Annotated in this window: 99 protein-coding genes, 3 tRNA genes, 2 riboswitches and 1 other annotated feature (2 of these 105 running past the window's edge); of the genes, 82 read left to right on the top strand and 20 right to left on the bottom strand. The window is 48.8% G+C overall.

The genetic code is table 11. The features are described 5' to 3' along the window. The 16 genes from DWV73_RS09755 to DWV73_RS09680 all read left to right on the top strand — a co-directional run. On the top strand, positions 1-600 hold the 3' portion of the coding sequence (locus DWV73_RS09755) for a transcription termination/antitermination NusG family protein (protein WP_181986243.1). The gene continues 15 nt to the left of window position 1, outside the view; only the last 600 of its 615 coding nucleotides appear in the window; its start codon lies beyond the left edge, outside the window; it ends in the stop codon at positions 598-600. A gap of 25 nt (positions 601-625) precedes the next feature. Next, positions 626-1,963 (top strand): exopolysaccharide biosynthesis polyprenyl glycosylphosphotransferase, encoded by a 1,338-nt coding sequence (locus DWV73_RS09750; protein ID WP_117796558.1) that lies wholly within the window; start codon positions 626-628, stop codon positions 1,961-1,963. Beyond that, entirely contained in the window at positions 1,960-2,619 is a 660-nt protein-coding gene (locus DWV73_RS09745; RefSeq protein ID WP_117796557.1) for an SIS domain-containing protein, read from the top strand. The genes DWV73_RS09750 and DWV73_RS09745 overlap by 4 nt, the downstream gene beginning before the upstream one ends. 17 nt (positions 2,620-2,636) lie before the next feature. Beyond that, positions 2,637-4,085: a bifunctional D-glycero-beta-D-manno-heptose-7-phosphate kinase/D-glycero-beta-D-manno-heptose 1-phosphate adenylyltransferase HldE gene (gene hldE / locus DWV73_RS09740; RefSeq protein WP_117796556.1), complete on the top strand. Its 1,449-nt coding sequence runs from the start codon at positions 2,637-2,639 to the stop codon at positions 4,083-4,085. A gap of 25 nt (positions 4,086-4,110) precedes the next feature. Then, positions 4,111-5,079, top strand: coding sequence for an ADP-glyceromanno-heptose 6-epimerase (gene rfaD / locus DWV73_RS09735; RefSeq protein WP_117796555.1), 969 nt, complete (start codon positions 4,111-4,113; stop codon positions 5,077-5,079). A 19-nt stretch (positions 5,080-5,098) separates the two neighbouring features. Beyond that, positions 5,099-6,067 carry a glycosyltransferase gene (locus tag DWV73_RS09730; RefSeq protein WP_117796554.1) on the top strand — a complete coding sequence of 323 codons (969 nt, stop codon included), beginning with the start codon at positions 5,099-5,101 and terminating at the stop codon, positions 6,065-6,067. Between the two features lies 1 nt (position 6,068). Further along, a complete protein-coding gene (locus DWV73_RS09725; protein WP_117796553.1) occupies positions 6,069-6,845 on the top strand; it encodes an ABC transporter permease in 777 nt (258 codons plus the stop codon). A 56-nt stretch (positions 6,846-6,901) separates the two neighbouring features. After that, complete coding sequence (locus tag DWV73_RS09720) at positions 6,902-7,633, top strand: ABC transporter ATP-binding protein (RefSeq protein WP_117796588.1); 732 nt, start codon at positions 6,902-6,904, stop codon at positions 7,631-7,633. Continuing rightward, entirely contained in the window at positions 7,575-8,792 is a 1,218-nt protein-coding gene (locus DWV73_RS09715) for a glycosyltransferase family 9 protein (protein ID WP_181986242.1), read from the top strand. The genes DWV73_RS09720 and DWV73_RS09715 overlap by 59 nt, the downstream gene beginning before the upstream one ends. 35 nt (positions 8,793-8,827) lie before the next feature. Further along, on the top strand, positions 8,828-10,012 hold the full coding sequence (locus tag DWV73_RS09710; RefSeq protein WP_117796551.1) for a glycosyltransferase family 9 protein: 1,185 nt from the start codon (positions 8,828-8,830) through the stop codon (positions 10,010-10,012). A 1-nt stretch (position 10,013) separates the two neighbouring features. Further along, on the top strand, positions 10,014-11,180 hold the full coding sequence (locus tag DWV73_RS09705) for a glycosyltransferase family 9 protein (RefSeq protein ID WP_117796550.1): 1,167 nt from the start codon (positions 10,014-10,016) through the stop codon (positions 11,178-11,180). Beyond that, positions 11,181-12,332 (top strand): polysaccharide pyruvyl transferase family protein, encoded by a 1,152-nt coding sequence (locus DWV73_RS09700; protein WP_117796549.1) that lies wholly within the window; start codon positions 11,181-11,183, stop codon positions 12,330-12,332. It begins immediately after the preceding gene. Positions 12,333-12,453: 121 nt separating this feature from the next. Continuing rightward, entirely contained in the window at positions 12,454-12,810 is a 357-nt protein-coding gene (locus DWV73_RS09695; protein ID WP_117796548.1) for a hypothetical protein, read from the top strand. Beyond that, positions 12,708-13,565, top strand: coding sequence for an acyltransferase (locus tag DWV73_RS09690; RefSeq protein WP_117796547.1), 858 nt, complete (start codon positions 12,708-12,710; stop codon positions 13,563-13,565). The genes DWV73_RS09695 and DWV73_RS09690 overlap by 103 nt, the downstream gene beginning before the upstream one ends. A gap of 259 nt (positions 13,566-13,824) precedes the next feature. Next, positions 13,825-15,024, top strand: a complete 1,200-nt coding sequence (locus DWV73_RS09685) for a glycosyltransferase family 4 protein (protein WP_181986241.1) — start codon at positions 13,825-13,827, stop codon at positions 15,022-15,024. Between the two features lie 175 nt (positions 15,025-15,199). Beyond that, the gene (locus DWV73_RS09680; protein ID WP_207661072.1) at positions 15,200-16,246 is read left to right on the top strand and encodes a hypothetical protein; all 1,047 of its coding nucleotides are present in this window, start codon (positions 15,200-15,202) and stop codon (positions 16,244-16,246) included. A gap of 52 nt (positions 16,247-16,298) precedes the next feature. On the opposite strand, the gene DWV73_RS09675 is transcribed toward DWV73_RS09680, so the two are convergent. Continuing rightward, complete coding sequence (locus tag DWV73_RS09675) at positions 16,299-18,182, bottom strand: dCMP deaminase (protein ID WP_117796544.1); 1,884 nt, start codon at positions 18,180-18,182, stop codon at positions 16,299-16,301. 333 nt (positions 18,183-18,515) lie between these two features. Between DWV73_RS09675 and DWV73_RS09670 the strand changes: the two genes are divergently transcribed. Both DWV73_RS09670 and glf read left to right on the top strand, forming a co-directional pair. Then, positions 18,516-19,820: a hypothetical protein gene (locus DWV73_RS09670; RefSeq protein ID WP_117796543.1), complete on the top strand. Its 1,305-nt coding sequence runs from the start codon at positions 18,516-18,518 to the stop codon at positions 19,818-19,820. Between the two features lie 275 nt (positions 19,821-20,095). Then, positions 20,096-21,208, top strand: coding sequence for a UDP-galactopyranose mutase (glf, locus tag DWV73_RS09665; RefSeq protein ID WP_117796542.1), 1,113 nt, complete (start codon positions 20,096-20,098; stop codon positions 21,206-21,208). Positions 21,209-21,754: 546 nt separating this feature from the next. Here the strand turns inward: glf and DWV73_RS09660 are convergent. The 3 genes from DWV73_RS09660 to DWV73_RS09650 are packed head-to-tail and all read right to left on the bottom strand — an operon-like array spanning position 21,755 to position 26,164. Next, positions 21,755-22,852, bottom strand: coding sequence for an alginate O-acetyltransferase (locus DWV73_RS09660; RefSeq protein ID WP_117796541.1), 1,098 nt, complete (start codon positions 22,850-22,852; stop codon positions 21,755-21,757). Positions 22,853-22,879: 27 nt separating this feature from the next. Next, positions 22,880-25,423 carry a HAMP domain-containing sensor histidine kinase gene (locus tag DWV73_RS09655; RefSeq protein ID WP_117796540.1) on the bottom strand — a complete coding sequence of 848 codons (2,544 nt, stop codon included), beginning with the start codon at positions 25,421-25,423 and terminating at the stop codon, positions 22,880-22,882. A 45-nt stretch (positions 25,424-25,468) separates the two neighbouring features. Further along, positions 25,469-26,164: a response regulator transcription factor gene (locus tag DWV73_RS09650; protein WP_022360531.1), complete on the bottom strand. Its 696-nt coding sequence runs from the start codon at positions 26,162-26,164 to the stop codon at positions 25,469-25,471. Positions 26,165-26,608: 444 nt separating this feature from the next. Here DWV73_RS09650 and DWV73_RS09645 point away from each other — a divergent pair, with 444 nt between their 5' ends. The 9 genes from DWV73_RS09645 (at position 26,609) to DWV73_RS09605 (ending at position 35,577) form a co-directional block, all read left to right on the top strand. After that, positions 26,609-27,571 (top strand): beta-ketoacyl-ACP synthase III, encoded by a 963-nt coding sequence (locus DWV73_RS09645; protein ID WP_022360532.1) that lies wholly within the window; start codon positions 26,609-26,611, stop codon positions 27,569-27,571. A gap of 130 nt (positions 27,572-27,701) precedes the next feature. Next, a complete protein-coding gene (gene acpP / locus DWV73_RS09640; protein ID WP_022360533.1) occupies positions 27,702-27,935 on the top strand; it encodes an acyl carrier protein in 234 nt (77 codons plus the stop codon). Then, the gene (fabK, locus tag DWV73_RS09635; protein WP_022360534.1) at positions 27,935-28,861 is read left to right on the top strand and encodes an enoyl-[acyl-carrier-protein] reductase FabK; all 927 of its coding nucleotides are present in this window, start codon (positions 27,935-27,937) and stop codon (positions 28,859-28,861) included. The genes acpP and fabK overlap by 1 nt, the downstream gene beginning before the upstream one ends. 17 nt (positions 28,862-28,878) lie before the next feature. After that, on the top strand, positions 28,879-29,811 hold the full coding sequence (gene fabD, locus DWV73_RS09630; RefSeq protein ID WP_107000853.1) for an ACP S-malonyltransferase: 933 nt from the start codon (positions 28,879-28,881) through the stop codon (positions 29,809-29,811). Next, positions 29,805-30,545: a 3-oxoacyl-[acyl-carrier-protein] reductase gene (gene fabG / locus DWV73_RS09625; RefSeq protein WP_107000852.1), complete on the top strand. Its 741-nt coding sequence runs from the start codon at positions 29,805-29,807 to the stop codon at positions 30,543-30,545. Before fabD ends, fabG begins: the two co-directional genes overlap by 7 nt. A gap of 159 nt (positions 30,546-30,704) precedes the next feature. After that, on the top strand, positions 30,705-31,949 hold the full coding sequence (gene fabF / locus DWV73_RS09620) for a beta-ketoacyl-ACP synthase II (protein WP_107000851.1): 1,245 nt from the start codon (positions 30,705-30,707) through the stop codon (positions 31,947-31,949). Between the two features lie 124 nt (positions 31,950-32,073). Then, positions 32,074-32,496, top strand: a complete 423-nt coding sequence (gene fabZ, locus DWV73_RS09615) for a 3-hydroxyacyl-ACP dehydratase FabZ (protein WP_022359380.1) — start codon at positions 32,074-32,076, stop codon at positions 32,494-32,496. Positions 32,497-32,516: 20 nt separating this feature from the next. After that, complete coding sequence (gene accD / locus DWV73_RS09610; RefSeq protein ID WP_117796539.1) at positions 32,517-34,409, top strand: acetyl-CoA carboxylase, carboxyltransferase subunit beta; 1,893 nt, start codon at positions 32,517-32,519, stop codon at positions 34,407-34,409. A 61-nt stretch (positions 34,410-34,470) separates the two neighbouring features. Next, the gene (locus tag DWV73_RS09605; RefSeq protein WP_107000849.1) at positions 34,471-35,577 is read left to right on the top strand and encodes a nitronate monooxygenase family protein; all 1,107 of its coding nucleotides are present in this window, start codon (positions 34,471-34,473) and stop codon (positions 35,575-35,577) included. A 117-nt stretch (positions 35,578-35,694) separates the two neighbouring features. On the opposite strand, the gene DWV73_RS09600 is transcribed toward DWV73_RS09605, so the two are convergent. Further along, entirely contained in the window at positions 35,695-37,569 is a 1,875-nt protein-coding gene (locus DWV73_RS09600; RefSeq protein WP_117796538.1) for an ABC-ATPase domain-containing protein, read from the bottom strand. Between the two features lie 280 nt (positions 37,570-37,849). On the opposite strand from DWV73_RS09600, the gene DWV73_RS09595 reads away from it, so the two are divergent. From DWV73_RS09595 to DWV73_RS09580, 4 genes are all read left to right on the top strand, one after another. After that, the gene (locus DWV73_RS09595; RefSeq protein ID WP_117796537.1) at positions 37,850-38,491 is read left to right on the top strand and encodes a nucleoside recognition domain-containing protein; all 642 of its coding nucleotides are present in this window, start codon (positions 37,850-37,852) and stop codon (positions 38,489-38,491) included. A 164-nt stretch (positions 38,492-38,655) separates the two neighbouring features. Further along, positions 38,656-39,192, top strand: a complete 537-nt coding sequence (locus tag DWV73_RS09590; protein ID WP_022359373.1) for a hypothetical protein — start codon at positions 38,656-38,658, stop codon at positions 39,190-39,192. A gap of 238 nt (positions 39,193-39,430) precedes the next feature. Beyond that, positions 39,431-39,877, top strand: coding sequence for a MarR family transcriptional regulator (locus DWV73_RS09585; protein WP_022358468.1), 447 nt, complete (start codon positions 39,431-39,433; stop codon positions 39,875-39,877). Positions 39,878-39,982: 105 nt separating this feature from the next. Then, positions 39,983-40,516, top strand: a complete 534-nt coding sequence (locus DWV73_RS09580) for a GerMN domain-containing protein (protein WP_117796536.1) — start codon at positions 39,983-39,985, stop codon at positions 40,514-40,516. Between the two features lie 73 nt (positions 40,517-40,589). Here DWV73_RS09580 and DWV73_RS09575 read toward each other — a convergent pair whose 3' ends face one another. Further along, on the bottom strand, positions 40,590-42,434 hold the full coding sequence (locus tag DWV73_RS09575; protein ID WP_117796535.1) for a DUF885 domain-containing protein: 1,845 nt from the start codon (positions 42,432-42,434) through the stop codon (positions 40,590-40,592). 222 nt (positions 42,435-42,656) lie between these two features. On the opposite strand from DWV73_RS09575, the gene metG reads away from it, so the two are divergent. The 3 genes from metG (at position 42,657) to rsmA (ending at position 46,364) form a co-directional block, all read left to right on the top strand. Further along, positions 42,657-44,648: a methionine--tRNA ligase gene (metG, locus tag DWV73_RS09570; protein WP_117796534.1), complete on the top strand. Its 1,992-nt coding sequence runs from the start codon at positions 42,657-42,659 to the stop codon at positions 44,646-44,648. Positions 44,649-44,669: 21 nt separating this feature from the next. Continuing rightward, positions 44,670-45,437 carry a TatD family hydrolase gene (locus DWV73_RS09565; RefSeq protein WP_117796533.1) on the top strand — a complete coding sequence of 256 codons (768 nt, stop codon included), beginning with the start codon at positions 44,670-44,672 and terminating at the stop codon, positions 45,435-45,437. 69 nt (positions 45,438-45,506) lie between these two features. Beyond that, entirely contained in the window at positions 45,507-46,364 is an 858-nt protein-coding gene (gene rsmA, locus DWV73_RS09560; protein ID WP_117796587.1) for a 16S rRNA (adenine(1518)-N(6)/adenine(1519)-N(6))-dimethyltransferase RsmA, read from the top strand. A 92-nt stretch (positions 46,365-46,456) separates the two neighbouring features. Here the strand turns inward: rsmA and DWV73_RS09555 are convergent, their stop codons facing one another. Beyond that, positions 46,457-47,257, bottom strand: coding sequence for an ATP-binding cassette domain-containing protein (locus DWV73_RS09555; protein ID WP_022358462.1), 801 nt, complete (start codon positions 47,255-47,257; stop codon positions 46,457-46,459). Further along, a complete protein-coding gene (locus DWV73_RS09550; protein ID WP_022358461.1) occupies positions 47,251-48,171 on the bottom strand; it encodes a branched-chain amino acid ABC transporter permease in 921 nt (306 codons plus the stop codon). The genes DWV73_RS09555 and DWV73_RS09550 overlap by 7 nt, the downstream gene beginning before the upstream one ends. On the opposite strand from DWV73_RS09550, the gene DWV73_RS13085 reads away from it, so the two are divergent. Further along, positions 48,170-48,295: a hypothetical protein gene (locus DWV73_RS13085; protein WP_278286983.1), complete on the top strand. Its 126-nt coding sequence runs from the start codon at positions 48,170-48,172 to the stop codon at positions 48,293-48,295. The two genes, DWV73_RS09550 and DWV73_RS13085, sit on opposite strands and share 2 nt — an antisense overlap. A 44-nt stretch (positions 48,296-48,339) precedes the next feature. On the opposite strand, the gene DWV73_RS09545 is transcribed toward DWV73_RS13085, so the two are convergent. Next, a complete protein-coding gene (locus tag DWV73_RS09545; RefSeq protein WP_117796532.1) occupies positions 48,340-49,386 on the bottom strand; it encodes an ABC transporter substrate-binding protein in 1,047 nt (348 codons plus the stop codon). A gap of 189 nt (positions 49,387-49,575) precedes the next feature. Next, positions 49,576-49,826, bottom strand: a binding site (T-box leader). A 286-nt stretch (positions 49,827-50,112) separates the two neighbouring features. Between DWV73_RS09545 and DWV73_RS09540 the strand changes: the two genes are divergently transcribed. Both DWV73_RS09540 and DWV73_RS09535 read left to right on the top strand, forming a co-directional pair. Beyond that, positions 50,113-50,185 (top strand) — tRNA-Phe (locus DWV73_RS09540). A gap of 22 nt (positions 50,186-50,207) precedes the next feature. Beyond that, positions 50,208-50,278: transfer RNA gene (locus tag DWV73_RS09535), tRNA-Gly, on the top strand. Between the two features lie 183 nt (positions 50,279-50,461). Here DWV73_RS09535 and DWV73_RS09530 read toward each other — a convergent pair. From DWV73_RS09530 to DWV73_RS09520, 3 genes are all read right to left on the bottom strand, one after another. Then, a complete protein-coding gene (locus DWV73_RS09530) occupies positions 50,462-51,595 on the bottom strand; it encodes an SLC13 family permease (RefSeq protein WP_107000838.1) in 1,134 nt (377 codons plus the stop codon). A 102-nt stretch (positions 51,596-51,697) separates the two neighbouring features. Then, a tRNA-Gly gene (locus tag DWV73_RS09525) sits at positions 51,698-51,770 on the bottom strand. A gap of 149 nt (positions 51,771-51,919) precedes the next feature. Then, a complete protein-coding gene (locus DWV73_RS09520; RefSeq protein WP_233430219.1) occupies positions 51,920-52,552 on the bottom strand; it encodes a YitT family protein in 633 nt (210 codons plus the stop codon). 139 nt (positions 52,553-52,691) lie between these two features. Here DWV73_RS09520 and DWV73_RS09515 point away from each other — a divergent pair, with 139 nt between their 5' ends. After that, a complete protein-coding gene (locus DWV73_RS09515) occupies positions 52,692-53,633 on the top strand; it encodes a DMT family transporter (RefSeq protein WP_117796531.1) in 942 nt (313 codons plus the stop codon). 206 nt (positions 53,634-53,839) lie between these two features. Then, on the top strand, positions 53,840-54,649 hold the full coding sequence (locus DWV73_RS09505; RefSeq protein ID WP_107000835.1) for a hypothetical protein: 810 nt from the start codon (positions 53,840-53,842) through the stop codon (positions 54,647-54,649). A gap of 216 nt (positions 54,650-54,865) precedes the next feature. On the opposite strand, the gene DWV73_RS09500 is transcribed toward DWV73_RS09505, so the two are convergent. Both DWV73_RS09500 and DWV73_RS09495 read right to left on the bottom strand, forming a co-directional pair. Beyond that, complete coding sequence (locus DWV73_RS09500) at positions 54,866-55,576, bottom strand: response regulator transcription factor (RefSeq protein ID WP_117796529.1); 711 nt, start codon at positions 55,574-55,576, stop codon at positions 54,866-54,868. Between the two features lies 1 nt (position 55,577). Then, the gene (locus tag DWV73_RS09495) at positions 55,578-56,843 is read right to left on the bottom strand and encodes a DUF4118 domain-containing protein (protein WP_117796528.1); all 1,266 of its coding nucleotides are present in this window, start codon (positions 56,841-56,843) and stop codon (positions 55,578-55,580) included. 295 nt (positions 56,844-57,138) lie between these two features. Between DWV73_RS09495 and DWV73_RS09490 the strand changes: the two genes are divergently transcribed. The 19 genes from DWV73_RS09490 to DWV73_RS09400 all read left to right on the top strand — a co-directional run bounded on the left by DWV73_RS09490 (position 57,139) and on the right by DWV73_RS09400 (position 80,705). Beyond that, the gene (locus tag DWV73_RS09490; RefSeq protein WP_022358671.1) at positions 57,139-58,011 is read left to right on the top strand and encodes a methionyl aminopeptidase; all 873 of its coding nucleotides are present in this window, start codon (positions 57,139-57,141) and stop codon (positions 58,009-58,011) included. Positions 58,012-58,435: 424 nt separating this feature from the next. Then, positions 58,436-59,377, top strand: a complete 942-nt coding sequence (locus tag DWV73_RS09485) for an AEC family transporter (RefSeq protein WP_117796527.1) — start codon at positions 58,436-58,438, stop codon at positions 59,375-59,377. A gap of 303 nt (positions 59,378-59,680) precedes the next feature. Then, positions 59,681-60,022 carry a hypothetical protein gene (locus DWV73_RS09480; RefSeq protein ID WP_146143917.1) on the top strand — a complete coding sequence of 114 codons (342 nt, stop codon included), beginning with the start codon at positions 59,681-59,683 and terminating at the stop codon, positions 60,020-60,022. Positions 60,023-60,041: 19 nt separating this feature from the next. Further along, positions 60,042-62,057: a V-type ATP synthase subunit I gene (locus tag DWV73_RS09475; RefSeq protein ID WP_117796526.1), complete on the top strand. Its 2,016-nt coding sequence runs from the start codon at positions 60,042-60,044 to the stop codon at positions 62,055-62,057. A gap of 2 nt (positions 62,058-62,059) precedes the next feature. Continuing rightward, complete coding sequence (locus tag DWV73_RS09470; RefSeq protein WP_022358667.1) at positions 62,060-62,527, top strand: V-type ATP synthase subunit K; 468 nt, start codon at positions 62,060-62,062, stop codon at positions 62,525-62,527. Between the two features lie 45 nt (positions 62,528-62,572). Further along, on the top strand, positions 62,573-63,166 hold the full coding sequence (locus DWV73_RS09465) for a V-type ATP synthase subunit E (protein WP_117796525.1): 594 nt from the start codon (positions 62,573-62,575) through the stop codon (positions 63,164-63,166). A 27-nt stretch (positions 63,167-63,193) separates the two neighbouring features. Next, the gene (locus DWV73_RS09460) at positions 63,194-64,168 is read left to right on the top strand and encodes a V-type ATPase subunit (RefSeq protein WP_107000827.1); all 975 of its coding nucleotides are present in this window, start codon (positions 63,194-63,196) and stop codon (positions 64,166-64,168) included. Next, entirely contained in the window at positions 64,161-64,481 is a 321-nt protein-coding gene (locus DWV73_RS09455; protein ID WP_107000826.1) for a V-type ATP synthase subunit F, read from the top strand. Before DWV73_RS09460 ends, DWV73_RS09455 begins: the two co-directional genes overlap by 8 nt. Before the next feature lie 24 nt (positions 64,482-64,505). Beyond that, positions 64,506-66,275: a V-type ATP synthase subunit A gene (locus DWV73_RS09450; protein ID WP_107000825.1), complete on the top strand. Its 1,770-nt coding sequence runs from the start codon at positions 64,506-64,508 to the stop codon at positions 66,273-66,275. Beyond that, positions 66,276-67,649 carry a V-type ATP synthase subunit B gene (locus DWV73_RS09445; protein WP_022358662.1) on the top strand — a complete coding sequence of 458 codons (1,374 nt, stop codon included), beginning with the start codon at positions 66,276-66,278 and terminating at the stop codon, positions 67,647-67,649. Between the two features lie 113 nt (positions 67,650-67,762). Continuing rightward, positions 67,763-68,434 (top strand): V-type ATP synthase subunit D, encoded by a 672-nt coding sequence (locus tag DWV73_RS09440; protein WP_022358661.1) that lies wholly within the window; start codon positions 67,763-67,765, stop codon positions 68,432-68,434. A 332-nt stretch (positions 68,435-68,766) separates the two neighbouring features. Next, positions 68,767-70,008: a family 10 glycosylhydrolase gene (locus DWV73_RS09435; protein ID WP_117796524.1), complete on the top strand. Its 1,242-nt coding sequence runs from the start codon at positions 68,767-68,769 to the stop codon at positions 70,006-70,008. A gap of 294 nt (positions 70,009-70,302) precedes the next feature. Then, complete coding sequence (locus DWV73_RS09430; RefSeq protein WP_117796523.1) at positions 70,303-71,223, top strand: NTP transferase domain-containing protein; 921 nt, start codon at positions 70,303-70,305, stop codon at positions 71,221-71,223. A gap of 195 nt (positions 71,224-71,418) precedes the next feature. After that, a complete protein-coding gene (locus tag DWV73_RS12760; RefSeq protein WP_181986240.1) occupies positions 71,419-72,228 on the top strand; it encodes a hypothetical protein in 810 nt (269 codons plus the stop codon). A gap of 436 nt (positions 72,229-72,664) precedes the next feature. Beyond that, positions 72,665-75,133, top strand: a complete 2,469-nt coding sequence (locus tag DWV73_RS09420) for a hypothetical protein (protein WP_242995784.1) — start codon at positions 72,665-72,667, stop codon at positions 75,131-75,133. A 290-nt stretch (positions 75,134-75,423) separates the two neighbouring features. After that, complete coding sequence (locus DWV73_RS09415) at positions 75,424-76,716, top strand: UDP-N-acetylglucosamine 1-carboxyvinyltransferase (RefSeq protein ID WP_022359474.1); 1,293 nt, start codon at positions 75,424-75,426, stop codon at positions 76,714-76,716. A 96-nt stretch (positions 76,717-76,812) separates the two neighbouring features. Then, positions 76,813-76,956, top strand: a riboswitch (SAM riboswitch). A 78-nt stretch (positions 76,957-77,034) separates the two neighbouring features. Then, positions 77,035-78,222: a methionine adenosyltransferase gene (metK, locus tag DWV73_RS09410; protein WP_022359473.1), complete on the top strand. Its 1,188-nt coding sequence runs from the start codon at positions 77,035-77,037 to the stop codon at positions 78,220-78,222. A 268-nt stretch (positions 78,223-78,490) separates the two neighbouring features. Beyond that, complete coding sequence (locus DWV73_RS09405; protein WP_117796521.1) at positions 78,491-79,966, top strand: HAMP domain-containing sensor histidine kinase; 1,476 nt, start codon at positions 78,491-78,493, stop codon at positions 79,964-79,966. A 49-nt stretch (positions 79,967-80,015) separates the two neighbouring features. Next, a complete protein-coding gene (locus DWV73_RS09400) occupies positions 80,016-80,705 on the top strand; it encodes a response regulator transcription factor (RefSeq protein ID WP_022359471.1) in 690 nt (229 codons plus the stop codon). A gap of 195 nt (positions 80,706-80,900) precedes the next feature. Here DWV73_RS09400 and DWV73_RS09395 read toward each other — a convergent pair whose 3' ends face one another. Both DWV73_RS09395 and pflB read right to left on the bottom strand, forming a co-directional pair. Continuing rightward, positions 80,901-81,713, bottom strand: a complete 813-nt coding sequence (locus DWV73_RS09395) for a radical SAM protein (protein ID WP_117796520.1) — start codon at positions 81,711-81,713, stop codon at positions 80,901-80,903. Positions 81,714-81,715: 2 nt separating this feature from the next. Then, positions 81,716-84,010: a formate C-acetyltransferase gene (gene pflB / locus DWV73_RS09390; RefSeq protein ID WP_117796586.1), complete on the bottom strand. Its 2,295-nt coding sequence runs from the start codon at positions 84,008-84,010 to the stop codon at positions 81,716-81,718. 93 nt (positions 84,011-84,103) lie between these two features. Next, positions 84,104-84,183, bottom strand: a riboswitch (ZMP/ZTP riboswitch). A gap of 254 nt (positions 84,184-84,437) precedes the next feature. On the opposite strand from pflB, the gene DWV73_RS09385 reads away from it, so the two are divergent. Beyond that, positions 84,438-86,150 carry a hypothetical protein gene (locus DWV73_RS09385; RefSeq protein WP_117796519.1) on the top strand — a complete coding sequence of 571 codons (1,713 nt, stop codon included), beginning with the start codon at positions 84,438-84,440 and terminating at the stop codon, positions 86,148-86,150. 96 nt (positions 86,151-86,246) lie between these two features. Here the strand turns inward: DWV73_RS09385 and DWV73_RS09380 are convergent, their stop codons facing one another. Beyond that, positions 86,247-87,059 (bottom strand): amidohydrolase family protein, encoded by an 813-nt coding sequence (locus DWV73_RS09380; protein WP_117796585.1) that lies wholly within the window; start codon positions 87,057-87,059, stop codon positions 86,247-86,249. A 411-nt stretch (positions 87,060-87,470) separates the two neighbouring features. On the opposite strand from DWV73_RS09380, the gene DWV73_RS09375 reads away from it, so the two are divergent. The 3 genes from DWV73_RS09375 to DWV73_RS09365 all read left to right on the top strand — a co-directional run bounded on the left by DWV73_RS09375 (position 87,471) and on the right by DWV73_RS09365 (position 90,336). Beyond that, the gene (locus tag DWV73_RS09375; protein ID WP_117796518.1) at positions 87,471-89,117 is read left to right on the top strand and encodes a DEAD/DEAH box helicase; all 1,647 of its coding nucleotides are present in this window, start codon (positions 87,471-87,473) and stop codon (positions 89,115-89,117) included. A 283-nt stretch (positions 89,118-89,400) separates the two neighbouring features. Beyond that, positions 89,401-89,706, top strand: coding sequence for a hypothetical protein (locus DWV73_RS09370; protein WP_117796517.1), 306 nt, complete (start codon positions 89,401-89,403; stop codon positions 89,704-89,706). An 18-nt stretch (positions 89,707-89,724) separates the two neighbouring features. Then, positions 89,725-90,336: a hypothetical protein gene (locus DWV73_RS09365; protein WP_147341934.1), complete on the top strand. Its 612-nt coding sequence runs from the start codon at positions 89,725-89,727 to the stop codon at positions 90,334-90,336. Between the two features lie 155 nt (positions 90,337-90,491). On the opposite strand, the gene DWV73_RS09360 is transcribed toward DWV73_RS09365, so the two are convergent. Together DWV73_RS09360 and lepB are read right to left on the bottom strand one after the other, a co-directional pair. Then, positions 90,492-91,811 (bottom strand): aspartate kinase, encoded by a 1,320-nt coding sequence (locus DWV73_RS09360; protein WP_107000817.1) that lies wholly within the window; start codon positions 91,809-91,811, stop codon positions 90,492-90,494. Between the two features lie 35 nt (positions 91,812-91,846). Then, complete coding sequence (lepB, locus tag DWV73_RS09355; protein ID WP_227589452.1) at positions 91,847-92,359, bottom strand: signal peptidase I; 513 nt, start codon at positions 92,357-92,359, stop codon at positions 91,847-91,849. Positions 92,360-92,909: 550 nt separating this feature from the next. Between lepB and glgB the strand changes: the two genes are divergently transcribed. The 13 genes from glgB to DWV73_RS09290 all read left to right on the top strand — a co-directional run bounded on the left by glgB (position 92,910) and on the right by DWV73_RS09290 (position 107,756). After that, a complete protein-coding gene (glgB, locus tag DWV73_RS09350) occupies positions 92,910-95,432 on the top strand; it encodes a 1,4-alpha-glucan branching protein GlgB (protein ID WP_242995783.1) in 2,523 nt (840 codons plus the stop codon). A gap of 21 nt (positions 95,433-95,453) precedes the next feature. Next, positions 95,454-96,344: a mechanosensitive ion channel family protein gene (locus DWV73_RS09345; protein ID WP_117796515.1), complete on the top strand. Its 891-nt coding sequence runs from the start codon at positions 95,454-95,456 to the stop codon at positions 96,342-96,344. 43 nt (positions 96,345-96,387) lie between these two features. Beyond that, positions 96,388-96,951, top strand: a complete 564-nt coding sequence (locus DWV73_RS09340; protein ID WP_117796514.1) for an HD domain-containing protein — start codon at positions 96,388-96,390, stop codon at positions 96,949-96,951. Positions 96,952-97,097: 146 nt separating this feature from the next. After that, entirely contained in the window at positions 97,098-97,778 is a 681-nt protein-coding gene (gene cysE, locus DWV73_RS09335; RefSeq protein WP_022359459.1) for a serine O-acetyltransferase, read from the top strand. 82 nt (positions 97,779-97,860) lie between these two features. Beyond that, a complete protein-coding gene (locus tag DWV73_RS09330; RefSeq protein ID WP_117796513.1) occupies positions 97,861-99,432 on the top strand; it encodes an SPOCS domain-containing protein in 1,572 nt (523 codons plus the stop codon). Between the two features lie 467 nt (positions 99,433-99,899). Then, positions 99,900-100,172 carry a GIY-YIG nuclease family protein gene (locus DWV73_RS09325; RefSeq protein WP_117796512.1) on the top strand — a complete coding sequence of 91 codons (273 nt, stop codon included), beginning with the start codon at positions 99,900-99,902 and terminating at the stop codon, positions 100,170-100,172. A gap of 292 nt (positions 100,173-100,464) precedes the next feature. After that, positions 100,465-101,919: a metallophosphoesterase gene (locus DWV73_RS09320; RefSeq protein ID WP_117796511.1), complete on the top strand. Its 1,455-nt coding sequence runs from the start codon at positions 100,465-100,467 to the stop codon at positions 101,917-101,919. Positions 101,920-101,943: 24 nt separating this feature from the next. Continuing rightward, entirely contained in the window at positions 101,944-102,441 is a 498-nt protein-coding gene (locus DWV73_RS09315) for an 8-oxo-dGTP diphosphatase (RefSeq protein WP_107000811.1), read from the top strand. A 378-nt stretch (positions 102,442-102,819) separates the two neighbouring features. Beyond that, entirely contained in the window at positions 102,820-103,836 is a 1,017-nt protein-coding gene (locus tag DWV73_RS09310; protein WP_117796510.1) for a LysR family transcriptional regulator, read from the top strand. Then, positions 103,836-104,333 carry a pyridoxamine 5'-phosphate oxidase family protein gene (locus tag DWV73_RS09305; RefSeq protein ID WP_022359452.1) on the top strand — a complete coding sequence of 166 codons (498 nt, stop codon included), beginning with the start codon at positions 103,836-103,838 and terminating at the stop codon, positions 104,331-104,333. Before DWV73_RS09310 ends, DWV73_RS09305 begins: the two co-directional genes overlap by 1 nt. After that, positions 104,330-106,051, top strand: coding sequence for a metallophosphoesterase (locus DWV73_RS09300; protein ID WP_117796509.1), 1,722 nt, complete (start codon positions 104,330-104,332; stop codon positions 106,049-106,051). The genes DWV73_RS09305 and DWV73_RS09300 overlap by 4 nt, the downstream gene beginning before the upstream one ends. After that, positions 106,014-106,892: a radical SAM protein gene (locus DWV73_RS09295; RefSeq protein WP_117796508.1), complete on the top strand. Its 879-nt coding sequence runs from the start codon at positions 106,014-106,016 to the stop codon at positions 106,890-106,892. The genes DWV73_RS09300 and DWV73_RS09295 overlap by 38 nt, the downstream gene beginning before the upstream one ends. A 6-nt stretch (positions 106,893-106,898) precedes the next feature. Further along, positions 106,899-107,756, top strand: coding sequence for an EamA family transporter (locus DWV73_RS09290; protein ID WP_117796507.1), 858 nt, complete (start codon positions 106,899-106,901; stop codon positions 107,754-107,756). On the opposite strand, the gene DWV73_RS09285 is transcribed toward DWV73_RS09290, so the two are convergent. Continuing rightward, on the bottom strand, positions 107,753-108,700 hold the full coding sequence (locus tag DWV73_RS09285; RefSeq protein ID WP_117796506.1) for a DNA glycosylase: 948 nt from the start codon (positions 108,698-108,700) through the stop codon (positions 107,753-107,755). The two genes, DWV73_RS09290 and DWV73_RS09285, sit on opposite strands and share 4 nt — an antisense overlap. Positions 108,701-109,308: 608 nt before the next feature. Here DWV73_RS09285 and DWV73_RS09280 point away from each other — a divergent pair. The 7 genes from DWV73_RS09280 to DWV73_RS09250 form a co-directional block, all read left to right on the top strand. Further along, the gene (locus DWV73_RS09280; RefSeq protein WP_022360594.1) at positions 109,309-109,707 is read left to right on the top strand and encodes a zinc ribbon domain-containing protein; all 399 of its coding nucleotides are present in this window, start codon (positions 109,309-109,311) and stop codon (positions 109,705-109,707) included. Between the two features lie 120 nt (positions 109,708-109,827). Then, a complete protein-coding gene (locus DWV73_RS09275; RefSeq protein ID WP_022360593.1) occupies positions 109,828-110,217 on the top strand; it encodes a thioesterase family protein in 390 nt (129 codons plus the stop codon). A gap of 238 nt (positions 110,218-110,455) precedes the next feature. Then, a complete protein-coding gene (locus DWV73_RS09270; protein ID WP_117796505.1) occupies positions 110,456-111,172 on the top strand; it encodes an MBL fold metallo-hydrolase in 717 nt (238 codons plus the stop codon). Next, complete coding sequence (locus DWV73_RS09265; RefSeq protein WP_117796504.1) at positions 111,169-111,546, top strand: VOC family protein; 378 nt, start codon at positions 111,169-111,171, stop codon at positions 111,544-111,546. The genes DWV73_RS09270 and DWV73_RS09265 overlap by 4 nt, the downstream gene beginning before the upstream one ends. A gap of 89 nt (positions 111,547-111,635) precedes the next feature. Next, positions 111,636-112,946: a dihydroorotase gene (locus DWV73_RS09260; protein WP_117796503.1), complete on the top strand. Its 1,311-nt coding sequence runs from the start codon at positions 111,636-111,638 to the stop codon at positions 112,944-112,946. A 14-nt stretch (positions 112,947-112,960) separates the two neighbouring features. After that, a complete protein-coding gene (gene malQ, locus DWV73_RS09255; protein ID WP_117796502.1) occupies positions 112,961-114,460 on the top strand; it encodes a 4-alpha-glucanotransferase in 1,500 nt (499 codons plus the stop codon). A 214-nt stretch (positions 114,461-114,674) separates the two neighbouring features. Further along, on the top strand, positions 114,675-115,343 hold the 5' portion of the coding sequence (locus DWV73_RS09250; protein WP_022360588.1) for an ATP-binding cassette domain-containing protein. 969 nt of this gene lie beyond the right edge of the window; the window shows 669 of its 1,638 coding nt (coding positions 1-669); it begins with the start codon at positions 114,675-114,677; its stop codon lies beyond the right edge, outside the window.

Genomic DNA, 115,343 nt, shown 5'->3' with positions numbered 1-115,343 from the left:
ATCCGGGCAGCCTGCGGGCGGCTCCGGGATGGCGAAGCATACCCATTGTGCGCCAAAATGCAGAGAAATGCAAAGGAGAGTACAGGGATGTGGTATGTGATCCAGACACAGACAGGCAAGGAACAGGAGCTGACAGAATGCATCGAACGCGTTTTGAAAGGAAATGGGTACCGCGCCTGTTTTGTGATTGAGCAGGAATGCGTCTGGCGCAATGCCGGGGAACTTTTGGAATACCAGAAACCGCTCTTTCCATCCTATGTTATCGCGGACACCGACACGCCGGAGGAATTCTTTCTGGCGTTAAAGCGGGTCCCGAAGCTTTCCAAACTCCTGCGGACAGACTGTGAATTCTGGGCGATCCGGGAGGAAGAGAAGAAACTGCTCTGCCAGATGATGGAGTTGGATGAATGTCTTGTCCGCCGCTCCTTTGTCACCCTTGACGAAGACGGCAACATCCTAACCGCCCAGGGACCATTATCCTTCTTCCTGGACAAGATTGTACGCAAGCGCATCCGTAAGCGGATCGTGACGGTCGAGGTTGAGCTTCTGGGAGAAAAGCGCAGGATAGAACTGGGAATCTGTCTGCCGGAAGATAAGTAAAAGAAAGGAACCAAAACACAAAAGCATGAATCAATTTGAGCAATACAAGCGCCTGATCAAGCTGGGATTTGCCCTGATATTGGTTGCGCTTCTGACAGGACTCTATGGCGTCATCTGGATCAACTGGTACAACAAGATTATCTGGGCGCCGTTCTTCCGCAGGGGTAACTGGATGATGATATTCATCTATGGACTCCTGCTTATTTTCTTTATGCAGCTGTACGGTGGATTTAAGATAGCGCTCCTGAAACGGGGTAATCTGATCTACTCGCAGATACTGGCGGTGGTATTTACCAATATCATTACGTATTTCCAGATCAGCGTGCAGGATAAGAAATTCACGGCACCGGCGCCACTGGTGGTCAATCTGATAGGGGCGGTTGTCATCATCCTCGCGTGGACGATGACATTTCTCTGGCTGTACCGGGGCATGTTCCCGCCGAGAGAGCTGCTGCTGATCTCCGGCGATCACTCGGATTATCATTTGATTGAAAAAATGAATGCGCGGGAAGATAAATACATAATCAGCCAGATTGTCAGCTACCACGAAGGACCGGAACGCATCAAAGCGGAGATCGCCAAATACGACAGTGTGATTGTCGGAGATATACCGGCGCATGAGCGAAACTATATCATCAAATATTGTTTCGGCCAGAATATCCGGACATACAGCGTCCCGAAAATATCAGACATTCTGCTTCGCAGCTCGGTGGAACTGAATCTGTTTGATTCGCCGCTGCTTCTGTCGCGGAATAATCAGGGACTGCAGATAGAGCAGGAAATTATGAAACGGATCATCGACATCGTCGGATCACTCATCGGAATCGTAATTACGATTCCGATTTTTTTGATTGTAGGAATCTGTATTAAGATGACCGACGGCGGTCCGGTGATTTACCAGCAGACGCGCCTTACAAAAAACGGAAAGAAATTCCAGATATATAAATTTCGTACCATGGTGCAGAACGCGGAAGCAGATGGAAAGGCACGGCTGGCAAGCGAGGATGATCCGAGAATCCTGCCGATCGGCAGGGTGCTTCGGGCAACCCGCTTGGATGAACTGCCGCAGATCTACAATATCTTAAAAGGCGATATGTCCATCGTAGGTCCGCGCCCGGAACGTCCGGAGCTGGCGGCCGAATTGGAAAAAGAGATACCGGAATTTTCATTCCGCCTGCAGGTCAAAGCAGGCCTGACCGGCTACGCGCAGGTGTATGGAAAATATAACACAACCCCTTATGACAAGCTGAAACTGGATTTGACGTATATTCGGAACTATTCAGTGCTGGAGGATCTGAAGCTGATTATCATGACGCCGAAGATTATGCTGATGAAGGAGAGTACGGAAGGAGTAAAAGAATGAAACGAAAAACGATGACTTCAGAGCAGATTTTTAATGAATTATTTCTGAGATATCCTCAATTGGAAGTATGTAAGAAGGATATAATAGAAAGCTATCATTTGCTAAAAACAACATATAAAGAAGGGGGCACGCTTTTAACTGCTGGAAATGGAGGGAGTGCCGCAGATTCAGAGCATATTGTTGGCGAGTTAATGAAATCATTTCTTTTTAATCGCAGAATATCTGCTCAGGATGAAGAAAAATTTAAAGAATTATATGGTGAAGAGGGTGACGAATTAGCATCTAAATTAGAAGGAACACTACGCGCTATTCCCTTGACTTCAATGCCGGCATTGTCCACAGCATTTATAAATGATGTAGATCCTACGCTTACATTTGCGCAGATGCTTTATGGATATGGAAATAAGGGGGATGTTTTTTTAGGAATCAGTACATCTGGAAATTCAAAAAATATTATTAAAGCACTCCAGGTAGCAAAGGTAAAAGGGATCAAAACTATTGGCTTGACAGGAGCAAGCGGTGGAAAAATGAAGGAGTACTGTGACGTGACGATCAAGGTACCGGAAATAGAAACCTTTAAAATACAAGAGTTTCATCTGCCGATCTATCATTGCTTATGTGCAATGCTTGAGGCGGATTTTTTTAATGAAAAATAAATAGAGCGGAGACATATATGGATTACAGAAAATTAGACGTTTTTAAAAAATTAAAAGTTTTAGTTTTGGGAGATTTTATGCTGGATAAGTATATTATCGGAAGCGTAAAAAGAATATCGCCAGAAGCACCTGTTCCGGTTATAAATGTAAAGAAAAAAGATGTCCATTTAGGCGGTGCAGGAAATGTAATTAATAATATTGTTGCGCTTGGAGCGACCGCTCGTATTATCAGCTGTGTTGGAAAAGATGTAGATGGTGACTATCTGATTCATAGAATGAATGAAAAAGGAGTTGATACCCGTTTTGCCTGGCAGAATGAGAATGGACGGACAATTGTTAAGACAAGAGTGTCTGCGAAAGGACAACAGTTTCTTAGATATGATGAGGAAATTGTAAAAGATGTAGACAGAGCATATGTAGATTATTTGGAACAAAATATTGAGAAAGTATTTGAAGGAATTGATATTGTTATCATTTCTGATTATGGAAAAGGCAATGTAACATGCGATACAGCTCAAACATTGATCCGGAAAGCACGGGAAGAAGATATTCCGGTTATCGTAGATCCAAAGGGTAGTGATTACAAAAAATATACAGGAGCAACAACTTGTACACCGAATATGTCTGAATTTTGTCAGGTTGCAGGTTGCGGAGAGAACTTAACCGAGGAAGAAATTGCTCAAGAAGCGGTGAAGATTTGCAAGAAAATTAGTTTAGAATATCTTCTAGTTACTCGTTCTGAAAAAGGAATGTCTTTGGTTGATGAAGTGGCAGGAAAACAGGATTTTCCAACAGTTGCTAGAGAGGTTATAGACGTTACGGGTGCTGGAGACACGGTTATATCTACATATTCGCTAGCGATTGCAGCGGGTATGAGCCGAGAGGATGCTTGTATATTAGCGAATGAGGCGGCATCTATCGTGGTATCAAAATTTGGGTCAGCAACAACTACAGTACAGGAAATAAAAGCTGCTAGTAAAGATGGAGAACGTTCAAAGCTAGTTTCAAGTGATGAGATAGAAGAAATAGTATCTCAACTCAAGAAAAAAGGGAAAAAGATAGTCTTTACGAATGGATGCTTTGATCTGGTTCACGCAGGTCATATATCATCTTTTGTCCAAGCGAAAGCCAAGGGGGATGTATTAATTGTAGGAATAAATAGTGACGCATCGATTAAGCGCATAAAAGGAGATAAACGACCGATAGTTACACAAATGAATCGTGCAAAACTTCTAAGTGCACTTGGGATGATTGACTATCTCGTTATATTTGATGATGATACACCTCAGAAATTAATAGAGAAAATACTTCCAGATGTTCTTGTTAAGGGGAAAGATTGGGAAGGCAAGGAAGTAGCCGGTCAGGATGTGGTTGAAAGCCATGGAGGTAAGGTTTCTTTTATTAATCTTGAAGAAGGGTTATCGACTACTAATATTATAGAAAAAATAAGAAAATTGTATAACTAATCAATTTATAAAAAGGAGAATTCGAATGAGTGTAATTGTTACTGGTGGAGCAGGTTTTATTGGAAGTTGCCTTGTAAGAACATTAAATGATATGGGAATAGAAGATATCATTATTGTGGATCATATTTCAACGAGTGATAAATGGAAAAATATGGTAAATAAAAAGTACACAACCTATATTCCGCGAGATAAGTTTTTACAGCAGCTTGATACTTTTGATGGAAAAGTTACACATGTAATTCATATGGGAGCGTGCTCTGCAACAACAGAGAAAGACTTTGATTTTTTGTATCATAATAACTTCGAATTTACAAAAATGATATGGAAATTTTGTGTTAAAAATCAAATTTCTATGATAAATGCAAGCAGTGCAGCCACATATGGCGCAGGTGAAAATGGGTTTGACGATAAAAAGGATATATGTGCGCTTCGTCCATTAAATGGATATGGTTATTCAAAACAATTGTTTGATCTTTGGGAAAGAGAACAAGTACTACGTCCTAAACAGTATGTCGGCTTTAAATATTTTAATGTATATGGACCGAATGAATATTTTAAGGGAAGCATGGCAAGTGTAATTTTCCATACATTTAACAAAATCAAGGAAACAGGTGAGATGGGTTTATTTAAATCTTATCGACCGGATTATGAAGATGGACAGCAGTTGCGAGATTTTGTCTATGTTAAGGATATTTGCAAAGTTGTAAAATTTATGATTGAAAATCCAGCAGTCAATGGATTATTCAATCTGGGAACGGGAACCGCCCGCAGTTTTTATGATCTTGCAAAAGCAACATTTACAGCTCTTGGCTTAGAACCGAATATTAAGTTTGTTGATATGCCCGAAAGCCTTCGTGCAAAATATCAGTATTATACACAGGCGGATATGCAGAAATTAAGGGATGCGGGATATCAAGAAAAATTTTATAGTCTTGAAGAAGGATGCAGAGATTATGTAGTGAATTATCTGGCTCAGGATTATAAGACATATTAAGGAGCTAAAGAGCCGTATAATGGATCAGATTACAATTTTGATGGCGGTATACAATCCGGATAAGGAATGGTTTAAAGAGCAACTTAGCTCTTTAAACCAACAAACATATCCGAAGGTTAAATTACTAATTTGTAATGATGCATCACCGGATATAAGTGAAAAAGAATTAGAAGAATTTATAAATAAATATGTTGATAATATTCAGTGGAAACTAATATCAAATATTGAAAATAAAGGCAGTACAAAAACATTTGAACGTTTGACGTTAGAAGCAGATGGGGATTATTTTGCATACTGTGATCAAGATGATATATGGAACAAAGATAAGTTGTATAAAGAACTGGAATATCTAAAAAGTAATAAGGCATGTATGGTATGCTGCAATGCGGACGCGATAGACACAGTGGGAAAAATACTGACAAAATCATATATGTGCATTACAGATGCAGAAAAAGAAAAAATTGAGAATAATACAATATGGAAAGAGCTTTTAATTCGTAATTGTTTCTGGGGATGTACGATGTTGATAAGCTCAGATAGTGCAAGGAATTCATTGCCATTTTGCAAAAATATGTACCACGATCACTATTTGGCTCTGTATGCATCAATACAGGGAAGAATTTGTTTTGTGGATAAGGCATTAATGCAATATCGTATTCATGGAGACAATCAGACGGGTTTTTTAAAGGACGCAAATGATAAAAAAAGTTATATTAAAAACAGAATACTTCCATTGAGAGCAAGATATGAAATGCTTTTAAAAAAACAATTACCTGAAGAATACAAAGCTGAAATCGAGAATGTTTTGAAATGGGTAAAAAGTCGAGAAGAGTATGCACAAGGAAAATGGAGTAGAATGTTTGATATGTTGAGAACAGGTATAAATATTAACCTAAAAACCACAATGTTTGAAATTATGACATTGTGGTTGCCAGAGCGCTTGTGGAAATGGCAGATTGAATGGTTAAAACAAAATAAAGGAAAATAGCATGAAAGAATTTTTGAGTGAATTATATAATTATAGAGAATTGCTGCAAGAATTGATAAAGAGAGATCTAAGAGTAAAGTATAGAAAATCCGTTCTGGGATATTTATGGAGCTTGTTAAATCCGTTATTAATGATGATGGTTGTTTCAACAGTGTTTTCATATGTGTTCCGATTTGATATTGAAAATTATCCCGTATATCTGATTACTGGTCAAACACTATTTAACTTTTTTCAGGAAGCAACCAACATGGCGATGACTTCTATTACTAATAGTGCCTCTCTGATTAAAAAAGTATATTTACCGAAACAGGTATTTCCGGTATCAAGGATTTTATCAAGTTTTGTAACATTTTTATTCTCATTATTGGCGATTGTTATCATTATGATTTTGACGAGAGTGAAAATTACTTGGACTATCTTATTGTTTCCACTTCCGCTGTTATACATTCTTGTGTTTTCGATTGGATTGGGATTACTGCTTTCTATAATGTCTACTTATTTTAGAGATGTATATTATCTTTGGGGGATTTTTATTACTGCATGGATGTATTTTACACCTATTTTTTATCCTACAGCGCAGTTGTCGGGATTTGCAATGAGTATTATGAGATGGAATCCATTGTATCAGATGCTACAGTGTTTTAGAGAGATTGTTTTGTATGGAGTATTTCCTACATGGCGCCGACACTTGATATGTATACTATTTGCAGTTGGAGCATTATGTTTGGGTGTATATGTGTTTAGAAAGAAACAGAAGAACTTGATTTTATACTTATAAAATGGCTGGAGGAACAATACGTGGATTCGAATGCAATTGAAATAAAAAATGTTACTATGCAGTTTAATCTTGAGAGGGAAAGAACGGACAACGTAAAAGAATTTTTTATCAAAAAAATGAAAAGAAAATTACAAATAGATTCCTTTATAGCATTAAAGAATGTAAGTTTTAAAGTGAAAAAAGGAGAGGTATTTGGCCTCATTGGGGACAATGGAAGTGGAAAAAGTACTACGTTAAAAATTATTTCTGGTATATTAAGTCCAACGGAAGGAACAGTAACTGTAAATGGATCAATTTCACCATTAATTGAACTGGGAGCAGGTTTTGATATTGAATTAACAGCCAAGGAAAACATATTATTAAATGGATTGACTCTTGGATATTCAAAGAAATTTATTGAATCAAAACAGGAGGAAATCATAGAATTTTCTGAATTAAGAGATTTTATGGATGTTCCAATTAAAAACTATTCATCCGGTATGGTCGCTCGACTTGGATTTGCAATTGCGACATTGGTAAAACCGGATATCTTAATTGTGGATGAGATCCTTTCTGTTGGGGATAGAAGTTTTCAGGAAAAATGCGAGAAGAGAATTCAAGAACTGATGGACGGTGGGACAACGGTTTTAATCGTGTCTCATAGTATTGAGCAGATAGAAAAACTTTGTAATCGGGTGCTATGGTTAGATCATGGAAATATGGTTTCAATGGGGAAAACCGATATTGTATGTGAATACTACAAAAATAAGGATTTTGATGGGGCAAGAAAATATAATGAAGCTTCCTAAATTAATAAAAAAATTTAAACCAGTGTTGGCACATCAATTGGAAATGATTCTATTGTGGTACTACAGTAAAACAGCAAAATATAGAAGACCGTCTAAGACAACAGGAAAGATACTTCTGGCAAGAACAGATGGGCTTGGAGATTTTATTATATGGTTGAGTTGTGCTAAGGCATTTCGGCAGCTATATCCTGAAAAAAAGATTGTTTTGATGTTAGACTCTATTAAACCTACAAAACATTTTGCAGAGTCAATGCCTCAATATTTCGATGAAGTTTTTAATATTGATATCCATAATTACACACGGTTTTTTGAATTCAAACGGATGATGAAGTTGGAATTTGATGAAGTAATACAGCCGGCATATTCGAGAGTAGCATTTACAGATATTTTATTATTTGCATGTAAAGCTGGAAAAAGAATCACTTTGGATACGAATGCAAAATTTCTTTCGGCACGACAGTTGACTTGGACAAATAGGGGATATGATCAAATTATTCCGACAAGCGGAGGAATAAAGCATGAACTGATACGGTGTGGTGAGTTAATACGTGGATTAGGATGGATAGATTTTAAGGTTGGGTATCCAGATATGCGGCAATTATATGAAAATAAAGAAAACTATTTTGTTTGCTTTCCAGCTGCTTCTGGACCTACAAAAATATGGGAAGCCGAGAAATATGCATATGTGTTAGACAAAATTATTCGCAAAACAGGATGGAGCTGCAAATTATGCGGTGGAAAAGAAGATTTTGAACAGTTAAGTGATGTAATGGAACAAATGGAACTGAAAGGACAGGCAGAAAATCTGGCAGGTAGGAAGACGCTGCCAGATACTATTACATTGTTAAATAAAGGGCAAATGGCAATTGGTAATGATACAGGCGCTATGCATATGGCAGCAGCATGCCATATTCCATCGATTGTATTGATGGGCGATAATGAGTTGGGTCGTTTTTTTCCGTATAAAGCAGAGAAAGGGGAAAGTCTTCCTTTATGGGTGGTAGATGCAGGAATGTCCTGCCAGGGATGCAATGCAATGAAAGATGTTCCTTGTCGTTATCCGTTTGGAACCAAAGGAGTATATCGATGTATAGAACTTATATCAAAAGAACATTGCATGGATGTTGTTGAGATCGCACTTAAAGAACTCGGATTGTAAATAGGCCTATATCAAGGCAGAAAGTAGGCAGACAAATGAAAGAATCTTTAAAAAGAAATTTCTCAAAAGGATTAAATGAAGTTTTATTTCAAATACTGCGTTTAAGAGCATTAAGGAAAAAATATATAAAGAGCAATTATGTATATGTGATTCGTTTTGCACATATAGGAGATTTCTGCTTGTGGTTAGATTCTGCAAAAGAGTTTAAAAAAATATTTCCAAAGCATAAAATTGTTTTTTTGACGTACAAGTATAAAAATGTTAAAAAGATCGCAGAAGCAACAGGATATTTTGATAAGGTGATTTGTTTTGATACAGAAGGTTTAAAGCGAATTAGGACAATACAAAAAGCCTGTCATTTAAAAGGAGATATTGTTATTAATTCAAATCCTTCTCGTTCATTACTGTCTGATTTGTTTGTACTTGCAATTCGAACAAATAAGAGAATAGCACAAAAAAGTGATTTTTCGGAAATGGGTAAAAAGCAATTAAGCCGCTCAGATTTAATTTATGACAAAGTAATTGAATGTGATCTGAAACAAATGGAATTGATAAAAAACGCAGAATTTATAAGAGGATTAGGAGAAAAAGAATTTAAAGCGAGACTTCCACAACTTCCCAAAATTCCGTGCAATGTGAAATTACCAAAAGGAAAATATGCAATCATATTTCCAGATGCAGATGCACCGATACAGATGTGGAATTATAAAAATTTTTCGATTGTAATCCAAAATATGCTAAACGAAAGCATAGACGAATGTCTTATTCTTGGAAGTGTAAAATATAGAAATGTAGGAGATCAAATTGTAAAGGAACTAGAATGTAAAATGTTGGCGGAAGATAAAAAATTGAATCACCGTTGTATTAATCGGATGGGAGAGACATCTTTAGAAGAATGTATTGAATTAGTAAGGTATGCATCAATTGTTCTCTCTAATGATACGGGGGGAGCTCATATTGCAACTGCGTGTAATACACCGTGTGTAGTATTGGCAGCAGGATGGAATAGAGGAAGATTTTTTCCGTATAAAGTGGAAGAAAAAAGAATAGGGGAATGTATGCCTGTAGATATAGTATCTGCTCAACCGTGTTTGGGTTGTGGTATAGAAAATATAAACCGGTTTAATCCGGAATGTGGAATAAATGGAGTTCCTAAATGCATTGCTATGAATGGGACAGAAGAAATTATAAAAAAAATAAAAGAAGGTTTAAAAAAATAGTATGAGGATAAAAGAAAAAATACGAAAGATAAAAAATAGATTAATAGATAGTAAATTTTTGTTTACACATTCACATTTGATGCGTAATATGGTGGAATCGATAGAAGATGAACTTATTTCACAAAATGGAAAAAAGGAAGATATTCTTTACATATCTTTTTATCCAACAGGAGGATTTGGAGATTACATTATTAGTTCTAAACTTTTGGATGAAATTTCCCAAATAGTTCCATGCAAAATAGATGTATATTGTGAAAATGTTACATTTGGAAAGGCAGTATATGAAGGTAGAGAAAAAGTTGAAATTTTTCCAATTAATACGTTTTATTCTCAAATGTGGAAATATGATTTGGCTTTGAAAGTGGAACATTTTATACATATAGAAAAACAGAACGCAAATAAAATAGCAAAAATCAACCCGATATTCATGGATAAATTAAACAAATTGGGACATGGTTATCGCACGTATTATCCGGATGTAGAACAGCAATGGTTTCGAGAAAATATACATTTTAGACGCTGTGAAATTAAAGGTATTAATCGCTGGACAGAATTGAGCCATGAAGGAATATTCAAAATTGAGGATCAAAAGACATGGATACCTATGCGTGAAGAGTACAAGAAAAGATTACAAGAACTTGGGTTAAACGAGAAGAAATATATTACATTAAACCGTGGTGCTGATAGCATGGGACGGAGTAAAATGCAAACAAAGGTATGGCCATTAGAACATTATAATGATTTTGTTGTGTTGTTTAAAAATCAGTATCCAGATATAGAAATTGTTCAAGTTGGAGCTTCTGGAAATGCCAAAATTCGTGGAGTTGATAAATATATATTGGGGGAAAGTTTGGAAGTGACTAAATGGATCTTAAAAGGTTCTATATTACATTTGGATTGTGAGGGGGGATTAGTTCATTTAGCAACACAGTTGGATACAAAATGTGCGGTTGTATTCGGACCAACACCAAAGCATTTTTATGAATATCCACAAAATATTAATATGGTGTATGAAGGATGTAATAATTGTATGGGAACACATCCAGAGTGGGCATTTGAATGTTATAAGGGACTATCAGAACCCGAATGTATGTATAAAGTGACACCTGAAATTGTGATGAAAAACATAAAATCCTATATGGATTCTATAAGAAAAGAGGAAAAATAATTGAAGTATGGAAAAATACATTTTATAAATAGGATCGATTTGGAAAATGCGGGCGACAGAGAATGTTGCCCGCTTAACTATTATTATGAATATTTTAAGCAATTTAATTTGATGAGACATGATATAGATTCTATTAAATATTATGAGATTAATATAGATGATATTGTGATTTTAGGTGGAAGTGGACTCTTTAATGTAACAAAGTCATTTAACAATGCAATAAATAAAGTCTTAGAATGCTGTCATAATGTAATTGTTTGGAGTGCAGGTTTTAATACACATGCTGGAAGATGGTTTCAAGGAGAAACGTTCCCTGATATTCGGATGGAGCGGTTTAAGATGGTTAGTATAAGGGATTATAATCACCCTTCTAAAATTGAGTATCTTCCATGCCCATCAGCTATTGCAGTGGGAAAGATAAATGGATATATAGATGGAAAAAAGATTAGGAAATATGGAGTGATTGAACATAAGGATCTTCCGATACAGGGAATTGACTGGCTAAAAGATAGAATCAAAAATTCTGAAACTTTAGATAATATTGTTCGATATATAAAAAGTTCAGAGGTTATTATTACTAATACATATCATTGTGCATACTGGTCAATTTTATTAAATAAAAAAACCATTGTGATAGGAAAGTGGAGTACTAAATTTGATTATTTTAAATGTAAACCAGAGTTTATTTCTATTGGACAAGGTGAAATCCTTACCCAAAAAAAGATAGAAGAAAGTTCAAAGAAGGCAAACATATATGAAGGCGCTTTAGAAGAAGCGGTGAAATTAAATGATTTGTATTTTAAGAGAGTAAAAGATTATATAGATAAGTGCAATCTTTCAAAGTGTAAAGAGAAGCAGGAAATATATCAAATGGAATATATCAATTCATGGAATTTGCAGTCTAAATTAGAGGAAATAGACTGGTTACTCGAAAGAAGACTAGAAATGGAAGAGTTTCATCAAGAAGTTTTCTTTAAGATTAATCAATTACATGATGAATTATATTTAGCAATGAATCAATTACACGACGAATTGTATGAGAGGATAAATGTTTTACATGATGAATTATATGATAAAATTAATACTTCACATGATGAATTAGTTGGAATAAAAAATAAATTACATGATGAACTGTATGAAAATAAAAAATAGATACTTTATATATAAGTTTATAATAATGAAGAAAAAGCTTAAATTATGATTAGCGATAATTATACTATATTCTAAAGAGTGAGATAATAACAAATATAATTGTTAGATTTCGGGAGATAAAATGAGTGATAGATTACGTCCGTTAGATGGAGTGAGAGGAATTGCTGCATTAATAATAGCGTGTTTTTTACATTGGCATGACAATATAAATCCAAATTTCGTATTATTAAGATTTTGGAATGGATATTTAGATGGGAGAATTTTGGTTGAATTTTTCTTTCTGATATCTGGCTTAACATTTACTGCGTTTTATATGAAAAGAATTGCTAATAGTGAAGTGTCGTTTAGTGATTTTATTTATTCTCGTTTTGTGAGATTGGCACCATTGTATTATGGAACTTTGTTTTATGTAACATTTATGCTGATTCTGTTGGAACATTTACTTACCAGTATAATGACGTACATCATTTTGTATTGAATTTATTGATGATACAGAATTATGGGCTACAGACAGATGCAAATTTTAATGCTATATCATGGACGGTATGTATAGAAGTTTTAATGTATATTGTTTTTTTTGTTATCTGCAAGATGACAAAAACAAAACACACATATTTTGCTATATGTTGGGGGCTGATAATTGTAGGATATACACTAGAAAAGTCAGATTGGAAAGGAAGCACATTTACTTTGGTAAATGCTAATATTGGAAGAGGTATGATTGCTTTCTTCTTTGGTAGTCTATTATATTTTTTGCTTTTGAAAGCATATCAGGGTGGAATACGATTAAAATTAATAATGTTTAGTATATTATTGATAGTTGTGTTGATTTATTATTTTGGCGGTGTAGATGTATGGAGTCATGGTGATTGGTGGTATATGTTAAGTGGATTTGTTTTTATAATATATCCAATAATGATTTATTTAATTACAACAGTTAAACTTATTAGATGTTTTTTACTATTAAAACCATTACAATATTTAGGGAAAATATCTTTTACAATTTATATGTGTCATTATCCAGTGCAATTAACAATGGATTTTATTAATAAAGTTAGTAAGATTAATGGTTCTTATGATAATTATTTTATATGGGGATTATATTGTATTTGTGTAGTGGCAATTTCGTCTATAATAAACGCATTCTACGAAAAACCTTTAATAAATTGGCTTCGGAAATATAAAGATAAGATATGGAAAGATGAAAAACTGTCAAATTTAGAGAAATTTTGAATGAGTGATTAAAAAAGACATAAATTCGCTCAGAAGAAATTCCGGGAGATGATGGAAGAAGAGGTTTATCCGGAGTATTTATGGAAATAGAATAGTAAATTAACATAAGTTAAGGCGGCTACAATTTTGTAGCCGCTATTTTTGGTTGGGTGAAAATGATGGCAAAAACAATCAAACGATGAGGAGAGAGGCAGGTGATATTTGGAGGATGCTTCATATGAATATAAAAATGCAACATGATATGAAAGGGGAAAATAAAATGCCTAAAAAGGCCCTTCTGGTAACCCACGTCAGCGGTTTTGTCCCCCAGTTTGAGATGAACAATGTCCGCATTTTACAGAGGCTTGGATATGAGGTCCATTATGCTTCAAATTTTCATACACCGTCGTATGGAACGGATAATCACCGGCTGTATGGTACGGGGATCATCTGCCATCAGATTGATTTTATCCGGAGCCCGTTCGATGCCAAGAACCGGCTGGTGTACCGGCAGATGGTTGATTTGATGCGGCGGGAACATTTTTCGCTGGTACATTGTCACACGCCGATGGGAGGTGTGATGGCGCGGCTGGCGGCGCATGCCTCGCAGACGGGACCGATGATTTATACGGCGCACGGATTCCATTTTTTTAAGGGGGCGCCTTGGAAGAACTGGCTGTTTTATTATCCGATGGAGAAGTTTCTTTCGCGGTATACGGATCAGCAGATCTGTATTAACCGGGAAGATTATGAGCTGGCGAAGCGGAAGCTTCATGCGAAGTATGTGGATTATGTGCCGGGAGTGGGGATAGATAGTTCTCAGTTTCGACTTCCTGGGGATGAGGAAAGGCAGAGGAAGAGAGAAAGGCTGGGGATGCGGCCTGATCAGGTGGTGCTTCTGACATCCGGGGAGATGATACCCAGGAAGAATCAGGAGGTTCTGTTCCGGATGCTTGCCAGAATGAAGGATGAGCCGCATCGTAGTGCATATGAAAAGCTGCATCTGCTTTTGTGCGGACATGGAGAATTGAATGAGCATCTTCATGGGTTGGCGGACAGGCTTGGAATTGCAGATCATATATCGTTTTTAGGATACAGGGAAGATATGCTGGAGATCTTTGGAGCTTCGGATATCTTCCTTTTTCCATCCCTTCAGGAAGGGCTGCCGCGGGCGATGCTGGAGGCTATGGCCAGCGGGCTTCCGGTGATCTGTTCGGAGATTCGGGGCAATACGGATCTGATGGGAGATAGCTGGACCCTGTCGGCGGATCGGAAAAGAAAGCTTTGCCCGGGCGGTTTTATGCTTAACCAGCTTCAGGATGCAGATGTCTGGGCAGAAGCTCTTGAGGATATGCTGTCCAGGAAGAATCGCTGGAAAGAGATGGGTGAAGCCTGCATCCAGCGAAGCCAGGAATTTAGTCTGGATGCAGTGGAAAAGAAGATGAGGGAGATCTATGGACGTTTTGCAGAAATGGAATAGAAGTATACCGGATGGAAATGGGACGGCAGTGGCGGTCTTGTTTTTTTTGCTTTTTATATTTTTGAAACAATTTTATTTATTCCCTTCAGGGGGGATGGAGGCGGCGGATGTGTGTCTGTTCGCCTCTTTTTTTATGTTGTTATGTGACTGTATGAGAAGAAGACCGGAGCGGCTCTTGCAGCTGAAGACCGAAGGCCTGTTTTATGTGTTTCTGGCATTTGTTCTGGTGATTAATACATATTATGGGATTCGTCTTGGCCGTGGTGAATTTTTTAAGTATATCTGCTTTTGGATCTTCAATGCCTGTGCTATCTGGAGTTTCTGCTATCTGGCGGAATATGGAGGAAAAGCTTTTTTGACCGGGATTAATCGTGTGGTTAAGGTGAATATCGGAGTTCAGCTGCTGATATACTTGTCTGGTCACGGACGTATCTTCACGGAATACTGGGGTGCAGTTCGCTATCAGGGGACCTTTAATGATCCGAATCAGCTGGCATTTTTTCTCTTTATGATGATATTACTCTTGTATCTGTACCGGTGCCGGTTTGGGGATCGGAGCTTTCCTGTGTTCTATGTACTGGTCTTGCCTGTGATCGCAGCATCGAAGTCTACGGGAATTTTGCTGGGAGTTTTGATTTTTACGGTTCTGGCTGTTTTGCATGCCCTGTATCGGGTGGGAAGTAGAAAAGGTGTGTCTATGAAGGTCTGGACCCTGGGAAGCGTCATCGGAGTGGCTCTGTTTGGCCTGTTTTTGTGGTGGATATGGCCTGCAGCGGATTTTGATGTGAAGACGGTGGACTATAACATGTTGACGCGGATTCAGGAGAAGATATGGAAGGTGGCTCATGGCGGTCTGCTGGGACTTTTTCTGGATCGCGGAATGGAGAAGCTTGTGCTGTATCCGCAGTATCTCCTGTATGGAGCCGGGGAAGGCGGATTTGACCGGTTTACACTGGCTAGTCAGGTGAATGAGATTCATTGCTGCCTGTTCAGCGTGATGTTCTGTTATGGTCTGATTCCGACTCTATGCCTGCTAGTCTGGCTTGGGCGGAAACTGCGGTACGCAGATGCGGTCATGGCTTGTGCGGTGATGGGGCTTCTGGCGGAGAGCTTTTTCCTTGTGAATTACCGGCAGCCGATGTTTTGGATGATACTGTTGTATGGGAGTGTGGTGCGTATGGATGGGGATGGAGACCGAACATCCATTCTTGTTGCAGAATAAACTGTGAAAATTGGTAGAAGGATGACTGTGGGGTCATCCCTCTATTTTTCGTTTACTTTTTCCTGATTTTTCCAGCTTCTTCTTTCGCGGATATTCCTGTTATTAAGGATATTTCATCTTTGTAAGGCATTCTTGGTGCATATAATGATATATAGGCATTACCAATTGCTCCTTGGAAAAAAATCATTTTCGGATTATCATTTTTTCCAAAGGTCAATACATGGCTTTTCGAGATGCCGGGATATGGGTCGATATAGTATATCTCTTTTATGCCTAATTGATATGCTTTTTTGGAACATAACTCACAAGGACTTGCTGTGGTAAACAATTTTCCGCCTTGAATCTTTGCACCACCGTATTTTGAAATCTGTAAAAAAGCATTTTCTTCGGCGTGTAGTGCACGAGTGTGGACCTGGTTTGATTTGCCAGTTAATCCATTATAAATGTCTTTAAAACAATACGAAAAGCATTTTCCTTCTTTTTTATCCTTTATGCTTTTCTCTTGTAAATGAGTATAAATACCCTTCATTGTTTCGTTGAAAAGTTCATCTTCTAGTTCGAATTCACTAAAAGTTTCGCTGTCTTTGTTTTTATAATAATCTTCAACACATCGTAGATTACATGGAACCTGTCCCTTGGGAACGTCATTCCAACCAACCGATCGAACAGAAAAATCTTCACCAGTTACTACTGCGCCTACTTGTCGTGACAAGCATCCTGAATTATATTTTGCATTGAATGCTAATTGCATACATCTTTCTAAATGAGTCGGTGCAATTAATCCTGGTTGAAGCGCCAGTGCGATATACTTTATAATTTGTTCTGTTAATTCGAAATATTTGTGATTCTGTATATTAGGATTATATAAATATACATCTGATATTTCTAAGCAGGCTGAAACATTTTGATGATAAAATATACCATCTTTTCCAGGATATTCGATCCTATCCAGGCTTTCTAATTCTTTTCGATTCATACCTAATCTATTTTGCCGGTATTCATTTTCTGTATTAATTGCGAATGCATAAAAAGCACGATATCGATCCCGAAAGAATTGAATCTCAAAAGAATTCCGTAAGGCATCTATACATATTCGAGTTTGCTCCCTGCCTTCATGAGCGAGTTCTTCATATCTATTTATTATTTTTACGATATAGTTTATTCGCTCTGCAATGGTGATTTCATTGCCTGGATTTTCGCTATCGTTATCATATTTTCCGGAACTTCTAATATTATTTCCTACTTGTTGCATGAAGTATGAATATAAATTGTAGAATTTTTTGTCATCATCACCGTGTTCTTCTGACGTATTAATTTCTTCGACGGTAATGTCCTTAATGACTTTACAGAAATTATTTTTTTTGTTTATCAAACTACTGGTAAAATAGTTAATCATTTTCAGTAGAGAATCTTTAGTTTCTGACTCTATATGTTTGTCGTTATTGAATACGTTATCAATCCATGTACGAAGAGTGCTATCAATAATAGTATTTTTTATACTGTCCAAGGTGAAATTTTTATCCACATTTTCATCCATGAGCACGCATGCAATTTTTTTCTTGAGTTGATCTTTCTCTTTTATATTTACTTTCATAGCAATGCTATCAATATAAGAAAATAATCTTCCATACGTATCTTGAAGAATGAAAGACAAAATAATGGAACTGGCTTCAATTACATCAAATTTCTTCCATTTTTTTCCTTCTTTCATATAGCGGTAGATAACGCTATATTTTCTTTCATCGGAATTATTATAGTCGCAGGTCTTATAGGATCTCAAATCTAAGTCTTGGAAATTGTCTTTGGATAAAATTTTTGCGACGGTTGTACACCCCGATCCTGTTCTTCCGGTTAATCCAATTAATATAGATTTATCACGCTGACTATACAGACTTTTAATCGCATCAGCTTTATTATTAGATGTATCTGTACCCATATGCTCCTCCCCTATTTCAATCATACCTGTTGCAATATAATAAGCAGCAAAAACGTCATTCGGATGATTTCAGTATATCATAATTATATGATTTTTGATAATAATTCTCTGTTTTCGAGGTGAGCAATTTTATCGCAGTAACTTGGGGTAGCGAGGTATCTCTGTTCATTTTATATTTTTATGAGATTTGTAGCATAGAGACTTTTATATTTCAGGAGAACACTAAGATGCCTGTAAAAGGATATGCGTTTATGATATACTGGAGAAGCAGGAGCTACTCTCTTATTATTTGATAATAGGAATTAGCGGAGATATTTTGAGGGGAATTTAAATATGTTTAGGAAAAAGCATGATTTCAGAGGAGATAAAAGTCAGTCAAAAAAGAATAAATTTTTATTATTCTTTGTAAAGGATGAAAGATTATATATCACGATGGCAGCTGTGATGGCAGCTATAATCTTAGGTTGGGAGTGGCTGTGTAATAAACAGGTGGATAGTATGATTGAATTTTCTACCTTTTCTGCGGTTGTTATTGAGAGTATTTTAGTCTTTGTTGTTAACCGGCTGCGTTCTCACATCATGAATCAGGTTGAAGATCCCAATAAATTGACAACTGATTATGATGGATTGGTGAAACGATATTCTCTGGAGAGAAATTTTGTGACCTGCAAGAATAGTGATGGGGTGGAGGTTATTCCGGTAATACTGGAGGCAAGGCTGTATGATAAAAAGATAGAAATTGAGGATCATCCTGAAAAGAATTATTCTTTGCCGGAAATCATAGAAAAGCACTATGAAGATTTGTTTTCTGCCCATGTGACCTCAAAGATTTATAATAATACAAATATTCGTGTGGATGAATGGGGGTGCGTGGGGGATGATAATACCTTTAAGTTTGTAACCGGAAGAACAACCTACTACAATTCCTTGGTGACCAACCGGGCTATGGATTACAGCCTGACTGATGGGATTTCCGTCAGGGAGCTGCTGGAGTGTGGGCCGATGGTTCATTCTTTGAAGAATTCTTCGCTGTCGAATCATCTGGGTTTTAATGGATTTGTTGAAAGTTCCGATGGTTCGATTATGCTGGTATATCGCAAGAAGAATGTCTCCATAGCGAAACGAACGTATTCAGACAGTGTTGGAGCCAGTTTGAAAGTAAAGTATGCCTTGGATGAAACATATACATTTACAATAGATGGGCTAGAAAATGGAATTATAGAAGAAATTAAGGATGAACTTGGTATAGAGAAAGATACGCTGGAGGCTGTTCAGAATACGTCTGGTCTTAAGTATGTTCAATTAATTGCAGCTTATAGAGACATGCTGGAAGGCGGTAAACCACAGCTTTTGTTCTATGCAAAAACATCTATGTCTCAAGGTGAAATAGAAGCAGCATTTTATGAAAGAAATAATCAGATTAAAAAAGCACCCGGGCAGTACGGCTCAGATGCGGATAAAAAAGAGATGGAAACAGACGGCGATAAATTAGTCTGGATTTCTGTGAGGGAACTTCCGGATTGGGATGTATATTCGGATGGAATCCGATGCAGAAAAAATGGAAAAGAGGAGTATTTAAAAATGGTTCCATCGGCATCCGCCTGCGTTGAGATGCTGAAAGAATATATGAATTTGTAAAAGGTATTTTTGCTGACTACTATAAAATTGGAACTTGTAAGGGAAATCGGGAAGAAAGAACCATCGGAGGTATCCTATGCAGAGTACATTAATTCGTTTTACGGACAGTAAGTTCGCCTCATAGAGTGCAATGGAGTATTAATAAGGTATTGTGTCCAAATTGAGAGTTTGTTTTGGGGAATGCTTGAAGCTGACGGGATATTCTTGTTTAAATTGTCGTTGTATGTTATAAATAAATCACAAGTATAACAACACGTAACAAGGAGAAAACCAACATGTACGATTATTTAATAGTAGGCGCCGGTCTCTACGGTGCCGTATTCGCCCATGAGGCGAAGAAAGCGGGCAAGAAGGTTCTGGTGATTGACCGCCGCCCGAATATTGCAGGAAATGTGTATACAGAGCCGATGGAGGGCATCCAGGTTCACAAGTATGGCGCGCATATTTTCCACACGAATAATAAGGAAGTCTGGAATTATGTAAATCAGTTCACGGAGTTTAACCGTTTTACGAACTCTCCGGTGGCGAATTACCACGGCGAGCTGTATTCCCTGCCGTTTAATATGTACACCTTCAACAAGATGTGGGGTGTCGTGACTCCGCAGGAGGCAGCGGCGAAGATCGAGGAACAGCGCAAGGCAGCAGGCATCACGGAGCCGAAGAACTTGGAGGAGCAGGCGATCAGCCTGGTTGGTACGGATATTTATGAGAAGCTGATCAAGGGCTATACCCAGAAGCAGTGGGGAAGAGAGTGCAAGGATCTTCCGTCCTTCATCATCAAGCGTCTTCCGGTTCGTCTGACTTTTGACAACAACTATTTTAACGCCCTGTATCAGGGAATTCCGGTGGGCGGCTATACGAAGATGGTTGCCAATATGCTGGACGGCATCGAGGTTCGCCTGGAAGAGGATTATTTTGAGAATAAGGCTGATTGGGATGCGATGGCAAAGAAGGTAGTTTACACCGGCGCGATCGATGCGTATTTTGAGTATTCGCTGGGCGTTCTGGAGTATCGTTCTGTGCGCTTTGATACCGAAGTGCTGGATATCCCGAATTTCCAGGGCAATGCGGCAGTGAACTATACAGATGCGGAGACTCCGTGGACGCGTATTATCGAGCATAAATGGTTTGAGTTTGGTAAGGATGCCGATGGCAATGATCTGCCGAAGACGGTCATCAGCCGTGAGTACAGTTCGGAGTGGAAGTTAGGCGATGAGCCGTACTATCCGGTCAATGATGCGAAGAATGGTGCTTTGTATGAGAAGTACAAAGAGCTGGCCAAGAAGGAAGAGAAGGTAATCTTTGGCGGCCGTCTGGGCGAGTATAAGTATTATGATATGGATGCGGTGATTGCTTCGGCGTTGGAGCTGGTGAAGAAGGAGCTGTAGGAGAATTTTTGATTTTTATCCGGATCGGCGGATGGTTTCGGAATCATGAAATGGATGGGAAGCTATCTGCTGATTCAGATAAAATGGTGAAATGAAAATTGCAAAATTTAGTATTTCAAAAATAAAGCATAATAAAACATCTTGAATACAGATAAAAGATATGCTATAGTAGAAATAGGAAAGCCAGAGATATACGGCCTGCCGAAATGAAACAGCTAATCTCTTATGAGACCAGCCGCCCCTATTGCAGTAGTGGCGGCTATTTTCTTCTCGTGAAGATTGTATAACACAATCCTACGAGAGCGACAATGAATATTCCAGACTGAATTAAATCCGAATATGTAATATACATTGTTATCGGCCTCCTTTCTGTCATTGGTATGACGAGATGCTGGAGGGGAAGCCCTCCAAAAGTAGGGGGCAGGTCGCCTTTCATATGCTCTGACTTTCCATAATTTTAATTTATCATAATTATAATGTGAGATCAATAAAAAACACATCTAAACTGTGCAAATGATATTTTTGAAAATGCATAAACTATGCACGTCATTGATTCGGCATCAATTTTTCCAAATCCTCCATCATTCTCCCCAAATCCCGTTCCACCACCTCATACACCAGCACATCCGGCTTATTTTCGTTCAAAAATTCCGGCTCAAATACCTGCCAGTGGTAAAAATCGGTATACGCAAAGTATTTCGGCAGTCCGGCCAGCAGGGCGGTTCCGAAGGAGTCGCGGTAAATCGCGATGCGGCGCGGGTCGGGCGTCTGGACTGCTGAGATGTGGGCGATGTTGCCATCGTCAGAGGCACTGTCGTAGTGGATGGTTACGTTGTTTCGATACCCGGATACATCTGCTTTGGTATCGTCGCACATGGATTCTGGCATGTGGAACAGGTTCGCCAGATCGCCCGGATCGCGTGGCTCATAGGTGACAGTGACGTCCTCGATCGGCGTGGAGGTGCCGCCAGCGGCATCGATGATCTGCCCGGAGACGAGAAATCCGGCAGCATCGTTCCAATGGGTGTCGGTTTTGAAATACCACTGATAGTCCCGGCGGTTTTTGAGCTCCGGGTATGGATTGACAACTGGGACATTTGTGTGTATTTCCAGATAATCGAGCAGTTCACTGCGGCGGGTAGGTCCGTCCGGTGCGGTGAAGCCATCCGGGAGGAATTCGCTGTATACACCTTCTTTGTTGGGCGCACACAGGAAGATAAATTCAGTTCCCTGTTTTTCCCAGGCATCGTGAACGGTCTGGAGTTTTTCGGCCAGCATACGAAGTTCCCCGGCGGAAAAACGGTTGGTGCCGAGGAAGTCCTCGACAGAGCTTCCGAGCGTGTAAAAGTACCAGCCATCTTTTCCGGTGATGACGTCCTGCGAGTCTCCGAACTGGAATAAGGAGAGGTTTAAGCGGGCGTTCAGGCTTAAGAAGCGGTTGCGGAACGCCGCGTGGTCGTTGATCCAGCCCTCAACACCGGATGGAAAGGTATCGATGGTTTCCAGCGACAGAGTTGGAAATGCCGCCAGACTGCGGTTTTCGCCGGTGCCCTCATCGGCTGTGGTTTTCAGGATAGGAAACAGCAGGTTGGGGGAGAGGATGCAGGCGAAGAAGACTGCGATCATGATATGAGTGCGTTTCATAGGATAAAGTCCTCAATTCATAAATTTTTATTCATTTCTTGAATTTTCCGTAGTGTTTATGGTTTCATTGATAGCATTTTCGGAAGATTCGCCGTTTACCTCTTTTGGAATAGTAGTTTCTTCCGGTATATTTGTTTTTTTCAGTTCATCGTCCTTTTTCGGCTTTTCAGCCGCTTCGGAAGCATCGGTTTCTTCTATTATTTCTGCGTCCTCCACCGCCTTCTCCATCGTTTTCTCCACCAAATCAAACGTTACCTGCGCCTTAAACAGATCCCCATCGATATACAAACTAAACTGCCCGTTCTGCAATTCCGTCAGATCTTTGGCGATCGATAGTCCCAGCCCGCTTCCCTCGGTGGTGCGGGCGACGTCGCCGCGCACGAAACGTTCGGTCAGCTCGTCGGCACGGATGTTGAGCGGATTGGCAGATATATTTTTGATGGTGAAGACTGCCTGGCCAGCAGTACCGGTTTCTGGATTTCCGGGAACGCGGGCGAGGTCTACGTAGACGCGGCTGCCCTCCATCGCATATTTGCAGACATTGTTGTACAGGTTTTCAAGTACGCGCCACAGGCGGCGTCCATCGGCGCGGATCATCAGCGGTTCCCGCGGGGCATTGATGATGAGCTGCAGATGTCTGGCATCCAGTTTTTCTTCAAATTCGCCGTTGGTCTGAAATGCCATCTGGACGAGGTCAATGTCGGTAAATTCAAGCTTCACATTGCCGGAGCTTGCCTTGGATGCCTCGACGAGGTCTTCAATCAGTGTTTTGAGACGCTGTGATTTCTGGTCGAGCACATCAAGATAGGCGTTGATCCGCGCATCTTCAATATGTTCCCGTTTCATTAGGTTTACATAATTTATAATCGAGGTCAGCGGCGTTTTGATGTCGTGTGAAACGTTGGTAATCAGGTTGGTTTTGAGGCGTTCGCTCTTCATTTTCTCCTGAAGGGCGGTTTCAAGACCGGAACTGATGTTGTTGAGTCCCTCTGCCAGCGTGAGCTCCGGACCGTCAAATTCATCGAGATCAAGCTGATAGCTGGTCTCCCCGGCGGAGAGCTGGCGGACGGCATCGCGGATGGATTCCTGTTCGCTTGCCTGCCGGAACAGTATGTAAAAGATCCACAGGTTAAACAGCAGAAATACCAGCACAGTCAGACCTGTCAGCAGGTAAACAACGTATAAATTTGCATACACGCGGTCCCAGAAATACCAGGCAAGGCTGATAAGCGCTGTGTTGATTGCAAGATAGAGAACAAATCCGATGCCTAGGCGGCTGCGGAAGTTCTGCCGTGTTTTGAGGATCAACATTTTCTTCTGAATCCGGCAGATCAGGCTGGAGGTCCACAGGGTACCGGCGCGGTAGCGGCGCAGGAGGCTGAAAAAGAGCAGCAGTCCGCCCAGATACAGGACCAGCGCCTGCAGGCTGTGATCGGAGAAGTACCAATACTGCGATGGAATGACCAGATGCAGGATGCGGATGAGAATCAGGTCGCTTACAACCAGGGCGATCGCGGTCATGGCGGCAAAAAAGACGATGCCGGTTTCAGTGCCGCTCTTGTCGAAGCCGTGCAGCGTCACGTCGAAGCTGCGGTAACTCTGGTAGCCGGACACCCGGAACAGAAACAGGAAGCTTAAAAGCAGTCCGATCGTTGCAAAGATTGTCAGTGCAAATCCGGTCAGATACAGGTGCTGCCGGTGCAGGTATGCGGTATGCGTGCGCGCGTAAAGGTCAGTGACTGGATAATTTGTATCGATTCCGATCAGCAGATAATAGTCGCTGCCGGTGTACGGGTTATTGGATGCCAGTGCGGAAATGCTGCTGAGCGGGATCGCTTTCATGTTGGTGTCGTAGAAAACGGAATTGCCCGGCAGGTACGCGTAGCGCCCGTATTCCTTGACATTTTCCGGTGTCAGGGAATCGGTGTTTGTAAACTGGGTTGTTTCGCTCTGATCCGAATCTGGCTCCGTGTACTGGATTTTAAAATGCAGGTTGGATGGATTGGCGACGAAACGGTTATACACTGTGTAATAACGATGCAGTGTGTCCATGATCTCGACCGCCGCATCCTCCAATGTGCTGCGCTTCCGGCTGGCAGAACGGTAGCTGTAGATCCGCTGCGGCTCTTGAACCGACCATTCGACGTAGCCTTCGCGGCTCTTGACGCCGTCTGCCGGTTCAGAAACCTTCTGGCAGTTAAAGTCGTCGTCGAGCTGGTACCCCATGGATTCCAGATAGGAAATCAGGGAGGACAGGGAGAAATTTTCGGTCTCGCTTGGTCCAAAGGTCATTTTGAGCATCCGGCGCGAGAGGTCGATCGAACTGTCGGCACCGAAGACGTCCTGATATTCCATATATAGGAAGATATCGTTCAGATCGTTATTAAATTGTGTGTTAAATTCCGCGGTGTCCTCATAAGGAACCGAGCCAATGCCGGTCAGCCCCAGCCCGAAATTTCCATTGATATACATGAGGCTGATACCGATGAGTCCCAGAATCAGGAAAAACAGATGCGCGAGGCTGGCGATCCATTTCTGGATCTGCATCGGAATATGTGAGAGTTTTGTCATAAATTTTGCAACTCCTAACTTCTGTTAGATGGATGATTCACATTTTTACTGCTTCTCAATTTTATATCCAACACCCCAGACAACCTTCAGATAGCGCGGCTCCCTCGGGTTAATTTCGATCTTTTCGCGGATATGGCGGATATGAACCGCAACTGTATTGTCCGCGCCGATCGCCTCCTCATTCCAGATCGCCTCGTAGATCTGGTCGATGGAGAAGACTTTTCCGGCGTTTTTAACGAGCAGAAGCAGGATGTTGTACTCGATCGGTGTCAGCTTGATGAGTTCGCCGTCCACGGTTACTTCCTTATTTTCATCGTTGATCTGCAAGCCGCCGCATTTGAATACGTGGTTGCCCATCTGATTGTTCATATTTCCCAGCTGCGTGTAGCGGCGGAGCTGAGATTTCACGCGGGCGACCAGTTCCAGTGGGTTAAACGGCTTCGTGATATAATCATCTGCCCCGATATTTAAGCCCAGAATCTTGTCCGCATCCTCAGACTTCGCGGAAAGAATAATGATCGGGATGCTGCTGGTTTCACGCACCTTCAGCGTCGTCCGGATGCCATCTAACCCTGGCATCATAACGTCCAGAATCATCAAATTCACGGTGTGCGTTTTTAAAAGTTCCAGTGCCTCCGCGCCGTCATATGCCTTGATAACCTCAAATCCCTCACCGGTTAAGTATATGTCAATCGCTTCCACGATCTGTTTGTCATCGTCACATACAAGAATACTCTGCATAGCAACTCCTCCTTTTAATAGGGTAATATATAGATAATATAGTATACAAATTTCTGTATAGATACAATAAAGATACCTATGTCTTATAATTATACAACGAAAAAGGAAACCGCGGTATCCTAATTTTTATGTATTTCAAGTGATGCGTATTTCAGGAGAAGAGCCGCCCCCAATCTGTAGGAAACATCACTCGCGCCGGCACTTAGCGAGGTTTTTTCGAGCTTAGTGTCCGCTGCAGCGAGTGCAAGAGCGAGAGCGTTTTCCGGAAGATTGGGGGCGGCTCTTCTCTGTCCGGGTTGCGTCTTCTCACCAGAATCCTGCCGTTCATTTACAAGTTATCCTTGACAAACCCCAGATTCTCCGCTACACTCTAAATTAATTTGAATATCAAACCATTTGAAATTAAAACTATCTTTTATAGAAGAAGCGGAGTTAAACGAGAAAATGACAGCTAGAATCATTGGAATCGGCGCGTATGCGCCGGAGCAGGTTGTGACGAATCAGGATTTGACGAAATTTCTTGATACAAATGATGCCTGGATCCGGGAACGGACGGGTATTGGAGCCAGACATGTCTCGACGAGCGAGGGAACCTCGGCGTTGGCGACAGAGGCGGCGAAGCGCGCGATCGCGGACGCGGGCATTTCTCCGGAGGAGATTGAGATCGTGATTGTGGCGACTTCTTCCCCGGATCGGGCGTTCCCGAGTGCGGCGGCGGATGTACAGGGAGCCATCGGGGCGAAACACGCGGTGGCGTTTGACATCACGGCGGCATGTTCCGGATTTATTTACGCCTTACATATTGTGCAGGGATTTATTCAGGCGGGCATCTATAAGACGGCGCTGATCATCGGTGCGGAGACACTGAGCAAGGTGTTAGACTGGACGGACCGCAGTTCCTGCATCCTGTTTGGCGATGGAGCGGGCGCGGCGGTTGTCCGGGCGGACGAGACGGGTGTGGTGAAGACGCTGGTCGGCAGCGACGGAACGAAGAACGACGTTCTGTACTGCCAGGCGAGAAGTCTTGAAAACTGCCTGACGGGCGGCAGACCCGAGCTTGGTTTTATGCAGATGGACGGTCAGGAAGTCTTCAAGTTTGCGGTGAAGAAGGTACCGGAGATTGTGAATGCGATTCTGGAGGAGACCGGAACGGACCGCGAGGCGGTACAGCATTATCTGCTGCATCAGGCGAATATCCGGATTCTGGAAGCGGCGTCCCGTCGTCTGAAGGTTCCGATGGATAAGATTCCGGTCAATATCGAGCGCTACGGCAATACATCGGCGGCTTCTATTCCGATTCTCCTGGATGAAATGCACCGGGACGGACGATTAAAACGCGGCGATACGCTGGTGATGGCAGGTTTTGGCGCGGGTCTTACCTGGGGCGCGGCATTGATGACCTGGTAGGTGCCTGGAGAAGCAAAAAATATATAGCAAAACTAATGTACATTATTCTATTTTTTGATAAAATATAAGAACAGTGATTGCATTTTTGCGGTCACAAAAAGAAAATTCATTTAAAAAGGAGATTGAAACGATGTTAGAGAAAATGAAAGAAATTATTGCAGAGCAGCTGAGCGTAGACGCAGATTCCATTACCGAGGCTTCCTCTTTCAAGGATGATCTGGGTGCTGATTCTCTGGATCTGTTTGAGCTGGTTATGGCTCTGGAGGACGAGTACTCCGTAGAGATCCCGGCTGAGGATCTGCAGAACCTGGCAACGGTAGGCGATGTTATGAACTACTTAAAAGAAAAAGGTGTAGAGGCATAATGAAAACAAAGATCACAGAAATGTTGGGGATTGAATACCCGATTATTCAGGGCGGCATGGCATGGGTGGCAGAACATCATCTGGCAGCAGCCGTTTCTGAAGCTGGCGGTCTGGGCTTAATTGGCGGCGCCAATGCACCAGGTGAGGTTGTCCGCGAGGAGATCCGCAAGGCGAGAGAGCTGACAAAGAAGCCGTTTGGTGTCAATGTCATGCTGATGAGCCCGTATGCGGATGACGTGGCAAAGGTAGTTGTGGAAGAAGGCATCAAGGTCGTAACGACCGGTGCCGGTATTCCAGGCAAATACATGGGCATGTGGAAGGAAGCCGGCATTAAGGTGATTCCGGTTGTTGCTTCGGTTGCACAGGCACGTCTGATGGAGAAAAGCGGCGCAGATGCAGTCGTTGCAGAAGGCATGGAGTCCGGTGGACACATCGGCGAGGCGACGACGATGACACTCGTTCCGCAGGTAGTCGATGCGGTTTCGATTCCGGTGATTGCAGCCGGAGGTATCGCAGATGGACGCGGCATTGCGGCGGCATTTATGCTGGGCGCAGAGGCAGTCCAGATGGGAACCCGCTTCGTCGTGTCGAAGGAATCCATCGTAAGCCAGGCTTACAAGGACAGAGTCATCAAGGCGAAAGACATTGATTCGACCGTAACCGGTATGAGTCACGGACATCCGATCCGCTGTCTTAGAAATAAGATGACGAGAGAGTATCTGAAGCTGGAAAAAGAGGGACGCCCGTTCGAGGAACTGGAGTATTTAACACTTGGAACGCTTCGGAAGGCAGTCATGGAAGGTGACGTGGACAACGGAACCGTGATGGCTGGACAGATTGCAGGTATGGTGAAGAAAGAGCAGACCTGCAAGGAAATGATTGAAGAAATGATGGCCCAGGCGGAGGCGCTTTTGGGCAGAAAGTAGAGAGTGAGTGTAACGCTATGAGCAAAATTGCATTTATTTTTCCGGGTCAGGGCGCACAGACCACTGGCATGGGACAGGATTTTTATCAGGAAACGGAAACGGGACGCGGGATGTTTGAGAAAGCAAGTGAGATCCTTGGATTTTCAATGACCGATCTTTGCTTTGATCCAGAGCAGACGGACCGTCTGAATATCACGGAGTATACGCAGCCGGCGATGGTAACCGCCAGCCTTGCGATGATGCGTGTATTCATGGAACGTACCGGAATCCGCCCGGATGTGGCTGCGGGTCTGAGCCTGGGAGAATATCCTGCAATGGCAGCTGCAGGCGTTATGTCTGACGAAGATGCCATCCGTACCGTACGGCAGAGAGGTATCCTGATGCAGGGCGAAGTCCCGGTTGGTCAGGGTGCCATGTCTGCTGTACTGGCGATGGATGCAGAGAAGATTGAAGAGGTGATTGCGCCGATCGACGGCGTGCAGATTGCCAACTACAACTGTCCGGGACAGATCGTTATCTCCGGTAAGACAGAGGCGGTTGCCGAGGCAGGAGAGAAATTGAAGGAAGCGGGCGCAAAACGCGTTCTTCCGTTAAAGGTAAGCGGACCGTTTCATTCCAAGATGTTAGTGGGAGCTGGCGAGAAGCTTGGAAAGGTACTCGATACCGTTGAGATCCATACACCGGAGATTCCGTATATTGCGAATGTGACGGCAGATTATGTGACCGATGCAGCCGATGTAAAGCCGCTTCTGATGAAGCAGGTTTCTTCCTCCGTCCGCTGGGAGCAGACGATTCGGAAGATGTTGGCAGACGGTGTGGATACATTTATTGAGATCGGACCGGGCAAGACCCTGACTGGTTTCATGCGTAAAATCGACAAAAACGCGAAGGCGTTCAATATAGAGAAACTGGAAGATATCGACAAAGTAAAGGAGGCGCTTGGATGTTAAATGGAAAAGTAGCAGTTGTGACAGGTGCCAGCCGCGGCATTGGCCGTCAGATCGCTATTTCGATGGCGAAAGAGGGCGCTGTGGTGATCGTCAATTATAATGGCTCTGCGGCAAAGGCAGAGGACGTTGTGAAGGAAATTACCGAGGCAGGCGGACAGGCGGAAGCCGTTCAGTGCAATGTATCGGATTACAGCGCGGCAGAGGCGTTCTTAAAGGACATTATCAGCCGCTATAAGAGAATTGATATTCTGGTAAACAATGCGGGTATCACCCGTGACAATCTTCTGATGAAGATGAGCGAGGAAGAGTTTGATGCTGTTATCGATACGAACTTAAAGGGCGCATTTAACTGCATTAAGCACGTATCCCGCCAGATGTTAAAGCAGAAGGGCGGACGCATCATCAATATTTCCTCCGTTTCCGGCGTGATGGGAAATGCAGGACAGGCAAATTACTGTGCGTCCAAGGCGGGCGTGATCGGACTGACTAAATCCGTGGCAAGGGAGATTGGAAGCCGTGGTATCACGGTCAACGCGATTGCACCGGGATTTATTGATACGGAAATGACCGCCGTTCTTCCGGACGATGTGAAGAAGGCGATGGGCGAGCAGATTCCGTTAAAACGTTTCGGTACGACCGAGGATGTAGCGCAGGCAGCCGTATTTCTGGCTTCTGACCGCGCAGCCTACATCACAGGACAGGTTCTGTGCGTGGACGGCGGAATGGCGATGTAGGGAAAAGGTGCTTTACAGATAGGCACTTTTGGAACCGAAAGTGGCGTACGATAACGTAGTAGCAGCAGATTTTGCCGATTTGGAATGCGAAGCATCGGCAAAATCGTGTCGCAGTTTGCACAACGTGTGAACTGTGACGATAGAAAGGCAGGTTTTTAGATGGGAAATAAGACACGTGTAGTAGTAACCGGTCTGGGAGCGATCACTCCGATTGGAAATGACGTAGCAAGCTTCTGGCAGGGATTAAAGGATAAAAAAGTCGGTATCGCGCCGATCACATATTTTGATACAACCGATTATAAGGCAAAGCTGGCAGGCGAGGTGAAGGATTTTGATCCGAAGAAATACATGGATCCGAAGGCAGCGAGACGTATGGAGCCGTTTTCCCAGTATGCGGTAGCGGCAGCCGGTGAGGCGATCGCACAGGCGGGTCTGGATATGGAAAAAGAGGATCCGTTCCGCGTGGGAACCAGCATCGGTTCCGGTATCGGAAGCTTACAGGCGATGGAACGTGAGCACAAAAAAATGCTGGAAAAAGGACCGAACCGCGTGAACCCGCTGCTCGTTCCGATGATGATCAGCAACATGGCAGTCGGCAATGTGGCAATGCATTATGGTTTAAAGGGCAAATCCATCAACGTGGTAACTGCCTGTGCGACCGGTACGAACTCTATCGGTGAGGCGTTCCGCTCGATCCAGTACGGCGAGGCAGACGTGATGGTAGCCGGTGGTACCGAGTCTGCGATCACACCGCTCGGTATGGCAGGTTTCGCGGCTCTGACGGCTCTTTCTACCAATGATGACCCGGAGACGGCATCCCGTCCGTTTGATAAGGACCGCGATGGTTTCGTCATGGGCGAGGGCGCTGGTATCGTAGTTCTGGAGTCCTTAGAGCACGCGCAGAAGCGTGGCGCAAAGATTCTGGCAGAGGTAGTCGGCTACGGCGGAAGCAACGATGCATTCCACATCACTTCCCCGGCAGAGGATGGAAGCGGCGCAGCGTATGCGATGGAGATGGCGCTCAAGGATGCAGGTATCGCACCGGAGAAGATTGATTACATCAATGCACATGGAACCAGTACACACCATAACGATCTCTTCGAGACGATGGCAGTGAAAAAAGCGCTGGGCGACCACGCTTACAAGGTAAAAATTAACTCCACCAAGTCGATGATTGGACATCTTTTAGGTGCAGCGGGCGGTGTTGAGTTTATCGCCTGCGTGAAATCCATTGAGGATGGATTTGTACACGCAACCGCAGGTTTAAAAGAGGCAGGCGAGGGCTGCGATCTGGATTACACGATGGGCGAGGGTGTTCCGATGGATATCCACTATGCCCTGACCAACTCCCTGGGATTTGGTGGTGTCAATGCCAGCCTGGTAATCAAGAAATTTGAGGACTAAATATAATTTGAGGACGTTTTTGTGTGGATGATTGAATGATTGGAAGCAGCGCACTGGAGCTGGCGGAAGAGACTTGCAGCATACAAAAATGATGTCTGGGAAAGCGAAAGAGGTAACTGAAATTATGATGGGAATTAAAGAGATCCAGGAGATCATCCCGCACCGTCATCCGTTTCTTTTGATCGACTGTATCGAGGAAGTGACACCGGGCGAGGGTGCGGTTGGATATAAAAATGTAACATACAACGAGCCGTGGTTTGCAGGTCATTTTCCGCAGGAGCCGGTCATGCCGGGCGTCCTGATCGTGGAGGCGCTGGCGCAGGTCGGCGCGGTTGCGATTTTAAGTGAAGAAGGAAATAAGGGCAGGACGGCATATTTCGGGGCAATCAACAACGCAAAATTCAAGAAAAAGGTAGTTCCGGGCGACAAGTTAAAGCTGGAGTGCCATATCATCAAGAGAAAAGGACCGGTCGGCATCGGAAGTGCGACGGCAACCGTCGATGGCAAGCTGGCTGTTTCCGCAGAGCTGACGTTTATGATTGGCTAATAAGTGAGGTTGAATAAGAGATGTTTAAAAATCTGTTTAAGAAATCGTATACTTCGATCAATACAAACGACCACGGTTCTGCCGGCGTAAGCCGTGCGGAGAGCGCGAAAGCAGATAAAAGGGCGGCAGAGGCAGCACAGGAAAAACCGGAGAAGATTCCGAGCCGTCCGACGGCGATGACGCCGGAAAGTCTGCGTTCTTTATGGCGTAAGTGTAATAAATGTGAGAAACCAATTCTGGTGCAGGATGTCAAGGACAACCTGTATGTGTGCCCGCGCTGCGGCGGATATTTCCGGATGCATGCGTACCGCCGGATTGAGATGCTGATCGATGAAGGTACCTTTGAAGAGTGGGATAAGGAGATGTCTGTGGTCAATCCGCTTGCATTTCCGGGCTATGAGGGCAAGGTTGAGGCAGCCAGAGAGAAAACTGAGTTAAATGAGGCGGTTGTCACTGGTAAGGGAAAGATTCACGGTTATGAGACTGTGATTGCGGTCTGCGACTCCCGTTTCCTGATGAGCAGCATGGGTCACAACATGGGAGAGAAGATTGCCCGTGCGGTAGAGCGTGCGACCGAGGAACGGCTTCCGGTTATCATCTACGCGGCTTCCGGCGGCGCGAGAATGCAGGAGGGCATGATCTCCCTGATGCAGATGGCGAAAACTTCCGCAGCCTTAAAACGTCATTCCGAGGCGGGACTTCTCTACATAAGCTTTATGACGGATCCGACCACCGGCGGCGTAACGGCAAGCTTTGCGTCCCTGGGCGATATCATCCTGGCAGAGCCGGGAGCGCTGATTGGATTTGCGGGTCCGCGTGTCATCGAGCAGACGATCGGCCAGAAGCTCCCGGAGGGCTTCCAGAGAGCCGAGTTCCAGCTGACACACGGTTTTGTGGATCAGATCGTGGAAAGAAAAGATCAGAAGCGTGTTCTGGGACAGATTTTGAAGCTTCACAGCCAGGAGCATGGCTGGGAGAAATGGAACGACGAGGCGGAGAACCACACAGAAGCGGCATCTGCATCCAAGGCAGAAAAAGCAGCTTCTGTGGCGGAAGGCAAGTTAAAGAGCCGGAAAGCACCGTTCTCCGGTATCATGCGCCAGAAGACCTTAAATAAGATCGCAGGTCGAGAGAGAGACGCCTGGGAGGCAGTACGCCAGTCCCGTAGCGCCGGACGTCTGAACGCCAGCGATTATATCCGGATCCTGTTTGACGATTTTACCGAGTTCCACGGCGACCGGTATTATGGCGATGATATGGCGGTCATCGGCGGTGTGGCATCTTTCTATGGAATGCCGGTCACGGTCATTGGACAGGAGAGAGGTAAATCCCCGAAAGACAGCATGAAGCACAACTTCGGCATGCCGTCTCCGGAAGGATACAGAAAGGCGCTCCGTCTGATGAAACAGGCGGCGAAATTTAACCGTCCGATCATCTGTTTTGTCGATACGCCAGGTGCATTCCCGGGTATGGAGGCAGAGGAGAGAGGCCAGGGCGAGGCGATTGCCCGCAACCTCTTTGAGATGTCGGATATGAAGGTGCCGATTCTGGCGATTATCACCGGTCAGGGCGGCAGCGGCGGCGCACTGGCGCTGGCGGTTTCCAACGAGGTATGGATGATGGAGAATGCGACCTACTCGATCCTTTCTCCGGAGGGCTTTGCTTCGATTCTGTGGAAAGATGCCAAGAGAGCCAGCGAGGCGGCGAAGGTCATGAAGATGACGGCAGAGGATCTGTATGAGCTTGGCATGATCGAGCGCATTATCTGCGAGGATGAGCCGGCAACCGATGACAACATCGAGGAGATCGGACGCATCATCGACCGCCATATGCGTGAGTTCTTCCAGTCCTGCGCGGAAAAGACACCGGATGAGATCGCGGAGCAGCGGTATGAACGTTTTAGAAAAATCTAAAAAATAGATATTGAAAGGGGGTTGCCGCGCGGCGGTCCCCTTTGTGAATATAGGAGATCGTATGAGTACAATTTTATCACAGTTAAAACCGCTGAAAATTGGTGATCTGACGGCGAAGCTTCCGATCATCCAGGGCGGTATGGGGGTTGGCATCAGCCTGTCCTCGCTGGCAGGAGCCGTGGCGGGGGCTGGCGGCATCGGCATTATTTCCACTGCCCAGATCGGTTTCCGGGAGCCGGATTTTGCCGAACATCCTCAGGAGGCAAACCTGCGCGCGATCGGTTCAGAGTTACAGAAGGCGCGCGCGATCGCGAAGGGCGGCATCGTGGGCTTTAATATCATGGTGGCAACGAAAAACTATGCGGAGTACGTTAAAACGGCGGTCAAGGCGGGCGCTGACCTGATCATATCGGGCGCAGGACTTCCTGTTTCCCTGCCGGAGTATGTGAAAGGGACGGCGACGAAGATTGCGCCGATCGTTTCCTCCGTTAAGGCGGCGACGGTCATCTGTCGGATGTGGGACCGCAAGTACCAGACCGCACCGGATCTGGTGGTCGTTGAGGGACCTCTGGCGGGCGGACATCTGGGATTTGACCGTGAGAAGCTGACCGAGCTGGAGGTAGACACGCCGCACGCAGCCGAGACATTCCATCAGGCGGAATATGACGAGGAAGTGCGGGGAATTATCGCGCTGGTTAAAAAATACGCGCAGAAATATGGCAAATCGATTCCGGTTGTGACGGCTGGCGGCATCTACGACCATGCGGATGTGATGCACCAGATGGAGCTTGGCGCGGACGGCGTGCAGGTGGCAACCCGTTTTGTGACAACCGAGGAATGCGATGCACCGATGGCATATAAGCAGGCATATCTGGATGCGAAGGAAGAGGACATCGTGATTGTCAAAAGTCCGGTCGGCATGCCGGGACGTGCGATCAAGAATGCGTTCTTAAAAGAACTGGAAAAAGGAAGACAGGCAGTGACACACTGTTACCAGTGTCTGGAACACTGTGATCCGGCGAAGATCCCATACTGCATCACGCAGGCACTCGTCAATGCCGCCCGCGGTGATGAAGATCATGCTCTGATTTTCTGCGGCGGAAACGCGTGGAGAGCAGAGAAGATAGAGACGGTTGAGGGCGTGATGCGGGCGCTGTGCGAAGGGTAGGATAGATTTTGGCAGGGTTCAGGGATGAGCCAAGATGAAATTTGCAAATAGTTCAGTGTAAAATGCAAAAATATAAAGAGAGGGCTTGCAAAATGCAGCCCTCTTTTGTGTATCCAATCATCCCCTAAAACGATTTAAACAAGCATAAATCTCCTGCACGCGCGGCATTGCCAGTCCCATGGCGGCATATGAAGCATCGCTGAACACAGAGAGCCCGTCTGCTTCATAGGCTTTTAAGAGTGTGGCAACCGTTTCCTGTACGGTGCAGCGCTCCAGAAGCCCTTTTTCCAGGCAGTAGCGCACCATCTGGGCAAGTGCGGCGGTCTGCTCGCTGTCGGCAAGCTGTTCGACGAAGCGCAGATCGACCGGCTCTTTGGCAACCTGGAAAGAGTGTTTGTCGTGGACACGGACTTTGATACGCGTGTTCCGGTCGGAATTTCGGTCAGCTTCGCGGCGTCCTCCGCGACCGCGTTCAAAGCGACCTGCATCGGAGGCGCTGCCGCCGCGATTGCCAAACCATCCAGAACGACCGCTGTTTTCGCCCTCTTCCTGAGATTCACCGCCAGCTTCTGCGCGGCTGTCGCCAAAATCCAGCGCCATCGCGCCCACAGCCCGTCCTGTTCCGCCAGCCGCCAGCTTCCGTCCAGCCGTCGGGAGCTTGAACCCAGGCGCCTGGATGGCGGGTTTGGAAGCCCCCTGTTCGCAGGCATTTTTTACCATCTCCGTGATATCAAACGGGCGGTATGCATCCATCTGGATAATAGTGTCTGCGATGAAGAAGTAGGCGCCGGAGCTTCCAGCTACGAGGACGGTGGAGATGCCTGCCTGCTTGTAGAGATCGCGGGCGCGTTCGATGAACGGGGTGATCGGCTCTTTATCGCGGCTGACGATGCGCTGCATCAGGTCGTCCCGCAGCATGAAGTTGGTAGCGGAGGTGTCCTCGTCGATCAGGAAAGCGCGGGTTCCTGCTTCAATGCTTTCGATCACGGCTGCCGCCTGGGAGGTACTGCCGCTGGCATCGGCGGTGGAAAAGCAGGTGGTGTCTTTTTTGTTCGGCAGATCCCGGATAAAGAGGGAAATATCAACGTGGTTGATGCTGCGTCCATCCTCGGCGCGCAGCTTGACTGCGGTTTCATCGGTGATGACATATTCACGTCCATCCCCCGGAATATGGTTGTATACGCCGGATTCCAGCGCTTTTAGCAGTGTGGATTTGCCGTGGTAGCCGCCGCCTACGATCAGGGTGATGCCGCGGTGGATTGCCATGCCGGAGATCGGACCGTGTCCCGGAAGATTCAGAGTGATTCTTAAGGAATCTGGAGAATGGAACGCCACACTGCCCTTCATCGGACGGTCGGAGACGCCGGTTTCACGCGGCAGGATTGAGCCGTCTGCGACGAAGGAGACGAGGTCCAAGCGTTTCAGCTCATTGCGGATAAATTGCTGGTCGTCTGCCAGCGTGATGCGTTTTTTGATTTCGGCGTTGTTCTGGCGGCGGTAGAAAAAGACGTTTTCGACACAGCCTGGAAGAAAATCAAAGAAAATCCGGATCAGTTCACCTGAGTTGATGGTGCGCCCGAATGCCGGGAAACCAACCTCAAAACGGGCTGTAATCTCATTTCTCCCGATCTCGCAGGCGGTCCGGGAGAGGACCTCCTGACCGGGGCGGCTGGTGGCGATCAGACCACTTTTTCCAGAACCTTTTGCCTTGAAAGAAAGACGACCGATTTCACGGGAAAAACAGCGGAGCAGGTAATCTTCAAGCGCTGTTTTTTTCCATGGCGTATCAAAGAGTTCTGCCGGAAATCCGGCTTTCGCGTGGCGGACCTGGACACTGACCTTGGAAGGAGATGCAAACGGGTCACCCTGTACATGGTCGATGGATAAAATATACGTATTAAAATCATAAGCGCCGCGCACATCCTTGTAAGCCGGATAGCTTTTGTGATCGATGGAGGTGAGGAGACGCTTTAAATCTGCGGATTGTTTCATTCTGAATACCTCGTTTTCATAATATTAAATCATATTTCAATGCCTTCACGGTTTTTGGCAGGAGAATCCATATAAAATGACCTTTTTCAAAGAATGTCTGTCATGTGAAGGAGATGATAGTTCTTATTTTAAAGATCCAAATTCTGAAATGCAAGCGGAATGGACGAAAAGAAACGATATAATTGTATCTATTTATGATGGTGTATATTTGGCGTCTTTTTATACTTGTCTGAGTATAAAATGTTCTGAGCGTACCATATGACAGCAGGGAGGTAGATGCATGTTAAATGCACTCTGGGCGTTTATGATGCTTACGGGGCTTGGCTGGGCGGCGGTGCATGGGACGCTGGGGGCGGTGACGGAGGGAATGCTTGCAGCGGCGGGGGATGCAGTCTCGCTGGGAATCACGATGCTGGGGGTGATGGCATTCTGGACGGGAATTTTGGAGATCGGACGGCGGGCGGGGCTGATTGAGCAGTTGTCGGCGGGGATGCGGCCGGTGCTTCATTTCCTCTTTCCACGCATTCCAGCGGGTCATCCGGCGCTTTCTTCGATGGCCGCCAATATGATTGCCAATATGCTGGGGCTTGGCTGGGCGGCGACCCCGGCGGGGCTTACGGCGATGAAGGAGCTGGAAGAATTGGAGGAGGAACGGAGAGCGGCGGGGGATCCGGCGGCGGTCACACAGGGAACGGCGAGCGATGAAATGTGTACGTTTCTGGTCGTAAATATTTCATCGCTGCAGCTCATTCCTATCAATATGATCGCCTACCGGAGCCAGTACGGATCGGCGCATCCGCTGGCAGTGGCCGGTCCGGCGTTCCTGGCGACCTGTGTCAGCACGCTGGCAGGAGTGGCGGTGTGCCGCGTGATGTGCAGGAGAAAGCAATATAAATCAATAAAAAAGGATGGCTGGAAATAGAAAACGCAATTTGGCGTCATGTAGGGGAAAAATTTCACACAAAAAACAAATTTATCCCCTATAATGCCCTTGTTAAAATAAGGGGCTCTGGAAACAGATCCGTTATCATAGAACGCGGATTCAAACCATACATATAAAACAAGTATAGACACGGGAGCCGTCAAATGCGCTGCATCAATTACCTCTCTGAATACCTGGTTCCGGTTGTTTTGTTTTATATCGTTGGGTTTGCGGTGCTTCAGAAACGCCCGGTTTTTGATGATTTTATCGAAGGGGCGCTTGCGGGGCTTAAAACGGTGGCTGGAATCCTGCCGACGCTGGTGGGATTGATGGCGGCGGTCGGCGTGCTTCGGACCTCCGGTTTTCTCGATTTCCTCTCCGGGGTGCTGGCGGGACCGGCGGCATTTCTGCATATACCGGCACAGGTGGTTCCGCTGCTTCTGGTGCGTCTGGTGTCCAGTTCGGCGGCGACGGGGCTGCTCTTAGATATTTTTAAAACGTATGGACCCGATTCGCGGCTCGGCATGATGGTGTCGGTTCTTGAGAGCTGCACGGAGACGGTTTTTTATACGATGAGTGTCTACTATCTGACCGTGCGGATCTCAAAGACGCGATGGACGCTTGCGGGGGCGCTGATTGCAACGTTCGCGGGGCTTGTGGCGAGTATCTTATGTAGTGCTATGGTAACTGTTCACGGGTAGTCACTTTTGGAACCGAAAGTGCCGTAAGAAAACGTGGTGGCAGCAGGAATTTGCCGTATTTAAATGCGAAGCCACGGCAAATTCCGTTACTGGGCACGTGTGCGTGAACAGTAACAAGTGCTATGGTATAAGAGAAGATGTAAGAAATTTGCTAGTTGTCTTGCCGCACAGAATATTGTATAATCGGTAGGGTAAATTGCCGTTTTGCGCGCTGAAACCAAGGATGAGAGGGAAAACTGTGGGAAATTATGAGACGCTGAATGAGCTTCTGGTGACGCTGTTCCGCGATGTGATGGACATAGAACAGAAGGTAATCATTACGCCGGAGTTTAAAGACATCACGAATAACGATATGCATGTGATCGAAGCGATCGGGATTGGTGAACCGAAAAATATGTCATCGATTGCCAGAGAACTGTCCGTTACGGTGGGAACGCTCACGATTGCCATGAACAGCCTGGTCAAAAAAGGCTATGTGGAACGAAGCCGGGGACTCGAGGATCGGCGGGTCGTATATATTTCTCTTTCAGAGCGGGGCAGAAAAGCGTATGGGCATCACGCCCGGTTCCACCGGGAGATGATCGAGAGCCTGACAAGCGATCTGTCGGAAGATGAGATGCAGACGTTGGTAAAGGCGCTGATGAAGCTGAATCAGTGGTTTAGGAGTAAGGATGGGCAGCGGTAAAAAGAATGGATGTAGTCTGCACTGGATGGAAACAGGTGTGAAAGACAAAAACGGTTGCGAAAACCGTGAAGCAACTGCTGCGAGGAGAATACAAGGAGGTACATTATGAAGAAATTTATGGTAATGGCAGCTGGTCTTATGATGGCAGCTGTTCTGAGCGCATGTGCGCCGACGGCAAGAAATACAGGAGAAACCAGCGAACATGGAACTGCCCCGGCAGGTGCGGCGCAGCAGGAGACTGTAGACGGCGTGGCTGAGAAAGAAAGCATGGTGGTAACGGATGCAGATCCGACGGTAACCGTTTGCGTATATTCTGTAAAATCTGATAAGAGCGGCTTAAAACAGAATATGGATGGCATTGACGGCGATGAGCTGGATGCACAGGAACTGCTTGATAAGATGGCAGAGGTGGGCGTCATTGAAGAGGGAATCACCGTGGATAAATTTGAGCAGAAGGACGGCGCCCTGACGCTGGATCTCTCCTCCTTAAAGGAGTCCTCTGACAAGCTGGTTGTCATGGCCATTGCCAATACATTTATCCAGAACTACGAGGCAAAGACGCTGGAGTTGAGCGTAGCAGGCGAGAAGATCGGCGACGGTCCGATGAGCTTTGAGAAGAATTACAAGAAAGTAAACTAAAGCATGAAAATGCGAAAAGAGCGGGATCCCTGAAGTCTGCGGATGCATACAGGGAGATACCGCTCTTTTTCTCTTATACGTGCAATTTCTCCGTCATCAGCCATGTTTGAAAATACGGTTTGATGACCCGGAAGGAAGCGCCGTCCATGTTCAGGATGAACTGGTGGAAGCTCTTGGCGTTGAATTTGTTTCCAAGTACCTCCTCGGCTTCCTGGCGCATGGTCAGGATTTCCAGATAGCCGGTATAGTATTTCAGGTAATTGCCCGGATTATCAATGATTGCCAGGTATATCTCGCGCGCGGATTCCGGATCCGTAAATCCGTAGGAATTTTCCAGATAACTGGTGGTTGTGGCGAGATCCCAGCCATCATAGTGGATGCAGATGTCGAGAAGCGCGTACAGCCCGTAGCTGCTGGCTTCGCTGCAGCGCATCAGCGGTTTGACCGCTTCCGGCAGTCCGTTGTCGAAGGAGTAGGCGTACAGTTCGCTGTAGAGTCCCCAGCCTTCGTTGTAGCCGCCGCAGGCAAGAAGCCGCCGTACCGGAACCGGCTCCCGGTCATTGAAATAAGCCGACTGGTAGAGATGCCCCGGATAGCCCTCGTGCGCCAGCATGGTGTAGAGGTTCTGCTCAGTGCTTGCTTTTTCGTTGATGTAAATGGTGTTGGAACCGTCGGAATCGATCGGCGGTACGAGGAAAAACGCCGGGGACAGGGAAGATTCCAGCGCTTCCGGGACGTATTTGATCGCGTAGGAGGTATCTGTAAGCGCCGGGAAATCATCCTGAATCTGCACCTGTAAATTCTGAAGGATCTCATCCGGATCGGAAAGTGTGATGGCAGAGTCGGTCATCTGCCGGACGAGTTCCGGATGTTCCTTTAAACGGACGCGGATTTCGGATAAATCTGCCTGCATCTGCTTCTCAATCCGCGTTTTGAGCGCATCGACCGAGGAATCTGTGCCGGTCAGCGCCGCCGCAAGATAGGCATAATACTCCCTGCCGTGTTCGTAGGTGCTAAGTCCTCCTGCCTCCGGATGGGAGCCCTTGAGCGATTCCAGTGCTTTAGAGAGGTTTGTATATGCCGGGATAAAGTGTTCCTTTAAAATGGTCAGATGTTTTGCTTTGTAGGACGCCTTTTCTGCATTGCTTAAGCCCTCAACCGCATTTAAGCGGGAGGCAAATGTTTCCGTCAGCAGGCTGTTTTCCGGGCGGATGAGGTAGCTTTTACAGGATTTTAAAATCCGGTCGATGGTGTCGTCGGACGGTGCGAGACCGGCGTCTGCCTGCGCCTGTTCATACGCTGCGAGCTGCTTGTAATACGTGTCGATCTGCGAAAGCAGTGCCAGGTAATGGTCGATGTCGGTACGGTTGTAAAATGTGTATTCGGCTAATAAGGTCGGAAGTTCCGCCTGCGTACCGATCAGGGCGCTTAACGGCTGATTATAGAGTTCCAGTCCCTTCGAGCCGGCTTCCGTCTCCAGTGTGTCCTTCATCATCCGGTAGGTGAAGAGCTGGTCGGAGGTCAAGAGAGAGATATCGAAGGAAGAAAGTTCCTCAAGAACGGCCGCGTTTTCCTCGGAATCCTTTTGAAGCTGTTCCAGGGAATATTCTGGAAATTTCATCTCCGGTTCGGTGATACCGTAATTTTCCGGATTCCGGACAAGAAAATGAAGGGAGAGCGGATCGTCCTGCACGCTTTCTTGAAACTGGTGTGCGAGAAACGCATCAAAACGCGCCTGTTCGCTGGCAGCATCGGACGATGCATTGGAAGGAGAACCAGTCTGCCCGGAAGCGGCGTAGGATTCGGCGGGGGTTCCTGAGCCGGAAGAACCAGCGCATCCGGAGAGCGCCAGGGCAGCAGCTGCAGCGATCGCGAGCGCTGTGCGCGGCAGGGGCGGGAAGGAAAAGCGTTTCTGCATAATATAATACCTCCAAAACAAATATATATGTCTGCAAGTATACCATACTTGACAAAGGGATGCAAAACAGATAGACTTAATCTATATATTTATATATGAAGAAAAGGCAGAGAAAAGAAGGTGGCTTGCCTTTAATCGCAGATGGAAAACCATGGGCGGTTAGAGGCTTTTTTTGTGAAGAACACAATTTAAAGCGCAATTTTAATAAGGAGGGCATGATAAATGTGTCAGAACTGTAAGAAACCTTACTATATAACAACTGCGATTGCCTATACATCGGGCAAACCGCATATCGGAAATACCTATGAGATCGTGCTGGCGGACAGCATTGCGCGCTACAAGAGGGCGCAGGGCTACGATGTGCGTTTCCAGACGGGCACCGATGAGCATGGTCAGAAGATCGAGTTAAAGGCAGATGAGGCTGGCATCACGCCGAAGCAGTTTGTCGATAACGTGGCGGGTGAGATCAAGACGATCTGGGATCTGATGAATACATCCTACGACAAATTTATCCGCACCACTGACGAGGATCATGAGGCGCAGGTAAAGAAGATTTTCAAGAAGCTCTATGATCAGGGCGATATTTACAAGAGCTGCTACGAGGGACTTTACTGTACCCCGTGCGAGTCCTTCTGGACCCAGTCCCAGGTCGTAGATGGCAAATGCCCGGACTGCGGACGCCCGGTGCAGCCGGCGAAGGAAGAGGCGTATTTCTTCCGTATGAGCAAATATGCGCAGAGACTCATCGATTATATCAATGAGCACCCGGAGTTCATCCAGCCGGTTTCCCGTAAAAATGAGATGATGAACAACTTCCTGCTTCCGGGCCTGCAGGATCTGTGTGTTTCCCGTACTTCCTTTAAATGGGGGATTCCGGTTGATTTCGACCCGAAGCACGTTGTATATGTATGGCTGGATGCACTGACCAATTATATCACCGGTCTTGGATATGACTGCGACGGTGAGAGCGGCGAGCTGTTCAAGAAATACTGGCCGGCAGACCTGCATTTGATTGGTAAGGATATTATCCGTTTCCATACCATTTACTGGCCGATCTTTTTGATGGCACTCGACCTGCCGCTTCCAAAGCAGGTATTTGGTCATCCGTGGCTGTTACAGGGCGACGGCAAGATGAGTAAATCCAAGGGAAATGTGATTTACGCCGATACACTGGTTGATTTCTTTGGCGTGGATGCAGTCCGCTACTTCGTTCTGCATGAGATGCCGTTTGAGAACGACGGCGTTATTACCTGGGAGCTGATGGTAGAGAGACTGAACTCGGATCTGGCAAATATCCTCGGCAACCTCGTAAAGAGAACGGTATCGATGACGAACCAGTACTTTGGCGGCGTGGTAGACGACAAGGGCGTGACGGAGCCGGTGGACGAGGATCTGAAGAAGGTAGTGCTGGAAGCAGTCCGCAAGGTCGATGAGAAGATGGATAAGCTGCGCGTTGCCGATGCGATCACCGAGATCTTCAATATTTTCCGCCGCAGCAACAAATACATTGACGAGACAACCCCGTGGATTCTGGCAAAGGAAGAGGACAAGCAGGATCGTCTTGCGACTGTTCTTTACAACCTGGTTGAGTCTATCACGATCGGTGCGTCCCTGCTTGAATCCTTCATGCCGGAGACCTCGGAGAAGATCTTAAAAGAATTAAATACCGTAAAACGTGAACTGCCACAGATGGATGCATTTGGCCGTTATCCGTCCGGAAATAAGGTGACTGAGGAGCCGGAGGTTCTCTTTGCCCGCCTGAAACTCGACGATGTGATGAAGAAAGTCAAAGTTATCCAGGAAGAGCAGAAGAAGGCAGTTGCTGCAAAGGCAGAGCCGGAGAAGGAAGAGGACGAGAAAGCCGAGGGCATCGATATCGAGCCGAAAGCAGAGATTACCTACGATGATTTTGCAAAACTGCAGTTCCAGGTTGGCGTGATCCTCTCCTGCGAGGCTGTTCCGAAGTCCAAGAAGCTTCTCTGCTCCCAGGTTCAGGTCGGAAGCAAAGTGCGCCAGATCATCAGCGGCATCAAGCATTCCTACTCCCCGGAGGAGATGGTCGGCAAGAGAGTCATGGTTGTGACCAACTTAAAACCGGCGAAATTGGCAGGTCTGCTCTCCGAGGGCATGATTTTGTGTGCCGAGGATGCAGACGGAAAGCTGTCCCTGATGACAACGGAGAAAGAGATGCCGGCGGGTGCGGAGATCTGCTAAGAAAAAAAGGATATAACTTATATGATATTTGATACACACGCTCATTACGATGATGAGGCGTTTGACGGGGACCGGGAAGAACTGCTTTCCGGTCTGGCAGCAGGCGGGATCGGCACGGTCGTCAATGTCGGCGCGGATATGGAAAGCACGAAGACGACGATTGCCCTGACGGAAAAATATCCGTTTATCTATGGGGCAGCAGGTGTCCATCCGAGCAGCACGGCAGAGCTTGACGAGGAAAAATTTGCCGAACTCCGTGTATTGGCACAGTCGGATAAGATTGTTGCAATCGGAGAGATTGGTCTGGATTATTACTGGGAAGAGCCGGATCATGAGACACAGAAAAAATGGTTCCACCGCCAATTAAATCTGGCGCGGGAATTAAAACTTCCAGTCATCATCCACAGCCGCGACGCGGCGAAGGATACGCTCGATATCATGAAGGAAGAGCACTCCGAGGAGATAGGCGGCGTGATTCATTGCTTCTCCTATGGAAAAGAGATGGCGGCAGAGTATTTAAAGATGGGCTTTTACTTAGGCGTCGGTGGTGTACTGACCTTCAAGAACGCGAAAAAGCTTCTGGAGGTGGCGGAAATGGCACCTTTGAATCGCCTGGTACTGGAGACAGATTGCCCGTATCTGGCTCCGGTTCCAAACCGCGGCAAACGCAACTCTTCGCTGAACCTGCCATATGTGGCAGAAAAGCTGGCAGAAATCAAGAAATGTACACCGGAGGAGATTGTCCGTGAGACTGAAGAGAATGCGCGGAAGCTGTACCGGTTAATGTAAAGAAGAGAGGAGGAACCTGGCTGGGTGGTGTCTCGGTCAGGTTCCGGACTCTGGGAAAGGATTTTCGGAATGGATCTTGGAAACCCGAAGAACACAATCGAAGTAATACAGAAATACAATTTCGCCTTCCAGAAAAAATTCGGTCAGAACTTTCTGATTGATACGCACGTGCTGGACAAGATTATCTCAGCGGCGGGCATGACCAAGGAGGACACCGTCCTGGAAGTCGGTCCTGGCATCGGTACGATGACACAGCGCCTTTCACAGGCGGCAGGACAGGTCATCGCCGTGGAGATCGATACAAACCTGATTCCGATCTTAAAAGATACGCTTCAGGACTGCGAAAATGTAACCGTTATCAACGAAGATATTTTAAAGATTGACATAAAAAAACTGGCGGAAGAGAAAGGCGGCGGACGTCCGGTTAAGGTCGTGGCGAACTTGCCGTACTACATCACGACCCCGATCATCATGGGGCTGTTTGAGAGCGGCGCGCCGATCGACAACATTACGGTTATGGTGCAGAAAGAGGTCGCAGACCGGATGCAGGTTGGTCCGGGCTCGAAGGATTACGGCGCCCTGTCGCTGGCGGTTCAGTATTATGCCGAGCCGTACATCGTGGCAAATGTGCCGCCGAACTGCTTCATTCCGCGTCCGAATGTCGGCTCAGCGGTCATCCGCCTGACCCGCCATGCGAAGCCGCCGGTGGAGGTAAAGGATAAAGATCTAATGTTCCGCCTCATCCGCGCGTCCTTCAACCAGCGCCGGAAAACCCTGCAAAACGGGATTTCCAACGCGCAGGATCTCTCCTTTAGCAAGGAAGAGATCGCAGCTGCAATCGAGTCGCTGGGACTTTCCCCGTCCGTGCGCGGCGAGACGCTGACGCTGGCGCAGTTTGCAGCGCTTTCGGATGTGCTTGGGAAATAGAAATTGGATAAGAGAAATATAAAAAAGTCCCATCCTTATGCAGATTCAAATCTGAAAGGATGGGACTTTTTGAATTTTTTGCTTTTTTAAAATTATTCTGACAATAAAATCCGGTCATTATCCAGCGCGTGGCCTGCGCCGGTCTTGAAGCGGGCGATCAGATCCTCGACAGTCATGGAAGCGCGCTCTGCGCCGCCGACGTCGAGCACGATATTTCCGTTTGCCATCATGAGCGTGCGGTTTCCGAGCTCCAGAGCCTGGTTCATATTGTGGGTGATCATCAGGCAGGTGATTTTCTCCTCAGCAACGATATTTTTCGTCAGCTCCAGTACTTTTTCAGCTGTTCCCGGATCGAGGGCGGCAGTGTGCTCATCGAGCAGCAGAAGCTTCGGCGTGATGAGGGTTGCCATGAGCAGGGTGAGCGCCTGGCGCTGACCGCCGGAGAGAAGTCCGACCGGCTGGGTCATCCGGTCTTCAAGCCCCATATTTAAGAGGGAGAGGCGTTCGCGGAACGCATCCTTATCTTTCTTGGAAATGCGGGAAAATGGCGATTTCCCCTTTGCGGTCCGCAGATAGGCGAGGGCAAGATTTTCTTCGATCGTCATGCCCGGCGCCGTTCCCTTTAACGGGTCCTGGAAGAGGCGGCCGACCATCAGGCTGCGCTTGTGCTCCGGCATATAGGTGATGTCCTCGCCGTCCAGCTCGATAAAGCCGTCATCGACGTAGAAGCTGCCGGCAATCGCATTGAACAGGGTCGATTTTCCGGCGCCGTTGGAACCGATGATTGTCACGAAATCGCCGTGATCCAGATGCAGGGACAGCCCGGAGAGCGCCTGTTTGGCGTTGACAGTTCCCGGATTAAAGGTTTTTGATATCGACTGAATATTTAACATGCTCCGTGTCCTCCCTTCCGGCGTGCCGCTGCATTTTTACGTGTCTGGAATGCCGCCCATTTCCGGATCGTCGGAAATGCGATTGCCAGCGCTACGATCACAGCGGTGACCAGTTTCAGCCCCTGTACAGGCATGATTTTTGTATACAGGACGATAGCGTAGATAAAACGGTAAATAATCGAACCGATGACGGTGGCGATGACACCTCTTGCTACGCCGCGGCGTCCGAGGACGGTTTCACCGATGATCAGGCAGGCAAGACCGATCACGACGATACCCGTGCCGCCGTTGATGTCGGCGGTATTCTGGTACTGACCGACCATTGCGCCGGAGAGTGCGGTCAGCGCATTGGCGATGCATAAGCCGACTGTAATGGTAAATGTCGGGTTGATCGAGGAGGCGCGCACCATGTCAATGTTGTTGCCGGTTGCCCGGATGGAGAGTCCCAGACGGGTACCGAGAAAATAGACGAGCAGTGCGCCCGCAAGCACAGTTACGCAGATTGCCAGAAGTGCTTCATACCAGTCACCCCCGATACCGGTTTTCTGAAGCAGGGAAAAGATGGTCTCTGTCTTTAAAAGACTCACATTGGCACTCCAGCCCATTACCATCAGATTGATGGTGTAGAGTCCCATATTGGTGATGATACCGGCGAGAATGGACGGCACGCCGAGACGGGTCTGCTGAAATGCGGTGACAAATCCGGCGCAGATGCCTGCAAGCATGGCAGCCGGAACCGCGAGAAATGGATGCCCTGCCGCAGCCATTGTGACGGATACCGCCGTGCCGAGGACGAAACAGCCGTCCGTCGTCATATCCGCGATGTCCAGTATGCGGAAACTCAAGAACAGCGCCATCGGCACCAGCGCATACAGAAATCCCAGTTCCAGAGCGGTTTGTAAAATATGAAGCATGGGAAATTACCTCCGTAGAATGATCGGTACTCCCAGGGCGTTCATGAGGCAGATGCGCCAGCCGCGTGGTAAGCGGGGGATGCGGCTGGCGTCTGGTCTGTCTTACGGCTCTGAGAGTACATGAAAGTCAGTCAAATGAAAATCAAAGTGCTGCCGGATGAGGGTGTATTAGTCCTCGGTGGTCCTAACCTCTACAACATCGCCAAAATCTTTGAATACAGCTGTGTCGATATTCAGGGCTTTTGCAGTCTCGGTATTTACGGTTACGATGCCGCCTTCTGCGGTGTAGTAGTCTTCCATGCCGTCCATGCCTTCGGTGATTGCCTGATAAGCAAGGTCAGCGGTCTGTGTACCAAGAGCCGTGTAGTTGACGCCGCAGGTGGCAAATGCGCCATTGCGGACGAAGGAATCAGCGCCGGCATAGTGCGGGATGCCTGCATCGGCCAGATCCTTGAAGATAGCCAGCTCAGCTGCCATGATGACATTGTCGGTAGGAGTGAAGACAGCGTCTACTTTGTCAGCAACCAGGGAGGAGGCAGCGGTAATTACTTCGTCGTTGGTATTTGCAGTCTGCTCGGTGTAGGAGATGCCTTTTTCGTCTAAGTATGCCTTTGCATCCGCGATCGGTTTGGTTGAGTTTGCCTCGGATAAGGAATATAAAAGCCCCACATTTTTAACATCTGGGTTTGCGGCAAAAATCATATCCATGATTTTCTCGGTGTTCAGCGCATCGCTGGTACCGGTTACATAGTCGATGCCGGTCAGCTCAGCGGCTTCCGGATCGGAAACAGCGGCGTAGACAACCGGTGTCTGGGTCTGCTGTGCGGATACGGTCGCTACCTGTGCAGCCAGGGTCGCAATCGGGATGATGGCGTCAACACCGTCAGCAACCGCCTGATCACCAATCTGCTTTAAGGTTGTCTGGTCATTCTGGCCGGAGTACAGCTCGTAGTGAATGGTTACATTGTTATCCTCGGCGATTTTATCTAACTCTGCCTCGACTGCATTTGCAATCTCATCAAGGGAAGCGTGGTCGAGCTGTTTGACAATCGCTACATTATAAATTTCTTTGTCCGCGGAAGCTTCCTGAGAGGTTTCAGCGGTGGTGTCTGCTTCGGAAGCGTTGCTGGATGTGCTGGAAGAGCATCCTGCGGTTGTCAGTGTCAGGGCTGCGGTGCATCCAAGTGTAAATAATTTTTTCAGATTCTTTTTCATAGTCATTTTCTCCATTCTTTATTCTTATTTTGATATTTGTTTTGGATGGCAGATGTATCAGTCTGCCTTGCCGGAGCAGAGTAAAGAATGTGTCTGGAAAGAAGATTCTCTTTGGTTTGGCGCCGCGCGCCGTGATGAAAGATTTTACTGAGAATGTTTCCAGAAACTAAAAAACGCCTCTGTCCCCATACATGGGACAAAAGCGTAAACTTCTGCGATACCACCCAAATTGACATTTGTGAAAATGTCCACTCGCTTACACGTACCATCATACGTGCCCCGATGGATAACGGGTGGGGTCCCGTCAGCCCCTACTGAAACAATCGTTCAAGGCTGCCCTCGGAAGTCCATTCACTGACGGTAAGGCGTTCCGTTTCCACCATCCGGAACTCTCTGTGGCGATACATAGGTCAGATACTCCTCTTCCTCATCGGTTTATCTGTGTTCTTCGTTACATGCATTATAAACACACCCAAAAGGATTTGTCAACCATCAAAATCAAAAAGATGCAGGAAAATGAAAAAGAGTCGGTTTTTCCATTGTTTACGGAAAATTTGGAGATGAAGATGTGGACGCTGGCTGTGCGGCAGGAACAGCAAGTTGAAAAAGTTTTTGAAAAAATTTAGAAAAGTAGAAAAAAATAGTTGACATTTAAAAGACTCTCTAGTATAATAACTCATGTCGCTGAACAAGAGCGAACATGAGAATCACAGGATTCCTCAGGATGCCCAGATAGCTCAGTTGGTAGAGCAGAGGACTGAAAATCCTCGTGTCACTGGTTCGATTCCGGTTCTGGGCATTACAATTTCATAATTTATCATGCGGGTGTAGTTCAATGGTAGAACACCAGCCTTCCAAGCTGGATACGTGGGTTCGATTCCCATCACCCGCTTTTTTGTTGTTTAAAATTAAGAAAGCCCCCAGAGTTGCCGCTCTGGGGGCTTTCTTGTTTCATAGGAAATTACGTCCTATGAAACAAAAAACGCTCCGCGAGGATGTGCACTCGCGCGAAGCAGGAACATGTCGCAAGCGACCGCGCGAGACGCCCGGATGTGCCAAGGCACATTCTTTTTTATCAGATGCTATAAAAAACCAGAAAATATACCGCCATCAGGACTGCTAGAAATCCCGCATTTGCAATCGTGAACCAGCGGAAGTAGATTCCTTTTTTCTCTGGGCAGGAGCGGACGATATATTTGTAAGAAATAAGACTCGCCATGGATGCGATCAGGGTGCCGAGACCGCCGAGGTTAGTTCCGATCAGAAGGGAAACTCCTTTTTCGGTAAATCCGGACAACAGGATGGCGGCCGGAACGTTGCTGATTACCTGGCTGGCCAGAACGGAGACTATCACTTCGTGTCCCGTGATCATACTGGAAAGCAGGGAGCTTACCGCAGGAATGTGTTTCAGATTCCCGATGAAGATGAAGAATCCGATAAAAGTCAGGATGAGAGAGTAATCCACCTGACAGAAGATCTTCGGGTCTGCCAGACAGCCAATCGCCAGAATGCAGATAAACAGGATTGGAAGCGGCAGAAGACCGGCTACGGTGCAAAGGCACAGGAAAAACATTCCCAGACAGCAGAAAAGGCAGCGTTTAGGAAAGGTCTCATCGGAGGTTGTATCTCTACCGGCTGTATCTAGTGAGATAGTCTCCCTTGGTGTAAACATTGTGACGAGCAGCAGCAAAACCAATGAAAGCAGCGAAAATGGACCGATGCTCCGGATAAATGTATCAAGTGAAAGCTCAAAGTGGGAATACAGATACAGGTTCTGGGGATTCCCCACCGGAGTTGTCATGCTGCCGAGATTGGCTGCCAGTGTCTGGCAGACGACAACCGGAACGATCCGGTCTTTGCGGTTTACCATCCGCAGTAGTTCCAGAGCAAATGGAACGAAGGTAATTAAGGCCACATCGTTGGTGATCAGCATGCTGGAAAAGAAACACAGAAGAATCAGAAGCTGTTCCAGCTGCCTGAGCGAATGGATTCGAAGCAGCAGTAATTCCCCGAGCTGTCGAAAGAAACCGATGTTTTGGAGGCCTGTGGTTGCTGTCATCAGGCCAAAGAGCAGGATCAGTGTGTGCAGATCCAGATATTTCAGGTATCCGGCGGACGGTGGTATGATAAACATGGAAAGGACAGCCAGAGCCAGGGCGATGGTTAAAACGGTATCCTTTTTGAGAAAAGAACTTACTTTTTGTATCATGGTAAAATACTCCCTTGAAAAGAAAAAGTGTAACTGTGACCAGTAACGAAAATAGCGGAAACCCTCATGAAAATGAAAAGGTTTCCGCTATAAAATAAAAAGAGCGCGAGACGGGACTCGAACCCGCGGCCTCGACCTTGGCAAGGTCGCGCTCCACCAACTGAGCCACTCGCGCATTTCTGAAGCATCGCTTCAACGAGTTATATAATATCATAGGTCGGTTGATTTGGCAAGCGTTTTTTTAAAAAAAATCAAAAAATATAGAAAATTCATTACTGTTCACGGGTAGGCACGTTTGAAACCGGGAGAACCGTATGAAAACGATCAAGTTTCCATATTTTCCACTGGATGTGTTCCCGCGGTCTGCACAAACCCGATGATCTGTCCGGACAGGAGTACCGTGAGGATGGAATATACCATGCGGTTTAACGGAATGTAGCTCAGTGAAAGCACCAGTACAGCAAAATCGGACAGGAGGTAGATCCACTGGATTTTGATGTGCGTCACGTGGGAAAGGCTCATCGCAAGCGCATCGTCCCCGCCCGGGGCACCGCCGATCCGCACGCAGAGCCCGGCACCGACGCCGACGAAGACCGCGCCGAGCAGGGATGCGGCAAGCGGCATATCGGCAAGCTGCGGCCACAGGGGCGGAAACTGCTCACAGATCCGGTAAGACAGGGAGAAGCTGGCGCTGGAAAGAATGGAGTAGGCGATGAACTGCCGCCCCAGAAGTTTCCATCCCATCGCGTAGCAGGCGAGGTTCATGATGAAGCCGGACACGGATGGGGAGATATGGAACCAGTGATCAAGCAGAAGCGTCATTCCTAAGACACCGCCCTCGGTGACACCGGAAAAGGAATGGACATGGTACAGGCCAAATGCCAGAAATGCACTTCCAAACAGTGCAATCAGGCAGGATTTTAGTTTTAAATCGAGGGAATGGAATAATTTCAGCAAAATAACAGGCTCCTTACAAATGATAGTGTTGTTAATGGTTTCTCTATTTTAGTATGGAAACAAATTTGTGTCAAGAATAGACAAAAATGTGGGATGTGCGTATACTGGAAGATAGGAAGACGGAAAGGGGAATGAAAACATGGTAGAAAATCATCCGGACACCCGGAAGCAGGAATACCGCGGAATTGCCTGCCTGGTGCTGTCTGCGTTCTGTTTTGCGCTGATGAGTATGTTTGTACATTTGGCGGGCGATCTGCCGTCGATGCAGAAGAGTTTTTTTCGCAATCTTGTGGCGGCGCTGGCAGCGGTTGTTTTGCTTTTGCGGGCGGGAGAGCCGTTTCGTATCCGCAGGGGAAATCTGCCGTATTTTCTGATGCGGTCAATTTTCGGCACGATGGGAGTGCTGTGTAACTTTTATGCGGTGGATCATCTGGTGCTGGCGGACGCATCGATTCTAAATAAAATGTCGCCGTTTTTTACAGTGCTGTTCAGCTGGCTGATCTTAAAGGAAAAAGTTATGCCAATTCAGCTTTCGCTGATCTTCGGTGCGTTTCTCGGCAGTATATTCGTGGTAAAGCCGACATTCTCCAATCTGGCACTTGTGCCGTCGCTGCTGGGCTTTTTCGGCGGCATCTGCGCGGGCGCGGCGTACACGATGGTGCGGAAACTGGGAGAGGCAGGAGAAAAGGGACCGGTGATCGTGCTGTTTTTCTCGGTATTTTCCTGTGTGGTTGTGCTGCCGTGGCTGATTTTTGACTATCATCCGATGACCTGGCAGCAGATGGGGATCCTGCTTTTGGCGGGCTGCGCGGCGGCGGGCGGACAGTTTGCGATCACGGCGGCATACCGCTATGCCCCGGCGAGCCGTATTTCCATCTACGATTATTCGCAGCTGATCTTCTCGACGATGCTCGGTTTCTTCATCTTCGGGCAGGTGCCGGACGGCTGGAGTTTCCTCGGATATGGAATTATCTGCCTGATGGCAATTTTCATGTTTGTATATAATAACCGGAAAAGAAAGAATACTCAAAAGCAGGCACTTTTGGAATCGAAAGAGCCGTCAGATGTAATAAAAATGTAAGGGAAAGTATCCGCCGATATGGTTTACAAGCGATGCCAAATTATATATACTGAAGATAAAGTCGGAGTGGTTTTCGTGTCCAGAAACGTGAATTTCAGGAACAAAAGCTGGGTTGCCGACACAGCTCGAAAATGGGTTATAGATAGGGCAGAAAGTTATATAGGGAAATACGACATAAGCCCGGCAGCAGACAGGAGGAAACAGGGATGAAAAAATTAGCAACCGCACTTGTGAGTGCAGCAGCCATTATGACGATGTCAACAACCGCATTTGCAGCCGAAAATCCGGCGGAGGTATTTGACCGGGTGATGGAGAAGAACAATACGATTCAGTCCGCGGAGATTCAGAGCGGCGTCCATTCGGTCATACTTGCAAAGGATGTCATTCCGGACGGTCAGATGAAAGTTGATATGGCGATGCATGCAGAGATGGATATGCAGGATACCACCGATCTCAAGTACCTGGCACAGGTCGCTTCCTCGATTCTGGGACAGGACAGCTATTCACAGGTTTTTTATACGGACGGCTACTATTACGTAGATGCCAACGGTGTCAAACTGAAATACCCGATGCCATTAGAGCAGATCATATCCTCCGTCCAGACCGGAGTCAACACCAGCAATATGGAATCCAGCTATATGAAGGGCATTTCCTTAAACGAGGTCAATGGAAAACGTGTGCTGGCATATGAGGCAAATCCAAAGAAGCTAAACAAGAACGTCAAAGAAGCCCTCGGAACCGTGATGAACACACTCGGCACCGATGTCAATCTGGACATGAACATCCAGGAAATGAAAGGCGCTTACGTGCTGGATGACAACGATTACATTATCTATATGACAAACTATATCGTATACAACATGGAAGTCCTCGACCAGCCGATGACCTGCATTACTCTGATGGAGACCGAAGTCCAGAACCCGGGCGAGCCGGTCGTAGTGACACTTCCATCCACGGATGGCTATGAAGACTTAATTGGTTTATACGATGGAGTCATTGAAAGCGAAGTAGAATAAAAAAACAGACAAAAACAAAAATAGACAATCAAAAGCCAGCGTTCCAATTATCGATTGTACGCATCCCACGCCAGCTGTCCGGCTGGGGCGGACATTTTTGTCCGATCCAGACGAACAGATGTAGCGAAAGCAAGCGAACAATGATAATTGGAGACGCAGGCGGCGCAGATTCCCGGACGCCTCTTTCCGCATCACGACAATCAATCAATCTATCTATTACTGCATCTCATCCTCAATCATCCGATATCCAATCCCGATCTCCGTAAACACATACTGCGGTTCCGCCGGATTCTGCTCCAGTTTCCTTCGAATATGTGCCATATTTACGCGCAGAATACTGTTATCATCGTCCGCATAGGGACCCCAGATATTCGAAATAATCGTATCATACGTCATGACTCTGCCGGAATTCTGCGCCAGCAGGGAGATAATCTTAAACTCGATCTGCGTCAGATGGACATCCCTTCCATCAACCGATACCAGATGTTTTTCAAAATCGATCGTCAGTCCCTTTGCATGAAATGGGCGCTTATAAAGCGGAGAAGCTGTGTTTAAGCGGTTGCTGTGGCGCAGGGCAGTCCGGATGCGCGCGAGAAGCTCGGAGGTGCCGATCGGCTTGGTCAGATAATCATCCGCGCCAAGGTCGAGCGCACGTACCTTTTCCTGTTCCTGCGTTCGGGCGGAGAGGACGATGATCGGGATGCTGGACCAGGTGCGGACCTGGCGGATGATCTCCATGCCGTCCATGTCCGGAAGCCCCAGGTCGAGGAGAATCAGATCCGGGCACTGGGACGTGATGATCGGAAGTGCTTCTTTTCCCGTGTGTGCGGTGGAAATGCGGTAATCCTGTGCGGACAGGGAGGTGGAGATGAAGTCGCAGATGTTTTTTTCATCTTCTACTAATAAAATAGAAAGTTTATGTGTCATGTTATTTGTCCTCCTTTGGAAGGGTAAAGTAAAATTCGGCACCGCGCGTGTGGTTGATTGCCTTGATTTCGCCGCCGTGGGCGAGAATGATCGTTTTACAGATGGAAAGCCCGATTCCCATGCCCTTTCGTCCATCCGGCGAAGTGCTGGTCGTCGAAGAAGAGCCGTCAAAGATGGTTGCCAGCTTCTCCGGCAGGATGCCGACGCCGTAATCGCGCACGTGGAAAATCGCATAGTCGGAAAGTGATTCCACATAGCACTCGATTGGTTCGGTGCTTTCAGCATGGACAACGGCATTTTCCAGCAGGTTGATGAGAACCTGTTCGATGAGGACGGCGTCCATCGGGACCATCAGGAATTCCTCCGGCACGCGCACATGGATATTGGCGTCTGGAAGTCTCTTTTTTAAGCGGATCATCGCCTCGGAGAGAACTTCCTCGACTGGTTCCGAGGTCTTAGTTACCTTTGCCGTCTCATTGTTGATACGCGTGACGGAGAGCAGGTTTTCAACCATGTTTAAGAGCCAGTTAGAGTCCTCAAGAATATGGCGCACCAGCGCATTTTTCTCAACCTCCGGGAGGCTGCTGCCATTTTCCAGATATACGGTACTGGAACCGATGATGCTGGTAAGCGGGGTGCGGAGATCATGGGAGATTGCCCGCAGCAGGTTCGCCCGCATCTTTTCTTTTTCCGCTTCCATCAGCATCTTTTCACGTTCTGCCAGCACGCGCGCCTGTGTTTTCATGTTGCTTGTGATGGCGCTTGTAATGCTGGAAATTGAAAACATTGCCACGAAGGTAATCGGATAGCCGGCCATCGTGAAATCCAGCGCGAAATACGGATACGTGAACAGAAAATTGACGCAGACAACGCCGACAAAGGAGGAGAACAGACCGAAGCTGTATCCGTCCGTAAAACGCGCTACCAAAAAGACCGCCAGAATGTATGTTAGCGCGATGTTGGCAGTCGGATTTTTGAGCGCATGAAAAAAGCAGAACGCGATGATCGTGGCGGTACCCATGAAAAACAGGGTAAGTCCCCAGCTCTGTATGTATGTCGGAAGTGCACAGAATTTTTCAACGATCGGGCGGGTCCGGAACCAATTTTTTAAGGCGTCAATTTTGTGTGGATATGTTTCGCTGCCATTGGAAGTGCTGGTATCCGGAGAGTTGGGTTCGGCTGAACCTTGAAGGCTGCTGGCTGATTCTGTTTTCAGGAAAGTTTCATTGGAAGTTCCAGAAACAGAAGGTTTACTTGAATGTTTCATTTAAATAAAGAAAGTCTCCTTTCAAAAAATTCATATGGATGCTTCTATTATACAATGTTTCTTCTGAAAAATAGAGAGGAAGACTGTTAAAAAGTTGAAAAAATCGTGAAAATTTGGGATAAAAACAGTAACACAATTATTGAGAATCTGGCTGGATAAGGGCGATTTCATTGCATTTTCAGCGTCGGTGTGTTAAACTCCAAACAGTCTCCCGAATGAGGGAAGCAGGCTGACCCGCCTGTTAGAAAGTGACAAACGGGCTGCCGGAGTGCAGGACGAAAGGAATGAAAGTAAGATGAAAAAATTAGGAAGAAATGATCTGTGCTGGTGTGGAAGTGGAAAGAAGTACAAACATTGCCATGAGGCGTTTGACGAGAAGCTGATGGAGGCGGCGGATGCCGGACACCAGATTCCGGATCACGACATGATCAAGACCCCGGAGCAGATCGAGGGGATCCGCGAGAGCTGCAAAATCAATGTGGCAGTTCTGGATTATGTGGCTGAGCATATCAAGGCTGGCGTCACAACCGAGGAGATCGATCAGTGGGTATATAATGAGACGACCCGCATGGGCGGAATCCCGGCGCCGCTTGGCTATGAAGGATTCCCGAAGAGCGTGTGCACATCCATCAATGACCAGGTCTGCCATGGCATTCCGTCAGCGGATGTCGTATTAAAGGATGGCGATATTATCAACGTGGATGTTTCGACCATTTATCACGGCTATTATGCGGATTCTTCCCGTATGTTCTGCATCGGAAATGTCAGCCCGGAACATAAAAAACTGGTGGATGTTGTCAAAGAGTGTGTGGAATTAGGTCTGGAGCAGGTAAAACCGTGGGGCTTCATGGGCGATATGGCGGAAGCGGTCCAGAAGCATGCGGAAGAAAATGGCTATTCTGTGGTTCGTGAGATTGGCGGTCACGGCGTCGGCATCGAGTTCCATGAGGATCCGTGGGTTGGATATATTGGCCAGAGAGGCACCGGCATGATGTTTGCACCGGGCATGATGTTCACGATCGAGCCGATGATCAATGAGGGAACCGAGGAAGTATTCGTGGACGGCGATGACGACTGGAGTGTATACACGAAGGATGGAAAAGCATCCGCCCAGTGGGAGATTCAGGTGCTGGTAACCGAGGATGGCCATGAGGTGCTTTCCTGGTAGTTTGCAGAGTACATAAAAAGAGACGGCGTCAAACCGTCTCTTTTTTGTACCCAAGGTGGGGGTTCTTCACAGCCGAAGGGGGATAAAAGACTGCGAAGAAATATCTATATAAAGGAAATTGTTGTTAGTCGAGCCAGATAACGATTGCGCGCATCTTGTAGTGTCATCTGCCTCATTGATGTTATGCCATTATAATACTGGATAATTGTGTCCATATTTTGACCAATATCTAAAATAAATCTAAACGAGTATTACATAATTCGAAACTTTTTCGGAACTGTTTATGAGGCTGGCACGCTTGAATTTTTCTTGTCGATTTCTTGGATGGGGTATATAATAAATCTGGTGATTAAAGGGGTGCGGCCTGACTGGATAGAAACCGCGTCCAGAACAAAGCAATTAAGAAGAAAGTGGCAGGAATTATATGGAAAATTTTTTATTTGCACTTAATACAGTCCTTCCGTTTCTGCTCTATATCGCATTTGGATATGGAGTCAGGATGTCGGGGCTGGCGGATGAGGATTTTATGAAGCGCCTGAATAAGGTGATCTTTCAGGCATTCTTTCCGATTCTGATGTTTAACAACCTGTATTCCATTCCGGAGGGAATGACATTAAATCTGCGCCTGGTGGCAGTCGCCATTATCAGCGTGCTGCTTTTGCAGGCGGTTCTGCTTGCTGTGGTTCCGCGTCTGGTAAAGGAAAATGAGCGGCGCGGCGTTATCATCCAGGCGATTTACCGCAGCAATTTCGTCCTGTTCGGCATTCCGCTGGCAACCAGCGTGTTCGGTGAGGAGGGAACACTGCTGGCGACGATGATGGTGGCGATCGTGATTCCGGTCTACAACATAACGGCGGTCGTGATTCTGGAATTGTTCCGGGGCGGCAAGGTCCCGGTTTCTGTTTTGATTAAGAATATCCTGAAAAATCCGATGATCCGCGGCGCGCTCCTGGGCTTTATCTTCCATATATTAGGAATTAAACTTCCGGTTTCCGTGGAAGGACCGATCAAGCAGTTTGCCAATCTGACAACGCCGCTGGCACTGTTCGTACTGGGCGGAACGCTGCATTTCAATGCGATCGGCGGCAATCTGAAATATGTGGTTCCGTCGATGACCTTCAAGATGGTGATCCTGCCGGCAGTGATTCTGGCGGTTGCGACGCTGCTCGGCTTTTCCGGTGTGGAACGTTTTGTTTACTTTGAAATGTACGCGACTCCGGTTGCGACGGCGTCCTATGCGATGGCGCAGAACATGGGCGGCGACGGCGAGCTGGCGGGACAGTTTGTCGTGTTGAGCACGGTCGCCTCGGTTGTGACGATCTTTTTGTGGGTCTATTTCCTTAATTCGATCGGGTGGCTCGCATAAAAATAAATATATAATAGGGGACTGCCAGACAGTGGTTTGTGGAAGAGCAACAATTGTCTGGCAGCTTTTTTTGTGGAAACAAACACTGTTTTTCATGAGAACCGAAATTTTTTTTCATAAATTAAGATGTATGTATAATCTTTTCAAAATTAAAACATTTAATAGACAAAACTGATTGAAAAAGTTATAATAGTATACAAATGCGAGAAAACTTATTTATTTTCCATGTGCTTTTGATGCTTCGAATCAGCGAATTGTATGGAATGGGAGGATGTGAAACATAATAAGGATATTGCATTATTGTTGAAAAAAATTAGGGGAAAAGGTGGTGGTTCAATGATCAAGGAGACGATCCAGGCGGTCGAGGACGCAGAGGCGAAGGCATCGGAACTGGTCGCGCAGGCTTCGGAGGATGCACGCCGCGTTAAGGCGGAGGCGGAGGCAGAAGCGGATCGAATGCTCGCAGATGCACAGAAAAGGGGGAAAGAAGCAGCTGTGAAGCAGGAAGAAGAACTGACTCTCAGAGGGGAGGAGTACGTAAAACAGGCACTGGCAGAAGCCGAGGCGGAGTGTCAGACGCTCAGAGAGACGGCGGACAGACGGAAACCGGAGGTGGTTGACCGGCTCATAGCGGAACTGGTCTAGTGAATGGAGGGATGTAGATATGGCAGTATTGCAGATGCAAAAGCTATGTATCTGTGCCCTGAAGAAGGACCGTAAGTCCCTGATGGAGTTTCTGCAGGCTGCCGGAGTGCTGGAGCTCTCTGCGGAGGCGGAGCCGGACGAGGTATTTAAGCGGACGGACACGCTGGAGGATCGGCAGAAGTTTGAGCGGAATGCGGCGACGGCGGATCGCGCATTGGAAGTGCTTGCCGCGGTGGTTCCGGAGGAAACATCGATGCTTGCTGGGCTTGCCGGAAAGCCGCTTGCAAAGGCAGGCGCGTACCGGGAGACGGAGGCGAACGCAGAGGCGCTTTTAGGTCAGGCGGAACGCATTTTGAACCTGCAAAAGCAGATCACGGAGGAAAAGACTGCGGCGCTTAGACTGCTGGCGGAGGCGGAAAGCCTGAAACCGTGGCAGAAGCTGGAGATTCCACTTGCGTATCAGGAGACGAAACGGTGTGCTATCTTAGCTGGCGCGGTCGGCGGAGGCGCTTATACGCAGGAAGAAATTTACGCTTCGGTGGCAAAACAGGAGCCGCAGCTTGAAAAATGGGAGCTGGAGGTTGTCGGAAGCGATGCCGACCAGACCTGCATTGCGGTAATTTGCCTGAAAGAGGACGAGGAGAAGCTGGAGACAGCACTCCGGTCGATTGGATTTGCCCGTCCGGCGCGTCCGGTGGAGGAAGTTCCGGCAGCTTACGCTAAGAAACTCAAAGCGCAAGCGGCAGAGCATGAGGGACGCGCGGCGGCGACGGAAGAAGAACTGAAACAGTGCGCTCCGGCGAGGGAAGATTTGAAACTGTTATCCGACTATTACCGCCTGCGGGCACAGAAGTATGAGGCGCTCGGCGAGATCTTACAGTCGGAAAAAACGTGTATGATCACGGGATTTATCCCGAAGCGCGATGCGAAAGGACTGGTGGAGAAGCTGAATAGCCGATTTGAACTTGCAGTGGAAAGTTCGGATGTGCCGGAGGATGAGGAAGCACCGGTGCTTCTCTCCAACGGAACCTTCGCGGCGTCGGCGGAGGGCGTGACCGCGTCCTTTGGCTTACCGGCGAAGGGGGAGATGGACCCGACCGGCATCATGGCAGCGTGCTATGTATTTTTGTTTGGTCTGATGCTTTCAGATGCGGCATACGGATTTATTGTATTTTTGATGTGCTTCCTGGCACTTAAGAAATTCCCAAGGATGGAAGAAAACCTGCGGAAATCACTGCGGCTCTTTATGTACTGCGGACTTTCGACCCTGTTCTGGGGCGTCATGTTCGGCGGTTATTTCGGAGATGCGGTGGACATCGTGAGCCGGACATATTTTGGACATACGGTGACGATACCGGCGCTCTGGTTTGTCCCGCTAAATGACCCGATGAAGCTTTTGGTTTATTCGATGTTATTTGGCGTGATTCACTTATTCCTGGGGCTGGGACTGAAAGGATATATGCTCTTAAAGGATGGCAAGGTTGTGGATTTTATCTGCGACGTGGTACTCTGGTACCTCCTGCTTCTGGGGCTGATCCTGATGCTGCTTCCGACGGAACTGTTTGGTTCCATCGCGCAGATGAATATCGTATTCCCGCCGGTGCTTAATTCGCTGGCAAAGGGAATGGCGATCGTGGGCGCGCTGGGAATTCTGGTGATGTCGGCGCGCGACAAGAAGAATCCGCTCCTGCGGCTGGCGCTTGGCGCATATGATTTGTACAATATTACCGGATGGGTGTCGGATGTGCTTTCCTACTCGCGCCTTCTGGCGCTCGGACTGGCAACCGGCGTTATCGCATCGGTTATCAACCAGATGGGAAGTATGGTTGGAAATAATGTATTTGGCGTGATTGTATTTATACTGGTATTCTGCTTCGGACACCTGTTTAACCTGGCGATCAACCTGCTCGGCGCGTATGTGCATACCTGCCGTCTGCAGTACGTCGAGTTTTTCGGAAAGTTCTATGAGGGTGGCGGAAAGGCGTTCCGTCCGTTTAAGCAGATAACAAAATACGTGGAAATCAAGGAGGATTAAATATGAGCGGAATTGTATTTGCATTGTTGGGAGTTGCAGTGGCGGTTATTCTTGCAGGTATGGGTTCAGCCTACGGCGTAGGCGTGGCAGGTCAGGCAGCAGCCGGAGTCGTAACCGAGGATCCGGATAAATTCGCGAAGGTGCTTCTGCTCCAGCTGCTTCCGGGTACCCAGGGTATCTACGGTCTGCTGGTTGGTTTCATCGCTCTTTCTAAGATTGGTCTTCTTGGCGGCGGCGCTGACATGAGCATGTCGATCTCCCAGGGACTCTTATATCTGGCAGCATGCCTTCCGATCGGCGTGGTTGGTCTGGTATCGGCGAGACATCAGGGAAGAACGTCGGTTGCTTCCATCGGTATCGTAGCGAAGAAACCGGAACAGTTTGGTAAAGCGATGCTGTTCCCGGCGATGGTTGAGACCTATGCGATTCTGGCACTTCTGGTTTCGATTCTGGCAATCAATGCACTGTAATCTGGCACGGCGGAAAGAATCAAAATCAGTTAAGGAGTGAAGCGTATGAATGGATTAGATAAGATTATTGCTCAGATCCTTGACGATGCAAAGCAGGAATCGCTTGCGATTCGGGAAAAAGCAGCCGGTGAAGCGGAGACGACTCTTGCGGCAGTCGGTGAAAAGGTAAAAAAGCTGGAGGAAGAGCAGGCGAAATCGGCGGCGCAGCGTGAAAAAAGCTATGAGGAACGGCTTCGTTCTTCGGCGGCGCTAAAGAAGCGCCAGGCGATCCTTGCGGAAAAGCAGGCGATCATCGAGGAAATGCTTGCGGCGGCACACAAGGAGCTGCTGGCAAAGCCGGATGAGGCGTATTTTGCATGGATGGAGCAGCTTCTTTCCCGGTTCGTGACGGATCGGGCAGGAGAAATCTATGTTTCAAAACGTGATTTAGAGCGGATGCCGGATGATTTTCCGGCAAAGATAGAGAAGGCAGCGCAGGAAAAGGGCGGAAGCCTGGTACTGAAAAAAGAACCGAGGGAGATCGACGGGGGCTTTGTTCTGGTGTATGGCGGTGTCGAGGAAAATTGTTCTGCCGGGGCGTTGTTTGCGTCGCAGCGGGATGAGCTGGCGGACAAGGTACATGCGATGCTGTTTGGATAACGGCGGGAGAAGGTAAGGAGGGCTTATATGTCTGATACAAAATATGCCTACGCGGTCGCCCGGATCCGGGCACTGGAAAATGGGCTTTTTTCCTCCGCACAGATTGAACAGCTGCTGTCCGTAAAAAGCTACGAGGGGGCGCTGCGTTTCCTGACCGAACACGGCTGGGGGGATGCAGATACACCGCTCAGCGCGGAGGCGATCCTGACCCGGGAGAAGGCGAAATCCTGGGAGACGGTCCGCGACCTTTTGAAGGGCGACGACGCGATCCTGGCAGTGCTTTCCTACGGGGATCTCTACCACAATTTAAAGGCGGCGATCAAGGATGCAGCGGCGCCGGGCAGCCACGGCAATGTCTATTTTGACGACTGCGAGGTGGACGGCGCGCGGATGTCGAAGATCGTGGCGGAGAAGGACTGGCAGGCGCTTCCGGCACATATGCGGGAGGCGGCGAAGGAAGCCAGCGAGACATTTCTGCACACGGGCGACGGGCAGCTCTGCGATATCATTGTTGACCGGTCGGCGCTCGCAGCTATCTATGAGTGCGGAAAGAATGCGTCCGACGCGATCATCCGCGATTATGCCGAGACAACGGTCGCGGTGGCGGATATCAAGATAGCGGTGCGCTCCCAGAAGACGGGAAAACATCTGGATTTTATGCGGCGCGCGATGGCACCGTGCGATAGCTTGAATATCGAGCGCCTGTCACAGGCGGCTCTTGGCGGTGTCGGCGCGATCTGCGAGTATCTGGAAGGAACCCGCTATGGGGGCGGCGCGCAGGCATTAAAGGAATCGCCGTCGGCGTTTGAGCGGTGGTGTGACAATCAGCTGATCGAGACGATCAAGCCGCAGAAATACAACCCGTTTACGGCGGGACCGCTGGTTGCCTATATACTGGCGAAGGAAAATGAGATCAAAACGGTCCGTATCATCCTGACCGCCCGTCTGAACGGTCTTGAGGAGGAACAGATTCGGGAAAGGATAAGGGAGATGTATGTATAAGGTTGCAGTAGTCGGAGATTACGACAGCATCTACGGATTTGCGGCGCTGGGACTGGAGACATTTCCGGTGTCCGATGTAAATGAGACGGAGAAAGTATTTCTGGAACTGGCTTCTGGTTCCTACGCGGTGATCTATATCACCGAGGCGGCGGCTGCCGGGATTGAGACAGCCATCGACCGCTACCGGGAACAGCCGCTTCCGTCCGTGATCCTGATTCCGGGGATTTCCGGGAATACGGGAAAAGGCGTGGAGTCGGTCAAGCATTCGGTGGAACAGGCAGTCGGATCGGATATTCTGTTTGGAGATGCATGATAGAAAGGTGGGTGAAACCTTCCAATGAGCAAAGGAACGATAAAGAAGGTAGCAGGACCGCTGGTTATCGCCAGCGGGATGCGGGATGCCAATATGTTTGACGTCGTCCGCGTCAGCGACGAACGTCTGATTGGCGAGATCATAGAGATTCACGGAGATGAAGCGTCGATTCAGGTATATGAGGAGACTTCCGGTTTAGGACCTGGCGAGCCGGTAGAGTCGATGGATGTGCCGCTTTCGGTTGAACTGGGACCGGGACTCCTGACGAGTATCTACGATGGAATCCAGCGTCCGCTGGACGATATCATGAAGGAGACGGGCAGCAACAACTTAAAGCGCGGCGTTGAGGTTCCGTCCTTAAAGCGTGATAAGAAATGGCAGTTTGTGCCGACCGTGAAAGCGGGCGACAGCGTGGAAGCAGGCGACATCATCGGTACCGTGCAGGAGACGCTGATCATTGAGCATAAGATTATGGTGCCGTATGGTGTAAAAGGTACCGTCAAAGAGATCAAGAGCGGTGAATTTACGGTGGAGGAAACTGTAGCGGTCATTGAGACGGAAAACGGCGAAAAAGAGCTTACAATGATGCAGAAATGGCCGGTTCGGCGCGGACGTCCGTACCAGACGAAGCTGCCGCCGGTAAAACCGCTGATCACCGGACAGCGTGTCGTTGACGCATTCTTCCCGATCGCCAAGGGCGGTGTGGCAGCCGTGCCGGGACCGTTCGGAAGCGGCAAGACCGTCATCCAGCACCAGCTGGCGAAATGGGCGGAAGCGGACATTGTTGTTTACATCGGCTGCGGTGAGCGCGGCAACGAGATGACGGATGTTTTAAATGAGTTCCCGGAGTTAAAGGATCCAAAGACCGGGCACTCCCTGATGCAGCGGACCGTGCTGATTGCCAATACTTCGGATATGCCGGTAGCAGCCCGCGAGGCATCAATTTACACGGGTATTACGATCGCAGAGTATTTCCGCGACATGGGTTATTCGGTGGCACTGATGGCGGATTCCACCTCCCGATGGGCGGAGGCGCTGCGAGAGATGTCGGGCCGTCTGGAAGAGATGCCAGGCGAGGAAGGTTATCCGGCCTACTTAGGAAGCCGTCTGGCACAGTTCTATGAGCGTGCAGGTCATGTCATCTGCCTTGGCAGGGACGGACGCGAGGGCGCCCTGTCCGCAATCGGAGCCGTATCCCCGCCAGGCGGCGATATTTCCGAGCCGGTTTCCCAGGCGACGCTGCGTATCGTCAAGGTATTCTGGGGACTCGATTCAGCGCTGGCATACAAGCGCCATTTCCCGGCGATCAACTGGCTGACCAGCTATTCCCTGTATGTGGACAATCTGGGAAAATGGTTTGATGAGAATGTATCGGATGAGTGGATGAGCTGCCGCCAGGGTCTTATGAGCCTTCTGCAGGAAGAGGCAGAGCTGGAGGAGATCGTAAAGATGGTCGGCATGGATGCATTGTCCCCGATCGACCGCCTGAAAATGGAAGCGGCGCGCTCGATCCGTGAGGATTTCCTGCATCAGAACTCCTTCCATGAGATTGACACGTATACACCATTGCAGAAACAGTTCCGCATGATGAAGCTGGTGCTGGCGTTCTATGAGCAGTCGAAGAAAGCGCTGGAAGGCGGCGCTTCCATCCAGAATCTCATCAAGATGCCGGTGCGCGAGCAGATCGGACGTTTTAAATATACGAAAGCAGAAGACGTGGAGAAAGAGTATCAGGCGGTCCTCGATGAACTTGCGAAAGAGGTTGCCGATGCGGCTGGAAAGGGGGCATTCTAAATGCCGAAAGAATATAGAACCATACAGGAGGTTGCAGGTCCTCTGATGCTGGTGCAGGGCGTGGAAAATGTTACCTATGACGAGTTGGGTGAGATCGAGCTGGCGAGCGGCGAAAAGAGACGCTGCAAGGTGCTGGAGATCGACGGCGGCAATGCGCTGGTACAGCTTTTTGAGAGTTCCACGGGTATCAACCTTTCAAATAGTAAGGTGCGTTTTTTAGGCAGAACGATGGAACTTGGCGTATCGGAGGATATGCTGGGACGCGTCTTTGACGGTCTGGGCAATCCAATCGACGGCGGTCCGGAGATCCTGCCGGAGGAACGCCGCGATATCAATGGTCTGCCGATGAACCCGGCGGCGAGAAGCTATCCGCAGGAGTTTATCCAGACGGGTGTTTCCGCGATCGATGGTCTGAATACACTGGTTCGCGGTCAGAAATTGCCGATTTTCTCGGCGTCCGGTCTGCCGCATGCGAATCTGGCAGCCCAGATTGCGAGACAGGCGAAGGTGCGCGGCACGGACGAACCGTTTGCCGTTGTCTTCGCGGCGATGGGTATCACCTTTGAGGAAGCGCATTTCTTTACCGAGAGCTTTAAGGAGACGGGCGCGATCGACCGTACCGTCCTGTTTATCAACCTGGCAAACGATCCGGCGGTTGAGCGTATCGCGACCCCGCGTATGGCGCTGACGGCTGCCGAGTATCTGGCATTTGAGAAAAATATGCACGTTCTCGTTATCCTGACGGATATCACAAACTACGCGGATGCGCTGCGAGAGATTTCGGCTGCCCGCAAGGAAGTTCCGGGACGTCGTGGTTATCCGGGTTATATGTACACGGATCTTGCATCCCTGTATGAGAGAGCCGGACGCCAGAGAGGCAAGAATGGTTCGATCACGATGATTCCGATCTTAACCATGCCGGAGGATGACAAGACGCACCCGATTCCGGACTTAACCGGATATATTACCGAGGGACAGATTATCTTAAGCCGTGATCTGTACCGCAAGGGCATCACACCGCCGATTGACGTACTTCCGTCGCTGTCCCGTCTGAAAGATAAGGGAATTGGCGAGGGCAAGACGCGTGCCGACCATTCGAACACCTTAAACCAGCTCTTTGCGGCGTATGCGCGCGGCAAGGAAGCAAAGGAACTCATGGTGATCCTGGGCGAGGCGGCATTGTCCGATGTTGACTTAATCTATGCAAAATTTGCGGACGCCTTTGAAAAAGAATATGTTTCCCAGGGCTACAATACGGACCGCGATATCGAGGAGACGCTGCGGATTGGCTGGAAACTGCTTTCCATCCTGCCGAGAAGCGAGCTGAAACGTATCGATGAGAAGTATCTGGATCTGTATTATGGGAAAGAGTAAAAATGCCTGTGCATGGCGGATGCGCTTGAAAACGAAAGCGGCGTGTCATAACGCGGCTGCGGGAGCTGGCGGATCTGTTGTGACAAAGTGATTGCAGGAGAGAGGTGGTACGCATGGCATCGACACAGGTCAACCCGACCCGAATGGAGCTTACGAGGCTGAAAAAGAAGCTGGCGACAGCCACGCGGGGACATAAACTGCTGAAGGATAAGCGGGATGAGCTGATGCGCCAGTTCCTGGATCTGGTCCGGGAAAATATGGCGCTGCGCCAGAAAGTGGAGGCGGGCATCCGGAGTGCGAATGTGAATTTCGTCATCGCTAAAGCCGGGATGTCCGAGCAGGCGTTAAATACCGCGCTTGCCGCGCCGAAACAGGCGGTTTATCTGGAAGCAGACAAGAAAAACGTAATGAGCGTCGATATTCCGGTGTTCCATTATAAGACCCGGACGGCGGATGAGAACGATATTTACTCGTATGGATTTGCGTTTACTTCGAGCGATCTGGACGGGGCAGTCAAGTCGCTGGCGGACATTCTGCCGGATATGCTGCGGCTGTCCGAGACAGAGAAAGCCTGCCAGCTCATGGCAGCCGAGATCGAGAAAACGCGCCGGAGAGTCAATGCGCTGGAACACGTAATTATTCCGGAGGCGCGCAAAAATATCAAATATATCACGATGAAGCTGGATGAAAATGAGAGAAGCACGCAGATCCGCCTGATGAAGGTAAAGGATATGATGCTGGAGGAGAAGCATCATTATAAGGAGAAGCGGGAGCTTTGTTCGTGATGATGAAAATGCCTCTTCTGGCGGCTTTAGGGCTGTCAGGGGAGGTTTTTTTGCACATAGTTGTGAAAATGACGGGACGAGCCCACGAGGTTCGAACCGCCCTTTCGATATACCTTTGTTCGCTTGCTTTCACTACAGATGTTCGCCCATGACGGACTGCGTCCGCCCTGTTCGGACACCTGTGTTCAAGATGCGTACAAAGATATATGAAAGGCGGTTCGGACCTCGCGGGCTCGTCCCTGTGTATTGGAAAAATAAAAGAGACAGAAAAAAGTAAAGTATTTATTGGAAATATTTGGTAGAATAGGAGGAAATGAGGGGAGGAATTTTGCATGGCAAAGCAGGTACAGAGGGCGATCGGCTGGGTGGCAGCATTTCTTTTGGCGGTGGGGATGTTGTTCCTGCCGGTTTCGAAGGCGTATGCGGGTCCGGTATCGGGCGGCAGTCCTGGAAGTGGAGAGATGAGAGGTGTCTGGGTTTCGTATCTGGACTGGAATGGATGGGCGAAGGATGAGGCTGGATATAAGAAAGCGATGGATCAGACACTGGACCTCTGTGTACAGAAGGGGTTAAATGCGGTTTTCCTACAGGTTCGCCCGGATGGAGATGCGATGTATCCGTCACAGTATTTCCCGTGGTCGAAATTTGCCTCTGGAAAACAGGGAAAGAATCCGGGGTATGATCCGCTGGCATATGCGGTGCAGGCGGCGCATCAGCGGGGCTTGCAGCTTCATGCGTGGATCAATCCGTACCGGATCACGGGGTATCTGAACCGTTATTCGGATCTGTGTGCGTCAAATCCGGCGATCGCGTGGGCGAAGGACGGGGACAGTTCGAATGACCGGTGGGTATTGTGCCAGAATGGTGAGTATTATTACAATCCGGCGATTCCGCAGGTGCGCCAGCTGATTATTGACGGTGTGAAAGAGATCGTGACGAATTATGAGGTGGACGGCATCCATTTTGATGATTATTTCTATCCGAATCTCGATGACAGCAAGGCGGAAACATGGTTTGATTATCCAGAGTACCAGGCGGGCGGCACATCGCTGAGTGTGGCGGCGTGGAGACGGAATAATGTCAATGAGCTGGTAAGGGGCGTTTACAGTGCGGTCAAGTCGATCCGTCCGCAGGCATTGTTCGGTATCAGCCCGGAGGGATATTTACAGAACCTCCGAAAAGATACCCGCCAGTTTACAGATGTGGATGCGTGGATGACCCAGAGCGGCTATGTGGATTACCTGATGCCGCAGATTTACTGGGGATTTGAGGCGAAGCAGAACGGCCAGGCAGCGGGCTATGCGTTTGCAAACTGCCTGAATGAGTGGGTGACGCTGAAAAAGAAGGGCAATGTGAAGCTGTATGTCGGTCTGGCGCTCTATAAGACCGGAACAGATGCAGTGGACGGCAACGAGGTGCCGGAGTGGCAGCGGTATCATGATATCATGAAGCGCGAGGTGCAGGCTGGACGGGCAACCGGACAGGTGAGCGGTTACTGCTTCTATGATTTATCGTCCCTGACGCGTGCGGCGGCAGCGGAGGAAGTGGCGAATGTGACGGCGCTGTTCCATTAAGTGCTCCCAGATAGTTACTGTTCACGCATACGTGCCCAGTAACGGAATTTGCCGTGGCTTCGCATTTAAATACGGCAAATTCCTGCTGCCACCACGTTTTCTTACGGCACTTTCGGTTCCCAAAGTGCCTACCCGTGAACGGTAACCATGATACCTTGTTGGGGAAATGGAAACCCCTGTGGATGATTGCAACCACAGGGGTTCTGTGCTATACTGGACATACGATTGCAGTAAAAATGTTGTTGTTTACATAATGTTCAGATGGCAGCAAATATACGGACGAGGAGAGGGAAGATGAAAAAAACAGCACTTGTCATTATGGCAGCCGGAATCGGAAGCCGTTTTGGCGGAGGGATCAAACAGCTGGAGCCGGTGGGTCCGAATGGGGAGATCATTATGGATTACTCTATCCATGACGCGCTGGAAGCTGGATTTGACCGGATTATCTTTGTGATCCGTCATGATTTGGAGGAGGACTTCAAAGAAGTGATCGGGAACCGGATTGAGAAGATTGCGCCGGTGACATACGCATTCCAGGAGCTTTCGGATGTACCGGAGGGATTCAGTGTCCCGGCAGACCGGAAAAAACCGTGGGGAACTGGACAGGCGATTTTGAGCATCCGCGGACTGGTCGAAGAGCCATTCCTGGTGATCAATGCGGATGATTATTATGGAAAAGAAGTGTTCCGAAAGATTCATGCATACATGGTGGAACAGATGGACGTGAACGCACCGGTGTATGATATCTGCATGGGCGGCTTTATTCTGGCAAATACGCTCAGCGAGAACGGCGGCGTGACACGCGGCGTCTGTGAGGTGGGCGAGGGAGAGATTTTAAAACGCGTAACCGAAACCTACAATATCCAGAAGACAGCGGACGGCATGACGGCGACGGACAAAGAGGGGAATCCGGTTTCGGTTCAGGAGAACCAGCATGTATCGATGAATATGTGGGGACTCACACCGGGCTTTGTGGAGGAGCTGGAAAAAGGATTTCCAGAGTTTCTTGCGGGGCTGAAAGAGGGCGACGTGAAGTCGGAGTACCTGCTTCCGACGATCATCGATCAGATGATCCACGACGGGCGCGCAAGGGTGAAACTTCTGGAGACGCACGACTGCTGGTTTGGTGTGACCTACCGTGAGGATAAGGAGAGCGTGACGGAGTCGATCCGGGCGCTGATCCGTGATGGCGTGTACCCGGAAAAACTGTTTTGATAATTTGAGGAACAGTTTAAAGAAACAGAATTATTTGAAAAGATAAAACATCATGAGAACGATACTGCGAAATGGTGCAGCTGATTCGGCTGTGCAGAGGATAACGTGAAAAACGGTACGTGAGAATAACATGATACGCATAAATCCTGCATAGGATACCATGTAAGCCTTGAATTAAGGGGGAATGGCAGTCCGATGCAGGATTTTGCATATTTTAAGAGTCTTTATCCGGCTGCATGTAAGCAGATGCAGCTTTGCGTGGAAGCGGTCTGTGATGAGCTGGAGTATGAGGGGAGTCCCATCTATGATGAATATCCGGATCGGATCTTTCTGGAAAAACTGACAAAACGGGCACTGGAAAAATGGCAGAAGGTTTATCCGGCTGGAACGGAAAGGACGGATACACTGACGACCTATATAAAGGCGGCGGACGTGGGCACCGTATCCACAGAAGAAGGAACGTCGATGGTGGAAAATTCCCTGAAAATAGATTCTCCTGGTGGAGAAAGAGAAGAGAATCTGGCGGGAACCAGCATACAGCCGCATCTTCCTGGAAATGATGTATGGTATGGACCACTTCGGGGCGAACAGAAGGGCGGAAACGCTGGATATATGGTGTGGGAGGCGGATGAGCCGAATCTGACCGCGCAGGAGCGCCGTCCATGGAGTCCGCCGCCGGGACCGCGCCCGGGAGGACCGGGAAATCCGTGGGGAGCGCCGCCCCCGCCGCCGGGACCGCGCCCGGGAGGACCGGGAAATCCGTGGGGACCGCCGCCTCCGCCGCCGGGACCGCGTCCGGGGAGACCGGGGAATCCGTGGGGAGCGCCGCCCCCGCCGCCGGGACCGCGCCCGGGAGGACCGGGAAATCCGTGGGGACCGCCGCCTCCGCCGCCGGGACCGCGTCCGGGGAGACCGGGGAATCCGTGGGGAGCGCCGCTTCAGGATTTTCTTCAGGTTTTATTAATGAATGAGCTGCAGGAGCGAAGACGGTGTCGGAAGTGCTGAAATTGCAATTTTCAGGTGTAAATTTTCTGAATTAAAATGCGGTAACATCCAGTTGTGACAACGAATTTTATCGATTTGGAAATCCTGTTCACGGGTAAGCACTTTTGAAACCGAAAGTGCCGTAAGAAAACGTGGTGGCAGCAGGAATTTGCCGTATTTAAATACGAAGCCACGGCAAATTCCGTTACTGGGCACGTATGTGTGAACAGTAACACAATCGGAGTTCTTACAAATCATAGAAATTCTGGAATTTGGAGCCTGCTTGTGTTATACTGAAACAAAGGCTGCCGCCGGGACAGATGGGTGCCTGCGGCAGTTTTTGGCGTGCATGACAAAACGGAAACAGTTCGGCGGGTAGATTTTCCTGTACCTGTGAAGATACGGAACTGGTATGGTGGAGCGATAAAAGGAATTGATTTGATATATGAAGAAAAACTTGAAAAAGATACTGATTTTACTGATCTTATTTGTGCTGGCAGCAGCCGGTTATTTTACCTGGTCCTGGATGCAGCTGCGGGAGGATGGGGCAGTCTATACCTCGATTGAGGACGCGAACCTTCCAGTCGCTTATGTGAATATTCTGGGACGGCGGATGAACGAGCTGGACGGTTTCGTGGAGGACAGCCAGAAAGCGGCTGGACGCGGGGATCTGACGCTGCTTCCGGCAGACCGGAAACTGTCGGTGACGATCGACAAGCTGGACTCCCAGATTACGGGGATGCAGTATGAGATCCGCAGTCTGGACGGCGAACGTCTGGTAGAACGGACAACGCTTGACCACTGGGAACAGTCAGGGGAAGAGGTTTCTGCGGAGCTTCCGATCCAGAACCTTCTGACGGAGGAAAGCGAATACCGCTTAACGATTGCGATCGCGACGGAAAAGCACCCGGCGATCTATTTTTACACGCGCGTGATGTGGCAGCAGGAGAGCCGTGTGCAGGAGATGGTCGATCTGGCGGTGTCCTTTTCTGAAAAGACGTTTGATTATGATTCAGCGAGGGAGCTGACGACCTATCTGGAGACGGATCCGAATGCGGACAACAGTTCGTTGGGACATGTGACGTTAAAAAGCGATTTCAGCCAGCTGACCTGGAAAGGGCTTTCGATGGAGCGGGTCAGCGAACCGGAAATTCATCTGCGGGAGCTGCAGGGCATCATTGGGACGATCGATTTAAAGTATGTTGTAAGTGAGATGAAGGATGGCAAGGCGGCTGCTTATTACGATGTGATCGAGAGCTTCACGATGAAGCTGGGCGCACAGCGCATCTACATGATGAATTATGACCGCCGCGCGGACCAGATTTTTACGGGGGAGAGCAGCGCCTATTCTGGCGACCGGATTCAGCTGGGGGTTTCGGATGCGGAGGATCTGCAGTCGATGCAGGATGAAGCGGGGAAATACCGTGCCTTTGTGGCAAACCGGGCGCTCTGGATTTATGATACAGGAAAAAAAGAGAGCACAAAGGTATTTGCGTTCCGCAAGAGCGAGAATGATACGAGGGTCAATTATGATACCTACGGAATCAAGATTCTGGATGTGAGCGAGGCAGGCCAGATTGATTTTGCCGTGTACGGCTATATGAGCCGCGGTAACCACGAGGGAACGACGGGAATCGCGCTGTACCGCTATGAGAGTGCGGGAAATGCCCTGACAGAGCGGCTGTATCTGCCGGCATCGACCGATTACGGCAACCTGCGCCAGGATATCAACCAGCTGTGCTACTTAAGCGGCGGGCAGACGTTGTATGTGCTGATGAACCATGCGGTTTACAGTGTCGATCTGACGGGAAAAGAGTACATGGTGGTGGCAGATGGCCTGACGGAGGAAAATTTTGCAGTCAGCACGGATGCCTCCCGGATTGCGTGGCAGGATGGGGCGGATATTTACCGTTCGACCAAGCTGCATGTCATGAATCTGGAGACAGGCAAGAAGGATGAGATTTCCTTTCCGGATCAGACCGTGATCCGGCTGATCGGATTTGTCGGAACCGACTTAGTCTACGGGCTTGCTCATCCGAACGAGCAGCTTACGATGGACGGACGCGTGACGGGGCTTCCGCTGTATGCGGTCGAGATCGTCGGCAGCAATATGGAGATGGAGACCCGCTATGAGAAGCCGGGCGTCAGCCTGGTGGATGTGCGGATTCAGGACAGCCGGGTTCATCTGTCACGGATGCACCAGATAGGAAGCGGCTATCAGCCGATGGACGAGGACACGCTGGTCTGTAATGAGGAAGTGTCGAAAGATCCACTGGATGGAATCGCTACGTTAAATGACAGCGCAAAGGGGCGTCTCTACTGCGTCAAGCTGGATGCAGGCAAGACGGCACGGAGCACGAAGGTGCATGTTCCGAAGCAGGTGGCAGCAGAAGAAAATGATGTGATTGTGCTTCAGAACAATGATGTGGCTGCACAGCGGATTTACAGTGCATACAGCGAGGGACGCCTGAAAGGCTCATATGCGGAATTTTCCAGCGCGGTGCAGGCAGCTTACGATGGCATGGGACTCGTAACGGATGAAAATGACCGGGTTGTCTGGGTGAGAGCAAACCGGAGCGACGCGAAGACGATCCGCGATGTCCAGAATATGGCGGGAACCGTCAGCCGCTATCTGTCGGATATGGCGGACGGAAAGACGACCTCCTCGGATGGCACAGAGTTAATCGACGCACGCGGGCTGACGCTGAACCAGATTCTCTACTTTGTCTACGCGGGCATGCCGGTGGTGGCATATCTGGGAGACGGAAGCTATGGCCTGATCTGTGGATATGACGCGTACAACATCTCCTGTCTCTGGTATCCGGGCACGGAATTTGCCTACACGGATAAGATGGGACTCAACGATGCAGCGGCATTTTTCGAGGGAAACGGAGGCAATGATTTCATTTGTTTCCTTGCCAATTAAGGGAAAAACGGAAATTACTGTTCACGGGTAGGCACTTTTGGAACCGAAAGTGCCGTAAGAAAACGTGGTGGCAGCAGGAATTTGCAGTATTAAAATGCGAAGCCACGGCAAATTCCATTACTGGGCACATATGCGTGAACAGTAATAAACGGAAAGCCAGTGCTTTACAAATTGAGATGTTATGATATAATCATGTAGATAACATGATATAAATTTAAGAAAATATTAAAGATTTGAGGCGCCGTCTGGCGCGTGTAAGTATCGTAAGATAATAGATTTTGAGGTGCAGAATGGAACAATTTATTATGAAGGGCGGAAATCCGCTGGTAGGCGAAGTGACTATCAGCGGAGCGAAGAATGCGGCGCTGGGAATCTTGGCGGCATCGATTCTGACTGACGAGGATGTTTTAATAGAAAATCTGCCGGACGTGCGTGATATCAACGTGTTTCTGGAGGCTGTTTCGGAGATTGGCGCGATGGTAGACCGGATTGACCGGCACACTGTCCGCATCAATGCGAAGGGGATTCATGCGATCCATGTGGATGACGAGTATATCCGCCGGATCCGAGCTTCCTACTATTTTATTGGCGCCCTGCTTGGCAAGTACAAAAGCGCACAGGTTCCGCTTCCGGGCGGATGCAACATCGGCAGCCGTCCGATCGACCAGCATTTAAAGGGCTTCCGTGCCCTCGGTGCGAAGGTACAGGTGGAAAATGGCGCGGTGCTCGCACATGCGATTGATTTAGTTGGTACCCATATTTATCTGGATATGGTGTCGGTCGGCGCGACGATCAATATCATGATGGCAGCGACGCTGGCAGAGGGCGAGACGATCATCGAGAATCCGGCGAAAGAACCGCATGTCGTCGATGTGGCGAACTTCTTAAACAGCATGGGAGCCAATGTCAAGGGTGCCGGAACCGACGTGATCCGCATCCGCGGCGTCCACAAGCTGCATGGAACCGAATATTCGATCATCCCGGACCAGATCGAGGCAGGTACATTTATGTGTGCGGCAGCGATCACCCGCGGCGACGTGATGGTACAGAATGTCATTCCGAAGCATCTGGAAGCAATTTCTGCGAAGCTTATCGAGATGGGCTGTGAGGTGACGGAGTTTGATGAGGCGGTTCGTGTTGTGGGACGCCCGAGCCATGTGCATACCGATATCAAGACACTTCCGTATCCGGGATTTCCGACTGATATGCAGCCGCAGATCACTGTGACACTGGCACTGGCAGAGGGAACCAGTGTAGTGACTGAGAGTATTTTTGAAAACCGTTTTAAATATGTGGACGAACTTGCCCGCATGGGTGGACGCATCAAGGTAGAGGGCAATACCGCGATCATTACCGGCGTGAAGAAGCTGACCGGAGCACAGGTGGAGGCACCAGATCTGCGCGCAGGCGCTGCCCTGGTCATTGCGGGGCTGGCAGCGGAAGGATATACGACCGTTGATGAGATTGGTTATATCCAGAGAGGCTATGAGCATTTTGAAAAGAAGCTGCAGGGACTTGGCGCGGTGATCGAGAAAGTCGATTCCGAGAAAGAGGCGCAGAAGTTCAGACTCAAAGTGGGCTGATAAAAAAGAATGCGGTGTCACATATTGCTTGACAGACACCGCGGAGTATGTTATCGTACTGTTGAAACTTTTAACAATTAAAAAGTTCGTATATATCCCTTATTCAGAGTGATGGAGATACAAAGGATCTATGAAGTCACGGCAACCCCGTTACATGGGACTGAAAATTGGTCTCAGCAGGGAACGGAAGGTGCCAGCCTGAGCGAGGAACCGGGAGATCGGTTTATCGAGCAATAAGAGGAGTTGATCGAGATAATCAAGTCCGTGTTGCTGCGGACTTTTTTTATGTCTTACGACAAACTTATCAAAGGAGGAAATATGGAGAGATTACTTTTTACATCTGAATCAGTAACCGAAGGACATCCGGATAAAATGTGTGATCAGATTTCCGATGCGATTCTGGACGCGCTCTTAGAGCAGGATCCGATGAGCCGTGTGGCTTGTGAGACGGCGACGACAACCGGTCTGGTTATGGTTATGGGCGAGATCACAACGAAAGGCTATGTGGATATCCAGAAGGTAGTCCGCAATACCGTCCGTGAGATCGGTTATGACCGTGCGAAATACGGTTTTGACTGTGATACCTGCGGCGTGATCGTGGCACTGGATGAGCAGTCCCCGGATATCGCGATGGGAGTTGATAAAGCGCTGGAGGCAAAAGAGAACAAGATGACCGACGAGGAGCTGGAGGCAATCGGTGCCGGCGATCAGGGTATGATGTTTGGTTATGCGACCAACGAAACGGATGAATATATGCCATATCCGATTTATCTGGCACACAAACTGGCACGCCAGCTGACCAAGGTCCGCAAAGACGGAACCCTGCGCTACCTGCGCCCGGACGGCAAGACACAGGTAACCGTAGAGTACGATGAGAACGGCAAACCATCCCGTCTGGATGCAGTGGTTCTTTCCACCCAGCATGACGAGGAAGTAACCCAGGAGCAGATCCATAAGGATATAAAAAAATATGTATTTGACGAGATTCTGCCGGCAGAGATGGTTGATGAGAATACAAAATTCTTTATCAATCCGACCGGACGTTTCGTTATCGGCGGTCCGCACGGAGACAGCGGCCTGACCGGACGTAAGATCATTGTGGACACCTACGGCGGCATGGCGCGTCACGGCGGCGGCGCATTCTCCGGAAAAGACTGCACAAAAGTGGATCGTTCTGCTGCATACGCAGCCCGCTATGTTGCGAAAAACATCGTAGCAGCCGGACTGGCAGACAGATGTGAGATTCAGCTTTCCTATGCGATCGGTGTCGCACAGCCGACCTCCATCATGGTAGATACATTCGGAACCAGCAAGTTGCGTGAGGATCAGCTGGTTGAGATGATCCGCAAGCATTTTGACCTGCGTCCGGCTGGCATCATCAAGATGCTTGACCTGCGCCGCCCGATCTACAAACAGACGGCTGCATACGGACATTTCGGCCGCGACGATCTGGATCTTCCGTGGGAGAAGCTGGATAAGGTGGATGAATTAAAGGCGTATCTGTAAGAGTAGGAAACGCTGCTGGGATATCTGCCCGTAAAAAATCATAAGATCAGAACGAGGGGGCTGCCGCTTTTGCGGCAGTCTCTTTTATTATACAAAAAGGCACATGCTTTTTTATTTATAATACTTTTAGAGACGTAATCTGCAAAATATGATACACTATTTGTGGAAGATATCAGGAGCAAAAGCGCAGAAGTCCGACGCAGTTTTGCGGGAGGATTTTTGTAGGGGCAATCTGGTATCAGACCGGGCAATGACTGGAGGAAATAGGATGAAGATACGCACACGTCTGGCGATTGCTTTTGTGACGATTACGGTCGTTCCGATTGTGCTCATATTTGTGGCGGCGTTCGGACTCGTAAACTATCAGGAGCATCTGTTTCAGAAAACATACGGGCTGTCGGAGCAGATCGATCTGCTCTCCGGCAATCAGACACAGGTGTTTAACCGACTGACGCAGGGAATCCAGGAGGAGATCCGCGAGGCAGTCGGGGAAAATACAGATTTATTTGAAGAACCGGCTTATTTGAACAAGGTCAATGAAGAACTGCGCGATAAATATTCGTATCTGGTCATCCGCAAGGGCAAGAACATCACATTCTGCGGAAGCGAGGATGGACGCGAGCTCTGCGAACGGCTGGCGCCGTACGGTGATCAGGGAAGTATGGCAGGCAGTATTTACATGGATGGCGAGGAACAGCATCTGGTCAAACAGATCGATTTCCGGTTTTCAGATGATTCACAGGGCAGTGTGTTCATCGTGACGAACGTCGGGGATTATGTGCCGGAGATCAAGGCGCTGCTCGGAGAGATGCTGCTTCTCGGCGTGCTGATCATCAGTTTTATGGGCGGTCTGCTGATCATGTGGATCTACCGTTCTCTGCTGCGTCCGCTGCACAAGCTGCAGGAGGCGACCAAGCAGATCCGGGATGGAAATCTGGACTTTACGCTCGATGTGGATGATGAAGATGAAATCGGAATGCTCTGCCAGGATTTCGAGGAGATGCGCCTGCGTCTCAAGGAATCGCAGGAAGAAAAACTCCAGTACGACAAGGAGAGCAAAGAGCTGATCAGCAATATTTCCCATGATCTGAAGACTCCGATCACGGCGATCAAGGGGTATGTGGAAGGCATTCAGGATGGCGTGGCTTCTTCACCTGAGAAATTGAATAAATATATTCGGACGATTTATAATAAAGCAAACGATATGGATCGATTGATTGACGAGCTGACGTTCTATTCGAAGATTGATACGAACAAGATTCCGTACAACTTTTCAAAGATCAATGTGGCGGAATATTTTGGTGATTGTGTTGAGGAAGTTGGTCTGGATATGGAGACGCGCGGCATCGAGCTGGGATATTTCAACTATGTGGACGAGGATGTGGTCGTGATCGCGGACGCGGAGCAGATGAAGCGAGTGATCAACAACATTATCGGAAATTCGCTCAAATATCTGGACAAGAAAAAGGGTATTTTAAATATCCGCATCAAGGATGACGGCGATTTTATCCAGGTCATCATCGAGGACAACGGAAAGGGAATCGCGGCGAAAGATCTGCCGTATATTTTCGACCGTTTCTACCGGACGGACTCGTCGAGAAATTCGTCCAAGGGCGGCAGCGGCATCGGGCTTTCGATCGTAAAGAAGATTATCGAAGATCACGGCGGACGCATCTGGGCGACCAGCAAGGAGGGCATCGGAACGGAGATCCATTTCGTTTTGCGCAAGTATGTCGGGGCATAGTGATTTGAAGTTTGGTCGTTTAAATAAAAACAGCAGGAGGAATTCACAGATGAGCAGAATATTAATCGTAGAAGACGAGGAGAGTATTGCAGAGCTGGAAAAAGACTATCTGGAGCTTTCTGGTTTTGAGGTTGAGATAGAAAATAATGGAGAAACGGGACTGAAACGCGGCATGGAGGAAGATTTTGATCTTCTGATTCTTGATCTGATGCTGCCAGGGGTCGATGGCTTCGAGATCTGCAAGAAGATCCGGGAAGTAAAAAACACACCGATCATCATGGTATCTGCGAAAAAGGACGATATTGACAAGATCCGCGGTCTGGGACTGGGCGCGGACGATTATATCACGAAACCATTCAGTCCGAGTGAGATGGTGGCACGTGTCAAGGCGCATCTGGCGCGTTATGAGCGCCTGATCGGCAGCGGTATGCCGGAAAACGAGATCATCGAGATCCGGGGACTCAAGATTGATAAGACTGCCCGCCGCGTTTACATCAACGGCGAGGAGAAGAACTTCACGACGAAGGAATTTGACCTGCTGACCTTTTTAGCACAGAACCCGAACCATGTATTTACCAAGGAAGAACTCTTCCGCGAGATCTGGGATATGGAGTCGTTGGGAGATATCGCGACGGTTACCGTGCATATTAAGAAGATCCGTGAGAAGATCGAGTTCAACACGGCGAAACCGCAGTATATTGAGACGATATGGGGCGTTGGATACCGGTTTAAAGTCTGATGACTGGATAAGCCACATAAAAACGACCCTTGGGAAACGCAAACAGGAGCGCTTTCCAAGGGCCGTTTTATATTTCATAGGAAATTGTGTCCTATGAAATATAAAATGCTCTGCGCGGATGCGCACTCGCGCGAAGCAGAAACATGTCGCAAGCGACCGCGCGAGACGCCCGAATGTGCCAAGGCACATTCTTTTTCATCCCAACAGGATTTGGTTTGCCCGCTTCAGATCGTTCTCGTCCGGGATACGGATGCCGGACAGGGAATAGGGAATGCCAAGCGTTTCCCATTTATAGATGCCGAGCGTGTGGTAGGGGAGAATTTCTACCTTTTCCACATTTGAAAGTGTGTCTAGAAATGCACGGATTCCATGCAGGTTGGTCGGATCATCGGTAATGCCGGGGACTAAAACATGACGGACCCACATGGGCTTATGAATCTGGTCTAAAAACCGGGCAAAGGAAAGAATGGATTCGTTGGAGTGCCCAGTCAGAAGACGATGTTTTTCCGGATCGATGTGTTTCAGATCCAGAATAACAAGATCGGTGTGCTCTAAAAGCGTGGTCAGGCGGGAAAAGAAAGGTTCGGCGGTGGTAAATGGCTGTCCCGCGGTGTCCAGTGTGGTGTGAATGTGCTGTTCTTTGGCAAGCTGGAAAAATTCACATAAAAAGTCAGCTTGAAGGAGCGGTTCTCCGCCGCTGACGGTGATGCCGCCGCCCCCGCGCCAGTAACTCCGGTAGCGGAGTGCCTGGCGAAGAAGTGCTTCCGGGGTGATTTCCTGCGAACCGGTGTGTTTAGATGGGCAAGAAACACCTTCGGAAAGAGCGGATGCGCCGGAAGTGTGGGGGGAGGCGTCCGGGAGGGGAAGTCCCTTTGGCAGTACCCATGTATCCGGATTGTGGCAGTAGCGGCAGCGCATGAGACAGCCCTGCATGAATACCACGAAGCGGACACCGGGACCGTCTACGGAGCCGAAGGTATCGATGGAATGAATATAACCGGTATGCATCGTTACAGCACCTCGTGGCAGGTACGGGCGATCACGTCGAGCTGCTGTTCTCTGGTCAGATTGATAAATTTAACGGCATATCCGGAAACACGGATGGTGAAGTTGGCATATTCCGGTTTTTCCGGGTGTTCCATCGCGTCCTTCAGTTTTTCGATTCCAAAGACATTTACATTTAAATGATGCGCGCCCTGATCAAAATATCCGTCCAGGACGTGAACCAGGTTGTTTTTCTGTTCCGTCTCGGAGTGCCCGAGCGCCCCCGGTGCAATCGTTTCTGTGTTGGAGATGCCGTCGAGCGCATATTCATATGGAAGTTTTGCGATCGAGTTTAAAGAAGCGAGCAGACCGTTCTGCTCTGCGCCGTAGGAAGGAGTTGCGCCCGGGGCAAACGGGGTGAATGCCGGCCGTCCGTCCGGAAGTGCGCCGGTTGCCTTGCCATATACAACATTGGAGGTGATCGTGAGGATCGAGGTGGTTGCCTCGGAATTCCGGTAGGTGTGGTATTTTTTTACTTTATGTAAAAAGGTTTTTAACAGCCATACGGCAATCTCGTCGGCGCGGTCGTCATCGTTTCCGTAGCGTGGGAAATCGCCCTCTGTCTCAAACTTGCGGGCGATGCCGTATTCATCACGGATGACCTTCACTTTTGCATACCGGATCGCGGAGAGAGAATCGACCACGTGGGAGAAACCGGCGATTCCGGTGGCAAAGGTACGCCGGACATCCGTGTCGATCAACGCCATCTCAGCGGACTCATAGTAATATTTATCGTGCATATAGTGAATCAAATTGAGGATATTCACATAAATACCCGCCAGCCAGTCCAGCATCTGATCGTATTTATGCATGACTTCCTGATAATCGAGGTATTCGGATGTGATCGGCGCATACGCCGGACCAACCTGCATCGGGCGTCCGTCTTTGGTAGTGTATTTCTCGTCTCTGCCTCCGTTGATGGCATAGAGAAGGCATTTGGCAAGATTGGCACGGGCGCCGAACAGCTGCATTTCCTTGCCTGTCTGGGTGGCGGAGACGCAGCAGCAGATGCTGTAGTCGTCCCCCCAGATCGGACGCATGACATCGTCGTTTTCATACTGGATCGAGGATGTGTTGATGGAGATTTTGGCAGCATATTTCTTAAATGCCTCTGGCAGGCGGGAAGAGTAAAGGACGGTCAGGTTTGGTTCTGGGGACGGTCCCATATTTTCCAGCGTATGTAAAAAGCGGAAATCGTTTTTCGTTACCATCGGACGCCCGTCTTGTCCCAGACCGGCAACCTCCAGCGTCGCCCAGACCGGATCGCCGGAGAAAAGTTGGTTGTAGGATGGAATCCGGGCGAATTTTACCATGCGGAATTTCATTGTCATATGGTCGATTAATTCCTGTGCTTCGGTCTCGGTCAGTGTTTGTTCTGTTAAATCCCGGTTGATGTAGATATCAAGGAAGGTGGAAATGCGTCCGACACTCATGGCGGCACCGTTCTGGGTCTTAACGGCAGCGAGGTAACCGAAGTAGAGCCACTGGACGGCTTCTTTGGCATTGGAAGCCGGACGGGAGATATCAAAACCATAGATGGCAGCCATCTCCTGAATGCCCTTTAGAGCGCGGATCTGCTCGGCGATCTCTTCCCGCTGGCGGATGATGTCATCAAACATGGCGCCATTTCCACAGCGTTCCAGATCCTTTTTCTTTTCCTGAATTAGGAAATCGATTCCGTACAGGGCGATCCGGCGGTAGTCGCCTACGATCCGGCCGCGTCCATAGGTATCCGGAAGCCCGGTGACGATATGGCAGTGGCGGGCGGTTTTCATTTCCGGGGTATATGCATCGAAGACGGCCTGGTTGTGGGTTTTATGGTATTCGGTAAAGATTTTATGAAATTTTGGATTGACATGGTAGCCGTAGGTTTCAGCGGCTTCCTCTGCCATCTTGATTCCGCCGAACGGCATAAAAGCCCGCTTGAGTGGTTTGTCGGTCTGAAGTCCGACGATGCGTTCCAGATCTTTAAGCTCCGGATCGATATATCCCGGACCATAGGCGGTCAGGCTGGATACGATTTCAGTTTCGCATTCGAGCACACCGCCCTTTTCGTGCTCTTCCTTCTGAAGCTTTTGAAGGCGTTCCCAGAGCAGATGAGTGGCACTGGTTGGGGCAGCGAGAAAGCTTTCATCGCCATCATATTGCGTATAGTTGTTCTGGATGAAATCGCGGACGTTCACTTCGTCGGTCCATTTGGAGCCCAGAAAACCTCTCCAGGCCGTTTGAAAGATAGGTGTGTTTTGGAATGTTTGATACATAGCAGACATGTGTTTCCCTCCTGGTTGAAAAATTTCGATCCCAGCAGAGACAGTGAGAGTGAAAAAAAGTAAAAAAAATACCCACGGTCTGTGCTGTGACGCCCAGACGGTCGGCAATTTCCAGTCATACTTCATGTGGTTGATCCACTTATCCGTCAGTTGTATGACTGCTATGTTTAAGATATACCAGAACCAAAGAGGAATGTCAAGCTATATTTGGGGGAAGAGGTAACGGTTCAAATCCGTAGCTGTTCACAGTAACAAAAAGAGTGCCGGAAAGAGTGGACATTTGGCAAATGACTTGATAAAATGAGTGAAGTTTTAGGACAGATGGGAATGAAAAAGGGATAAAAAGTTGCTGGGCACGATGCTTGAACAGTAATGATGAAACCTGAATTTGACAGAAATGACAGAAGAGAGGAAGGAAATGCTGGAAAAATTTTGTGTCGGTCTGGTGCGGATTTTGTTGGGAGGAATTCTTTTTTTCCTGACACTGCTCAGCGCGGTTGTGACCTGCCGGGTCTATGGAGGTTCTGAGATTGTACAGTATGGAAGGGACAGTCTGTTTCTGCACCTGTTTTTTGGTGCGGGTGTGATTGGACTGACGGTGTTTTACAGGCGGAGAAAGGATCGAAAGCGCCTTGTGGGAAAAGAAAAAGTGCGAAATGGCAGCGAAGAACGGAAAGATATCTGCCGGAAAAACCAATGGCTTCTTTTAGCGGCTGCTGCCTATCTTTTTTGGATTCTCCTCGTCCCGTCCTGGGGCGGTTCTGACTCTCATCAGTGTATGGCGTCCGCGCAGGGACTTCTGCAGGGCGATTTCAGCGCCTGGGAGCCGGTGGCGTATTCGTATGGGACAGCGGAAGGATCGCTTGGGTATGCGTACACTTACCCGTCTCAGAATGGGCTGATTCTCTATATGGCAGTGCTGGCATTTCTCTTTGGAGATGCGGCGTATGCAGTTTTTCAGATTTTAAATATCGGTTTTTTTATTCTGGGAATCGTGAGTCTGCAGCGGATGATGGTACGGGGAAACGAAAGGTGCAGCCTGCTTTTGTGGATGGCGTGCTGTCTGCCATTTTCTTTCTATATCCTCTTCGTGTACGGCACGATGCCGGGATTTGGACTTTCATGTCTGGCGATGGAACGTCTGGTGCGGTATGTGGAAGAGGGGCGGGGAAGAGACTTCTGGATTGGCGCGGCAGCAGTAGCGGCGGCGGTGATCCTCAAGTCGAATTATGAGATTGTGCTGGTGGCGCTGTTTTTGTATCTGGCATCCTCGGGAGTCTTTCGAAGGAAAGCACGCCTGCTGGTGGCAGCGGTGCTTCTGATTACAGTGTATGTGATTGGAAACCGGGGGATTCAGACAGGAATTTCTTCCGTGACCGGACGCACGGTATCGGACGGTGCGCCGATGATTGCCTGGGTGCAGATGGGACTGGAGGAGAGCAAACGTGGACCGGGCTGGTACAATGGCTATCAGGTAAAACTCTTTCAGAAGGCAGATGGGGATGCGGATCTGGCGGCCGCATGGGCGCAGGCAGATTTGCGGAGAACGATTTCAGATATGGCAGAGGAACCGGCGAAAGCCGCTGATTTCTTTGTTCGGAAGATCGAGTCAATCTGGGCGGAACCGACCTTTCAGAGTCTCTGGATCCAGGAGGTGGGAAATACCTCCTGGGCGGAGGGAAGCCCGCCATGGGAGCTTTTCAAGGAAGAAGGGGGTCTGAACCGGCTCTATGTTTTTGCGGCGAATCTGTTGCAGACGTTTGTGTATGCGATGGCATGTGTATGGGTGATTGCCGGGATGAGTGCCAAAGGAAGCCGAAGTAAGCATGTCCTGACGAAACGAACATGGGAAAAGAGGATAGAAGCAGAAAAGGCAGAAAAAACTGTGAAAGCTGTGAAAAAACAGGGAATGGAAACGGTCTGGGAGAGTCAGGAATGTGGAGAACCGGACAGATGGGGGATGCTGCTTCCGGGTATCGTGTTTATTGGGGGATTCCTGTTCCATCTGGTCTGGGAGGCGAAGGGGCAGTATTCGGTGGTGTATTTTATGCTGCTGCTGCCGTATGCGTATCTGGGGATGGAAAGAGTGGCGGATGTGTTTTTAGATGTGACAGGTGCCGGGAAAGAATGATGTTTTGAGATAAAAAAGATACTGGGAACAGCCTGAAATAAGCCGTTTTCAGTATCTTTTTTATGGTTTAAAAGAGCTATGATTTCTAAAAATCCATTAAAAATTGCAATGATAAATCCGCTCCGCCGCCTGATAGAACACAGTTTCCCAGTATTTTTCCGGAATCAGCCGTTTCGTAATTTCGATGTAATCTTCATAGTTGGCGAGCGGCCAGTCGGTGCCGAACATGAGCTTATCATAGTCGCGGATGTAGGCAAGCCAGGTTTTCAGGGTGCTGATATACCCGCTCTGCTCTTCCAGAAACTCCGGAATGTCAAATTTGCCCTCTAAAAGCCCAGAGAGGTCGGCGGCGACATTTTCATTTTTCTCGACGACGGCGGCGGCATCCATCAGCCACGGGTTGCCGAAGTGGCACATGACGAACTGGACATCCGGATGGCGGACGGCGGCTTCATCGAGGGTCAGCGGATGGCTGTATTTGATGAATGCTTTGGAACCGGCGGTCTGTCCGGTGTGGATGGAAACCGGCTTTTTATACGCCTTGGCGAGGTCGTAGATCGGTTCGAAGCGCTCGTCGGTAACGTAGATGGAATCATATCCCGGATAGAGTTTGATGCCGACGCAGGTATTCCGTTTTAAGTTTTCTTCGACAAGATCGCATGTCTTCTGAATCTTTTCCGGCGTCAGTTTTCGTGCTTCGACGCCGACGCAATAGCGCAGAAAATCCGGGTATGTGTGATTATCCGGGTGAACGCCGCGGTTCCCCATGACGATGCCGCCGACGATATTATATTTCTGAAAGCATTCCCGCAGATGCTCTTCATTATTGATATGACCGGCTTCGATGGCAATCTCATCGAAATGCGGGTAACCGGGACAAAAGTGCAAATGTGAATCAATGATTTTCATAATGATAACAGGCGCCTGTATCAAAAACCTTTTGGAAAAAGAACGGCGCTGTCCTCCTTTCTGCTGTGATGTATGTCTGGAAGTTTTGAGAAAATCCGGTGCAACAAAACTTCGGGTGTATATAAATAAGAAATGCAGTGACAGTCCGGCAGGTTCATAGAGCATGCAGCAACTGTATGAAATCAACTGTTAGTGTAGTCCCAAATGGGGTGGATGTCAAATTTTTCTCCATCTGTTTGACATCCACACTATGATCTGGTATAGTGATAGCTATGCGTATTGCAAAGGGGCAAACTGCCTCTTTCTTTTTTTGTAAATATTCCGGAAGAATGCAAAAAAGATAACTAATATGATATATGAAATGTATCTCCGGAATGTGCAGACCGTTAATCAGACAATGAAAGGAATAGAATGGAAACAATCAGATTTGAAGATTTAGAGTTAGATGCAAAGATCATGCGTGCGATCACCGATATGGGGTTCGAGGCGGCTTCTCCGATTCAGGGACAGGCGATTCCGCTGGAACTGCAGGGACTGGATATCATCGGACAGGCACAGACCGGTACCGGTAAGACGGCTGCGTTTGGTATTCCGCTGTTACAGAAGATCGATCCGAAGAATAAGAAGCCGCAGGCGATCATTCTCTGCCCGACCCGTGAACTTGCCATCCAGGTATCTGAGGAGATACGCCGCCTGGCAAAATACATGCACGGTGTCAAGGTTCTGCCGATCTACGGCGGACAGGAGATCGGACGTCAGATCCGTTCCCTCAAGGATGGTGTGCAGGTTATCATCGGTACACCGGGGCGTGTGATGGATCACATGCGCCGCAAAACCGTCAAGATGGATCAGATCCACACGGTTGTTCTCGACGAGGCGGACGAGATGCTGAACATGGGCTTTTTAGAGGATATGGAAACCATCTTAAGCGCACTGCCGGAGGAGAGACAGACGCTGATGTTCTCAGCGACGATGCCGCAGGCGATTCAGCGGATCGCGGCGAACTTCCAGAAAGATCCGCAGATTGTGCGCGTGGTCAAGAAAGAGCTGACCGTTCCGAAGGTAACCCAGTATTATTATGAAGTAAAACCGAAGAACAAGCTGGAGGTTATGTGCCGTCTGCTGGATCTCTATGATCCGAAGCTCTCAGTGGTATTTTGCAACACGAAAAAGCAGGTCGATGAGCTGGTACAGGGCTTACAGGGACGCGGCTATTTTGCAGAAGGGCTTCACGGCGATTTGAAACAGGAGCAGCGTGACCGTGTCATGCGTGCATTCCGTACCGGACGGACGGACATTCTGGTGGCAACGGATGTGGCAGCCCGCGGTATCGATGTGGATGATGTTGAGGCGGTATTCAACTATGATGTACCGCAGGATGACGAGTATTATGTACATCGCATCGGACGTACCGGCCGTGCCGGACGCGAGGGCAAGGCGTTTAACCTCGTAGTCGGCAAAGAGGTTTACAAGCTGCGCGAGATCCAGCGCTATTGCAAGACCCGCATCATTCCGCAGGCGATTCCGTCTCTGGACGATGTGACCTCCATCAAGGCAGATAAGATTCTCGACCAGGTGGGCGAGGTGCTGCAGGACAGCGATCTGAGTAAGGTGATCGATATTGTAGAAAAACGTGTGCTGGAAGAGGACTACACGACGCTCGATCTGGCAGCAGCGCTGCTCAAAATGATGATGGGCGAAGAGGGCGAGGAGCTCTTAGAGGAGAACCGCCCGCTGCGTGAGCTGGAGGATCTCGAGGATGAGAGCCGCCGCAGCCGTGGTGGAAGAAACGGCAGAGGAAGCCGTGGCAGAAATGAGGACGTAGCGCGTCTCTTCATCAACATCGGAAAGAACCAGGGCATCCGTCCGGGCGATATCCTCGGTGCGATCGCCGGAGAATCCGGCATGCCGGGACGTATGGTCGGAAGTATCGATATGTTCGATAATTACACATTCGTCGAGGTGCCGAGAGAGCATGCGGACGTTGTACTGCAGGCGATGCGCGGTGCGAAGATCAAGGGCAAGAACGTGCATATGGAGAAGGCGAACCGGAAGTAGGGGAAACGGATTCAAATAATCATGTATAATAGAACCCTCAGGTATGGACATGAGGCGCCTCCTAAAAGTCTAATTTTGGGAAGTTGACTCAGATATGCCTGGGGGCTTTCTTTGTTCTTGTAAATCGAACTCGAAAAAGAAAATATGTAACAAAAATGTAAGAAAAATTAAATTGAAAGAATATAATTGATATGATACAATAATTGTACCGAAATAGAGGGCGCTGTGGAAGATCCAGTGAGAGAGAAAGCGGGAAAATGAAAATCCGCGGAAAGGAGCTGCCATGAAAGCATATACGGCATCGAATGCGTTTCGTCAGGGAAGAGAAGCGGCGTTTGGGGCGCTGTTGATGGAGTTGTGCCTTGGCGGTGAAAGGATTGCATCTTTTTTAGGGATACGAACCTGGTATGAATCCGTGGGAATGTTCCGGATCATTCTTTGTATTTTGATTTTTGTATATTTTTATATTCTAAAAAAGCCGAGGCTTTTGGATACGCCGGAATGGTACGAACTGGTGAAAAAAGATAAGGTGATTTATGTGATGTGGATGATCAATATGGTTGTGCTTGTCAGTGGGATAGGAACGTAACAAAAAGGCGTATCAGAGGTGAAGAAAATGATGAAAGTCTTTCGACCGCTAATTATTTTAACAAACGCAGAGATGGAAGAATATTACAATCATATGGCATTAGAGGGCTGGAAGCTTTGTAAGAGCAGCGCGGTTGCAGATTTTTTTGAAAAGGGAGAAAAGCAGGAAGAACATTTTTGTGTAATCCCGGAACGGGCCGAAATACGTTCCGACAGCAATAAAGATCTGATATTATTAGGGCGGCATAAATGGTATCAAGTCTATAGGCAGCAGAAGCAGAAAAAAATAGAATATGAAATACAGGAGAGCGCGATAAAACCATTATGGCTTAGGCTTATAGTCGGTTTTATGGCGTTGCTTTGGATATTCTATGTGATAATCATTACGTCGGAAAATCAATTAAAAATGGCGGGATTTCCTTGGCTTGTCATATATAGTATATCTGTATTTATAGAGTTATTTGCGTTCTGCTGGGGAGCAGCTCGGAGAACCAGGGAAGAAAAAAATTATAAACAAGAAAATACAAAGATTTTTCCTTCGTCCTACAAAAAAATGATGAATATCCAAAAATTGGTAACATTGAATCACTTTATATTAATTGGATGTATGTTATTTTTGTGGAGATTATAGAAATATATTTTATAAGTACAAGGACAAATATCATCTAAAAGCTTTTAGTGTAAGAATTGATGAAATTGCAAAATTTGCTATATCTAAAACGGCATCTTTGAGACGTTTTATTTCTCTCAAAGATGCCGTTTCTTTACAATTCTAAAAATTTGCTCTTACAGCTCCGCCGTAATAAAAATATCATAAATCGCTTTCACAGCCGCCTCGAAATCTGCGTTCTTCACGCCGATGATGATGTTGAGTTCACTGGAACCCTGGTCGATCATCTTGACGTTGATGCGGGCGTGTGCCAGGGCGGAGAAGATGCGTCCGGCAGTGCCGCGGGTGGACTTCATGCCGCGTCCTACGACGGCGATGAGTGCTAAATCGGACTCAAGCTCGATGGAATCCGGCTGTACCGCGCGGTGGATGTTGGAGATAACGAACTGCTCATGCTGTTCGAATTCGGACTGGTGTACGAAGATGGTCATCGTATCGATTCCGGACGGCATATGCTCGAAGGAAATACCGCAGTCCTCGAAGACACCCAGAACTTTTCTCCCAAACCCAATTTCGGAGTTCATCATCGCTTTCTCGATGGTGACAGAGCAGAAACCAGTCTTTCCGGCGATACCGGTGATGGTGTATTTCGGCTTCCGGCAGGTATTCTCGACGATGAGTGTACCCGGATCCTCCGGCTTGTTGGTGTTGCGGATGTTGATCGGGATGCCCTCGCGGCGTACCGGGAAGATGGCATCCTCATGAAGGACGCTGGCACCCATGTAAGCCAGTTCACGCAGTTCTTTGTAGGTGATGGTCTCGATCGGAACCGGATTTTCCACGATGCGCGGGTCGGTTACCAGGAAACCGGATACATCGGTCCAGTTCTCGTAGAGGTCTGCGTGAATCGCGCGGGCTACGATGGAGCCAGTGATATCCGAACCACCGCGGGAGAAGGTGTGGATCGTGCCGTCCGGATTGGACCCGTAGAAGCCTGGGATAACGGCGCGCTCAGTGTGCGCGAGGCGTTCGGACAGCTCTTCATTGGTTTTCTCGGACAGGAATGTACCATTCTCGTCAAAGAAGATTACCTCGGCTGCATCGATGAACTCATAGCCCAGGTAATGGGACATGATGATACCGTTTAAATACTCACCGCGGGAAGCTGCGTAATCGCTGCCTTTTTTTGCGATAAAGTTTTCCTCGATGGTCTTGAACTCATAATCGAGGTTTAAATTCAACTCCAGACCGTCGATGATCTGCTCATAGCGCTCTTTGATGGCGGAGAGAAGCTTGCCGTAGCTTGCGCCGGTGGAAGCTGCCTCGTAGCAGGCATAGAGCATATCGGTTACTTTGGTGTCATTTTTGTTGCGTTTGCCCGGAGCAGACGGTACAACGTAGCGTCTGGATTTATCAGCACGGATAATATCTCCGACTTTTTTGAACTGTTTTGCGCTGGCGAGGGAACTTCCGCCAAACTTTACTACTTTCTTCATGATGTTCTTTGTTCCTTCCTAAAGTAAATATTGGGTTAATTCAGTTTCTGGATCTTCGGAAAATACTGGAACAGTACCTTGGCAACCAGTTTGTCGCGCTTGACGTATTTGTGCGTCCAGCGGCGGGCGTCGTTGGAATAGTTCCGGTTGTCGCCCAGCATGAAATAGCAGCCATCCGGCACTTCGTAGTGCTGCGGTTCCTCCGGTTCCATCGGTTCATGCAGATACGGCTCGTCGAGCGGTGTATCGGAACCATTTAAGTATACCTTGCCGTCCACGATGTCGATCGTGTCGCCCGGCATACCGATGATACGTTTGACATAGTACGTTTTGATGCCTTTCGCTTCATCATCCGGATAAATGAAAATGGCGATGTCACCCCGCTGCGGATCTCCGAATTTGTAGCTTAACCGTGAGCCGATGACGCGGTCGCCAGCCATGATGGTCGTTTCCATCGAGCTGGTCGGGACTTCGCTGTTGGCGATGATGAAATGGTTGACGCAGAATGCGATAATAGCGGCGGCAACCAGGACCTGAATCCAGCTTATGACCTCGTCCTTGAGATTGAAGCCTTCCTTGCGGCTCTTGCCCTTCTTGGATTTTGCGGCATTTCCGGTACCTGAAGCGTTGTCGTTCTCTTCGGGCGTATCTTCCGAATCGTGTTCCGAAGAGTTCTGGCCCTGCTGGTTGATGCCGATTTTTCCGGTGCGGAGTTCATCGAGCATCTCATCCAGTTCCTGATCGGAACGCCCGGAGAAATGGCTTCGGGACGAAATATGGTCTCTATCTTGATCTTCCATATATATCTCCTCTCTCTGCTGTTGCTGTCTGTGTGACGTTATCTTATAGCACTTTCAGTTCCAAAGGTGTCTGGCTACAGCAGTAACGTTTGTGCAACGCATGAGCAGTAATAGGCTACTGTAAATGGTAACCTTCTGCCATAATAGTGTATATGAGATGCCTTGATTTATCAAGTTTTTTCACGAAATTTCGGGAAAATTCATAAATGTTTTGAAGTGTATGATTGTATTATTGGGCGCGGGATGCTAAAATGAAGCTAAAACCAAAAACCACAAAGGAACGCAAGGGGGCGTATGTATGGATAAAACATTATACGATCTGATGGACTGGGCTGGAATTGAAGAAATTGTCTATTCGGAAGCGGCAAACCCGCACCGGATGCTGGGAGCCCATATGACGCCGGAGGGAATGCTGGTACAGGCGTTTATTCCGACGGCGCGCGATATTACGGTCAAACTTTCGGCAACCGGCAAGCAGTACCAGATGGAGATGGCGGACGAGACTGGCTTTTTTGCGGCGCTGATTCCGCGCAAGACTCTGGCGGATTATACCCTCCTTGTGTTTTATGATAATGGTACATTAAGTGAGATACACGATCCGTATTCCTTTGCACCGCAGTTTACGGAATCGGATTTGAAGAAATTCGAGGCGGGCGTCCACTACAGCATTTATAATAAGATGGGCGCGCATCCGATGACGGTCAAAGGTGTGAGCGGCGTCTATTTTGCAGTCTGGGCGCCGGAAGCGATGCGCGTGAGTGTTGTCGGTGATTTCAACCTGTGGGATGGCAGACGCAGCCAGATGCGGCGGTTGGGAGATTCGGGCGTGTTTGAGATTTTTATCCCGGAGCTAAAAAAGGGCGCTGTTTATAAATATGAAATTAAGTTCAAGAACGGTGACCCGGCGCTGAAGGCGGATCCGTATGCGAACTATGCGGAACTTAGACCGAACACGGCGTCCATCGTCTGGGATCTGGACGAATATAAATGGAACGATCAGGACTGGATGAAGAAACGGGCGGCGCTCGACACGAAGACGGCGCCGATGTCGATCTATGAGGTACATCTCGGTTCCTGGATGCGAAAACCGACCGAGGTGGATAAGAGAGGACGCGAGATTGTCGGATCGGAGTTTTACAATTACCGTGAGATCGCGGTCAAGCTGGCGGAATATGTGAAGGAAATGGGGTATACCCATGTGGAACTTCTGCCGGTCATGGAACATCCGCTGGATGCTTCGTGGGGCTATCAGGTGACGGGATATTACGCACCGACCAGCCGCTTCGGCACACCGGATGATTTCATGTATTTTATGGATTATCTGCACGGACAGGGAATCGGCGTTATCCTTGACTGGGTTCCGGCACATTTCCCGCGTGATGCATGGGGCATGGCGCAGTTTGACGGAAGCTGCCTATATGAGCACAAGGATCCGAGACAGGGGGCGCATCCGCACTGGGGTACGCTGATCTACAACTACGGCAGACCGGGGGTTTCAAACTTCCTGATTGCGAATGCGATGTTCTGGGCGGACCGCTATCACGCGGACGGCATCCGGTTTGATGCGGTGGCGTCGATGCTGTATCTGGATTATGGCAAGAATCCGGGTGAATGGATTGCCAATATGTACGGCGGTCATGAGAATCTGGAGGCGGTCGAGTTTTTAAAGCATCTGAACTCTGTCTTCAGGGGACGCAAGGATGGTGCGATTCTGATTGCCGAGGAATCGACGGCATGGCCGAAGGTTACCGGCGACGTGAAGAACGGCGGTCTTGGATTTGATTATAAATGGAACATGGGCTGGATGAACGATTTCCTGGGCTATATGGAGCAGGATCCATATTTCCGGTGCCACCACTACAATGAACTGACCTTCAGCATGATTTACGCCTATAGTGAAAATTTCGTCCTCGTTTTCTCACATGACGAGGTGGTTCACGGAAAAGGTTCCCTGGTCAATAAGATGCCGGGACAGACGTTTGAGGACAAGTTTGCGAACCTGCGGGCGGCATACGGTTTTATGATGGGACATCCGGGCAAGAAACTCCTCTTCATGGGACAGGATTTCGCCCAGATGGATGAGTGGAATGAGAATGCATCGATCGAGTGGGAACTGCTGCAGTACCCGATCCACAGCCAGATGAAGGAGTATGTGAAGGAGTTAAATCACCTTTATACCAGCCATCCGGCACTCTATCAGAAAGATTATCAGACGGAGGGCTTCGAGTGGATCAACTGCATGGATGCAGCGGACAATATCATTGCATTTCTCCGGCGCGGCGCGGATGAGACACTGCTCTTTGTCTGCAATTTTGCCCCGCAGCTGCATGAGAAGCTGGCGGTCGGCGTACCGTTTAAGGGAAAATACAAAGAGATTTTCAACAGCGATGCGGAGAAATTCGGCGGAAGCGGAAAGGTCAATCCGCGTATGAAGTCCTCGAAGGCAGAGGAATGTGATGGAAAGGACAATTCCATCACGATCCAGCTGGCACCGCTTGGCATCAGTGTCTTCAGCTGCACGCCGACGGAGCCGGAGAAGAAGGAAAAACCGGCGAAGGTGAAGAAGACGACCCACAGCACTAAGAGTGTAAAAGAAAAGGCAGAAACCGATCCCCAGAGCATGATGGCGGAGGCAGCGTCGGCATTCAATGGAAAAGCCGGGGGGACAGCTGCTGCGGCAGCAGAACGCTTGGCGGGTATTTCAGATAAGCTGGCAGAGGCGAAGGCGGGGCTTTCCTCCAAGATTATCAGTCTGTCCTCGATTGCGAGACGACAGGCGGGATTGGAAGAAGGTCTGGATAAAAAGGTGGGAAAAGAGTAAGTACAGGAAGGAATGAAATAGATGGCAACAGCGGCAGAGCTGACAGGCGAGGAGATCGCGGCGGTAGCAGAGTCACTATCGGATCCGGCAAATTTGAACGTGGATACGATGGCTTCGATCATGCATCGGATTGGTCCGGGGCTTATGGCATTGGGACAGAAGGTACTGGTGGCGTTCATCATTTTCCTGATTGGACGGAAGATCATCTCGATGATCGAGAAGATGCTGTCCCGCTCGATGGAGCATGCCGGTATGGATGTGGGCGTGACCCGTTTCCTGCGGGCTCTGACCCAGTTTGTGATGAATGTATTCCTGCTTTTTATGATTGCAGGGCAGCTTGGCATGGACAGCGCCTCGATTGTGGCGGTTCTTGGCGCGGCAGGTCTTGCGCTGAGTTTGGCGCTCCAGCAGAGTCTTGGAAACTTTGCGGGCGGACTCTTGATTTTAATTATGAAACCGTTCCGGGTGGGTGATTATATCATTTCCCCGTCCGGGGAAGGAAGGGTTTCGATGGTCGGGCTGATTTACACGACTATCCTGACAACCGATAATAAAGCAATTACCATCCCGAATGGCACCCTTTCAAACTCAACCGTGACCAATGTGACGGCGATGGACAAGCGGATGCTGGAGCTCAAGGTCGGTATTGCCTATGAGGCGGATATCCGGACGGCAAAGGCGGTGTTAGAGCGCGTTTACCGGGAACATCCGATGGTGAAGAAGGATGAGGACATCAAGGTATTTGTGGACAGCCTGGGCGACAGCAGCGTGGTGCTTGGCATCCGGGGCTGGGTAGAGACGGCCGATTACTGGCAGACGAGATGGGACATTCTGGAACAGATCAAGCTGTCATTTGACGAGGCGGGCATCGAAATTCCATACAACAAGATGGATGTACATTTAAAACAGTAGCAATCGTTTAAACAGTATAAGCAATATAGACAGAGGAACAACCATGATTGACAGAGCGGCAAAATTCGCAGAACAGGCGCATAAGGGCGCACACCGGAAGGGAACCAGAATTCCGTATATCGTTCATCCGCTGGAGACGGCGCTGATTGCGTCGATGCTGACGAACGATGAGGAGATACTGGCAGCGGCACTTCTGCATGATACGATCGAGGACACGGGTGTGACCTACGAGGATTTGAAACAGGAGTTTGGCACCCGGGTTGCGGATCTGGTCGTGGCGGAGAGCGAGGATAAGTCCAAAACCTGGATTGAGCGCAAGGGGCACACGCTGGAACATCTGAAAACAGCGAGCCAGGCGGAGAAGATCCTGACGATGGCGGACAAGCTGAGCAATATCCGCAGCATGGCGCGTGACTATCTGTTGGTCGGGGAGGAGCTCTGGCAGCGGTTTAATATGAAGGACAGAGAGAAACAGGCGTGGTATTACACGTCGATGATAGACCTTTTGAAGGATTTGAATGAGACACCGGAATATCAGGAATATGTGCGTCTCTGCGGCAAGGTATTTGGCGGGATCGCAGGGTGTTGTAGTTTACAAAAAATATGAACGGCAGCATAAAAACAACATAGGATGACAATGAGAAACTGCAGCAGCCAATCAGAAAGAATGGCTGTCGGAGAAGAGAAGGACGATAGGTTCTGGGATTTTGCGGAAACGGAAAGGTCATTCAGTTCAGTAAAAGGGGAAGAGACATGATTTTAAAAGATATTTGGATGGATGTAAAAGCGGTTCAGGAGCGAGATCCGGCTGCGAGAAATGCATTGGAGGTACTACTTTTATATCAGGGCGTACATGCCCTGATCTGGCACCGGGTGGCGCACTGGTTTTATGAGCACCATATGTTTTTCATTGCGCGCCTGATTTCACAGGTGGCACGTTTCTTTACATTGATTGAGATTCATCCGGGTGCACAGCTCGGACACGGTATTCTGATTGACCACGGCTGCGGCGTTGTCATCGGTGAGACGGCGGTGGTCGGTGACAACTGTACGATTTACCAGGGTGTGACGCTGGGCGGTGTCGGAACACAGAAGGGTAAACGTCATCCGACGCTGGGAAATAATGTGACGGTCGGTTCCGGCGCAAAGATTCTCGGTTCTTTCGAGGTCGGTGATAACTGTTCCGTAGCGGCAAATGCGGTTCTGCTCCGCCCGCTCGAGGAAAATACCACGGCTGTCGGCATTCCGGCGCGTCCGGTCAAGAAGGACGGCGTGGCGCTGCCGAAGAAGCAGAAGATGATCATCGGCGAGGACGATCAGCGTATTTTAGAGCAGATCGACGCGCTCCGGAAAGAGCTTCAGGAACTTAGAGAAGAGTCGGCAAACCTGCGGAAGGAACTGGAGGCAGTGCGGGCAGGACAGGAGAAAGCCTGACACAAAATTATTCATAACACCCATTTCGGCTGCATAAATTTCTTTGAGAGAAATGCGTGCGGTTTGGAAAGGGGCGTTTTTTATGATAGAGCTGATCAAAAAAGAGATACATATGAACCGGCAGAGGGGGACGGCGGTGTCGCAGCTGACGCTGGATGATGATTTTATTGTGCCGGATGCGCTGGATGATGCGGTGCAGATACTGCTGTCAGACGGGGAGGTTCAGATAGAAAATTCACGGATTCAGGGAGAAAAGGTGCTGATCCGGGGAAAGCTTGTGTTCCGGGTGCTGTACCGCCGGGAGTCGGGCGGGCTGCAGGCGATGGGCGGGGAGATCCCATTTGAGGAAACGGTCAATGTGCCGGAGCTTTCGGAGCGCGACTATACGCAGATCGTATGGAATATCGAAGATTTGAATATTACCATGATTCATTCGCGCAAGCTGAGCGCCAAAGCGGTGCTGACGCTTACGGTGCGGGCGGAAAGCCGCGTCGATGTGCAGGCTGCCGCGGATGTCGAGACGGATGATGCGGGGCTGCAAGTCCTGAAGAGAAGCGTTCCGGCAGCGACGCTTGCAGTGCGGCGCAAAGATATCTACCGGGTCCGGGAGGAAGTAAGCGTATCGGCAAATAAGCCGAATATTGAGACGATTCTCTGGCAGGAGATGCGTCTTCGGGATGTTTCGGTGCGCCCGTTGGATGGAAAACTGCATCTGGACGGTGAATTGTCGGTGTTCCTGATTTACAGCGGCGAGGGCGAGCACACGCCGGTTCAGTGGTTGGAGGAGAGTATTCCGTTTTCCGGTGAAGTGGAACTCTCGGAGGCGGTGGAGGAGATGATCCCGGCGGTCGGGGTCCGGATTCTTCATGCAGAGGCGGGCAAAAAGCCGGACAGCGATGGGGAGATGCGCGAAGTGGAAGTGGAGGCGGTGCTGGAGCTGGACATCCGCCTTTATAAAGAAGAATCAGTGGAACTTTTAAGCGATCTCTATTCGACCGGCTGCGAGGTCGTGAGCGAGCAGGGGGAGGTGTGCTTTGACCGGCTTTTGACGCGCAACAGCTGCAAAATGCGGGTGGGCGGAAGTGTTTCTTTTCAGAAACCGGAGCGAATTCTGCAGATTTGCCACAGCAGTGGGATTGTCCGGCTGGATGAGAGCCGCCCGTCAGAAAACGGTCTGGCGATCGAGGGAGTGTTGGAAGTCAGTCTCCTGTATCTGACGGATGATGACGCGGCGCCGGTCGGGGCAATTTCTGAGGTTCTGCCATTTTCCGGCACGGTCGAGGCGGAGGGGATCCGGGAAGACTGCGTCTGGCAGTTGAATCTAGGGCTGGAACAGCTCGGCGCGGTGATGCTGGGCGGCGGTGAGGCGGAGGTCAAGGCGCAGCTCACGGTGGAACTGCTTGTATTCCAGCCGATGCAGGAAGAGGTGGTTACATCCGTGCAGACACAGCCGTTCGATTTAAAGCGCTGGGAGCAGCAGCCAGGAATTGTGGGTTATATTGTGCAGCCGGGGGATTCTCTGTGGAAAATTGCAAAAAAATTCCACACGACGGTGGATCAGGTGCGGGAAATGAATGAAATCGACGGGGAGGAAGCCGGTGCAGGGGCGCGGCTGCTTCTGATCAAAGAGGTAACGGTGGGTAACTGTTCATAGGTAGGAATTTTAGAGAGAAAAAATCGTTTCTGTTCACGGGTGGGCACTTTTGGGACCGAAAGTGCCGTAAGAAAACGTGGTGGCAGCAGGAATTTGCCGTATTGAAATTCGAAGCCACGGCAAATTCCGTTACTGGACACGTATGCGTGTACAGTAACAAAAAATCCAGCCGGAATGGTTGCATTTGGGGGAAAACTTTATATACTATTATTGTAACGGTTCAATATCTTTACAGTTACAAGCAAAAATCCATGCAGATTTGACTTTGACAAAGGATTTTTGCCTTGTAAGCCAGGAAAACGCATCCGGCCGGTGCTTGATGATAGATCCGGGGAAGGAGTTTCCCGAACCGGGCGGTGCCCGTGCATTGCAAGGCGCGGCGCCGTTTACATAGGGCGTCCGGATGCGTTTTCCTGTGTACTGAGAAATTTTTGTCGGGAGTGCGAACCATAAAGGCAGGATGAGGCATGAATTATACATATCTTTTGCGCTGCGCGGACGGAACCTTGTACTGCGGGTGGACGAACCATCTGGCAGCGCGGGTGGCGGCACACAATGCCGGGAAAGGTGCAAAATACACGAAAGCCCGCCGTCCGGTAGTGCTGGCATACTATGAAGAATATGCGACGCGCAGCGAGGCGATGCGCCGGGAGGCAGCGATCAAGAAACTGACCAAAAAGGAAAAAGAGGCGATGGCAGCGCTGGGACGGACGGAGCTTCCGGTGGATGACGAGACGTAGATATATCGCGCCGGGGCAGATTATGTACGAAGAATTGGTACAAACAATAGCGGTAAAGGCAAGAAACAGCAGTAGAAATTGGTAACTGTTCAGTAGGTCTGCACATTTACTGTGCTGACCGTACGAAAACATGGGCCAGCAGGCAAAAATCCCATTGCCGTAGGCAATTTTTAATGGATTTTTGCGCGTGACTGTGAAGGTACTGAACAGTTACAGAAATTGAAAGATAGAGAGAAAACAGGAGCGGATAGGTACAGTGAGAAAAAGTAGAAGAAACAAAGGATGTATAGTGATGGCAACAGTCCTTCTGGCAGCGCTGCTTGGCGGCTGTTCGTTTCTATCGAAGGAGGCAGACGCGACGGAGGTTTCCAGCAAGGCGGAAACGGAAAGTCCGGGTGCCACACAGGAGTCGGAGACTGAGACAGCTGAGACAGAGGAGACACAGGAGAGCCATGAGGCTGCCGAAGACGAAGAAAGCGGGGAAGAGGAAACCGAGGACCATTTCGTGGAAAAGAAGATCGTGGTGGCAACGGATATGCACTATTTTGCCGAGAAACTGGCAGGAAACCGCTGTGATTCCTTTGTCGAAATGGCGAGGGGCGGAGACGGGCGCGTGCTGGAGTACGGCTGGGAGGTCATGGACGCCTTTCTCGATGATATGAAGAAGGAAGATCCAGACCTCCTGATTCTGAGCGGAGATCTGACGCTGGACGGAGAGAAAGCGAGCCATGAGGAACTGGCAGAACTTCTGGAAGGACTCAGCGAGGCGGGAATTGAGGTCGCGGTTATACCGGGAAACCACGATATCAATAACCCGGATGCCCGCCGCTATACGGCGGATGGAGCGGAAAAGGTGGAGTCCATCACAGCGGACGAGTTCCGGGATATCTATGCTGATTTTGGCTATGTAGCGGCGGACAGCCGGGATCCGGCATCGCTGAGTTATCTTTATAAGATAGACAGTGCAAACTGGGTGCTGATGCTGGATTCCTGTCAGTATGAACCGAAAAATGAGGTCGGCGGCATGATCCGCCGGGAAACGTATGAGTGGATGGAGCCGATTCTGGAAGAGGCGGAGCGGGAAGGCGCCCGCGTGATATCCGTCAGCCATCATAACCTGCTGGATGAGAGCGGAGTGAGCCGGACCTTTTATGACAACTGTACGATCGAGCACAACGAGGAACTGGTGCGGATGCTGTCGGATCATGGCGTGCGCCTGCACTTGAGCGGACATCTGCATATCCAGCATTATAAGGAAGACGAGGACACGGGCATCTATGAGGTTGTGACGGGTTCCATGGTGATGGCTCCGTGCCATTACGGGATTGTCCGCATCTGGAACGACGGGACCTACCAGTATGATGCGAAACCTGTCGATGTGGACGGCTGGGCGATACGCCACTCGTACCACAACCGAGATCTGGCAGATTTTACGGCTTATTCGGAGTCGATCCTGCGTCGGGCGGCAATCCGCGATGCAATTCGGGATCTGAATCGCCATATCGAGGATCGCCATGCATTTTTTACGGACGAGAAGAAACAGGAAATGGCTTCGTACTACGCGGATCTGTGCGTGAATTATTATGAAGGACGGATGTATCAGATCGAGGAAGCCGCAAAGGAAAATCCAGTGCTGGAAGATTGGAACAAGATCGGCTATGTCAGCGAACTGAGCGATTTTCTGCAGAATATCCTGGAGGACGAGGCGAAGGACTACGGGCATCTGAAGATTCCGAGCGTACATTAAATAAAAATGGAGGTACCAGGAGGCATGGGAGAGACAAAAAAACAGCGTTCGCCGCTGACAACGCTCTGCTACATTGAAAAAGACGATTCATATCTGATGCTGCACCGCATTAAGAAGAAACAGGATGTGAATGAAGGAAAATGGATTGGCGTCGGCGGACATTTTGAGGAGAATGAAAGCCCGGAGAACTGCCTGCTGCGCGAAGTGAAGGAGGAGACAGGGCTGACTCTGACTTCCTGGCGCTTCCGCGGAATCGTGACGTTTATCGCGAAAGGCTGGCCGACGGAATATATGTGCCTGTACACGGCGGATGGATTTGAGGGAACGCTTCGCGAATGTGACGAGGGCGAGCTTGCCTGGGTGGCGAAAAAGGATGTATCGGCTCTGCGGCTCTGGGACGGCGATCGGATCTTTTTGAAGCTTCTGATTGAAAGGGATACGTTTTTTTCATTGAAATTGTCATATGATGGGGACGAGCTGATAGAAACTGAGCTGGACGGGGTAAAAATTACATACAAATAAGCACGCAACTGCGGGTTGGTTGGGGAACGAGGGTTCTGCAGTGCGTGCTCATGAGGAATAATCAATATATGGGAACCGATTTTGGGGAAAATCGGGGTGGTTGGCTATGCCAGAAAGATAAGAAGATGAATTATTTTCTCTTGTTCCTTATCTTTAACTTGATTATATATCATTCATCGTATATAATCAAATATAAATAAGAAGATAATTATTATAAATTTTTTGTTATAGAATCACAAGTGGACAAAAGTGCCGGAAACCCTGTAGATAAAGGGGAAAGAATGGAACAGAATGAGAATGTTCACGGGCGGGAAGTTTCGGGATGAAATATCCCGCAGGATGCAGCGATGAGAAAAAGCAGGGTACATAGGAGGAAACATGTTCGACGGAAAAGAGTATGTATACGCGGTCTACGAGGAAAAGAGTTTTTCGAAGGCGGCGCAGAAACTGTATATTACGCAGCCGGCGTTAAGCACGGCGATCAAGAAGGTGGAGAAAAAGATAGGAACTCCGATTTTTGACCGGAGCACCTCTCCGATCGGACTGACGCCGGGCGGTGAAGTTTATATCGACGCGATCGAAAAGCTGTTTGCGCTGGAACAGAACACGCTCAATCAACTGAATAACTTAAATGGGCTTCTGGCGGGCAAGCTGTCGGTTGGCGGAACGATCTTTTTTACCTCGTTTGTACTTCCGGGCGTGTTGAGCGAGTTTTCCCATCGGTATCCGCAGATCAAGATTGATCTGCAGGAGGGCACGACCACACAGCTGACGGATAAGCTGGTTGCCGAGGAACTGGATCTTCTGATCGATAACTCGGAACTGGATGACAAAAATTATGAAAAGTATTATTATAGCACGGAGAGAATTATTCTGGCTGTTCCGAAGAGTTTTCCGATCAATGAGGAGCTGACCCAGTATCAGCTTACCGCGGAAGATATCCGGGCAGGACGCCACAGTCAGGCGGGGTTCCCGGTACTGCCGCTGCCGCTCTTAAAGAGCACTCCGTTTATCTTCGTTAAAGAGGAAAACAGCATTTACAAGCGCAGCATGAAGATGTGCAGCCGCCAGAATTATTCGCCGAATATTATCATGAAACCGGACCAGGTTGTCTCTGCGTTCAACATGGCAGGACGGGGCGTGGGCGCGACCTTCATCCCGGATGGCCTGATCGTCAATCTTCCATATGAAGTGCCGCTGTGCTTTTACAAGATGAATGAAGAGCTGGCGGTCCGTTACGTTTATTTGTACAAGAAGAGAAATAAGTACCTCACGAAAGCGATGGAGGAGTTTATCCGCGTGGCAGTCGGCGACGAGGCGTTCCAGAAGGTACGGGAGCAACGGGAGAAAGAGAATCAGGAGAAGAAAGGTTCGGATAAGAAGGGGGATAAATAATGCGAAGAGGAGAACGTGCGATTGAGTCGAAAGACGGGCAGAAAGCCATTTTGGAACACTGCCGGGTGTGCAGTCTCGCCTTTTCCGGGGATGAATACCCGTATGTGATCCCGTTAAATTATGGTTTTGTGTGGAACGAAGACCAGGAGACGCCGGTGCTGTATTTCCACGGCGCTCCGGTGGGAACGAAGATTGAGCATATGGAGCGCGACAACCGGGTGGCATTCTGTGTGCAGAATGAAAAAGAGATAAAGATTCTGGAACCGGCATGCAGAAGCACGATGATTTATGAGAGTGTCTGTGGCACTGGACGGTTATCCCGTGTGGCTGATCCTGGGGAGAAAGGAGAGGCACTGACAAGGATCATGCAGCAGTATGATCCAGAGGGCGGACCGTATGAGTTTGCTCCGGAGGTGGCGGCGAGAACCACCGTCCTCTGCCTGCGTGTGGAAACTCTGACAGGTAAGAGCAATGCGCCGAAACCGGAGCAGCCATGAAACAGTTAAGACAGATATCAATTCTGGTGCGGGGGGCACAGCTTCTGCTGCTGGTCCTCGCACTTTTTCTGGTTGTATGGCTGGTGCCGGATGCAGGGAAAAAGCATGCATCCGGGACGGAAGCTTCGGAAGCTGAGACAGATGGCGGCGATGTGGCGGAGAATGAAAAAAATGGAGCCGCCGGGAATCTGAAGGAGGATGGATCATCCGCCGGGGAAGTGATACAGGATGATGCAGATGAGAACGCTTCGGATGTAGAAGCGGCTTTAAAGCGCCGGACTTCCCGGAAACAGCTGTATAAAAGAAAAAAAGTACCCCAGAAGGCACAAGAAGAGACGGTTTATATGCCGCCGACGATCTGGCTGGCGACGGATCTTCACTATCAGTCCCCGCAGATGACAGATTTCCAGTCTGCGTTTGATACCTATACGATGGGAAATGATGGGACGCTCGTGCCGTATCTGGATGAGATCACGGAGGCATTTCTGGAGGAGGTGCGGACGGTGCATCCATCGGCACTGGTTTTGAGCGGAGATCTCTCCCAGAATGGTGAGAAAGCAAACCATGAAGCGCTTGCAGAAAAGCTAGAGCGGGTGCAGGCGGCGGGAATTCCAGTGCTGGTGATTCCGGGCAACCATGATATCAACCACCCGTGGGCAGCAACGTATTTTGATGATCAGGTATCTCCGGCAGAGGGAACAAGTTCGGAAGAGTTTTACCAGATTTACCATAAGTTTGGCTATGATCAGGCGGTGTCCCGGGCTTCGGATTCACTGAGTTATGTTTACCGCCTGGATGAAAAATATTGGCTGATGATGCTGGACAGCTGCATGTGTGAACCGGTCCATGAGACGGGCGGAAAGCTAAGCGAAGAGACGGTTGCGTGGATGAAAACACAGCTGGAGGAGGCGAAAAAACAGGGTGTGACGGTCATTCCGGTTTCACACCACAATCTGCTGGATGAGAGTACACTCTATCCGGAGGAATGCACGATTGAAAATACGAAAGAAGTGACCGCGCTTCTGGAAGCATATGGAGTTCCGGTGTATTTGAGCGGGCATCTGCATTTGCAGAGAATCAAGAAGCATACGTCAAATCTGAATACACCGGGCGGATATGGAATCCGGGAGATAGTGACTTCTCCGCTTCCGATGGCGCCGTGCCAGTACAGTATCCTAAACTGGCAGACGGATGGCAGTCTGTCCTACCATACAAAAAAGGTAGACATAGCAGGCTGGGCGCAGCGCTACGGGGAAGAAGACGAGAATCTTCTCAATTTTGATGCTTATGCGGATCAGTTTCTGGTAGATGTGATTTCGAAACAGGCGTTTAAGGCGCTGCAGTCGGCATCAAAGGATATCAAAGAAGAGATGGCAAGGCTCTATGCCGATATGAACCGTGATTATTGTTCGGGCACGAAGATTGATGTGGCAAAGATCAGAAAAAGCGAGGCATATCAGTACTGGATCCGTTATAGCGGCAATGATTTCTGGCTGGCAAGGCTGCAGGCGATCCTGCACGATGCCCGGACGGACAACACGGTGCTGGAGCTGAAAGCGGGTGTGGATTTCCCGCTGCCGGGGGAGACGATAGAAAACCCGGAGAATGCAGAAAAAGAGGAAACTGTCGGAGCAGATGCGGGCAGTCCGGCAGAGGAGATACAGAAAAAGGAGGAATCATATGGACTACGAGGGAATTGTATACAGACCGCCGAGTGAGGCGCGCAGCCTGATCATTCAGGTGACGATCGGATGTGCACACAACACCTGCGGCTTTTGCAATATGTATAAAGAAAAGAAGTTCCGGATCCGGAGCCTGGCGGAGATTCTGGCAGATTTGACGGAGGTTTCGCACAATCCGTATGCGCCGTATATCGAGAAGGTATTTTTGGCGGACGGCGATGCGCTGGTTATGAAAACAGAGGATCTTCTGGTAATTCTGGATGCGATCCACCGCCTGTATCCGGGCGTGAAGCGGGTGGCTTCCTACGGAACGGCACAGGATATTTTGCGGAAATCGGAAGAAGAGCTGATCCGCCTGCGCGAGGCGGGACTCGGAATCGTCTATGTGGGCGCGGAATCCGGCGACAATGAGATTTTAAAATATATCAATAAAGGCGTGACGGCGGAACAGACCATTGAGGCAGGGCAGAAGCTGAAACGCTGCGGCATCGCGACCTCAGTGACGCTGATTTCGGGGCTTGGCGGACGCAGCAAGGTGGAAGAACATGCCCTGTCCTGTGCGAAGCTCATCACGGCGATGAACCCGGAGTACGCATCCTTCCTGACGCTGCGCCTGTACGAGGGCACGCCGATGTATGCAGATGTCGTGGAAGGGCGGTTCCAGCGGATAACCCCGGATGAAATTGTGGATGAAATGGAAATTTTTCTGAAAAATGTGGATTCTCCGGGCACAGTATTCCGGACGAACCATGCGTCGAACTACGTGATTCTGGCGGGAACCTTAAACGGGGATATTCCGGCCATGCTTAAAAAACTGGAGGAGGCAAAGAGAACGCATCATTACCGGAAATTCCGGGAGACCGGCGATCTCTTATAAGTGGATATGATTTATCTGATTTTTGCGATTCTTTTCAGCGCGTCCCTGGCGCTGGCGCTGCGGATCAGTGAGACGTTCAGCGATAACCGATATGGGATTTTGGTTGGAAATTATGTGACCTGCCTGGTGGTGGCGTTTGTTCTGCTTCCAGATAAAAATATCTTTGCGGCAGGCAGCCGGACGGCGGTTCTTACGGGAATCGTGAATGGATTTTTGTTTACAGGAAATCTGGTTCTAATGCAGAAATGCATCCGTGAAAATGGGGCAGTTCTGTCGTCGGCATTTGCGAAGCTTGGTATCGTGATTCCGGTCACGGCGAGTATCCTGTTTTTAGGTGAGATCCCAACGCTGTTCCAGCTGGTGGGGATCGTGCTGGTTATTGTGGCGATCTGGGTCATCAACAGCGAGGGGGACCGCGGCTGCGGACGCAGACGGAGGATGGGTTCGGCGGGACTTCTGCTCGTTTTATTTGTCGTCAGCGGTATGGCAGACGGGATGTCCAAGGTAACGGAGCGGATCGGCGAGAGACGGTTTGATGCGCTGTTTCTGTTCTATACGTTCCTGACCGCACTGGTTCTGACGATAATTCTGGCATTTCTCGAGCAGCAGAGAACCCGCCGCAAGATTGGAAAGATGGACTTTTTGAGTGGTGTGGCAGTCGGATTTCCAAACTATTTTTCAACCTCGCTGCTGCTGGCGAGTGTGTCGAGACTGCCGGCGTTTATCGTGTATCCGAGCTTTAGTGTCGGCACGATCCTGGTGGTCAGCTTTGTGAGCGTGCTGGTGCTCGGGGATCCAATCAGCCGGAGGCAGATTGGGGGATGCGGGATTATTTTGGTGGCGTTGGCGCTGCTGAATCTTTAGGATTTTCCGTTTCGGATGCTGCGCTCATAATAAAAGATATACTGCTGCATTACCCCTGCGTATCCTTTATAGCTTCCAAAAAAATCCTGGATAATAGTAGTGTACAGGCGGCTTTTTGGAAGGCGGCGGTAGCGGATGGGGTGTTTGGGAAGGTATTCTTTGGTCAGGATCTGTTCGATCCAGGTATCGACGGGGAAGGCGTCGATGTGGTGGAGTCCGAAGAGGCAGACGCAGTTGGCGACCTTGGGACCGATGCCATAGAGGCTGGTAAGTGCGGTCATGGCTTCGTCCGGAGGCAGGGCTGCGAGAGATTCTAAGGATACGGTTCCGGCGAGGACATCCTGGATGAGGCGGTGGATGTATTTGGCGCGGTAGCCGAGTTTTAAGGTTAATAGGTCGTCCAGGCTGGCAGATGCCAGTTCTTCGGGCGAGGGAAAAGAATAGTAGGTGCGGATGGAACCGTCGGACAGGGCGGCGGTTCTCTTCGCACCGTATTTTTTTGCCAGAGCTTCGACGGCTTCGCGGATCTTTGGGATGGTTTTCTGCTGGGAGATCAGGAAGGTGATCATCATTTCCCAGAGATCCTGACGGAGAATCCGGATGCCGGAACCGGCGTCTGCCGCCGCCGCGAGGTAGGCATCGTCTGCGCGGATGGAGGCGATGAAAGAACCGTAATCGGTGCCGAGATCGAAGTATTGTTTCCAGAAAGGAAGCGCTTCGTCCGGGCAGTCGAAGAAGAAACCGTCCGGCGTCCCGGAAATTTCCAGATAGTGCGTCCCGCTGATGAGTGACCAGATCCCCGGTTTTTCCGGAACCGGAAGCATACGGAAACATTGGCCGGATGCGGCGATCTGGGCAAGGTTCAGGTTCAGGCAGGAGATGATGTGGGAGTTGGGAAAATTGTGCTTTTCGATTGCAGGCAGGTTTGTTGTATGTGTGTTCATGGCAGGGCATCCTCTTTTTTTAAAATATTCGTAACTGTTCAGTACCTTCACAGTCACGCGCAAAAATTCATTAAAAATTGCCTACGGCAATGGAATTTTTGCCTGCTGACCTATGTTTTCGTACGGTCAGCGCAGTAAATGCGCAGACCTACTGAAGAGTTACAAATATTCTTTGCTTATATCTATGGAATATCAAGTTATAAAACCTTGAATCATAAAGTATCAAATCATGTAATTCTTATGAGACGTATCATAGCATAGAAGACCTTTGCCTGCAAACGGTTACCTTTTATCAGAAAGGAATTGGTTACTGTACACGCATACGTGCCCAGTAACGGAATTTGCCGTGGCTTCGCATTTCAATACGGAAAATTCCTGCTGCCACCACGTTTTCTTACGGCACTTTCGGTTCCAAAAGTGCCTACCCGTGAACAGAAACGCATCAGAATTGCATTAGAGCGTAAAAAAATCTTGCGAAAGACGCGCTACTTAGGTATGATGTATATATGTGCGCACTCGCGCGAAGAGGAATCATGTCGCAAGCGACCGCGCTCGGCGCGAGAATGTGCCAGAGCACATTCTTTGTTCTATGGCAGGAGGGGAGACGGATGTTTTTTATCGGTGGCATCAGTTCCGGCGTGAAGCCGCTGGAGTACCTGAAAACAGTGATCTGCGGGCGCTGCGGCGCTTATGGGCGGTATCAGGTGTACATGACCTATATGTATTTTAGTTTCTTTTTTATCCCGATTTTTAAATGGAACCGGCGCTTTTTCGTAGAAATGTCGTGCTGCGGTGCGGTCTATGAGCTGGATCCGGAGGTGGGAAAGAGGCTGCTTCGGGGCGAGGAGGTCGAGATCACGGAAAGCGATCTGACACTTCGGCAGGATGGAAATGGAAATCCGTGGACAGGAAGTGATGCATCACACCGTCATAAGGTCTGTCCGTCCTGTGGATTTGAGACGGATGAGGATTTTTCGTACTGTCCAAAGTGCGGCAAACCGCTGTAAGGCGGAGAAATACAGACGGATACCGCTAAAAGAGTGATGGCGGCTGTGGAAGCACGGGACGGTTACAAAAATTTGATACAGCGCAGATTTTGGCGCAAAAAAGAAAGAGAGGCAGACAATATGTTAGAAGCTGGTATCAAGGGAAGACAGGAAGTTATGGTTACGGATGAAAATTCCGCAGCAGCAGTGGGAAGCGGTCTGTTACCGGTGTTTGCAACTCCGGCGATGGTTGCATTGATGGAGAAAACCGCGTGGATGAGCGTGGCTCCGTACTTAAACGACGGTGAGGGAACCGTTGGTACAAAGCTGGAAATTGCCCATAATGCAGCGACTCCGGTCGGCATGCAGGTTTGGTGCGAGAGTGAGCTGGTAGAAGTAGACGGCAGACGTCTCGTATTTAAGGTAGAGGCATTTGACGCGAAAGGTTCCATCGGCGGCGGCACACATGAGCGTTTCATCATCAAAAATGAGAAATTCTTAGCAAAAGCACAGAGCAAGAAAGAAAACTAAAGGTTGCGAAGAGAGCACAGCCGGCTGAAAGCGCTGCGAGTATCGTATGCGGGATACTTTTGGCTGGCTGTTGTTTCGTGTAATAGGAAATTCCTTGAAATTTCCTATTACACAAAAAGGCACTAACGTGCCAATGATGCGCACTCGCGCGAAGCAGAAACATGTCGCAAGCGACCGCGCTCGGCGCGAGAATGTGCCAAGGCACATTCTTTTTCATTATAGAAGGGAATTAATTCGTTTGAAAATCACATATATTCATCACAGCTCGTTTTCAGTTGAGCTTGAAAATGCCGTGATTCTGTTTGATTATTTTAAGGGAACTCTCCCGGAGTTTCCGGCAGGGAAGCCCCTCTTTATCTTTGCGAGCCATTTCCATGCCGATCATTATGCTCCGGTAATCTTTCAGCTGGGAGAGAAACGGGAAAATGTTTTTTATATTCTCTCAAAAGAGATTGGGAAAAAGATACCGGAGGAATATCGTAAACGATATAAAGACAGGATACGGCTGGTAAAGGCAGGAGAAAGATTTTGCCTGAATATTTCTGAAGAAAGCCTTATCGTCGAGACGTTCCATTCCACCGACGAAGGCGTCGCCTTCTGGCTCTCCTGCGAAGGAAAGGAGATTTATCACGCCGGTGACCTAAATAACTGGTGGTGGGAAGGCGAAGATATGGCATGGAACCGGAATATGGCGGCTTCTTATAAACAGGAGATGAAAAAGCTTTCCGGGCGCACGGCAGATCTGGCATTTATCCCGGTCGATCCGAGGCTGGAGCAGTGGTTTTATCTGGGCGCTGCCGGTTTTATGGAGCAGGCGGACGCAAAATGGATTTTCCCGATGCATTTCTGGGAAGATTATACGATTATACCAAAATTAATCGAACATATATCCAGTGAAGGCTGGCGGGATCGGATTGTAGAGATTCACAAGGAAGGAGAGGAGTTTATCCGATGAAATTTACATTTGCACACAACAATTTCAATGTAATCGATCTGGACAAGTCACTGAAATTTTATGAGGAAGCACTGGGACTTAAGGAGGTACGCCGCAAGGAGGCGGCAGACGGAAGCTTTATCCTCGTCTATCTGGGCGATGGCACGACCGGCTACCAGCTGGAGCTGACCTGGCTGCGCGACTGGGAGAAGGACTCTTACAACCTGGGTGACAATGAGTTCCATCTGGCATTTGAGACGGAAGACATGGAGGCGGCGCATGCCAAACATAAGGAGATGGGATGCATCTGTTTTGAAAATCCGGCGATGGGCATTTATTTCATTAACGATCCGGATGGATACTGGCTGGAGATCGTGCCGGCGAAGAGGAGTTAAGGGCTGAGTTTGTCTGAAAAAATGTTTTGACGTGATTGTGAAGGTACTGAACAGTTACGTTTTAACATATGAGTTAAAAAGGGGTTAGAATGGTAAAAATAATTAAAAACGGCAGAGTCATCGATCCGGAGAGCAGATTCGACGGAAGGGCAGATTTGTGGATTGAAAATGGGAAAATCCAGAAAATCGTGAAAAAAGATACAAAAGCAGAATCAGATGGGGCATCTGACGCACCGTCCATCCCGGCAGATGCCGAGGTGCTGGACGCAGAAGGGCTGATCGTCGCGCCGGGACTGGTGGACGTCCACGTGCATTTCCGCGATCCGGGTCTGACCTACAAGGAGGACATCGAGACGGGCGCGGCGGCTGCGAAGGCGGGCGGCTTTACGACGGTGGTCTGTATGGCAAACACGAAACCGGTTGCCGATACGCCGGAGATTGTCCGGTATATTCTGGAAAAGGGCGCGAAAACGGGAATCCATGTGGAAACCTGCGCGGCAGTCTCAAAGGGATTTCAGGGAAAAGAACTGACCGATATGGACGCCCTCAAAGAGGCGGGGGCGATCGGATTTACGGATGACGGAATCCCGCTGATGAGCGAAAAATTGGTCAAAGAGGCGATGGAGACGGCGAAACGCCTCAATGTGCCGCTCAGCTTCCATGAGGAGAATCCGGCGTTTATTTTCAACAACGGCATCAACCGCGGTCCGGTGTCCGAGCAGCTGGGAATCGGCGGTTCCCCGGCGCTGGCGGAGGATTCGATGGTGGCGCGCGACTGCATGATCGCGCTTCACACGGGCGCAGATGTGGATATCCAGCACATCAGTTCCCGCAATGCGGTGCAGATGGTCGGCCTGGCGAAAAAGCTGGGCGCGCATGTCTGGGCGGAGGTGACACCGCATCATTTTACACTGGACGAGACGGCGGTTCTGGAGTACGGAACACTGGCGAAAATGAATCCGCCGCTGCGGAGTGCTGCGGATCGCGAGGCGTTGATTGAGGCAATCAAGGACGGCACGATTGATATGATTGCGACGGATCATGCACCGCACAGCGCCGAGGAGAAGGCAAAACCGCTGACCGAGGCACCGAGCGGCATCATCGGGCTGGAAACCTCCCTGCCATTGGCGGTTACCAGGCTGGTAAAAGCTGGTCACATTGATTATCTGACTCTGTTTGAGAAAATGTGCCTGAGTCCGGCGAAGCTGTACCGGATGAAGGAGGCGGGACGCATCCGCGAGGGCGGCGCGGCGGATCTGGTTCTTTTTGACGACCAGACACCATATACCGTAGAAAAATTCCATTCCAAGGCGTCTAACTCTCCGTTTGTGGGAGCGAAGCTCTATGGAAAGGTTCACTATACCATCTGCAGCGGTGAGACAGTATATCGGGCAGAATAGGAGGAAACGAAGCGATGAAGACAATGTTAAAACGCGGCGCAGGCGTGCTGATGCCGATTTTCAGCCTGCCGTCGCCGTATGGAATCGGTACGTTCGGACGGGCGGCGTATGAGTTTATTGATCAGTTAAAACGCGGACGCCAGACGTACTGGCAGGTGCTTCCGATGGGACCGACCTGCTACGGGGACAGCCCGTACCAGTCCTACTCTGCATTTGCGGGAAATCCGTATTTTATTGATCTGGATACGCTGAAAGACGAGAAACTTCTGACCCAGGATGAGATAGACGCCTGCTGGTGGTGCGACAAGCAGGATCAGGTCAAATATGACGCTCTGTATTATTACCGTTTTCCGCTTCTGCGCAAGGCGTATGAGCGGAGCAGCCATAAGGAAAGTGTGGAATATCAGGCATTTCTGGAAGAAAATGAAGAATGGCTGGACGACTATGCGCTCTACATGGCAGTCAAGGGTAAATATGAAGGAAAAGGCTGGATGGACTGGGACGAGGACATCCGGTTCCGCCGTCCGGAGGCGCTTTCGGCATGCCGCGAAGAGCTGGCAGAAGAAATAAATTACTGGAAGTTCTTACAGTTTAAGCTTTTTAAACAGTGGAAAAAATTAAAACAGTATGCAAAAGAAAAAGAACTTCAGATCGTCGGCGATATTCCGATTTACGTGGCGCTCGACAGCGCGGATGTCTGGAGCCACCCGGAGCTGTTCCAGCTCGACGAGGAAAATCTGACGCCGCTCAAGGTATCGGGTGTGCCGCCGGATGCATTTTCAGAGGATGGACAGCTCTGGGGCAACCCGCTTTACGACTGGGAGAAAATGGAACAAACCGATTTCGCCTGGTGGCGAAGCCGGATGAAAGCGTCCGCGAAGCTCTACGATGCGGTGCGGATCGACCATTTCATCGGCGTGGTGCAGTATTATGCAATCCCGTATGGCGCTGTGACTGCGAAAGACGGCGAGTGGGAGAAAGGTCCGGGCAAAAAGCTGACCGACGCACTTGATGAGGCGGCAGGCGAGACGAAGATCATCGCGGAGGATCTGGGTGTCTTCTGTCAGGAGGTCAAGGATCTGCTGGCAGAGACGGGCTATCCGGGCATGAAGATCATTGAGTTTGCGTTCAGTGGCGACCGTTTCAACGAGCATCTGCCGCACTGCTATGACCCGAACTCCGTAGTCTACGGTGGAACGCACGACAATGAGACGCTGGCGGGGTATTTCAAACCGGAAAAACGTCAGTGGTGGGAACTTCAGTACATTGCCGATTACCTCGGTGCAGCACACCAGAGTGAGGTGGTAGACCGCGTGTTCCGCGCGGCATACGGTTCAGTCGCGAGCGTTGCCATTTTCCAGATGCAGGATGTGTTAAAACTCGATAACTGGGCGCGCATGAATACGCCGGGAACCCTCGGGGAAAACTGGCGCTGGCGTCTGGTTCCGGGGCAGTTTACGGATGAGCGGGCAGATTATTTGTCCTGGCTGGTGGATACGTTCGGAAGATTTTAGTTTTTGGCGTATTTAAATGCGAAGCCACGGCAAATTCCGTTACTGGGCACGTATGCGTGAACAGTAACTTGGTTTTTGTCGGATGGGAATAAAAACCCGTAAAATGCTTGCAAATTCGGGAAAAACCTGTAAAATATACATGGATTGCACCCGCCCGGGGCAAAGATGCACCTGGGGAGTATGAACGATTTGAACAGTATGAAAGGAAATTGCCATGATTAGTACAAGCAATGTAACACTGCGAGTAGGAAAGAAGGCGTTATTTGAGGACGTAAGCATTAAATTTATCGAGGGAAACTGCTACGGACTCATCGGTGCCAACGGTGCCGGAAAGTCTACCTTTTTACGAATCCTGTCCGGACAGCTGGAACCGACCAATGGTGAGGTTATCATCACACCGGGACAGAGACTTTCATTCTTACAGCAGGATCACTTTAAATATGACGCATATCCGGTACTTGATACCGTTATTATGGGAAATGCGAGACTCTACGAGATCATGAAAGAGAAGGAAGCCATCTACATGAAGGAAGACTTCTCCGAGGAGGACGGCGTCAAGGCTGCCGAGCTGGAGGGCGAGTTTGCCACGATGAACGGCTGGGAGGCAGAGTCCGACGCGGCGAACCTTTTAAATGGTCTGGGAATCGAGACGGATCTCCACTACAAACAGATGGCAGATCTGACCGGTGCCCAGAAGGTCAAAGTTCTTCTGGCACAGGCACTGTTCGGAAACCCGGACATCCTGCTTCTCGACGAGCCGACAAACCACTTGGATCTCGATGCGATCGCATGGCTCGAGGAGTTCTTGATCAACTTTGAGAATACGGTTATCGTGGTATCCCATGACCGTTACTTCTTAAATAAAGTCTGCACCCAGATCGCA

The organism is Clostridium sp. AF12-41, assembly GCF_003461685.1.
Classification (GTDB): Bacteria; Bacillota; Clostridia; order Lachnospirales; family Lachnospiraceae; genus Otoolea; species Otoolea fessa.
This window is presented reverse-complemented; position numbering and strand designations above follow the sequence as displayed.

Coding starts and splice junctions, on each gene's coding strand:
- DWV73_RS09750 (WP_117796558.1), top strand. CDS start 626: ATGAATCAATTTGAGCAATACAAGCGCCTGATCAAGCTGGGATTTGCC.
- DWV73_RS09745 (WP_117796557.1), top strand. CDS start 1,960: ATGAAACGAAAAACGATGACTTCAGAGCAGATTTTTAATGAATTATTT.
- hldE (WP_117796556.1), top strand. CDS start 2,637: ATGGATTACAGAAAATTAGACGTTTTTAAAAAATTAAAAGTTTTAGTT.
- rfaD (WP_117796555.1), top strand. CDS start 4,111: ATGAGTGTAATTGTTACTGGTGGAGCAGGTTTTATTGGAAGTTGCCTT.
- DWV73_RS09730 (WP_117796554.1), top strand. CDS start 5,099: ATGGATCAGATTACAATTTTGATGGCGGTATACAATCCGGATAAGGAA.
- DWV73_RS09725 (WP_117796553.1), top strand. CDS start 6,069: ATGAAAGAATTTTTGAGTGAATTATATAATTATAGAGAATTGCTGCAA.
- DWV73_RS09720 (WP_117796588.1), top strand. CDS start 6,902: ATGCAGTTTAATCTTGAGAGGGAAAGAACGGACAACGTAAAAGAATTT.
- DWV73_RS09710 (WP_117796551.1), top strand. CDS start 8,828: ATGAAAGAATCTTTAAAAAGAAATTTCTCAAAAGGATTAAATGAAGTT.
- DWV73_RS09705 (WP_117796550.1), top strand. CDS start 10,014: ATGAGGATAAAAGAAAAAATACGAAAGATAAAAAATAGATTAATAGAT.
- DWV73_RS09695 (WP_117796548.1), top strand. CDS start 12,454: ATGAGTGATAGATTACGTCCGTTAGATGGAGTGAGAGGAATTGCTGCA.
- DWV73_RS09685 (WP_181986241.1), top strand. CDS start 13,825: ATGCCTAAAAAGGCCCTTCTGGTAACCCACGTCAGCGGTTTTGTCCCC.
- DWV73_RS09675 (WP_117796544.1), bottom strand. CDS start 18,182: ATGGGTACAGATACATCTAATAATAAAGCTGATGCGATTAAAAGTCTG.
- DWV73_RS09670 (WP_117796543.1), top strand. CDS start 18,516: ATGTTTAGGAAAAAGCATGATTTCAGAGGAGATAAAAGTCAGTCAAAA.
- glf (WP_117796542.1), top strand. CDS start 20,096: ATGTACGATTATTTAATAGTAGGCGCCGGTCTCTACGGTGCCGTATTC.
- DWV73_RS09660 (WP_117796541.1), bottom strand. CDS start 22,852: ATGAAACGCACTCATATCATGATCGCAGTCTTCTTCGCCTGCATCCTC.
- DWV73_RS09655 (WP_117796540.1), bottom strand. CDS start 25,423: ATGACAAAACTCTCACATATTCCGATGCAGATCCAGAAATGGATCGCC.
- DWV73_RS09650 (WP_022360531.1), bottom strand. CDS start 26,164: ATGCAGAGTATTCTTGTATGTGACGATGACAAACAGATCGTGGAAGCG.
- DWV73_RS09645 (WP_022360532.1), top strand. CDS start 26,609: ATGACAGCTAGAATCATTGGAATCGGCGCGTATGCGCCGGAGCAGGTT.
- acpP (WP_022360533.1), top strand. CDS start 27,702: ATGTTAGAGAAAATGAAAGAAATTATTGCAGAGCAGCTGAGCGTAGAC.
- fabK (WP_022360534.1), top strand. CDS start 27,935: ATGAAAACAAAGATCACAGAAATGTTGGGGATTGAATACCCGATTATT.
- fabD (WP_107000853.1), top strand. CDS start 28,879: ATGAGCAAAATTGCATTTATTTTTCCGGGTCAGGGCGCACAGACCACT.
- fabG (WP_107000852.1), top strand. CDS start 29,805: ATGTTAAATGGAAAAGTAGCAGTTGTGACAGGTGCCAGCCGCGGCATT.
- fabF (WP_107000851.1), top strand. CDS start 30,705: ATGGGAAATAAGACACGTGTAGTAGTAACCGGTCTGGGAGCGATCACT.
- fabZ (WP_022359380.1), top strand. CDS start 32,074: ATGATGGGAATTAAAGAGATCCAGGAGATCATCCCGCACCGTCATCCG.
- accD (WP_117796539.1), top strand. CDS start 32,517: ATGTTTAAAAATCTGTTTAAGAAATCGTATACTTCGATCAATACAAAC.
- DWV73_RS09605 (WP_107000849.1), top strand. CDS start 34,471: ATGAGTACAATTTTATCACAGTTAAAACCGCTGAAAATTGGTGATCTG.
- DWV73_RS09600 (WP_117796538.1), bottom strand. CDS start 37,569: ATGAAACAATCCGCAGATTTAAAGCGTCTCCTCACCTCCATCGATCAC.
- DWV73_RS09595 (WP_117796537.1), top strand. CDS start 37,850: ATGTTAAATGCACTCTGGGCGTTTATGATGCTTACGGGGCTTGGCTGG.
- DWV73_RS09590 (WP_022359373.1), top strand. CDS start 38,656: ATGCGCTGCATCAATTACCTCTCTGAATACCTGGTTCCGGTTGTTTTG.
- DWV73_RS09580 (WP_117796536.1), top strand. CDS start 39,983: ATGAAGAAATTTATGGTAATGGCAGCTGGTCTTATGATGGCAGCTGTT.
- DWV73_RS09575 (WP_117796535.1), bottom strand. CDS start 42,434: ATGCAGAAACGCTTTTCCTTCCCGCCCCTGCCGCGCACAGCGCTCGCG.
- metG (WP_117796534.1), top strand. CDS start 42,657: ATGTGTCAGAACTGTAAGAAACCTTACTATATAACAACTGCGATTGCC.
- DWV73_RS09565 (WP_117796533.1), top strand. CDS start 44,670: ATGATATTTGATACACACGCTCATTACGATGATGAGGCGTTTGACGGG.
- rsmA (WP_117796587.1), top strand. CDS start 45,507: ATGGATCTTGGAAACCCGAAGAACACAATCGAAGTAATACAGAAATAC.
- DWV73_RS09555 (WP_022358462.1), bottom strand. CDS start 47,257: ATGTTAAATATTCAGTCGATATCAAAAACCTTTAATCCGGGAACTGTC.
- DWV73_RS13085 (WP_278286983.1), top strand. CDS start 48,170: ATGGGAAATTACCTCCGTAGAATGATCGGTACTCCCAGGGCGTTCATG.
- DWV73_RS09550 (WP_022358461.1), bottom strand. CDS start 48,171: ATGCTTCATATTTTACAAACCGCTCTGGAACTGGGATTTCTGTATGCG.
- DWV73_RS09545 (WP_117796532.1), bottom strand. CDS start 49,386: ATGAAAAAGAATCTGAAAAAATTATTTACACTTGGATGCACCGCAGCC.
- DWV73_RS09530 (WP_107000838.1), bottom strand. CDS start 51,595: ATGATACAAAAAGTAAGTTCTTTTCTCAAAAAGGATACCGTTTTAACC.
- DWV73_RS09515 (WP_117796531.1), top strand. CDS start 52,692: ATGGTAGAAAATCATCCGGACACCCGGAAGCAGGAATACCGCGGAATT.
- DWV73_RS09505 (WP_107000835.1), top strand. CDS start 53,840: ATGAAAAAATTAGCAACCGCACTTGTGAGTGCAGCAGCCATTATGACG.
- DWV73_RS09500 (WP_117796529.1), bottom strand. CDS start 55,576: ATGACACATAAACTTTCTATTTTATTAGTAGAAGATGAAAAAAACATC.
- DWV73_RS09495 (WP_117796528.1), bottom strand. CDS start 56,843: ATGAAACATTCAAGTAAACCTTCTGTTTCTGGAACTTCCAATGAAACT.
- DWV73_RS09490 (WP_022358671.1), top strand. CDS start 57,139: ATGAAAAAATTAGGAAGAAATGATCTGTGCTGGTGTGGAAGTGGAAAG.
- DWV73_RS09485 (WP_117796527.1), top strand. CDS start 58,436: ATGGAAAATTTTTTATTTGCACTTAATACAGTCCTTCCGTTTCTGCTC.
- DWV73_RS09475 (WP_117796526.1), top strand. CDS start 60,042: ATGGCAGTATTGCAGATGCAAAAGCTATGTATCTGTGCCCTGAAGAAG.
- DWV73_RS09470 (WP_022358667.1), top strand. CDS start 62,060: ATGAGCGGAATTGTATTTGCATTGTTGGGAGTTGCAGTGGCGGTTATT.
- DWV73_RS09465 (WP_117796525.1), top strand. CDS start 62,573: ATGAATGGATTAGATAAGATTATTGCTCAGATCCTTGACGATGCAAAG.
- DWV73_RS09460 (WP_107000827.1), top strand. CDS start 63,194: ATGTCTGATACAAAATATGCCTACGCGGTCGCCCGGATCCGGGCACTG.
- DWV73_RS09455 (WP_107000826.1), top strand. CDS start 64,161: ATGTATAAGGTTGCAGTAGTCGGAGATTACGACAGCATCTACGGATTT.
- DWV73_RS09450 (WP_107000825.1), top strand. CDS start 64,506: ATGAGCAAAGGAACGATAAAGAAGGTAGCAGGACCGCTGGTTATCGCC.
- DWV73_RS09445 (WP_022358662.1), top strand. CDS start 66,276: ATGCCGAAAGAATATAGAACCATACAGGAGGTTGCAGGTCCTCTGATG.
- DWV73_RS09440 (WP_022358661.1), top strand. CDS start 67,763: ATGGCATCGACACAGGTCAACCCGACCCGAATGGAGCTTACGAGGCTG.
- DWV73_RS09435 (WP_117796524.1), top strand. CDS start 68,767: ATGGCAAAGCAGGTACAGAGGGCGATCGGCTGGGTGGCAGCATTTCTT.
- DWV73_RS09430 (WP_117796523.1), top strand. CDS start 70,303: ATGAAAAAAACAGCACTTGTCATTATGGCAGCCGGAATCGGAAGCCGT.
- DWV73_RS12760 (WP_181986240.1), top strand. CDS start 71,419: ATGCAGGATTTTGCATATTTTAAGAGTCTTTATCCGGCTGCATGTAAG.
- DWV73_RS09415 (WP_022359474.1), top strand. CDS start 75,424: ATGGAACAATTTATTATGAAGGGCGGAAATCCGCTGGTAGGCGAAGTG.
- metK (WP_022359473.1), top strand. CDS start 77,035: ATGGAGAGATTACTTTTTACATCTGAATCAGTAACCGAAGGACATCCG.
- DWV73_RS09405 (WP_117796521.1), top strand. CDS start 78,491: ATGAAGATACGCACACGTCTGGCGATTGCTTTTGTGACGATTACGGTC.
- DWV73_RS09400 (WP_022359471.1), top strand. CDS start 80,016: ATGAGCAGAATATTAATCGTAGAAGACGAGGAGAGTATTGCAGAGCTG.
- DWV73_RS09395 (WP_117796520.1), bottom strand. CDS start 81,713: ATGCATACCGGTTATATTCATTCCATCGATACCTTCGGCTCCGTAGAC.
- pflB (WP_117796586.1), bottom strand. CDS start 84,010: ATGTATCAAACATTCCAAAACACACCTATCTTTCAAACGGCCTGGAGA.
- DWV73_RS09385 (WP_117796519.1), top strand. CDS start 84,438: ATGCTGGAAAAATTTTGTGTCGGTCTGGTGCGGATTTTGTTGGGAGGA.
- DWV73_RS09380 (WP_117796585.1), bottom strand. CDS start 87,059: ATGAAAATCATTGATTCACATTTGCACTTTTGTCCCGGTTACCCGCAT.
- DWV73_RS09375 (WP_117796518.1), top strand. CDS start 87,471: ATGGAAACAATCAGATTTGAAGATTTAGAGTTAGATGCAAAGATCATG.
- DWV73_RS09370 (WP_117796517.1), top strand. CDS start 89,401: ATGAAAGCATATACGGCATCGAATGCGTTTCGTCAGGGAAGAGAAGCG.
- DWV73_RS09360 (WP_107000817.1), bottom strand. CDS start 91,811: ATGAAGAAAGTAGTAAAGTTTGGCGGAAGTTCCCTCGCCAGCGCAAAA.
- glgB (WP_242995783.1), top strand. CDS start 92,910: ATGGATAAAACATTATACGATCTGATGGACTGGGCTGGAATTGAAGAA.
- DWV73_RS09345 (WP_117796515.1), top strand. CDS start 95,454: ATGGCAACAGCGGCAGAGCTGACAGGCGAGGAGATCGCGGCGGTAGCA.
- DWV73_RS09340 (WP_117796514.1), top strand. CDS start 96,388: ATGATTGACAGAGCGGCAAAATTCGCAGAACAGGCGCATAAGGGCGCA.
- cysE (WP_022359459.1), top strand. CDS start 97,098: ATGATTTTAAAAGATATTTGGATGGATGTAAAAGCGGTTCAGGAGCGA.
- DWV73_RS09330 (WP_117796513.1), top strand. CDS start 97,861: ATGATAGAGCTGATCAAAAAAGAGATACATATGAACCGGCAGAGGGGG.
- DWV73_RS09325 (WP_117796512.1), top strand. CDS start 99,900: ATGAATTATACATATCTTTTGCGCTGCGCGGACGGAACCTTGTACTGC.
- DWV73_RS09320 (WP_117796511.1), top strand. CDS start 100,465: ATGGCAACAGTCCTTCTGGCAGCGCTGCTTGGCGGCTGTTCGTTTCTA.
- DWV73_RS09315 (WP_107000811.1), top strand. CDS start 101,944: ATGGGAGAGACAAAAAAACAGCGTTCGCCGCTGACAACGCTCTGCTAC.
- DWV73_RS09310 (WP_117796510.1), top strand. CDS start 102,820: ATGTTCGACGGAAAAGAGTATGTATACGCGGTCTACGAGGAAAAGAGT.
- DWV73_RS09305 (WP_022359452.1), top strand. CDS start 103,836: ATGCGAAGAGGAGAACGTGCGATTGAGTCGAAAGACGGGCAGAAAGCC.
- DWV73_RS09300 (WP_117796509.1), top strand. CDS start 104,330: ATGAAACAGTTAAGACAGATATCAATTCTGGTGCGGGGGGCACAGCTT.
- DWV73_RS09295 (WP_117796508.1), top strand. CDS start 106,014: ATGGACTACGAGGGAATTGTATACAGACCGCCGAGTGAGGCGCGCAGC.
- DWV73_RS09290 (WP_117796507.1), top strand. CDS start 106,899: ATGATTTATCTGATTTTTGCGATTCTTTTCAGCGCGTCCCTGGCGCTG.
- DWV73_RS09285 (WP_117796506.1), bottom strand. CDS start 108,700: ATGAACACACATACAACAAACCTGCCTGCAATCGAAAAGCACAATTTT.
- DWV73_RS09280 (WP_022360594.1), top strand. CDS start 109,309: ATGTTTTTTATCGGTGGCATCAGTTCCGGCGTGAAGCCGCTGGAGTAC.
- DWV73_RS09275 (WP_022360593.1), top strand. CDS start 109,828: ATGTTAGAAGCTGGTATCAAGGGAAGACAGGAAGTTATGGTTACGGAT.
- DWV73_RS09265 (WP_117796504.1), top strand. CDS start 111,169: ATGAAATTTACATTTGCACACAACAATTTCAATGTAATCGATCTGGAC.
- DWV73_RS09260 (WP_117796503.1), top strand. CDS start 111,636: ATGGTAAAAATAATTAAAAACGGCAGAGTCATCGATCCGGAGAGCAGA.
- malQ (WP_117796502.1), top strand. CDS start 112,961: ATGAAGACAATGTTAAAACGCGGCGCAGGCGTGCTGATGCCGATTTTC.